General features: G+C 34.5%; 85 protein-coding genes, 4 riboswitches and 2 other annotated features (1 of these 91 cut by a window edge). Of the genes, 23 read left to right on the top strand and 62 right to left on the bottom strand.

The window, feature by feature from the left end; translation table 11 throughout:
• The 5 genes from B5X47_RS06020 to lysA all read right to left on the bottom strand — a co-directional run.
• Window positions 1–476: hypothetical protein (locus tag B5X47_RS06020; RefSeq protein ID WP_330395739.1), on the bottom strand; the 476-nt coding region annotated here is incomplete at its 3' end.
• Between the two features lie 99 nt (window positions 477–575).
• Window positions 576–664: riboswitch (cyclic di-GMP riboswitch) on the bottom strand.
• A gap of 216 nt (window positions 665–880) precedes the next feature.
• Window positions 881–2,239 carry a hypothetical protein gene (locus B5X47_RS13945; protein WP_242951008.1) on the bottom strand — a complete coding sequence of 453 codons (1,359 nt, stop codon included), beginning with the start codon at window positions 2,237–2,239 and terminating at the stop codon, window positions 881–883.
• A gap of 98 nt (window positions 2,240–2,337) precedes the next feature.
• A riboswitch (cyclic di-GMP riboswitch) is annotated at window positions 2,338–2,430 on the bottom strand.
• Between the two features lie 113 nt (window positions 2,431–2,543).
• On the bottom strand, window positions 2,544–3,086 hold the full coding sequence (locus B5X47_RS06010; RefSeq protein ID WP_143215770.1) for a sigma-70 family RNA polymerase sigma factor: 543 nt from the start codon (window positions 3,084–3,086) through the stop codon (window positions 2,544–2,546).
• 252 nt (window positions 3,087–3,338) lie between these two features.
• Window positions 3,339–4,388: a dTDP-glucose 4,6-dehydratase gene (gene rfbB / locus B5X47_RS06005; RefSeq protein WP_079589281.1), complete on the bottom strand. Its 1,050-nt coding sequence runs from the start codon at window positions 4,386–4,388 to the stop codon at window positions 3,339–3,341.
• 11 nt (window positions 4,389–4,399) lie between these two features.
• Complete coding sequence (gene lysA / locus B5X47_RS06000) at window positions 4,400–5,665, bottom strand: diaminopimelate decarboxylase (protein ID WP_079589280.1); 1,266 nt, start codon at window positions 5,663–5,665, stop codon at window positions 4,400–4,402.
• A 126-nt stretch (window positions 5,666–5,791) separates the two neighbouring features.
• On the opposite strand from lysA, the gene B5X47_RS05995 reads away from it, so the two are divergent.
• Window positions 5,792–6,505 carry a DUF4412 domain-containing protein gene (locus B5X47_RS05995; RefSeq protein WP_079589279.1) on the top strand — a complete coding sequence of 238 codons (714 nt, stop codon included), beginning with the start codon at window positions 5,792–5,794 and terminating at the stop codon, window positions 6,503–6,505.
• A gap of 158 nt (window positions 6,506–6,663) precedes the next feature.
• Window positions 6,664–8,010 carry a M20/M25/M40 family metallo-hydrolase gene (locus B5X47_RS05990; RefSeq protein ID WP_079589278.1) on the top strand — a complete coding sequence of 449 codons (1,347 nt, stop codon included), beginning with the start codon at window positions 6,664–6,666 and terminating at the stop codon, window positions 8,008–8,010.
• Between the two features lie 129 nt (window positions 8,011–8,139).
• Here B5X47_RS05990 and B5X47_RS05985 read toward each other — a convergent pair whose 3' ends face one another.
• Complete coding sequence (locus tag B5X47_RS05985) at window positions 8,140–10,128, bottom strand: elongation factor G (protein ID WP_079589277.1); 1,989 nt, start codon at window positions 10,126–10,128, stop codon at window positions 8,140–8,142.
• Window positions 10,129–10,540: 412 nt separating this feature from the next.
• Between B5X47_RS05985 and B5X47_RS05980 the strand changes: the two genes are divergently transcribed.
• The gene (locus tag B5X47_RS05980) at window positions 10,541–11,725 is read left to right on the top strand and encodes a pyridoxal phosphate-dependent aminotransferase (RefSeq protein ID WP_079589276.1); all 1,185 of its coding nucleotides are present in this window, start codon (window positions 10,541–10,543) and stop codon (window positions 11,723–11,725) included.
• Between the two features lie 54 nt (window positions 11,726–11,779).
• On the opposite strand, the gene gcvPB is transcribed toward B5X47_RS05980, so the two are convergent.
• The 5 genes from gcvPB to B5X47_RS05955 all read right to left on the bottom strand — a co-directional run bounded on the left by gcvPB (window position 11,780) and on the right by B5X47_RS05955 (window position 16,898).
• Window positions 11,780–13,237 carry an aminomethyl-transferring glycine dehydrogenase subunit GcvPB gene (gcvPB, locus tag B5X47_RS05975; protein ID WP_079589275.1) on the bottom strand — a complete coding sequence of 486 codons (1,458 nt, stop codon included), beginning with the start codon at window positions 13,235–13,237 and terminating at the stop codon, window positions 11,780–11,782.
• Complete coding sequence (gene gcvPA / locus B5X47_RS05970) at window positions 13,234–14,577, bottom strand: aminomethyl-transferring glycine dehydrogenase subunit GcvPA (RefSeq protein ID WP_079589274.1); 1,344 nt, start codon at window positions 14,575–14,577, stop codon at window positions 13,234–13,236. Before gcvPA ends, gcvPB begins: the two co-directional genes overlap by 4 nt.
• Window positions 14,578–14,580: 3 nt before the next feature.
• Complete coding sequence (gene gcvH / locus B5X47_RS05965) at window positions 14,581–14,961, bottom strand: glycine cleavage system protein GcvH (RefSeq protein ID WP_079589273.1); 381 nt, start codon at window positions 14,959–14,961, stop codon at window positions 14,581–14,583.
• A gap of 121 nt (window positions 14,962–15,082) precedes the next feature.
• Window positions 15,083–16,180, bottom strand: coding sequence for a glycine cleavage system aminomethyltransferase GcvT (gene gcvT / locus B5X47_RS05960; RefSeq protein ID WP_079589272.1), 1,098 nt, complete (start codon window positions 16,178–16,180; stop codon window positions 15,083–15,085).
• Window positions 16,181–16,362: 182 nt separating this feature from the next.
• Window positions 16,363–16,465, bottom strand: a riboswitch (glycine riboswitch).
• A gap of 133 nt (window positions 16,466–16,598) precedes the next feature.
• Window positions 16,599–16,898: a hypothetical protein gene (locus B5X47_RS05955; RefSeq protein WP_013360647.1), complete on the bottom strand. Its 300-nt coding sequence runs from the start codon at window positions 16,896–16,898 to the stop codon at window positions 16,599–16,601.
• Between the two features lie 257 nt (window positions 16,899–17,155).
• Here B5X47_RS05955 and B5X47_RS05950 point away from each other — a divergent pair, with 257 nt between their 5' ends.
• From B5X47_RS05950 to B5X47_RS05935, 4 genes are read left to right on the top strand one after another with little or no spacing between them, the layout of a single operon-like run.
• Complete coding sequence (locus B5X47_RS05950) at window positions 17,156–18,238, top strand: HlyD family secretion protein (RefSeq protein ID WP_079589271.1); 1,083 nt, start codon at window positions 17,156–17,158, stop codon at window positions 18,236–18,238.
• 11 nt (window positions 18,239–18,249) lie between these two features.
• Complete coding sequence (locus tag B5X47_RS05945) at window positions 18,250–19,398, top strand: ABC transporter permease (protein WP_079589270.1); 1,149 nt, start codon at window positions 18,250–18,252, stop codon at window positions 19,396–19,398.
• Window positions 19,391–20,494: an ABC transporter permease gene (locus B5X47_RS05940; RefSeq protein WP_079589269.1), complete on the top strand. Its 1,104-nt coding sequence runs from the start codon at window positions 19,391–19,393 to the stop codon at window positions 20,492–20,494. The genes B5X47_RS05945 and B5X47_RS05940 overlap by 8 nt, the downstream gene beginning before the upstream one ends.
• A 5-nt stretch (window positions 20,495–20,499) precedes the next feature.
• Window positions 20,500–20,997, top strand: coding sequence for a MarR family winged helix-turn-helix transcriptional regulator (locus B5X47_RS05935; RefSeq protein WP_079589268.1), 498 nt, complete (start codon window positions 20,500–20,502; stop codon window positions 20,995–20,997).
• 160 nt (window positions 20,998–21,157) lie between these two features.
• Here the strand turns inward: B5X47_RS05935 and B5X47_RS05930 are convergent, their stop codons facing one another.
• The 11 genes from B5X47_RS05930 to rfbA all read right to left on the bottom strand — a co-directional run bounded on the left by B5X47_RS05930 (window position 21,158) and on the right by rfbA (window position 34,694).
• Entirely contained in the window at window positions 21,158–22,861 is a 1,704-nt protein-coding gene (locus B5X47_RS05930) for an MASE3 domain-containing protein (RefSeq protein WP_079589267.1), read from the bottom strand.
• Between the two features lie 238 nt (window positions 22,862–23,099).
• Complete coding sequence (locus tag B5X47_RS05925; protein ID WP_079589266.1) at window positions 23,100–24,353, bottom strand: serine hydroxymethyltransferase; 1,254 nt, start codon at window positions 24,351–24,353, stop codon at window positions 23,100–23,102.
• Between the two features lie 148 nt (window positions 24,354–24,501).
• Entirely contained in the window at window positions 24,502–25,653 is a 1,152-nt protein-coding gene (gene leuB / locus B5X47_RS05920; RefSeq protein ID WP_079589265.1) for a 3-isopropylmalate dehydrogenase, read from the bottom strand.
• 24 nt (window positions 25,654–25,677) lie between these two features.
• Window positions 25,678–26,187 carry a 3-isopropylmalate dehydratase small subunit gene (leuD, locus tag B5X47_RS05915; RefSeq protein WP_079589264.1) on the bottom strand — a complete coding sequence of 170 codons (510 nt, stop codon included), beginning with the start codon at window positions 26,185–26,187 and terminating at the stop codon, window positions 25,678–25,680.
• Window position 26,188: 1 nt separating this feature from the next.
• Window positions 26,189–27,457, bottom strand: a complete 1,269-nt coding sequence (leuC, locus tag B5X47_RS05910; RefSeq protein ID WP_079589263.1) for a 3-isopropylmalate dehydratase large subunit — start codon at window positions 27,455–27,457, stop codon at window positions 26,189–26,191.
• 22 nt (window positions 27,458–27,479) lie between these two features.
• The gene (leuA, locus tag B5X47_RS05905; protein ID WP_079589262.1) at window positions 27,480–29,183 is read right to left on the bottom strand and encodes a 2-isopropylmalate synthase; all 1,704 of its coding nucleotides are present in this window, start codon (window positions 29,181–29,183) and stop codon (window positions 27,480–27,482) included.
• Between the two features lie 146 nt (window positions 29,184–29,329).
• Window positions 29,330–29,580: a binding site (T-box leader), on the bottom strand.
• An 86-nt stretch (window positions 29,581–29,666) separates the two neighbouring features.
• A complete protein-coding gene (gene ribH, locus B5X47_RS05900; RefSeq protein ID WP_079589261.1) occupies window positions 29,667–30,128 on the bottom strand; it encodes a 6,7-dimethyl-8-ribityllumazine synthase in 462 nt (153 codons plus the stop codon).
• A gap of 113 nt (window positions 30,129–30,241) precedes the next feature.
• A complete protein-coding gene (locus B5X47_RS05895; RefSeq protein WP_079589260.1) occupies window positions 30,242–31,438 on the bottom strand; it encodes a bifunctional 3,4-dihydroxy-2-butanone-4-phosphate synthase/GTP cyclohydrolase II in 1,197 nt (398 codons plus the stop codon).
• A 108-nt stretch (window positions 31,439–31,546) separates the two neighbouring features.
• On the bottom strand, window positions 31,547–32,224 hold the full coding sequence (gene ribE, locus B5X47_RS05890; RefSeq protein ID WP_079589259.1) for a riboflavin synthase: 678 nt from the start codon (window positions 32,222–32,224) through the stop codon (window positions 31,547–31,549).
• A gap of 79 nt (window positions 32,225–32,303) precedes the next feature.
• Entirely contained in the window at window positions 32,304–33,404 is a 1,101-nt protein-coding gene (ribD, locus tag B5X47_RS05885) for a bifunctional diaminohydroxyphosphoribosylaminopyrimidine deaminase/5-amino-6-(5-phosphoribosylamino)uracil reductase RibD (protein ID WP_079589258.1), read from the bottom strand.
• A gap of 256 nt (window positions 33,405–33,660) precedes the next feature.
• Window positions 33,661–33,779: riboswitch (FMN riboswitch) on the bottom strand.
• Window positions 33,780–33,830: 51 nt separating this feature from the next.
• Window positions 33,831–34,694 carry a glucose-1-phosphate thymidylyltransferase RfbA gene (gene rfbA, locus B5X47_RS05880; RefSeq protein WP_079589257.1) on the bottom strand — a complete coding sequence of 288 codons (864 nt, stop codon included), beginning with the start codon at window positions 34,692–34,694 and terminating at the stop codon, window positions 33,831–33,833.
• Window positions 34,695–34,865: 171 nt separating this feature from the next.
• On the opposite strand from rfbA, the gene B5X47_RS05875 reads away from it, so the two are divergent.
• On the top strand, window positions 34,866–35,063 hold the full coding sequence (locus tag B5X47_RS05875; protein ID WP_013360631.1) for a CsbD family protein: 198 nt from the start codon (window positions 34,866–34,868) through the stop codon (window positions 35,061–35,063).
• A gap of 67 nt (window positions 35,064–35,130) precedes the next feature.
• Here B5X47_RS05875 and B5X47_RS05870 read toward each other — a convergent pair whose 3' ends face one another.
• The 7 genes from B5X47_RS05870 to B5X47_RS05840 form a co-directional block, all read right to left on the bottom strand.
• The gene (locus B5X47_RS05870; protein WP_079589256.1) at window positions 35,131–37,353 is read right to left on the bottom strand and encodes a methyl-accepting chemotaxis protein; all 2,223 of its coding nucleotides are present in this window, start codon (window positions 37,351–37,353) and stop codon (window positions 35,131–35,133) included.
• Window positions 37,354–37,685: 332 nt separating this feature from the next.
• Window positions 37,686–39,758 carry a methyl-accepting chemotaxis protein gene (locus B5X47_RS05865; RefSeq protein ID WP_079589255.1) on the bottom strand — a complete coding sequence of 691 codons (2,073 nt, stop codon included), beginning with the start codon at window positions 39,756–39,758 and terminating at the stop codon, window positions 37,686–37,688.
• 398 nt (window positions 39,759–40,156) lie between these two features.
• On the bottom strand, window positions 40,157–42,172 hold the full coding sequence (locus tag B5X47_RS05860) for a diguanylate cyclase (protein WP_079589254.1): 2,016 nt from the start codon (window positions 42,170–42,172) through the stop codon (window positions 40,157–40,159).
• Window positions 42,173–42,187: 15 nt separating this feature from the next.
• Entirely contained in the window at window positions 42,188–43,846 is a 1,659-nt protein-coding gene (locus tag B5X47_RS05855; protein WP_079589253.1) for an HD domain-containing phosphohydrolase, read from the bottom strand.
• A 171-nt stretch (window positions 43,847–44,017) separates the two neighbouring features.
• Window positions 44,018–44,602: a DUF4230 domain-containing protein gene (locus B5X47_RS05850; protein ID WP_079589252.1), complete on the bottom strand. Its 585-nt coding sequence runs from the start codon at window positions 44,600–44,602 to the stop codon at window positions 44,018–44,020.
• A gap of 164 nt (window positions 44,603–44,766) precedes the next feature.
• Window positions 44,767–46,407, bottom strand: coding sequence for a copper amine oxidase N-terminal domain-containing protein (locus B5X47_RS05845; protein WP_079589251.1), 1,641 nt, complete (start codon window positions 46,405–46,407; stop codon window positions 44,767–44,769).
• Between the two features lie 180 nt (window positions 46,408–46,587).
• On the bottom strand, window positions 46,588–48,459 hold the full coding sequence (locus tag B5X47_RS05840; protein ID WP_079589250.1) for a polysaccharide biosynthesis protein: 1,872 nt from the start codon (window positions 48,457–48,459) through the stop codon (window positions 46,588–46,590).
• A gap of 230 nt (window positions 48,460–48,689) precedes the next feature.
• Between B5X47_RS05840 and B5X47_RS05835 the strand changes: the two genes are divergently transcribed.
• Window positions 48,690–49,721 (top strand): C39 family peptidase, encoded by a 1,032-nt coding sequence (locus B5X47_RS05835; protein ID WP_079589249.1) that lies wholly within the window; start codon window positions 48,690–48,692, stop codon window positions 49,719–49,721.
• Here B5X47_RS05835 and B5X47_RS05830 read toward each other — a convergent pair.
• From B5X47_RS05830 to B5X47_RS05805, 6 genes are all read right to left on the bottom strand, one after another.
• Window positions 49,698–50,660 carry a lipoate--protein ligase gene (locus tag B5X47_RS05830; protein WP_159446411.1) on the bottom strand — a complete coding sequence of 321 codons (963 nt, stop codon included), beginning with the start codon at window positions 50,658–50,660 and terminating at the stop codon, window positions 49,698–49,700. The genes B5X47_RS05835 and B5X47_RS05830 overlap by 24 nt on opposite strands.
• A gap of 16 nt (window positions 50,661–50,676) precedes the next feature.
• Window positions 50,677–52,371 carry a dihydrolipoyl dehydrogenase gene (gene lpdA / locus B5X47_RS05825; RefSeq protein WP_159446410.1) on the bottom strand — a complete coding sequence of 565 codons (1,695 nt, stop codon included), beginning with the start codon at window positions 52,369–52,371 and terminating at the stop codon, window positions 50,677–50,679.
• 66 nt (window positions 52,372–52,437) lie between these two features.
• Complete coding sequence (locus tag B5X47_RS05820; protein WP_079589246.1) at window positions 52,438–52,791, bottom strand: carboxymuconolactone decarboxylase family protein; 354 nt, start codon at window positions 52,789–52,791, stop codon at window positions 52,438–52,440.
• Between the two features lie 90 nt (window positions 52,792–52,881).
• Window positions 52,882–53,259: a MarR family winged helix-turn-helix transcriptional regulator gene (locus tag B5X47_RS05815; RefSeq protein ID WP_408605643.1), complete on the bottom strand. Its 378-nt coding sequence runs from the start codon at window positions 53,257–53,259 to the stop codon at window positions 52,882–52,884.
• A gap of 75 nt (window positions 53,260–53,334) precedes the next feature.
• Window positions 53,335–54,366 carry a GGDEF domain-containing protein gene (locus B5X47_RS05810; RefSeq protein ID WP_159446409.1) on the bottom strand — a complete coding sequence of 344 codons (1,032 nt, stop codon included), beginning with the start codon at window positions 54,364–54,366 and terminating at the stop codon, window positions 53,335–53,337.
• Between the two features lie 79 nt (window positions 54,367–54,445).
• Window positions 54,446–55,516: a cobalamin B12-binding domain-containing protein gene (locus B5X47_RS05805; RefSeq protein ID WP_079589243.1), complete on the bottom strand. Its 1,071-nt coding sequence runs from the start codon at window positions 55,514–55,516 to the stop codon at window positions 54,446–54,448.
• Window positions 55,517–55,737: 221 nt separating this feature from the next.
• On the opposite strand from B5X47_RS05805, the gene B5X47_RS05800 reads away from it, so the two are divergent.
• From B5X47_RS05800 to ilvA, 3 genes are all read left to right on the top strand, one after another.
• Window positions 55,738–56,811, top strand: a complete 1,074-nt coding sequence (locus tag B5X47_RS05800; RefSeq protein WP_079589242.1) for a phosphodiester glycosidase family protein — start codon at window positions 55,738–55,740, stop codon at window positions 56,809–56,811.
• A gap of 339 nt (window positions 56,812–57,150) precedes the next feature.
• Window positions 57,151–58,509 (top strand): APC family permease, encoded by a 1,359-nt coding sequence (locus tag B5X47_RS05795; protein WP_079589241.1) that lies wholly within the window; start codon window positions 57,151–57,153, stop codon window positions 58,507–58,509.
• Window positions 58,510–58,560: 51 nt separating this feature from the next.
• Window positions 58,561–58,790 (top strand) — a binding site (T-box leader).
• Between the two features lie 57 nt (window positions 58,791–58,847).
• Complete coding sequence (gene ilvA / locus B5X47_RS05790; protein ID WP_079589240.1) at window positions 58,848–60,089, top strand: threonine ammonia-lyase; 1,242 nt, start codon at window positions 58,848–58,850, stop codon at window positions 60,087–60,089.
• A 115-nt stretch (window positions 60,090–60,204) separates the two neighbouring features.
• Here the strand turns inward: ilvA and B5X47_RS05785 are convergent, their stop codons facing one another.
• The 3 genes from B5X47_RS05785 to B5X47_RS05775 all read right to left on the bottom strand — a co-directional run bounded on the left by B5X47_RS05785 (window position 60,205) and on the right by B5X47_RS05775 (window position 63,734).
• Window positions 60,205–60,957 carry a DUF975 family protein gene (locus tag B5X47_RS05785; protein WP_079589239.1) on the bottom strand — a complete coding sequence of 251 codons (753 nt, stop codon included), beginning with the start codon at window positions 60,955–60,957 and terminating at the stop codon, window positions 60,205–60,207.
• Window positions 60,958–61,143: 186 nt separating this feature from the next.
• The gene (locus B5X47_RS05780) at window positions 61,144–62,217 is read right to left on the bottom strand and encodes a M24 family metallopeptidase (RefSeq protein WP_013360616.1); all 1,074 of its coding nucleotides are present in this window, start codon (window positions 62,215–62,217) and stop codon (window positions 61,144–61,146) included.
• A 137-nt stretch (window positions 62,218–62,354) separates the two neighbouring features.
• A complete protein-coding gene (locus B5X47_RS05775; protein WP_079589238.1) occupies window positions 62,355–63,734 on the bottom strand; it encodes a peptide MFS transporter in 1,380 nt (459 codons plus the stop codon).
• A 298-nt stretch (window positions 63,735–64,032) separates the two neighbouring features.
• Between B5X47_RS05775 and B5X47_RS05770 the strand changes: the two genes are divergently transcribed.
• From B5X47_RS05770 to B5X47_RS05725, 10 genes are all read left to right on the top strand, one after another.
• The gene (locus tag B5X47_RS05770) at window positions 64,033–64,584 is read left to right on the top strand and encodes a helix-turn-helix domain-containing protein (protein ID WP_330395737.1); all 552 of its coding nucleotides are present in this window, start codon (window positions 64,033–64,035) and stop codon (window positions 64,582–64,584) included.
• A gap of 416 nt (window positions 64,585–65,000) precedes the next feature.
• On the top strand, window positions 65,001–65,192 hold the full coding sequence (locus tag B5X47_RS05765; protein ID WP_079589237.1) for a Flp family type IVb pilin: 192 nt from the start codon (window positions 65,001–65,003) through the stop codon (window positions 65,190–65,192).
• A 162-nt stretch (window positions 65,193–65,354) separates the two neighbouring features.
• Window positions 65,355–65,759 carry a TadE/TadG family type IV pilus assembly protein gene (locus B5X47_RS05760; protein WP_079589236.1) on the top strand — a complete coding sequence of 135 codons (405 nt, stop codon included), beginning with the start codon at window positions 65,355–65,357 and terminating at the stop codon, window positions 65,757–65,759.
• A gap of 10 nt (window positions 65,760–65,769) precedes the next feature.
• Complete coding sequence (locus tag B5X47_RS05755; protein ID WP_079589235.1) at window positions 65,770–66,684, top strand: pilus assembly protein TadG-related protein; 915 nt, start codon at window positions 65,770–65,772, stop codon at window positions 66,682–66,684.
• A gap of 11 nt (window positions 66,685–66,695) precedes the next feature.
• On the top strand, window positions 66,696–67,433 hold the full coding sequence (cpaB, locus tag B5X47_RS05750; protein WP_079589234.1) for a Flp pilus assembly protein CpaB: 738 nt from the start codon (window positions 66,696–66,698) through the stop codon (window positions 67,431–67,433).
• 15 nt (window positions 67,434–67,448) lie between these two features.
• Window positions 67,449–68,189: an AAA family ATPase gene (locus B5X47_RS05745; RefSeq protein WP_079589233.1), complete on the top strand. Its 741-nt coding sequence runs from the start codon at window positions 67,449–67,451 to the stop codon at window positions 68,187–68,189.
• A 3-nt stretch (window positions 68,190–68,192) separates the two neighbouring features.
• Complete coding sequence (locus B5X47_RS05740; RefSeq protein WP_079589232.1) at window positions 68,193–69,524, top strand: CpaF family protein; 1,332 nt, start codon at window positions 68,193–68,195, stop codon at window positions 69,522–69,524.
• Window positions 69,525–69,538: 14 nt separating this feature from the next.
• Window positions 69,539–70,525, top strand: coding sequence for a type II secretion system F family protein (locus tag B5X47_RS05735; protein ID WP_079589231.1), 987 nt, complete (start codon window positions 69,539–69,541; stop codon window positions 70,523–70,525).
• 13 nt (window positions 70,526–70,538) lie between these two features.
• Window positions 70,539–71,465: a type II secretion system F family protein gene (locus B5X47_RS05730; RefSeq protein ID WP_079589230.1), complete on the top strand. Its 927-nt coding sequence runs from the start codon at window positions 70,539–70,541 to the stop codon at window positions 71,463–71,465.
• Between the two features lie 8 nt (window positions 71,466–71,473).
• Window positions 71,474–71,809: a DUF192 domain-containing protein gene (locus B5X47_RS05725; RefSeq protein ID WP_079589229.1), complete on the top strand. Its 336-nt coding sequence runs from the start codon at window positions 71,474–71,476 to the stop codon at window positions 71,807–71,809.
• 21 nt (window positions 71,810–71,830) lie between these two features.
• Here the strand turns inward: B5X47_RS05725 and B5X47_RS05720 are convergent, their stop codons facing one another.
• Complete coding sequence (locus B5X47_RS05720; protein ID WP_079589228.1) at window positions 71,831–72,175, bottom strand: PilZ domain-containing protein; 345 nt, start codon at window positions 72,173–72,175, stop codon at window positions 71,831–71,833.
• A gap of 108 nt (window positions 72,176–72,283) precedes the next feature.
• Here B5X47_RS05720 and B5X47_RS05715 point away from each other — a divergent pair, with 108 nt between their 5' ends.
• Entirely contained in the window at window positions 72,284–72,718 is a 435-nt protein-coding gene (locus B5X47_RS05715; protein WP_079589227.1) for a prepilin peptidase, read from the top strand.
• 5 nt (window positions 72,719–72,723) lie between these two features.
• Here the strand turns inward: B5X47_RS05715 and B5X47_RS05710 are convergent, their stop codons facing one another.
• The 23 genes from B5X47_RS05710 to rfbB (B5X47_RS05600) all read right to left on the bottom strand — a co-directional run.
• Window positions 72,724–73,521 carry a copper amine oxidase N-terminal domain-containing protein gene (locus tag B5X47_RS05710; RefSeq protein WP_079589226.1) on the bottom strand — a complete coding sequence of 266 codons (798 nt, stop codon included), beginning with the start codon at window positions 73,519–73,521 and terminating at the stop codon, window positions 72,724–72,726.
• Window positions 73,522–73,609: 88 nt separating this feature from the next.
• Window positions 73,610–74,248 carry an L-fuculose-phosphate aldolase gene (locus tag B5X47_RS05705; protein ID WP_079589225.1) on the bottom strand — a complete coding sequence of 213 codons (639 nt, stop codon included), beginning with the start codon at window positions 74,246–74,248 and terminating at the stop codon, window positions 73,610–73,612.
• 20 nt (window positions 74,249–74,268) lie between these two features.
• Complete coding sequence (gene mtnK, locus B5X47_RS05700; RefSeq protein WP_079589224.1) at window positions 74,269–75,489, bottom strand: S-methyl-5-thioribose kinase; 1,221 nt, start codon at window positions 75,487–75,489, stop codon at window positions 74,269–74,271.
• A gap of 9 nt (window positions 75,490–75,498) precedes the next feature.
• Window positions 75,499–76,551, bottom strand: coding sequence for an S-methyl-5-thioribose-1-phosphate isomerase (locus B5X47_RS05695; RefSeq protein WP_079589223.1), 1,053 nt, complete (start codon window positions 76,549–76,551; stop codon window positions 75,499–75,501).
• Window positions 76,548–77,540, bottom strand: coding sequence for a UDP-glucose 4-epimerase GalE (gene galE / locus B5X47_RS05690; RefSeq protein WP_079589222.1), 993 nt, complete (start codon window positions 77,538–77,540; stop codon window positions 76,548–76,550). Before galE ends, B5X47_RS05695 begins: the two co-directional genes overlap by 4 nt.
• A 7-nt stretch (window positions 77,541–77,547) precedes the next feature.
• A complete protein-coding gene (locus B5X47_RS05685; RefSeq protein ID WP_079589221.1) occupies window positions 77,548–78,948 on the bottom strand; it encodes an ATP-binding protein in 1,401 nt (466 codons plus the stop codon).
• A 211-nt stretch (window positions 78,949–79,159) separates the two neighbouring features.
• Window positions 79,160–79,504 carry a glutaredoxin domain-containing protein gene (locus B5X47_RS05680; RefSeq protein ID WP_079589220.1) on the bottom strand — a complete coding sequence of 115 codons (345 nt, stop codon included), beginning with the start codon at window positions 79,502–79,504 and terminating at the stop codon, window positions 79,160–79,162.
• An 18-nt stretch (window positions 79,505–79,522) separates the two neighbouring features.
• On the bottom strand, window positions 79,523–80,338 hold the full coding sequence (locus B5X47_RS05675; protein WP_079589219.1) for a transposase: 816 nt from the start codon (window positions 80,336–80,338) through the stop codon (window positions 79,523–79,525).
• Window positions 80,339–80,449: 111 nt separating this feature from the next.
• Complete coding sequence (locus B5X47_RS05670) at window positions 80,450–81,922, bottom strand: protein adenylyltransferase SelO (protein WP_200805087.1); 1,473 nt, start codon at window positions 81,920–81,922, stop codon at window positions 80,450–80,452.
• Between the two features lie 173 nt (window positions 81,923–82,095).
• Window positions 82,096–83,568 (bottom strand): alanine/glycine:cation symporter family protein, encoded by a 1,473-nt coding sequence (locus tag B5X47_RS05665; protein WP_143215769.1) that lies wholly within the window; start codon window positions 83,566–83,568, stop codon window positions 82,096–82,098.
• A 23-nt stretch (window positions 83,569–83,591) separates the two neighbouring features.
• A complete protein-coding gene (locus B5X47_RS05660) occupies window positions 83,592–84,362 on the bottom strand; it encodes a dimethylarginine dimethylaminohydrolase family protein (RefSeq protein WP_079589217.1) in 771 nt (256 codons plus the stop codon).
• Window positions 84,363–84,505: 143 nt separating this feature from the next.
• The gene (locus B5X47_RS05655) at window positions 84,506–85,156 is read right to left on the bottom strand and encodes a GntR family transcriptional regulator (protein ID WP_079589216.1); all 651 of its coding nucleotides are present in this window, start codon (window positions 85,154–85,156) and stop codon (window positions 84,506–84,508) included.
• Window positions 85,157–85,490: 334 nt separating this feature from the next.
• The gene (locus tag B5X47_RS05650; protein ID WP_242951007.1) at window positions 85,491–86,558 is read right to left on the bottom strand and encodes a Fic family protein; all 1,068 of its coding nucleotides are present in this window, start codon (window positions 86,556–86,558) and stop codon (window positions 85,491–85,493) included.
• Between the two features lie 116 nt (window positions 86,559–86,674).
• Entirely contained in the window at window positions 86,675–87,436 is a 762-nt protein-coding gene (locus B5X47_RS05645) for a hypothetical protein (protein WP_079589215.1), read from the bottom strand.
• Window positions 87,421–88,398: a MarR family transcriptional regulator gene (locus B5X47_RS05640; RefSeq protein ID WP_079589214.1), complete on the bottom strand. Its 978-nt coding sequence runs from the start codon at window positions 88,396–88,398 to the stop codon at window positions 87,421–87,423. The genes B5X47_RS05645 and B5X47_RS05640 overlap by 16 nt, the downstream gene beginning before the upstream one ends.
• A 217-nt stretch (window positions 88,399–88,615) precedes the next feature.
• Entirely contained in the window at window positions 88,616–89,359 is a 744-nt protein-coding gene (locus B5X47_RS05635) for a nucleoside phosphorylase (RefSeq protein ID WP_079589213.1), read from the bottom strand.
• A 14-nt stretch (window positions 89,360–89,373) separates the two neighbouring features.
• Window positions 89,374–90,690, bottom strand: coding sequence for a dihydrolipoyl dehydrogenase family protein (locus B5X47_RS05630; protein ID WP_079589212.1), 1,317 nt, complete (start codon window positions 90,688–90,690; stop codon window positions 89,374–89,376).
• A gap of 1 nt (window position 90,691) precedes the next feature.
• Window positions 90,692–91,597, bottom strand: a complete 906-nt coding sequence (locus B5X47_RS05625; RefSeq protein WP_079589211.1) for an ABC transporter permease — start codon at window positions 91,595–91,597, stop codon at window positions 90,692–90,694.
• A complete protein-coding gene (locus B5X47_RS05620; RefSeq protein ID WP_079589210.1) occupies window positions 91,597–92,658 on the bottom strand; it encodes an ABC transporter permease in 1,062 nt (353 codons plus the stop codon). The genes B5X47_RS05625 and B5X47_RS05620 overlap by 1 nt, the downstream gene beginning before the upstream one ends.
• A 12-nt stretch (window positions 92,659–92,670) precedes the next feature.
• Complete coding sequence (locus tag B5X47_RS05615; RefSeq protein WP_079589209.1) at window positions 92,671–94,191, bottom strand: ABC transporter ATP-binding protein; 1,521 nt, start codon at window positions 94,189–94,191, stop codon at window positions 92,671–92,673.
• Between the two features lie 68 nt (window positions 94,192–94,259).
• A complete protein-coding gene (locus tag B5X47_RS05610; RefSeq protein ID WP_079589208.1) occupies window positions 94,260–95,282 on the bottom strand; it encodes a BMP family lipoprotein in 1,023 nt (340 codons plus the stop codon).
• A 38-nt stretch (window positions 95,283–95,320) separates the two neighbouring features.
• Window positions 95,321–95,995 (bottom strand): Crp/Fnr family transcriptional regulator, encoded by a 675-nt coding sequence (locus B5X47_RS05605; protein WP_079589207.1) that lies wholly within the window; start codon window positions 95,993–95,995, stop codon window positions 95,321–95,323.
• A 512-nt stretch (window positions 95,996–96,507) separates the two neighbouring features.
• Window positions 96,508–96,511: the end of a dTDP-glucose 4,6-dehydratase gene (rfbB, locus tag B5X47_RS05600; RefSeq protein WP_079589206.1), read on the bottom strand. Its footprint extends 1,052 nt past the window's final position; 4 of the gene's 1,056 nt are visible here — the last part of the coding sequence; its start codon lies beyond the right edge, outside the window; its stop codon occupies window positions 96,508–96,510.

The raw sequence follows: 96,511 nt of genomic DNA, 5'->3' as shown, positions 1-96,511 counted from the left end.
GTTCCTGGCGTAGTCGTTCCTGGCGTAGTCGTTCCTGGCGTAGTTGTTCCTGGCGTAGTTGTTCCCGGTTCTTGGTCTACTTGTTCTGGTTTTCCAGTATGCCCATAACCATAGCCATTTCCCTGACCTTTTCCGTTACCTTCACCTCTTGTTATATGGCCAGTTCCCACACCATTTCCCTTTTTATCATCTGGATTATCAGAATTCTCAAAATGTCCTTCTCCATTACTTCCTATATTCGTTCCTTTATCAGTACCCAATTTTTTTTGTTTTTCTTGTGAATCATTATCTTCTTTATCATCTGTCACAATATTTTCTTTATTATTGTCTTGTTTATTTTTGTCTACACTTTGTTGTACTTTTTCTTTATTGTTTCCGTTTCCATTTCCATTATTTGCAAATGTAATATCCGTTCCTACTGTCCATAGTGTTACTGTCAGAATTAATAAGTAAGCTAAACTTTTCATCTTCTTCATAATACCCCTCCATCTTTAAACTACGTTACATACGCTTGTTAGATGGTAGCTGGACAATCATGACTTAATTTGAGCAACTAAAAAACCGCCATAAAAAAATATGGCGGCTGGACAATCATTGCTTAAAACTAAGCTTTAGACTCCTTGCTTTGCGTCCTATAGTTTCCCATAGTTTGCCTTTTTCATTAAATAGGATTAAATAACTATTTTATTACGTAGTATTAACTAGTTACGAAATCTATAAATAAATTTTATATTAAAAGGTTTCAAAAGTAAATAACAATTTTATTTTATTATAAATTTAAAACAAAAAAACTGCTCCAAATTGGAGCAGCTTAACGATTAAAATTTAATTTATAATTATATTTGTATTTGTATTTAGTATGATTTGGCAGTTTTAAAATTTATTTTCTAAACTTAAATCCTACACTAATTAAGCTTAATCCTAAAGCATATAGAAGTTCTGGTGCAAATCCACCTGTTTTAGGAAGTTCTGGTGCTGCAAGTGGTAATTCTTCTTCTATTATCTCTTCTTCAGGTTCTGGTGCTCCAAGTGGAACTTCTTCTTCTACTATTTCTTCAGGAGTATCTATAGAAGTTACAGTTGCTACGAATACATCAGGTTCTCCTGGTAATGCTAAAGGAGTCTCTTCTTCTTCAATTACTACTACATCGTCATCATCGTCGTCATCTTCAGGAACTGTTGGTTCTTCAGGTTCCTCAGGATTTTCTGGGTCTTCAGGATCTTCTGGGTCCTCAGGATCTTCTGGGTCCTCAGGATCTTCTGGGTCCTCAGGATCTTCTGGGTCCTCAGGATCTTCTGGGTCCTCAGGATCTTCTGGGTCTTCAGGATCTTCTGGATCCTCAGGGTCTTCTGGATCCTCAGGGTCTTCTGGATCCTCAGGGTCTTCTGGATCCTCAGGGTCTTCTGGATCCTCAGGGTCTTCTGGATCCTCAGGGTCTTCTGGATCCTCAGGGTCTTCTGGATCCTCAGGGTCTTCAGGTATCACTAATCCAAATAAGAAAGAGAAGTGGCTAATAGCAGCGATACTATCATTCTTATTTACTGCTGGATGCAATCCACTATCAGAGCTGATTGTAGGATCATAAACATATAGATAACCTTTAGCTCCGTCTTCTCCTTGTCCACCTTTTACATATACTTTATATACTGTTACATTTGATGAGCTTGTTTCCCAAGATAGATACTTCGCATCTTCACTTACAAACCACTTAATAAATTCTTCATTATCTAATGAAATAGTTCCACTACCTCTTGGAGAATCATCAACTTTTTCAGTTTCATATCCAGTTTCTTCAAGCTTAAAATTAGCTTCATCTATTGGTTGCTGAGCTGCTGGTCCTGAATACTGAACATCTACATCAAGGATTTCTGGAGCTTTCATTAAAGACATTGGTACTTCTTCATTTTCAATAATTTCTTCAATCTCTTCATCAATAACTTCTTCTACTATTTCTTCAATAGGTTCTTCCTCAATAACTTCCTCCACTATTTCTTCCTCGATTTCTTCTTCTATTACTTCCTCTTCTTCAATAGGTTCTTCTTCTATTACTTCTTCATTCTCTGGCTCTAAATTATTTTCCGGTTGTTCTTCGTTTTGTTCCTCATCAACTACTTCTTGTTCTTCTTGCTGAATTTCAGGGGGTATTTCACTATCTGCGAATACTCGTTGAGCGTTAAATGACCAACCTAAAAATGCTAATACCATGATAATTGCTAAGAATCTTCTGTTTTTTCTCATTTTTGACACCTCCATCCATTAAACTTAAAAACCAAGTTTTGGATGGCAACGGGACAATCATAACTAATCTTAACTCAAAAAGCCGCCATATAAAAAAATATGGCGGCTGGACTATCATAACTGAGTTAGTATTCAGTCTTAGACTCCTCGCTTTGCGTCCTACAGTTTCCTGTAGTTTGCCTTTTTCATACAAATTGGGAAATTCTAACTAAAGGAGTGCGAATATATTACTAATTCTAGTTAATTTAAATATACCCTGAAAGAGTGTATTAAAACATAAAATACAACATTATTTTACGTTAAATTATAAACAAATTAAAACTCTAAGCTTTTTTATAGCATTTCTTTTTAATTCTTTTGCATAGACATAGGAAACATCGAGTTCCTGAGCCACATTTTTTAGTAAACTCTTATCCATAATGTGCCTTTCAACTACATATCTTTCTTTATACGAAAGACCCTTTAATAAATCTTCTAGTTCGATATCGAAGTAGCCAGATTCATAATCTAATTCCATAAAGGTCTCATCGTATTCTACTAAATCCGCTACCTTAGCTTGTTTTCTTTTCTCATCATAGTAATAACATCCTAGCATTCTTTTCATATATCCCATAAATAATATATTTCTTTCCAGTTCATAATTATCAATTAATTCAATAGTCCTAACATATCCTAGCTGGAGTAAATCTTCATCTACATATCCAAAATAGTGTCTTATTTTTTTCTTAATCAGAGGAGTAATGTAAGCTAAAAGCTGCCTTAGATATTCTTGTTTATCCCAAGTAGCAGTAGCTTCCTTATAGCCTATAAGCGCTTGTTCTATATCTTCGTAAGTATTTGTCTCCATTTCCTTACCTCCTATCTCTGTATAGCTACCGAACATATGTTCTGTTTCTACTATACAATATGCATTTATTTTTGAAAAGGTAGGAAAAAAGTTCAAAAAAATATCCTATATCATTAGCATCTTATCTACATATTGTGTAGATAAGATGCTAATAATCCAGGATATAAAAATACTTAACTATTAAATTCGTATAACAATTTTTAGCCTAAGAAGCATTTATAAAAAATAACTTCTTTAAATTATAAGCCACGATTACCTTCCTTCATACATTTTGCTGTAATAGTTTCTGTATTCTGAAGAAATAATCTTTTCTATCCATCTAGGATTGTCTAAATACCATTTTATCGTTAGCTTTATACCTTCATCAAAAGTGTATTTAGGTTCCCACCCTAGCTGCGTACTTATTTTTGTATTGTCTATTGCATATCTTCTATCGTGTCCTAATCTATCTTTTACATGAGTAATTAAAGTTTCATCTTTTCCTAGCTCATTTAAAATCAATTTTACTATATCCAAATTTTGTTTTTCATTATTCCCACCAATATTATAAACTTCTCCAGGCTTTCCTTTATGAAGCACCGAGTCAATAGCACTGCAGTGATCCTCAACATAAAGCCAGTCTCTAACTTGTTTCCCATCTCCGTAAACAGGAAGAGGTTTATCATTTATCGCATTATTTATCATTAGAGGAATTAATTTTTCAGGAAATTGATATGGTCCGTAATTATTAGAGCACCTTGTAATATTAACAGGAAGTCCATAGGTTTCACTATATGCTCTTACTATCATATCAGCTGAAGCTTTGGAAGCCGAATAGGGACTGTTTGGATTTAGGCATGTTGTTTCTTTAAAAAGTCCCGTTTCACCTAAAGAGCCATAAACCTCATCTGTCGATACCTGAACAAATTTAACGCCCTTTTTATACTCTTTGCAGTACTTATCAAATAAATCTATTTTCCAAAAATCCTTAGCAATATCAAGTAGTGCCTGAGTTCCCATTATATTTGTTCTAAGAAAAACTTCAGGGTCTTCTATGCTTCTATCAACATGGGATTCTGCCGCAAAATTAACCACCATATCTATGTCAAATCTTCTAAAAATACTTTCTACTAGCTCTCTATTACAAATATCTCCCTTAATATGCTTGTACCTAGCATCTCCCTCTATATCTTCTAGATTCTCTAGATTTCCTGCATAAGTAAGCAAGTCTAAGTTTACTATTCTGTAGTCGTGATGCTTTAGCATATACTTTATAAAGTTTGAGCCAATAAATCCCGCTCCACCTGTTACTAGTAAGTTCACACTTATCTCTCCTAACCTAAATCGTTTTTAAGTAAATCCTCGTAGGACTCTCTTTGCACTATCAGTCTGTCTTCTTTATCATGAATCATAACCACTGCAGGCTTTGCAAGCTTATTATAATTGCTCGACATACTATAGTTATATGCTCCAGTTCCCATAACTGCTAGTATGTCTCCTCTTTCTACTTTAGGAAGATTAATATCCCAAATTAATATATCTCCGCTTTCACAGCACTTTCCAGCAACTGTTACTAGCTCAGTATCTTCATCATACATTTTATTTGCTATGCAAGCACTGTATTTGGCTTGATAAAGTGCTGGTCTTGGATTATCTGCCATACCTCCGTCTATGCATATATATTTCCTAACTGACTCAATATTTTTTACACTACCTACAGTATAAAGAGTAATTCCTGCTTCAGCTACTATATATCTTCCTGGCTCTATAAAAATATTCGGTCTTGTTATTTCATATTTATCAGCTAAAGCTAGTACTTCTTCCATAATTGCATCTGTAAAATATTCCAGTGGCATAGGTTCATCTTCAGCCGTATATCTTACTCCGAATCCTCCCCCGACATTTAAATCCTCTATTTCATAATCATACTTGTCTTTTATTTCTTTAATAAGCTCCATAGCTTTTTTTGTTGACTCTACATGAGCCTCATTGTCAAAAAGCTGTGAGCCAACATGAAAATGGAAGCCTTTAAAATCAATGTGTTCTGATTTAATAGCTAGTTCTATAGCTTCATCTAAGTCTTTGCTAGCAAAAGAAAGTCCAAATTTTGAATCTAGCTGTCCTGTACTTATATATTTATGAGTATGTGCCTCCACATTTGGAGAAATTCTAAGTAAGATTTTTGTAGTAAATCTTTCTCCTGCAAGCTCTATTAATAGCTTTAGCTCACTTATTCCATCTACTACTATTCTTCCTATTCCTCTTTCTAATGCAAATTCCAATTCATCTTTTGATTTGTTGTTTCCATGAAACATTATTTTATCTGGATTTATTCCGGCATCTAATGCCGTATATAGCTCTCCATAAGATACTACATCTATACCCATTTCTGATTTTTTAATTATTTTAGCCATTGCTTTAGTCAAAAAAGCCTTACTAGCATAATATGCATATGTACGAGGGTATTTATCTAAAAAATTCACCTTAATATAATCTATTTTTTCTTCTATTATATCCTGACTCATAACATAAAGCGGTGTAGAATATTTTTGCGCTAGATATACACTGTCAACTGAACAAAACTCAAAATTCTCTTGCATAGTTCCCCCTCCTTAGTTTTATATACGACTGATTACTTAATTTTATATATTATACCTTTTTATCTTCAATTATTATAGCATTTTATCTATCATAGGATTAAAATAGTGTAAAAGGAGGTTGTGATAATGAAAAAGATTGCAATTGCATTATTTTTATCAGCTATATTAGGCACATCCGTATTAGCTGGATGTTCACCTAAGGAAGAAACTCCAGCCCCAGATACGACACAAGAGGAAGCTGCTCCAGAGGCTGAACAACCAGCAGCTGAAGAAGAATTTGCTGACCTAGCAGAATTATTCAAAAAAGGAGAAAATGCATTTAAAGATGGCATTTACTATGCACAGACCTTTACAATGACAGACCAACAAAGTCAGATGAAAACTTGGCATAAAGGAGATAAAGTGAAAAGCAGTATAGTTGCTGATGGCGACGAAATGATTAACATAATAGATTCAAAAACAGGTGAATTCGTCACATATAGCGCATCTGAAAAAACTGGAATGAGATTCAAAGCAGATTCTGGCGACTCAGCGTTTATGCCTGATACCAGCATGACTGATATTGCCTCAGTAGATGAGCAAGTCGATACTGCCACCTTTGAGGTAGTAGGGGATGAGAAAATACTAGGCGAGGATTGCGCAGTTATTTTATCAAAAGACAAAGCTACAAATGAAGAAGTTAAGCTTTGGGTTAGCAAAAAATATGGCATAACTATGAAAATGGTAAGCAAAGGCGTGGATGGTAGCGAGATGACTATTGAAGTCACTGAGCTAAAGGTTGGGGATATTAACGACTCAGAATTCGAAGTTCCTTCTGATGTTGTAATCGAAGAATTTTAAATCTGAAAAAATTACTTGAATATAATTTTTATTAAAGTGACTTTAGGGTAAATATATTATGAACCGTCTATTATTGCAATCAAAAATTGCTAATGGTTCATGCTTACCTTGTTATCTTTATAATAAGGAAGTTATTTTACAATAGGAGGATTGATTATATGATGAAAAAAGTTTCTGCGTTCGCTTTAGCTTCACTAATTATCGTGACACCAATTTTTTCAAATGCTCTTACAAAAGACCCCGATGCAGGAGAACTTGCTTATAAGCATGTTGTTGAGCTTTCAGACGAAATAGGTGATAGAACTCAAGCAACAAATGGAGAATACGATGCTAAAGACTATATTGAAGATGTATTTATGGATTTGGGCTATGATACTAAGCTCCAAAGCTTTGAAATTCAAAGAACAAAAGACGATAAACCGTATGATACTGTAACATCATATAATGTTATTGCAGTAAAACCAGGTGAATCTAAAAGAGAAATCATCATAGGAGCTCACTACGATTCAAAAAACAATACTGGAAAAGGTGCTGACGATAATGCTTCTGGAGTGGCTGTAATGCTTGAAACTGCTGAAAAAATATCAGACCTTAAAACTCCTTATACTGTTAGATTTATTGCTTTTGGTGCTGAAGAAAGCTTCAAAAATAGCGATAATGTTAAAAATGGTGGATTAAATGGCTCCTCATACTATGCCGAAAACATGACACAAGCTGAAGTAAATAATACTGTAGCTATGATCAACTTAGATTCTCTGCTTGCTGGAGACTTCATGTATGTTTATGGTGATTTAGGCAAAAAAGGTTTTGTAAGAGAACAAGCCTTAGCAATTGCAAAAGAGCTTGGACTTGACTTAGAAACAAACCCTGGACACAATAAAGACTATCCAGCTGGTACAACTGGAGACTGGAGTGACCATGCTCCTTTTGTTGAAAGAGGAATTCCTTATGGATACTTCGAAGCTACAAACTGGCATTTAGGTGATATGGATGGATATACTCAAACTGAAAAACACGGTGAAATTTGGCATACTGAAAATGATAATCTAGATTTCCTAGAAAGAGAGTTTCCAGGTAGAGTTGAAGAAAGATTAATGACTTTCTCAAATACACTTACTGAGCTAGTACTCAACTTTAATCCAGCAGAATATAATTCTGTAAAAATTAAAATAGATAAAGACGAAATCAAGAATAATGGAAAACCTGAAAAAGCAGCTAAAAAACCATTTATAAAAGAAGGTAGAGCTTTAGTTTCACTTGATGTTATAGAAAAAGCTATGAAGCTAGAGGTTTCAGTTTCAAATAACGAAAAAGAACTCACTCTCAGCAAAAATGGAAAAACTGTAGTATTCGATTTAGATACAGAGAAAACCTATGACAAAGATTCGAAAGCAGTGATTACTGAAGATGGTGATATCTTTGTAGCTGTAAATGAAATTGCTAAGGTTTTAAATGGCAATGTGAAATGGGATGCTAAAGACAAATCAGTGGAAATAGTTTACTAGGTAAATAAAAATTTTAAGTACTTCAATTAAAAGAGCTTGCGAATTCGCAAGCTCTTTTTCACTATAATTAAACTTTCATAAGAATCTGTATTTCTCAAATCTATTCTAGTTTTCTATCTGAATATATTCTTAATGCTCTTCATTTTTTCTTTCTTCAATAATTTTCTGTGCTAACTGGCTAGGAACTTCATCGTATCTTTCAAATTCCATCTCAAAATAACCTTTTCCTTGAGTCATAGCCTTTAGGTCAATAGCGTACTTAAAGGTTTCTGATTGTGGAGCTTCTGCCATAATTAATTGTTTCGTCCCTTTGAAAGGCTCCATACCAAGTACCTTACCACGTTTCTTGTTGATATCTCCCATGATATCTCCCATAAATTCTTCAGGAACTACAATCTTAAGCTTCATTACTGGCTCTAGAAGTACTGGTTTAGCTTCTTCCATACCTTTTTTAAATGCCATATTAGCAGCTAGCTTAAAAGCCATCTCGGATGAATCAACATCATGGTATGAGCCATCATAAAGTACAGCCTTGATGTTTGTAACTGGGAATCCTGCTAGTATTCCTTTTTCCATAGACTCTTTAAGTCCTTTTTCTACAGCTGGAATATAGGATTTTGGTACAGAACCTCCAAATATTTCCTCTGCAAACTCAAATGGCTCTGATGATGGAGCAAATCTAATTTTAACATCTCCATACTGCCCATGCCCACCACTTTGTTTTTTGTGCTTGCCTTGGACATCGGACTTGCCCTTTATAGTCTCTCTATAAGGAACCTTTAAATCAAGTAGCTTAACCTCTACACCAAATTTATCTTTTAATTTATCCTTTAATGAGTTAACGTGAATCTCACCTTGTACACCTAGAACAGTTTGCTTAGTCTCAGCATTTCTCTCCCATGTAAATGAAGGATCCTCTTCCATCAATCTTTGTAGTCCTGAAGAGATTTTTTCTTCGTCTCCTTTATTAGTCGGCTCTACTGCAACAAGCATCTGAGGTTTTGGGAATACCAAATCATCATAGCTCTCGTGTCCTGATTTTGAAGATAGAGTTTCACCTGTGGAGCTATCTTGAAGCTTTGTAAAAGCAACGATATCCCCAGCTCTTGCTTCGGACATTTCTTTATATTCTCCATTAACTAAGGTAAATACCTTAGGAATTCTCTCTTTATGGCCTTTCTTAACATTATAAAGCTCAGATTCTGGCTTTAAATGTCCTTCGTGAATTTTAACAAAAGATATCTTTCCAACAAATGGGTCAACTATAGTTTTAAAAATTTGACCTGCAAACACATCGGATTCTTTTATATCTTTTTCATCTAGTGGTGATGGAAGATAATCCCATATCATATCTAGTAGAGTATGAACTCCGATATTTTTAGCTGTTGAGCCGCAAAGTACAGGAATTACATCTCCTTCTAATACACCTTTTCTAAGTCCTTTGTGTATCTCTTCAGTTGTAAATTCCTCACCAGCAAAATATTTTTCCATAAGTGCTTCATCGGATTCAGCAACTGATTCCATAAGCATTTCTCTTACTGGAGCTATTATATCGTCCATATCAGTTGGCATATCAACTGTAACACACTCTTTACCATTATATTCTCTTGCAAACATATCAACTACATTTATAAATCCCTTAAACGCTTCTGCTTTACCCCAAGGTACATGAAATGGAGCAATCTTTTTGCCATAACGTTCTCTTAATTGGTCTAAAATCTTGTCGTAATCGGATTTTTCACTATCGATTTTATTTACAAAAATAAAACGTGGAGTTTGATACTCATCTGTAATTTCTAAAGCCTTATCGGTTCCAACTTGTAAATCTGTGGTTCCATCTACTACTATAATTGTGCCTGAAGCTGCTGCCATAGCAGACACAACCTCTCCATCAAAATCAAAATAACCAGGAGTATCTAAAAAATTGTACTTGTGATCATTCCACTCTAGTGAGTGTAGATTCATAGAAGAAGTTAGCTTGGCTTCATCAGTTGGTTTAGAAATCCTATTTGTAAGCTTGACAGTATAGTGAACTGCCTCCATCAAATTTGATTTCCCTGACCCACTATGTCCAAGGATTGCAATGTTTCTGATCTTGTCACTCTCGTAAACCCTCATAATACATTCTCCCCTCTTTATGATTAAATCTGCCCATTGACAGAATATTTAATCATTTTGCGTTAAATTTTTTAAAATTCAAACAATTTTACTTCTTGAAGATAATTATATCCATATATTGCTATAAAATCAACAACTTTGCAAAAAAGTAGGACCCTCGGGGAAAGGGTCCTAAATGGGGGGTTATTTTATGGGCTAGATAACATCATCATCAAGATTTGTTATCTTATTTTAATATATACCATTTTAGTATTAATTGAAACACTTTTTTTAAAAATTACATAAAAAATTCATTTTTATAATCTCATGGATTTAATAATGCTTATTTGTTATAATAAACTTACTTAATAATAAAAATATTCTAAATTATATGCATTTCGTATTATATTACATATTACAAAGGAGAGATAAAATGATTTCTAACAAAATGCAGTCACTCGTTGCAAATAGCTCTGTAATTCGTGCTATGTTTGATGAAGGAAAACGATTGTCAAAAATTTATGGTGAGGAAAATGTTTTTGATTTCAGCTTAGGAAATCCTAATGTAGAGCCTCCAGAAGTTATAAAAGAATCTATAAAAGATATATTAGACAATGAAGTAGCTACATATGTTCATGGCTATATGAACAACTCAGGCTTTGAAGATGTAAGAACTACAATTGCTGAGCATGAATCAAAAAAACACGGTATGAACATCAGCTTTGAAAGCATTGTAATGACAGTTGGTGCAGCTGGAGGACTAAATATAATTTTTAAAACTCTTCTAAACCCTGGCGATGAAGTAATTACATTTGCTCCATTTTTTGGAGAATATAGAGCATATTCAGCTAACTACGATGCAAATCTAGTTGTAGTTGAGCCTGATATAGATACCTTTGAGCCTAATATCGAAGCTCTTAAATCTGCTATTACACCAAAAACTAAAATAGTTATAGTAAACTCACCAAACAACCCTACTGGAGTAATTTATTCTGATGCGGCTCTTACAAAGCTTGCCGAAGTGCTTAAGCAAAAAGAAGAAGAACTTGGCATTGATATTTTCCTAATATCAGATGAGCCATACAGAGAAATCGTATATGATAATGCTGAGGTTCCATGTCTTCTAAAATACTATAAAAATACCATCATAGGTTACTCATATAGCAAATCTTTATCACTTCCTGGCGAGCGTATAGGCTATCTAGTAGTTCATCCTGAGATTGCTGATTTTGGTGATGTTATGGGTTCTCTAAACGTTGCTAACCGTATTCTTGGCTTTGTAAATGCACCATCACTTTTCCAAAGAGTAGTTGCAAAGAACTTAAATGCCGAGGTAGATGTTAATGTATACAAGAAAAATAGAGATGCCCTTTACAATCACCTAGTAAGTATAGGTTTTGAATGTGTAAAGCCGCAGGGTGCATTTTATTTGTTCCCAAGATCTCCTATTGCTGATGATAAAAAATTCTGTGAAGATGCTAAGCAGTTTAATCTTCTTTTAGTTCCAGGCTCCGCATTTGGATGTCCAGGACATTTTAGATTATCTTATTGTATATCTTATGAAAAAATAATAAATTCTCTACCAGCATTTGATAAACTAATCGCATTATATAAATAATCTCCATAAAAATAAGACCTCTGCTATTAAGGTCTTATTTTTTATTTGAACTTATTATAAAGAAGGTTTGTAAGTTAATACTGGCTTTCTTGCTGCCAGTGCCTCATCTATTCGACCAGCTGGTGAATGATGAGGTGCTGCTTTAAATATCTCTGGATTTTCTTTTGCTTCTTTAGCAATTTGCTTCATGGCATTTATAAACTCATCCATAGTTTGCTTGCTTTCTGTTTCTGTAGGCTCTATCATTATTGCACTGTCTACTATTAGAGGGAAGTATACTGTAGGCGGATGGAAGCCATAGTCAATAATTCTCTTTGCAATTTCTAAAGTAGTAATCCCTGTTGATTTATCTTTGATTCCAGCAAAAATAGCTTCATGCTTGCAAAGCTTATCTACAGCTAGCTGATAATCATCTTTTAGCATTTGTCTCATATAATTTGCATTAATCACTGCGTTTTCTGATACAGCTCTTAGCCCATCTGCTCCCATACTCAGGATATATACATAAGCTCTAAGAAGAATACCAAAATTCCCATAAAAGCTTTTAATCGATCCTATGCTGTCTTTTTTGTCATAGTTTAAAATATACTTATCGTCTACCTTTTCAACTTTTGGAACTGGCAAGAATTCAGCAAGATGTTTTTTTACTCCCACTGGTCCACTTCCTGGTCCCCCACTTCCATGAGGCGTAGAAAATGTTTTGTGAAGATTAAGATGGCACACATCAAAGCCCATATCTCCAGGTCTTACTATCCCCATTATAGCATTCATGTTTGCTCCATCGTAGTATAGTAGTCCTCCTGATGCATGCACTAGAGAAGCCACTTCTTCTATTTGAGTTTCAAAGAAACCAAGTGTGCTTGGATTAGTAAGCATAAAGCCAGCTATCTCATCACTTAGTACAGCTTTTAATTTTTCTATATCTATACTGCCATCTGCATTTGTTTCTAGCTCTATAACTTCAAATCCAGCAACATTAGCGCTTGCAGGATTAGTGCCATGAGCAGAGTCAGGAACTATTATTTTAGTTCTTTTTTCGTCGCCTCTATGCATATGGTAGGCTTTTATAAGCATAAGCCCTGTCCATTCTCCATGAGCTCCAGCAGCTGGCTGAAGAGTAAATTCATCCATTCCAGTTATTTCAGATAGCATATTTGCTAGGTTGTACATTATTTTTAGCTCTCCCTGAACCGTTTCTACTGGAGAAAGTGGATGTACCCCTGAAAATTTTTCGTTTGCTGCTATTTCTTCATTAATTTTAGGGTTGTACTTCATGGTGCAAGAGCCAAGTGGATAGAATCCAGCATCCAAACTGTAATTTTTCTTTGATAAATTAGTATAGTGCCTCACAGCATCGAGCTGACTTACTTCTGGAAGATTGGCTGATTTTTCTCTTAAATACTCTTTCGGAATGAGAGAATCTTCAAAAGCAAAATCTATATCAAGCTCAGGAAAATCAATAGCTTTTCTTCCATGAGCAGATAGTTCAAATATCATTTTATCGTAGCTCATCTTACACCTCCTATTACACTTACTAATTTATCGATTTCTTCCTTAGTTCTTTTTTCAGTTACTGCTATCAAGATAGCATTTTCAAGCCCATAATCTGTACTCGAAAGACTATATCCACCTAAAATTCCAGCTTCAAGTAAAGCCTGAAGTACTTTTTCTGAAGAAGCTTTAGTTTTTATTGCAAACTCCTTAAATATAGGTCCTTCAAAAAGAGCCTGCACATTATCTAGCTTTTGTAGCTCCTTATAAGCATAGTTTGCTTTATTAAGGCAGGAATTTGCTACTTCCTTAATACCTTCTTTTCCTACTACAGCCAAATACATCCCTGCTCTTATAGCATTTAGAGTCTGATCGGAGCAGATATTGGACGTTGCATCTTGCCTTCTTATATGCTGCTCTCTAGCTTGAAGTGTGAGTACAAAAGCACGGTTTCCATTTGAATCTACGCTTTGTCCCACTATTCTTCCAGGCATCTTGCGAAGCAGTTTATCCTTTACATTTATAAATCCAAGAGTAGGCCCTCCAAAATTAAGTGGAAGCCCTAGAGCTTGTCCGTCTCCGAGTGCCATATCTGCACCTAGCTCACCTGGCGATTTAAGAAGCCCAAGAGCAATAGGGTCTGTATATAGCATCATCAAAGATTTATTTTCATGAATTATAGGTTCATACTTACTTATATCTTCAATTATTCCGAAAAAATTCGGATATTGAAGCAGTACTCCTGCAGTGTCTTTGTCTAGCTTGGATTTTAAGTCATCAATATCAGTTTGACCCTCTATGGATGAAACTTCTACTACATCCATATTTCTATATTGGAAATAGGTTTTTAGCACAGCTCTAGTTTCAGGAGATACTGTGTTTGAAACTAGCACTTTTTTTCTCCTTGTACTTACACAGGCAAGTACACTAGCCTCTGCTGCTGCAGTTGCTCCATCGTAAAGAGAAATATTAGATACATCCATTCCAGTAAGCTCACATATCATGCTCTGATATTCAAAAGCTGCTTGAAGTGAGCCTTGACTTATCTCAGGCTGATAAGGGGTGTATGAAGTAAAAAATTCTGCTCTTGATATTAGCTGAGGAATTACTGAAGGAATATAGTGGTCATAGATACCAGCTCCTAAGAAACACACCTTATCCTCTATGCTTGTATTCTTTGAAGCCAGGTCCTTAAAATGCTTTCTGATTTCAAATTCTGATAGCGAATCCGAAAGATTTAGTTTCCTTGAAAGCTTTAAGCTAGCTGGAATATCTTCAAAGAGCTCATCTGTAGATTTAACTCCTATGGTATCTAGCATAGCTTTTATTTCTTGCTCGGTATTAGGAAGATATGGATGCATTTATTATGCCTCCTTTTCATACATAGCAATATATTCGCTCTCACTCACAAGCTCATAACTTTCTATACTATTCTCTAATTCTACTGCCATAATCCAAGTATTATTTGCATCTTGGTTTATTTTTTCTGGCTCGTCACTTAGTGCTTCATTTACTTCTACTACCTTTCCATCTACTGGCATAAAAATATCAGAAGCTGCTTTTACAGATTCAACCACGCTAAATACATCTCCCAAGCTAAATTCGCTGTCTACTTCAGGTAGCTCAACATATACAATTTCTCCAAGAGCCTTCTGTGCATAATCAGTTATTCCTATATAAGCTACATTTCCTTCTACCTTTATCCACTCATGATCCTTTGTAAAATACACCTTGCTAGTTGACATATTAACATCTCCTCACATAATAAATTCAAATTAAATACATATTTCTTAAATCAATCCTTATTTTAATTAAGAAGCTGATTAAATTTTTACGTCTTATTAATAAAAATGTCTAAAATTATATCTATTTTTTATAAAAGCTTCTACTTACTATCTTAGCAGGCACCTTTTTATTTCTAATATCTATATAAATCTCATTGCCTAGTGCTGCATACTGGGCATCAATTAATGCAAGACCTATGCTTTTTTGAAGAGTAGGTGACTGATAGCCTGTAGTAACTATTCCTATTTTGTCATTTTCTGAGTATACCTCATAGCCATGTCTAGAAATTCTCTTGTCCAAAAGCTCAAATCCGACTATCTTTCTTTTTAAGCCTCCTGATTTTTGAGCACTTAGAGCTTCTTTTCCTATAAAATCGTCTTTATCAAGCTTTACAAAATATCCATAGCCGGCTTCTATAGGTGTAATTTCATCTGAAAGCTCGTTACCATATAGCGGAAGATTAGCTTCAAATCTTAGAGTATCTCTAGCTCCTAGTCCTATCGGAATAATGTCTTCTTCTGGGCTTTCTTCTAGAATTAGCTTCCATAGCTTCACAGAATCTTTAGCTTCACAGTAAATTTCAAACCCATCCTCTCCTGTGTAGCCTGTTCTAGAAACTATAGTATTAATACCTTTTATATCAACATTTCTAAGAGCATAAAAAAACTTAATCTCGCTTAAATCAGTTTCAGTAAATTTTTGAAGTATAGCTTCTGCCTTTGGCCCTTGAATAGCGACCTGTCCTATACTATCTGATACATTGTTAATATCTACCTCATATCCAGTAGCATGATTTACTATCCATTCGTAGTCTTTAGAAATATTGCCAGCGTTCACTACTAGCATAAAATCATCCCGAGAAAATTTATAAACTAAAATATCGTCTACAACAGTTCCATTTTCATAACACATAAAGCTATATAGAATTTGATTATCCTCTAATTTACTTATATCATTAGTACAGATTTTCTGGCAAAACTCCTCTGCATCTTTACCTTTTACTTCTATTTCGCCCATATGAGACACATCAAATATTCCAGCAGAGGTTCTTACCATTTTGTGTTCCTCAGTAATCCCTTTAAATTCTATGGGCATCTCCCAGCCTGCAAATGGTACAATTTTAGGGTCATAATTGCCATACACCTCAAATAGTGGTGTTCTTTTAAGTCTTTCAGTCACAAATTTTCCCTCCTCATTCTATTAATAACCTGCATCAAAAATTTGCCCAATAAAAAAGAGAATATAAAGACGCTAAAAAAGCATCTCCATATTCTCTGTTTTTTTCACCTGAGAGATTCTATCACATAATATCAGCGATATTGCTCCTACGGATATCCTATAACGGGATATTTCCAGAGTTCCATCAGTTACCGGTCCTGTTGCCTGAAAGCTTCTACATATAGGCTGGATGAGCATATATTATTTCTTCTTCGGCTCTCATAAGAGATCTCCCGATAACCTCAATTGGTAAATATTATCTTTATGGAATCGTATTATACTCTGGTTTTAAAAAATTTGCAAGCCATTTTAAAAATTTTCTGATTATAACTATCCAAGTAAATGTGAAAGAATAGCAAATACACAATTATCTTAATTTTTATCCTTTTAATATATGATATGGTATAAATTTAGTGTCATTCACCTCTTTATTGTGTATAAAAATTATCAAACACTCTCTACTTTCGAAGACTCCATAAGTTAGATTTTCCTTAGCTGTTTCTAGCTTACTTGCGTACTCTTGAGCTGATTTATAAAGATGATATGCAACTAGCTCCGGGTGGGTTCTAAAAAGGTATTCTTTAGCCTCTTTAAGACAGGCGTGCGGACCATATTGTCCTGTGATTACTATATCGTACTTTTCTATAGCCTCATCAGCAATCTTATTCATATTAATCATAATTTTTCCTCCCGAAATTGTTATTTTTTTATCTATTTATATATATTATACCCCTATTTTAAAATTTAATCGATATATTTTTAACAATTTTGCAAACTTAATCTTTCTTACAATTCTGTTATATTAGTTCAAAAATATTTTTTGTAAATATATTAACTTTTTTTAGTAAATATATTTACTATTTTATCGATTAGGATTATAATACTCTTCGTAGTTTAATTTCGCTTTAATACATTTAATAAAAGGAGAGTTCAATAATGACTAAACAATTTACACTTACGAGAAAGCTACTTGTATTCTTTATAATTTCGTTGCTATTATTATCCTCTGTGCTTACTGGATGCACTACTTCATCAGCCGAGGATTTAAACCTTCTTCAAGGAAATCTCGAAGCTGAGGATGTGGATATAAACACAAAAATTCCAGGCAAGATACTTACAATTGAGGTCGAAGAAGGACAATATATAGAAAAGGATGATGTAATTGCAACTATAGATGCTAAGGATTTAGCTGCAAAGCGAGAAGGCTTAGTTGCTCAGGCTAACGCAGCTCTTGCTGCAGTTGATATTGCAAAAGCTCAACAACAAGCTGCCGAGGGGCAGTTAGAAGCTGCTAAAGCTCTTTTATCAAAAGCCCAAAATGGAGCAAGAAGCGAAGATATTCAAAAAGCTCAAGCAAATTATGACATTATGAAAAAAAGTTATGATAGGATTCTTGCTCTATATGAAGAAGGAGCAGTTGCTTTAGCCCAGCTAGATGAAATAGAAACCAAGCTCAAGGTAGCTGAGCAAGATTTAAGCATTGCAAAAAGTGGAGCAAGAGCTGAAGATATAGAAGCTGCAAAAGGTCAAGTTGCCGCTGCACAAGGTCAAGTAGCCGCTGCTGCTGGAAGCGTTATTGCTGCAAATGAAAAATATACTCAGGCAGCTGCAGGAATTACTGAAGTAGATACTTATATAACAGATGCTGCAATTAGAAGCCCTCTTTCTGGCTATGTAACTAGTCTAAACTGCTCTGCGGGAGAAATGCTTTCAACTGGTATGAACCTAGCAACTATAACAAATCTAGACAAAATAACTTTAACAGTTAATGCCGATGAAACTCTCCTTCCAAAATTCAAGGAAAACCAAGCAGTGAAAGTTTCAGTCCTTAGCTACAAGGATGAGGAGTTTAATGGAAAAATAGTGCAGATTAATAAAAAACCAGATTTCGCAATCAAAAAAGCCAGCAATGAAAATGGAGATTTTGATTTAATAACCTATGGAATAAAAATAGAAATTGAAAATAAGGACCAAAAATTAAGACCTGGTATGACAGCATTTATAAACATTGAAGAATAGAAGGGTTTCGTATGAATATAAACTTTAAAAAATATATAGCTCCCTTGATACTCATACTTATCTTTCCAAATCTAGTAAACATTCTCACTTGTTACTCTATGAAGGAAAAACAGCTGAGGTATATTCCAAGCGCTGTATATCTTGGAGATAACACAAGTATGACAAGGGATATAGTAAGAAATCTTAAAAGCAGTGAAACATTTGATGTGCAGTATATAGTAGACGACCCAAATGAAGTTGAAGTTTTGATGAGAGATGGAAAAATTCTATTTGGATTAATCATCCCTCAAAACTTTACTAATGATATCAAAAACTTCAAATCTCCTAAGCTTACTACTGTAATAGATGGAACTCAGTTATCCCCAGCTTCCTTTACGAAAATAGCTTCATCTGAGCTACTTATGACTATAAAAGCTGGAGCAATGATGAGTACCTATCAAGGAAAGCTCAGTATGTCAGAAACTGAGGCTCTAAACACTGCCATGCCTATTAACATAGTAAATAGATTAATAGGTAATCCAACCAGAAATTATATTAATTTCTTACTCCCAGGGATGATGCTAGCAATAGTACAGGTTGCTGTAGCAATGAATGCAGCTTCTTCTAAAATTGTAAAAAAATCATCTGGAATTATTGATTTTTTCAAAAATGTAATGAAAAATTTAATAGACTATGGAATTTTGGGAATAGTTTCAGCAGTTTTAATATTAGCACTTCAGCATTATATTTTTGATGTTTCAATAAAGGCTTCTTACACTAGCATTTTATTATTACTTATAGTTTTTATGCTAGCAGTAGTATCTATGAGCCTTCTTATAGCTAGTATTTTTTCAAAAAAACAAGTATTTGCAACTCAAGTAGCTGCAGTGTGGTTCATCCCTAGCTCTATACTTTCGGGCTACTCATGGCCACTTATCTCCATGCCAGATTTTTTTAGGCAGATAAGTAGCTTTATGCCCTACACTTATTTTGTAAGCACCCTTAGAAATCTTATGCTAAAAGGACATTCCTATGATTATAAGACTAATATCGCTATGCTTCTTATATTAACTCTAGGCTCCTTAATTCTTAGCTTAGTTAGCTTTGTAATCAGAAAACAAATACTAAAAAGAAATATAACATTAAAATCTCTGTCAGGAAGGAAGGTTTTGCATGACTAATTTTATAAGCGAATTAAAAAAGTTTTTCACTGTACCTAAAAACCTTCTGTTCATGATAGGAATACCCATGATTTTTACAGTTTTCTTTGGAAATGTATATAGAAATGACTATCTAAATACTATCCCTATCACAGTTTACGATATGGATAACAGCTCTCTTTCACGCTCATTAGTTGAGGAATTTGATAAAAATCCTCGTTATACCGTCGACTTTTATTCGGAAAATCTAGATGAAGTAAAGCAAGCTGTGGAATCAACTCAGGTTTATATGGGAGTTGTTATTCCTTCAGATTTTGAAAAGGATGTCAAATCCAAAAAAAGTTCTAAAGTGGCTTTGATAGTAGATGCAACTAATATGGCAGTTGCAAACAATGCCCTTGCTTCTGCTACTGAGATAATAAGCACTGTAAACGCTGGTGTGAATCTTCAGTTCCTAGAAGGAAAAAATGTTCCCCCATCGCTTTCAAAACGTTACGTAAATATATTTGAAATGAATAATAGAACACTTTGGGATCCCAAGTTATCCTATAAATATTATGTAATGCCTGGTATGATTTTAGTTCTTGTTCAGCAACTATTTCTATCTATATTTGTCGTAAATGTAATAGAAGATAAGACCAATATATTTTATAAAATTTTAATCCACACTATAATATCCTCGCTTACATTCTTGATATGTACCAGCTTGCTCAAGTATGTGCTTGGAATAAATATAATAGGAAATATGCTCACATCTACTTTTCTATCTTTTATGTATCTGATATCATTAAGTAGCATAGCTTTAGTTCTTGCTCTTTCTATTTCCAGTCCATTAAGAGCTACTCAGCTTTGCATGCTATTATCGGTACCTAGCTTTTTAACTGCAGGCTATGTATGGCCAGTTATGAAAATGCCTCAGCTTAGTGTCTATATTATCAAGGCACTATGGCCTCTTATTTATATGATAGCTCCACTTAGAGACTATCTAATCAAAGGCGCACTACCTTATTATTTTAAATCAAATATGCTTCAAATGACTGTATTTGCTTGTATATGGTTTTTTATAGCTTTTTTAATTTCGAAAAAATCTAGGCCCTGCTTAGATGAGGAGGATTAACTATCATGTTCCAAGATTATGATTTTCAAGGATATATAGATGCTTACTCATTTATAGAGTTTTCATCAGGCCAGACTATAATAAATATATTAAAAACTGAACGAATCATGAGAATGGTATATGATAGATTATTTGAAAAATACAATATATCTGAGCCAAAATTCTTTGTTATTCTACTTCTTAGCATACATGAAGCAGACGGCATGCCTCTTATAGAGCTTGGTAAAAATATGATGGTAAGCCGTGCAAACATGACCACCTTAATCGACCGTATGATAAAGGAAAATTTAGTTGAAAAACGAAAAAACGCAAATGATAAACGCTCTATAAAGGCTCATCTTACCCCAAAGGGAAGACAGCTTTTTGATGAGATAAAAGACCTTCATATGGAGTTCAGTCAGCGTATGACCAAAGCTCTCACCGAAGAAGAAAGAGCTACTCTAAATAATATCTTAAAGAAGCTTCAAGAAGATATCGTTCAAGATTTTTCAAAAACAAAATAATGGATGGATATTGTAATACAAAAAGACCCTTGATTTGATATACTATCTCAAAAGTAAAAATGTAATTAAAAGTACATTATTCACTTTGAGATATCATATCGCTTTAGGGTCTTTTTTCTTTGTAATATTGTTAATATCGGTAATATTATATTTTATAATCCTATGGAGATATCTTTTCAATTACGCAGTAGGTTATATCGTCGTCTTGTCCAGAGTTATTAATATTTTGAACTATTTGTGATTTTAATTTGTTGTTTAGAATAAACGATGGGCTAACTCCTATGCTGTCAATATATGCTAGCAAGCTATCTGCCCCCCAGAAATCTCCATCCTGCCTTCTCATTTCAGTAAGTCCATCTGTATGAATAAGCAATTTTTCTCCAAACTTAAGCTCTATCTCATAATCCTCGAAATTTGGTTCAAACACGTCTCCTAGCTTACATATAGGAAATCCACTTTCTATCTCCAAGAACCTCGGTTTTGAATCTTGAGAAATAAGTATTGGATTACAGTTTAGTCCAGCTGAAGACAAAATAACTTTATTATCATTTTTATTGTACATTCCATATAGCATAACTATATGTATCTCATCAGGAAAGTTTGACTTATTAAACAAGCTATAAAAATGATTAAGCACAGCTGCAGGCGAAAAAATAGAAGCCTCTTTATAGTTTATTCTCATGCTCTCACCTATGCTTTGAGCAGCAAATACTCCTAGCATAGCGGCTGCAACTCCGTGTCCTGAGACATCCATAATGTAAAATCCAATATTTTCGTCATCTATGCTGAAATAATTTACATAATCACCACTGAGTTCTTCACATGGAAAAATTTCAAAATTAAATCTCAAATCATTAATAACTAAATCTTTCCTTGGAAACATAGCTTTTTGGATTTCACTGGTAGATGCCAAATCATCCTTAATCTTTGTGTTTATAAATTCAAGCTCTTTGTTTTGTTTATATATTTTTGCAGTTTGCTCTTCCATAGCTATTGTCATATCGTTTATGTCTAAAGTAAGCATTTCCTTTTGCTCGAAAATCTGCTGGTAGGGTCTACGCACATTTTTTACAAATACTGCCCTAAAAATATACCCATAGGAAAGTATCTTAAAAATATGCCCTGTTATATTTAGAGTATCGTAAACGTTGACATAGAGCATAAAGCAAACCTCTGCAAACAGACCTAGCATAAGACCTGATAGCATGTAAATATTTGCAGTAGTGTACTTACCTTCAGAACGATTTACATAAGCAAATATATCAATAATAAATATTGTCGTAATTACATATTCCCATATTACTTTGGTATTTGTTAATCCCTTTCCTTTTATAATAAGAGGTGGCATCTGCTCTACATAGGTTATGCTTAGCAAAAACACAACTCCTACTACTAAAATCCCTAAAATTATTGAATATCCTTTTTTAATAGAAGAAAGAGCATCTTTTTTAGTGGTATAAGCTATAAAAAGTCCTATTCCTAATATAAATCGTGAGAAAATCCAAAAATATGTAGGTGTTTGAATATTTTCTGGAAACAAGCTATACATTCCGTTGTAAGTCAGCATGTGGAATATATCTAGTAGTCCTGTTATAAAAAAAGTATTCGCTAAAATTAGTGAATACCTTCTATAAAAAATATCATATGTAAAAAAGAGCACAACAAATATAGAAAATGAAATAAGAGCACTCGCTATTTCAGTAAAAACATGAAACATAAGATAACTGTCCTGAGATATCTTAATTTCCACAAATCTGTTTATAAAAATACTAAATAAGAAAATAACTACGCTACTTGCGACAACTGTAGATAAATAGCGAATTGTCTTTTCTGATTTATCATTAGAAGCAACTTGGCTTTGCATAAGTAGCCCTCACTTTATACGTAATTTTGCTTTATTATACCATAGAAGTATTGTTTGAAATATTACAAAACAATAAACAAAACTCCCCCTACTCTAGCATATACAGCTAAAACAAGGAGAGTTTCAATTAAATATAATTTTTTTAATACATACTATTTATTTTTCTAATTATAGACACAGCAAATTTTTTAGTATTTAGGAGCAACATATTAATTGTTCTTATGGGTGTATTTCATCTTTATTCAAACGAACCTGCTGGATATAAGGGAAAGTTTGCAATTAACTTTCTTGCTTCAGCCTTACAGCTAGCTAAGTTGGCTTCGTCATGAGGAGCATCAGCAACTTTGTTCATAATATTAGCAATTTGCTTGATTTCTGCTTCCTTCAAACCTCTTTGCGTCACAGCTGTAAGGCCTATTCTCACTCCACTTGTCACAGCTGGGCTTTCTGGATCAAAAGGAATCATATTTTTATTTACTGTAATTCCTATAGAATCTAATGCTTCTTGAAATACCTGTCCTGTTATTTTCTTTCCTCTTAGGTCAGCTACGAGAAGGTGATTATCTGTCCCTCCACTTACTATCCTAAATCCATAGCTTTCAAGCTCAGATGCTAGGCACCTAGAATTTATAACTACTTGCTTCATTATAGCCTTAAACTCCTCAGAGCTTGCATACTTGAAGGACCAGGTTTTTGCAGCCATAGTGTGAAGATGCATAGAGCCTAGTGCACCTGGAAAAGTTCCTTTATCAAGTAGCTTTGCATGTTGTTTTTTGCAAAACACCATTCCACTTCTAGCACTGCAAAATGTCTTTGTAGTAGATGAGGTTACAAAATCAGCATGGGGAATTGGACTAGGAATTACCTTAGCTGCAACAAGTCCAGCTATATGAGCCATATCCACCATAAAATAAGCATCATTTTCCTTTGCAATCTTTGCAATTCTTTCATAATCTATCAGCCTAGAATAAGAGCTTCCACCTGCAATTATTAGCCTTGGCTTCAGTGCCTTTGCTTTTTCTTCTATATCTTCGTAATCTATCAGCTCTGTGTCCTTATCAATAGAATAAAATTCAAAATCATAAATTCTACTCACCCAGTTTGCTGGTGAGCCGTGTGTAAGGTGGCCTCCTTGGTCTAATCTCATGCTGAGCACCTTGTCCCCTGGCTTTAGTATAGCTGCAAACACGCTATAGTTTGCCGTAGAGCCTGAATAAGACTGAATGTTTACATGCTCTGCTCCAAATAATTCCTTGGCTCTTTCCCACGCTAACTCTTCTAGCTTATCAGCTAAATGTGAACCTGCCTGAAATCTTTTGCCAGGATATCCCTCTAGAGTTTTATTTGTAAATACACTTCCTGAGAGCTCCATCACCGGAATAGGAACTGTGCTTTCTGATGCAATCATCTCTATATTTTGTTCTTGGCGCCAAAGCTCCTCATCCAAAATTTGAGCTAAAATAGGGTCTGTTTGCCTAGTGATTTCTAACATATTAACCTCCTTGAGCAATTTATATATTACCTAATTATCTCAAATATTCTGAACTTTTGCTATACTAATAAAGCAGGATATATCTTTAATCCTGCTTTCTAGTATTAAGGCTCTCATATACCAGTAATCCAAAATTGCTAAAGGATTTCTAAAAGCTTGTATTATTCGCAAAAACTTTATTTTCAGCCTGTATCATATTAGTAATTAGACTTCCCATCTCTTTACAGCCCATAATCATAGAGTTTACACTTTCTCTGCCTTCTTCTGATTTTATAATTTTATACGAGTCTTTTATATCATAGGTTCTATATCCTGATTCCAAAACCTTTGTGACGGCGTTTTCTATGCATCTAGCTTCTTCGATTAGTCCAAAAGAATGTCTTAGCATCATGGCCGAGGACAATATAGCCGCAATTGGATTTGCAGTGTTTTGCCCTGCAATATCAGGTGCTGAGCCATGAATAGGTTCATACATTCCAAAGCTTCCTTCTCCTAGACTTGCTGAAGGCAGTAATCCTATAGAGCCTGTAATCATACTGGCTTCATCTGATAGTATATCTCCAAATATATTGGAGGTTACCATAACATCGAATTGCCTAGGGTCTTTTATAAGCTGCATAGCGGCATTATCAACATACATATGGGTAAGCTCTACTTCAGGATAATCATGAGAAACCTCAGTAACAACTCTGCGCCATAGTCTTGAGCTTTCCATGACATTGGCTTTATCTACGCTTACTACTCGCTTTTGACGGTTCATAGCAGAATCAAAAGCTCTTATAGCTATTCTCTTGACCTCGGCTTCACTGTAGGACTCTACATCATAAGCCTTCATCCCATTTTTACTGCCCTTCCAGCCTTTTTCTCCAAAATAAATTCCACCAGTAAGCTCTCTTACTATAAGTATATCTATGCCATCTCCTATTATTTCCTCTTTCAGAGGGCAAGCATTTTTCAGTGCCATATGAATTGTTGCTGGTCTTAAATTCGCATATAATCCAAGCTCTTCTCTTAGCCCAAGAAGTGCAGTTTCCGGTCTTGCTTCTCCGGAAAAGTCATCCCATTTCGGTCCCCCTACTGCTCCGAGCAGTACGCTGTCACTAGCTCTACATAGGTTTACCGTAGCCTCCGGAAGGCACTCTCCTGTTTCATCTATTGCTATTCCTCCAGCTAGAGCTTTATTGAATTCAAACTCATGTCCAAAAATCTCTCCTGTTTTTTCTAGTACCTCACATGCCGCTCTGCACACCTCTGGTCCGATTCCGTCTCCTTCAATTACTGCTACCTTAAATCTCCCCATAGTAATCACCTCTTCTTAATAGATTTATTTGCCTTTATCATTACTTGATAAATTCATTCTGGTTTGCTTTACTAGTCCATCCGCTTTCATTATCTCCTCGATAAATTTTGGAAAGCCTTGAGCCTGATACTCGCAGTTCTTTGTAATATTTTTTATTAATCCTAAGCTAAAATCTACTTCTATTTCATCACTATCTTCTATATCAAGCGATGCTTCTCTGCTTTCTAGAATAGGCATCCCTATATTAATAGCATTTCTATAAAAAATCCTTGCAAAGCTCTCAGCTATAATGCAAGATATCCCTGCGCATTTAATAGAAAGAGGAGCATGCTCTCTAGATGAGCCGCAACCAAAATTTTTGCCTGCTACCATAATATCTCCAGCCTTGATTTTATTTACAAAGTCAGAATCTATATCAATCATGCAGTACTTTGCTAGTTCCTCTCCACTAGACACATTAAGATACCTAGCTGGAATAATTACATCTGTATCGATATTATCTCCGTATTTAAAAACCCTACCTCTAGCCCTCATATTATGCCTCCTTTAGTTTTACTGGATCTATAAGCTTTCCTGCTATTGCTGATGCCGCTGCTACTGCTGGACTAGCAAGATAAACTTCACTTTCCACATGACCCATGCGACCTACAAAATTTCTATTGGTTGTAGATATACATCTTTCTTTGCTAGCAAGTATGCCCATATGTCCTCCAAGACAAGGACCACAAGTCGGCATTGAAAATATTGCTCCAGCATTTATGAAATCTTCAGCATAGCCAGCCTTTATACACTCTAGGTATACCTTCTGGCTTCCAGGAATGATAATCGTCCTAACTCTTTTATTAACTTTTTTTCCCCTTAAGATATCTGCTGTGATTTTCATATCTGATAATCTTCCATTGGTGCATGAGCCTATAACCACTTGGTCAATCTCAATTTCACCTGCTTCATCTATCGTAACAGTATTTTCTGGCAAATGAGGAAACGCTATAGTTGGTCTGATGCTTGAAAGATTTATATCATATATCTTTTCGTAATGTGCATCTTCATCCGCTTCATAAATTTTATATGGCTTAGTACTGTGTATATCTATATAATCCTTTGTTTGCTCGTCAAATGGAAAAATTCCATTTTTAGCACCCGCCTCTATAGCCATATTTGCAATTGTAAATCTATCGTCCATAGATAGTGACTTAATTCCATCTCCTGTAAATTCCATCGACTGATATAAAGCCCCATCCACGCCTATCATTCCTATGATATGAAGTATTACATCCTTTCCACTTACATGTTTTGAAATGCTTCCAGTAAGATTGAACTTGATTGCACTTGGAACTTTAAACCAAGCCTCTCCAGTTGCCATGCCTACTGCCATATCTGTGCTTCCTATCCCAGTCGAAAAAGCTCCTAAGGCTCCATAGGTACAGGTATGACTGTCCGCTCCTATTATCACCTCTCCTGGAGCTACTATCCCCTTTTCAGGAAGAATGACATGCTCTATGCCTACATCTCCTACATCATAAAAATGGACTATGTCTTTTTCATTTGCAAATTCTCTGCATACCTTACACTGCTCAGCTGCCTTTATATCTTTGTTTGGGGTAAAGTGGTCAAGCACTATAACCACTTTTTCTTTATCAAAAACTTCACTTGCTCCAGTATTATTAAACTCTGGTATGGCAACTGCTGTTGTAATATCATTTCCCATAACTATATCTAGTTTTACTTTTATAAGCTCCCCTGCCTCTACATAGTTTCTGCCAGCATGGTCTGCCAAAATCTTCTGCGTCATCGTCATTCCCATTTTATCTGCCTCCACCTAGAATTTATGCTATCTCTTCTTCCTCAGTATCTATGTCCTTTATTTGCTGAGCTGATATCATTTTATTAATCGCACTTACTACAGCTCTTAGTGAGGATTTTCCTACGCTGCTTGAGGTTCCCGCTCCATAAAACCTTTCTCCTGTTTCATTTTTTAGCTCTATATACGATATAGCTTTAGCCTTAGTTCCATACTCCATAGAGTGTCCTCTGTAATCTACTATATCAATATCCATACCAATAATTTCTTTTAGGCTGTTGCAAAAGGCTGAAACCACTCCATTTCCTTCAGCTTGTATATAGTGTTTTTGCATATTGTATTCAATTTCAGCTTCAATAAAAACCAAATCCCAATCAGAATCTACACTTTGCGTCTTATGGTAATTCAGTTGAAGCGGAGTTCTGATATCTACATATTCGTTTAAAAATACCTCATAGATTTCCTCAGCGCTAATCTCAGTCTGCATCTTATCGGAATAAGCTGTAATTACTCTTCCAGCATCTTTTTGAAAATCCTTAGGAATATAAAGCCCGTAATTTTGTTCTAGTATAAAGCTCACTCCGCCTTTGCCAGATTGTGAATTAATAGGAATTATTGGCTCATAGCTTTTTCCTATATCCTTTGGATCTAGTGGAAGATAAGGAACTTCCCAGTACTGAGCTTGTTTATTCATTCTTGCCATTCCTTTTTTTATAGCATCCTGATGTGAGCCTGAAAATGCAGTAAATACTAAGTCCCCTGCGTAAGGATGTCTAGGATGAACACTCATAGCTGTAGACTCCTCATAAATCTCAATCATGCTGTTAATATCGCTAAAGTCAAGCTCTGGATTTATGCCTTGAGTATATAAATTCATTCCTAGATTCAAAATATCTGCGTTTCCTGTTCTTTCTCCATTTCCAAATAAAGTTCCCTCAACTCTATCTGCTCCTGCCATCAAGCCTAGCTCAGTAGCTGCTACTCCAGTTCCCCTATCGTTGTGAGCATGAAGGCTAACTATGACATTTTCTCTCGATTTAAGATTTCTGCACATGTATTCTATTTGGTCTGCATAAGTATTTGGAGTTGCCATCTCTACTGTAGACGGTAAATTAATAATCACTTTTTTATCTTTGGTCGGCTCCCACACATCTATTACAGAGTTGCAAATTTCAGCAGCAAAATCCATTTCAGTTCCTGTAAAGCTCTCTGGCGAATACTCGAAAGTAAAATTTGTTTCTGGATTTTTTTGTGCTAGCTCTTTTATTGCTTTAGCTCCAAACACGGCAAGCTCTATAGTTTCTTCTTTGGTATTTCTAAATACAACCTCTCTTTGAAGTGTTGAAGTTGAGTTATATAAATGCACTACAGCATTTTTAGCTCCCTTTAAGGCTTCGAAAGTCTTATTTATAATTTGGATTCTAGATTGAGTAAGCACCTGAATAGTAACATCCTCAGGTATGTAACCTTCTTCAATTAAAGTCCTTGTAAATTCATATTCAGTATCTGAAGCGGCTGGAAAACCTATTTCTATGGTTTTAAAGCCCATTTTGACCAAATATTCGAAGAAACGTAGCTTTTGTTTTAAACCCATGGGTGTAATGAGAGCTTGGTTGCCATCTCTTAAATCCACGCTACACCACTGTGGAGCTTTTTCTATTTTTCTCGATGGCCAGATCCTATCCTCAAGCACAATCGTTTCATATCCCTTGTATTTTTTATAATTCATTGCTACCTTCCTCCTTATATTTTAGTTAATATTTATTTAACGAGTAATTAGACCAACAGGAAATCCAGCTATAAATGGCTAGAAAGATTGCTTGGATTCCTGTTGGTAACAGAAAATTGATAACAAAAAAGCCCTTCATCCCTATAAATAGAGATGAAAGGCTAAGCCCTCCACGGTACCACTCTTGTTCACTTCATGTGAAGTGCACTCATATAGATACTTGCCGTAAGCATAATATCCTGTCCTTGATAACGGTGGACTGCCGGTACCGCCTACGAAAAAAAGTTCAGCGGACCACTCAAAGGCGAGTTCCTCTTTTGTCCCATTACTGTCTCACACCACCCGACAGCTCTCTGGAATGTTTCAAAAGCGTACTATTCCTTATCAACGTGCTTGTATTTAGTTGCTCAATTTTCTTAGAAACTAATCTATCACAGGTTAGATATACTTGTCAAACATTTTTTCAAAATATTTTAAAAATTCTTACATAAGTTTTAAAAGATTAATCATTTCTATAGCTGTAACTCCAGCTTCAAATCCTTTATTCCCAGCCTTTGTACCTGCTCTTTCTATGGCCTGCTCTATAGTGTCAGTAGTAAGCACTCCAAAAATTACTGGAACTCCTGTCTCAAGGGATACATTTGCCACTCCTTTGCTTACCTCTGATGCTACGACATCAAAATGAGGCGTAGCTCCTCTAATTACTGCTCCTAAGCAGATAACTGCATCATAGTTGTTTGAGCTTGCTAGTTTTTTTGCAACTAGAGGAATTTCAAATGCTCCTGGTACCCATGCCACTGTTATATCCTCCTCTGAGGCCCCATGACGAACAAGAGCATCCTTTGCACCTTCTAATAATTTAGAGCCTATAAATTCATTAAATCTTCCTACTACAATCGCAACCTTATGGCTAGAAGCCATCAACTTTCCTTCAAATACATTCATTTTTCTGCCTCCTGTTTTTAAATCTAATTTTTTTATTTATTTCTTGCTTATTTATTTCTTTATTTCATCATTTCTTTATTTATTCTATTTATTTCTTTGTTTTGTTTATTTTTTTAAAATTTATCTAGCATATGTCCCATTTTTTCTTTTTTGGTCCATAGATAAAAATCATTTTTTTCATTGTGATTCATTTCAATAGACACTCTATCTGTAATTTCCAAGCCATAACCCTCTAGCCCACTTATTTTTTTGGGATTATTGGTCATTAGCTTTAGCTTTCTAGCTCCTAAATCATATAAAATCTGAGCTCCTATGCCATAATCTCTCATATCCTCAGGAAAGCCTAGCTCTAGATTTGCTTCTACCGTATCCTTTCCATGATCTTGAAGATTATATGCTTTTATTTTATTAATAAGGCCGATTCCCCTTCCTTCTTGTCTCATGTATAAAAGAATACCTCTCCCTTCTTTTTCTATAAGCTCTAGAGCTTTTGCCAGCTGGTCTCCGCAGTCGCATCTAAGTGAGCCAAATGCATCGCCAGTAAGGCACTCTGAGTGTACTCTAACTAGTACAGGTAGCTCCGGATTAATTTCTCCTTTGACTAGAGCCACATGATGCTCACCAGTGAGTGAATTTACATAGCCCTTCATAACAAAATTTCCATATTTTGTAGGTAGCTGAGATACAGCTTCACACTTTACAAAAATTTCATTTTTTCTTCTATAGGCTATAAGGTCAGCTATTGTAATAAGCTTCAAATTATGTAGCTTTGCAAACTCTATAAGCTCAGGCACTCTAGCCATAGTCCCATCATCATTTAAAATCTCACAGATAACTCCTGCAGGCTTTAATCCTGCTAGTCTTGCAAGATCTACTGCAGCTTCAGTATGGCCTGCTCTTACTAGCACTCCACCATCCTTTGAGCATAGTGGAAATATGTGTCCAGGACGAGTGAAATCTTCTCCGCTTACTTCATCGTCCATAAGCTTTGTTATAGTTAAAGCTCTTTCGTGTGCGGATATCCCTGTGTGAGTCGTTTTGTAATCCACAGACAGAGTAAATGCAGTTTCCTTTGGATCTGTATTGTTGCTCACCATAGCTCCTATCTTAAGCTCATCAAGCCTAGATCTAAGCATAGGCATGCATACTAGTCCCCTGCCATATTTGACCATGAAGTTAATATCATCACCAGTTGCAAACTCTGCTGCCATAAGCAAATCGCCTTCATTTTCTCTATCTTCATCATCCACCACAACTACCATCTTGCCATTTTTTATATCCTCTATTGCCGATTCTATACTATCAAACATATTATCCCTCCAAAACAATGACATTCTGACTCAAAATGATATATAATTTAGCCTTTTAACATATAAAAGCTTTTAATATCCTTAAATTTCTAAATTAATTTACTCTACTTATAAAAATCCATTTGAGGCTAAAAATCCCATATCTAGTTTACTAGGCTCTGTTTCTTTATCATCTTTGTAATTAGTATTAATTAGATGAGAATTTGTTACAAAGTTGTGGATATATTTGCCAATCATATCGCATTCTATATTCACCATTTGACCTGGCATTGCTTTTTCTAAAGTAGTCATTTTCTTTGTATGTGGTATCACAGAAACTATAAAGCTGCTCTTCGTAATTCTAGCAACAGTAAGTGATATACCGTCTATAGAAACTGAGCCCTTTTCTATTATGTAAGGCAGCAGATTTTCACTTAGCCCTATTTCAATTAAAACTGCATTTTCATCTGGAGTAATTTTTATAATTTCACCAGTACTGTCTATATGTCCAGAAACCATATGCCCTCCTAGTCTATCTCCTAGCTTTAGTGCTCTTTCCAAATTCACCTTTGAGCCTTTGGTAAGCCTGTGAAGACTCGTTCTTTTTATAGTTTCAGGCATGACATCTGCCGTAAAGCTTTCAGCTGACTTTGATGTGACTGTAAGACAGATTCCATTTACAGCTATACTATCACCTATGTTCGCATCCTCTAGGACTTTGCTTGCCTTGATTGAAACTGAGGTTGATTTGCTACCTGGTCTTATATTTAAAATACTCCCTGTCTCTTCTATTAGTCCTGTGAACATCTTAAGCTCCTTTCCATATTCTAAGCAATTCAGTTAATAGCTTTGAACTAAATATTAAATCACAAACAGTCTAAAGCATTTATTTTATATAACCTTCGACTACAAAATCATTTTCAATATGAGTGAAATTCATAGATTTAAGATTTATGACCTCGCTCATACTGCTTGTTCCATATCCTCCTATAGGAGATTTTGCATTTGTTCCTCCGATAATTTTAGGAGCTATATATGCTCTAATCTTATTTACTAGCTTAGCTTCAAGTAATGCTGCACTCAGCTGTTCTCCTGCTTCAATCAAAATACTGTCAATTCCTAAAAACCCAAGTTCTTTCCAAAGCTCCTCTAAGTCCACCTTGCCATCCTTTGATTTTGTCATGATTATTTTGGCTCCGTAATCCTCGAGCTTTCTGAGTTTTTCATCGCTAGCTGCCTCAGTAACTGCTATATAGGTATCTGATTTTGAATCGAGATTTAATATTTTCGCATCAAGGCTGATTCTAGCTGCCGAATCCACAACTATTCGATGAGGCTCTTTTCCTTTTGAGTCAAGCAGTCTTACATTAAGCGAAGCATCATCAGAGAGTATTGTTCCTATCCCTGTCACAACTGCACTTACACTGCTCCTTAATCTATGCACATCGGTTCTTGATTTCTCGCTAGTAATCCATTTGCTGTCTCCTGTGTGACAAGCTATTTTTCCATCTAGGCTCATAGCGTACTTTAGTATCGTAAACGGAAGATTCGTAGTCATATAGTGGATGAAGACTTCATTTTGAATCTTTGCCCTCTCTTCTAACACTCCTACAGTTATTTCTATATTGCTCTGCTTTAATTTCTCTATTCCGCTTCCAGATACAAGAGGATTGGGGTCAGTAGTCGCAATAATAACTCTGACTAGCTGATTCTTAATTATTGCCTCCGTGCACGGTGGAGTCTTGCCTTGATGACAGCAAGGCTCTAAAGTAACATACATAGTTGCTCCCTTTATATCCTCAGTAGCCGAATTTATTGCTTCAATCTCTGCATGGGATTTTCCAAAAGCAGTGTGATAACCTTCACCTATTACCTTGCCATCTTTTACTATCACTGCTCCGACCAAGGGGTTTGGATTTACATATCCTCTTCCTTTTTCAGCAAGTGAAAGAGCTAGTTTCATAAATTTTTCATCCGATTCGAGCATATTAATAACTCCCATATCTAAACCAATCCTTCCATTTTATTAATTGTTTATTAACATACTATTTATAATTATTTTTAAATACTTAAGAATATATCTTTTGTTATTATTCAATACTCATTCTATTCGCAAAAGGAATCTAGCTAACATCAAATTATATTTTCTTATAAATCATGTTTATACAGTTTAATCTTAATAAAAAAAGCTCTGGATATCAAAAAACATCCAGAGCATAATAGACCAAAAAATCTACATATAAAATCATCTTCTCCCATCCAGACTTTACTGTCGGTCTTGGAATTTCACCAAGTCAACCACTTTCGTAGTTCGCGGACTTTTACCGCCGGTCGGGAATTTCACCCTGCCCTGAAGAATATATTAAGTTGTATTATCATCATAAAAATATCACATACAAAATAAAAAGTCAACTTACTTTATTAAGTCCATCAAGTACTGTCCATAATCAGTTTTTTCCATAGGTCTTGCAAGTTTATTTAACTGTTCATCTGAAATATAGCCTTTTTTATAGGCTATTTCTTCTATGCATGCTATATATAGCCCTTGTCTTTTTTGGATTGCCTCAACAAAATTAGAAGCCTCAAGTAGAGATTCATGAGTCCCTGTATCTAGCCAAGCAAGTCCTCTACCCATAATCTCAACCTTTAGGTCCTTATTATTAAGATAATGCTCTATGACTGAAGTTATTTCAAGCTCACCTCGTTTTGAAGGCTTGACATTTTTAGCTATCTGGCTGACTTTATTATCAAAAAAGTATATTCCAGGCACTGCGTATGAAGATTTTGGATGCTCTGGTTTTTCCTCAATGGAGATAGCATTCATATCACTGTCAACCTCAACTACTCCATATGCTCTAGGGTCTTTTACATAGCAACCAAATATAACTGCTCCCGAATCTAAATTAGAGGCATTATGTAAGACATTTACAAGATTTGCTCCATAAAAAATATTATCGCCTAAAATCAAACATACAGAATCATCTTCTATAAATTCTTCCCCTATAATAAAAGCTTCTGCCAGCCCTTTTGGTTGATTTTGTACAGCATATGAGAATTCCATCCCTATATCAGAACCATCTCCCAGAAGCTCTTCAAAATCAGAAATGTCTCGTGGCGTTGAAATAATAAGCACCTCTTTAATTCCTGCGAGCATAAGCACTGAAAGAGGATAGTAAATCATTGGTTTGTCATAGACTGGAAGCATCTGTTTTGAAACAGATTTAGTTATAGGATAAAGCCTAGTGCCAGATCCTCCTGCTAATATTATTCCTTTCATGATGTAACCCCTTTCCAAGTTTTATATTAATATATTATCACATTTACAATTATACGCTTTATTATTATCTACTTGATTATACCGAAATTTTATTTTTTTGTGTAAAAAAACTTATGTAGGGTAGATATAAAATAGAGATAATATATTTTGGAAATTAAAGGAGGCATTACTATGAATTTTGATATGCTAAAAGGTAAATTCAATCAGATACTTGGAGATGCTAAAACAGAGTTTGGTAAATTAACTGATGACGAGCTTAAAATGCTTGAAGGTCAAAGAGATAAATTTATCGGAGTGGTTCAAGAAAAATATGGAATCGCTAAAGAAGAAGCAGAGAAAAAAGTTAATGAGTTTTTGAAAAAATACTAATAACAACTCCACCCATTAAAGAAATCAAAAAAGTCTAGATGCTAATTTCGCATCTAGACTTTTTTGATTAGATTTTAAACTGTGCTACTAAAGCTTGAAGCTCTTCTGCGATTTCCGCTAGATTCTCTCCAGAGTTTGCGATTTCTTCTATAGTTGCTGCTTGCTCCTGCATAGAAGCTGATGCTTGCTGAGTTCCTGCCGCATTTTCTTCTGATATAGCAGATAGATTCTCAGATAGAGATATAATTATATCTTTATTTTGTATCATTAGCTTTGACGATTCATTTAACTTTTCTATTATATCATTTACTGAATCTATCGCTCTTGCTATGGCTTCAAATTTTCCTTCAGTGTCTTTTACGCTTGAGGTTTGATCCATAATTGTAGTTTGAACCACTTTCATAGTGTCAACTGCACTTTGAGATTTTGCTTTTAGCTCATTAATAACCTCTTTGATATCAGATGTAAAGTTGTTCGATTGCTCTGCGAGCTTTCTGATTTCCTCAGCAACAACAGAGAACCCTCTTCCTGCTTCTCCAGCTCTTGCAGCCTCTATAGCAGCATTTAGGGCAAGAAGATTGGTTTGGTCAGCTATGCTTTGAATCATAGTACTTGCAGTGTCAATTTTTTCTGCACTTTCGTTGTTGCTCATTATAATATCGTAAACCTCTTTAGTAGATTTAGTGCTTTGATCAGTTTTTTCTATTAGTGTTTTTAATATATTAAAGCCTTCTTCTTTTTCTTTATCTATAAGAACAGCTGCTTGATTTAAGTCCTTTAGATTCTGAGAATCCTTTTCCATAAGATTTCCCATATCATTAACACTTTGAACAGTATTTTCAGTATCTTTCGCCTGCTCGCTAGCTCCATTTGCAATTTCTTCTATAGTTCGTGCAACCTCTTCAGATGCATTTGCCGCTTGCTGAGACGTGGCAGTTAGCTCTTCAGAGGAAGCCGCTACAAGCGAAGATTTATCTATGACCTTTGAAATCATGTCTTTCATGGATGCTTGCATATTGTCTATGGCTTTTGCAATCTCTCCTAGCTCATCGCTGTTTGAAAGTAGCTTTTTGTCTATATCATTTGTAAAGTCTCCCTCTGACATGATTGAAATCTGCTTTTTAAGCTTGTTTATTACTGCAATTACCTTAGTAATAGTAAAGTATAGGGCCGCTCCAAGCAATATGAATATAGCAAGTCCAACCCCTACAATCATCATTGTATTTTTAGTTACAGCTTTTTGAACAGAATCAATTGAATATCCTATCTTAACTGCCCCTGCTATATAGCCGTTTACATCAACAGGGTATACAACTTCATATACTTCATGAGATTCATAATTTGCTGTAGCAGTATAAATCTTTTTATCTTGAATAGCTGTCTTTGCCCCTATATCATCCACTAGGTAGCCCTCTAGTAGCTCTGGATTACTGTGAGCTTTCACCTTATATATGCTGTCCATATATAGGGCATAGGCTATATTATCTGATTTTGCTATGTCTTCAATTATTGCCTGATACCCAAATTTTTGAGTCATAGCATTTATGTCATTAGCAAGAATTCCTACCTGCACCATTCCTCCATTTGGATTATTAACATAGCCATACTTATAATAGCTGTTTGTTACAGCACTTTGTCTTATTTCTTCCATGTAATCAGCTAATTTTCCATCCTTTACAGGAGTAGATATATGGTCTTCTGGAAAGGTATAACCTATGCTACTTTCTAGGTTTGAGTAAATAATAGTCCCGTTTTGGTCCACAAAGTTAATTTCATCAATTCCCATATCCTTTGCTAGCTGAGCTAAAAATTCATTGCTAATCATTTGCTGACTAGTAATTATAGCATTTCCGACTCCTCTTATGGAGTTTTCTAAAAGTCTATTAGCATTGTTGATAGATTGCTGGTTGTCATTTACTCGCTTTACAAATTGCTCAGCTGTAAATACTCCATTATCCTTCATTTGGTCAAACAAACTATTTCTTGTAAGATAAGAAGATGCAAAAGCAATGGCTCCTACCCCTAGCAGAATCAATACTAGCGGAATAGTTAAAAGCTTTGTTTTTATTGAATTCGATTTATTTCCATTTGACTTTACACTATCGCCTGAGTTTTTCTTAAACCTTAGCTTAGCTTTATTATTTACTTCTTGCTTATTATCAATTACATCTATTGCTTCTATGTCATTTATAATTTCTGTTGTTTCTCCTAGCTCATTATTATGAATATTGTCTGCATTATGTAAACTTTCTAGGTTTTCTAGAGCTTTCTTATCATTAAGCTTATCCATTTATTCATCTCCCTTTGTTAAATAATATTTATCTATTTTATATAAATAGGATACCATTTTTACTACAAAAAGTACACGCTAAGGTTGAAATTACTTTATTAAAACAAATATTTTCCAAATAATAATTTTGATATATATAAAATCAAATTTATTTTTATCAGTATATGCAACAAATTATTATTCCTTATTTTTCCAATAATTTTATATATAAAAAATAGGCTGAAATAATAAGTTGCTACAATATATCAAGGTTCATGATACTAAACCAATAAATTGTAAGCCTTCTTATTACTGTCAGCCTATTTTAATTCATTATTTATTTTGTTTTTTAACTACACTCTAAACTTAGCTACTAGCGACTGAAGCTCTTCAGCTATAGCTGCCAGTGCTTCTCCTGAGTTTGCTATTTCTTGAATAGTAGCAGACTGCTCTTCCATTGAAGCTGAAGCTTCCTCAGTACCTGCCGCATTTTCCTCTGATATTGCAGATAAGTTTTCAGTAAGAGAAATAATTAAATTCTTGTTCTCCATCAGCTGCACAGATGATGAATTTAGCTTTTCAATTATAGTATTTACCGAATCTATAGCACTCGCAATAGCTTCAAATTTACCTTCAGTATCCTTTACACTTGATGTTTGATCCATAATAGTGTTTTGAACTATGTTCATAGTATCTACAGCACTTTGAGACTTAGACTTAAGCTCATTGATTACTTCTTTGATATCTGATGTAAAATTATTAGATTGCTCTGCTAGCTTTCTGATTTCTTCAGCAACAACTGAGAATCCTCTTCCTGCTTCTCCAGCTCTTGCCGCTTCTATAGCAGCATTTAGTGCTAGAAGATTGGTCTGGTCAGCTATGCTTTGAATCATAGTACTTGCAGTGTCAATTTTTTCTGCACTTTCATTGTTACTCATTATAATCTCATATACTTCTTTTGCTGACTTTGTACTTTCATCAGTCTTATTAATTAGTACCCCAAGTATTTTGAAGCCCTCTTCTTTTTCTTTTTCAATTAGATTTGCAGCTTCATTTAATTCTTTGAGATAGTGAGCATCCTGCTCCATAAGGTTACCCATGATGTTTACATTTTCAGCAGTATTTTCTGTATCCTTAGCCTGAGAATTCGCTCCATTTGCTATTTCCTCTATAGCTCTTGCAACCTCTTCAGATGCCGATGCTGCCTGCTGTGATGTAGCAGTAAGCTCTTCAGACGATGCCGCTACTTGACTAGATTTATCCATTACCTGAGACACAATATGTCTCATAGAGTTTTGCATATTACCTATTGCTTCAGCTATATCTCCAATTTCATCGTTGCTATTAAGTAGCTTTTCGTCTATATCATGGCTGAAATCTCCATCAGCCATATAACCAACTTGTCCTTTTAAGTTCTTAATAAAATTAAGTACCCTAGTTGTAGTTACAAATAAAATTATCCCAAGAAGTAAAATAATTCCAAGTCCTATAAGAGAAATCATCGTTCTATTTTTTGCTACTGCATCTTGAGCATCTTTCACTGAGAAACCGATATTTACTGCTCCAATTACAAAGCCGTTTACTTCAACAGGATATACTACATCATAAACATCTACTTTTTCAGCTTCATAATAAAACTCCGAAGAAAATACTTCTTTATTTTTTATAGCGCTGATTGCACCTTTGTCATCCTTTAAATCTATTCCTATTCTATCTTTATTGCTATGTGCTACCGCTTTATATTCACTATCTATGTAAAGTGCATAAACTATGTTTTCATTTTCAGCTATGTCTTCTACAGCTTTTTGGTATCCGAACTTTTCAGTCATTGCATTGATGTCATTTGCAAGTAATCCAACTTGAACCATTCCACCATTTGGATTAATTACATATCCATATTTATAATAGTCATCAGTTTCTCTACTTTTTCTTATGTTTTCCATAAGCTCATTTTGCTTACCAGAAAGCACAGGATAAGATATGTGATCAGCTCCAAAACTAGAACCCAAGCTGCTTTCTAGATTTGAAAAAGTAATATTTCCATTTGCATCTGTGTAATTTATTTCATCTACACCCATGTCATTTGCTAATTTTGCTAAATAATCATTGCTTATCTGTCCTTGATTACTAATTACACTATTTCCAACACCTCTAATTATAGCTTCTATTATTGCATTTGCATTGTTTAATGATTGCTGGTTATCAGATACTCTTTTTACAAACTGCTCTGATATAAATATCCCGTTCTTTCTCATTTGGTCAAATAAACTTTCTTTTGTGTAATGAGAAGATAATAGACCAATTACAATTACTCCTGCCATTATTAAAGCTATAGGCATAATAAGTAGCTTTGTTCTAATTGTTCCTCTCTTACTTTGCATAGACTTCAGTCCCTCATTTGAAGTCCTATTTTGGGTTGTTTCCATTTACAAATTCTCCTTCCAATTTAAATCAAATCAATAAAATAAATGACTTATTTTGCTCTCCCAAGATGACTAAATCAGAACCTTGCTAATTTTAAGAAAACGTTTAACAAGATAAATGTAAAATAATGGTAATTATTATTTACCTTTAAAAATAGGCAGAATTACCCTTAAAAATTATATCATTTTACTAGTTAAAAGTATATCATTTTCATTGAGATTGGATTTAATACAAATTCAGCATACCTGTCTTTTATAGAAAGACATAAAAATAAATTTATTTAAAAAATCAGCTAAATATTACATCTAGCTGATTTTTTAGTGTAGCTATAAAAGTTTTTAAGGATTTATCAGTAATCTTGATTTTTAACTAATTAGTTTATGATTGTTTTATTAGTTAATTAGTTAGTAGTATCAATCATATTTATAAATGCTTCAGCCACTCTTGAGTCAAACTGGGTTCCAGAGCAGTTATTTAGTTCTAGAACAGCTTCATTTTTTGTAAAGGTTTTTTTATATGGTCTCTTGTGGGTCATTACATCATAGGCTTCTACAACTGCGAATATTCTCGCAATAAGAGGTATTTCTTCCCCTTTAAGCCCCTGAGGATATCCCCTTCCATCCCAGTGCTCATGATGAGCTAGTATTCCTTTTCCTACATGGGAAAATTTCACAGATGAGCTTACTATTTTAAAGCCAAGCTCTGGATGTCTTTTTATTTTTTCCCACTCATCATGGGTAAGAGGTCCATCCTTTAGAAGAATTTCCTTATCAAGTCCAGCTTTTCCTATATCATGCAAATCTGATAATAAGGCAAGCGCATCTAGATCCTCTTTGTCCAAATTCATTGCATATCCTAATTCCAAGCATAGAGCTTTAAGTCTTTCGTAATGCTCAGGGCTTTCATATTCATTTTCTAGTATAGCTTTTTTGAATGAGCCTATTACCTTATCATAGGTGTATTCACTTTCATCCATTTTATTTTCATACATCTTTTCTTCGGCGCGTTTAAATAATCTGCTAAAGCTTTCATCTTCATTTATTTTTGTAGCAGCTCCAAGAGCAACTAGTGGCCTTATAGGCTCTTCTTTTGAGCTAATAGTTGCTTGCTTTATCTTCGCTAGTATATCTAGACTTTTTCTTGCATCAGTTTCCGGCATGATGACTATCATTTCATCTCCGCCTATTCTGCAGGCTATATGGCCTTCTTCTATATTGCTTTGTATCAGCTTTGCCATATTTATGATTAGCTTATCTCCAGCTTCATGTCCAAAGGTGTCATTGGTTATCTTTAGGCAGTTTAAGTCTGCTAATATGATCGAAAGAGGAAGTGGTTTACTTTGAATTTCCTCTAAAACCTCAGAAAAATAAGCTCTATTGTAAAGCCCCGTAAGCTCATCATGATAGGTTTTATAAAGCAGCTCCTGAGTAGAAACCTCTAAGGCCTTGGTTTTTTCTTTGACAGCTTTTTTTAAGCTGGCATTCCAAATAGATATAACTATAATAATAATGCTCAGACCTAAAAGCAAAGTGAGCAAGCCAAACCAGAAATATCTGTTTTCAAATAAATTTTTCTTCTGAAGAGGCATCCATCTTTGCTCTATTTCTTTTCTTTCTTGCTGACTTATTTGAGCTAATCCCTTATTAAAAATGGTGCTCAGCATTGGCCAATCATTTCTAGTAGCTATAGAAAGACTCGACTCATACGGTGTTTCTACATTTACTACTAGATTTGTTATATTATCTCTTTCTATGGTAGCCGATGCACTCATTATCTCAATAATCATAGCATCAGCCTCTCCAAATGCTACCATTCTCATGCCATCACTAGGAGTTTTAACTGTTTTATATTCAAGCTTTGGAAACCTCTCGTTCAAAAACTCAATAATGTCATAGCCTTCTACTACTAAAATTTCCATGCTTGTATTGGCAAGCTTTTCAAAGGTTAGATTTTCAGAAAAATTCTTTCTAGTTATAATAACATTTGGATTGAGTATATACGGCACAGTGAAATCTAGATATTCACTTCTTTCTGGGGTTTTTGTTGCCGCAGTAATTCCAGATATTTTTCTTGATTTAGCTTGCTTTATCAGCTCATCCCAGTTATCAAACTCAACCATTTCAATATCAATTCCTAATTTTTTCTCTAGGAGCTTGAAGTAGTCTGCTGATATACCGACGTATTTATCATCATCTAAAAACTCAACAGGAGGATAATCAGTTGTATATCCAATTTTTATCTCATCTTTATTTTCATTTAACCACTTTGTTTCTTCTGACGTTAAAAATATTTTTTCATCTGGCTCTTGGTTGGAATTAAAGGAATAAATAGTTCCGGCTATCCCTATAACAAAAAGTATTAGTAAAATAGTAATTTTTGATTTATTGGATTTTAAAATGATTAACCCTCCTCTCAAGTTTGATTATTTTACTTAGTTTTTCATATCATCCTCTAGTATTTCTAAAAGTGCAATTACTACCTCTTCGTCTAGCTGAGTTCCTATGCTTTTTAGAAGCTCTTCTCTTATTTCATCTTTCGTAAATATCCTGTCCCTGTATACTCTGGCCGATGATATAGAATCATAGGTATCGGCTACAGCTAAAATTTTGGCTTCTATTCTTATATCCTCATCTTTAAGTCCTTGAGGATATCCTCTTCCATCTATTCTCTCATGATGCTCAAGCATTATATTTGCTGGCTCTTCAAGAAAATCAATTTCTTTAATTATCTCAAAGCCTATCTCAGGATGCTTCTTGATTATTTCGTACTCTGCATCTGTAAGTGAACCTGGTTTGTTTAAAATCCTATCACTTATTCCAATTTTCCCTACATCGTGAAGTATGCAGGCAAACCTCAAGTTGTTTTTTTGTTTGCTTGTCAGATTTAACTTATCTGCTATTTGAAGTGCAATGTCTCCCACTCTATCGCAATGACCTCTAGTATATTCGTCAGATGCTTCAATTGCATTGGCAAGAACTGTAACTGTTTTAATATAATTTTCATCCCTTTGAGCTATCAGATTTTCTATATCGTCTAGCATTGAGTTGAAGCTCATGGAAAGTACTGAAAATTCATCATTAGAAGTTATAGTGCTTCTGACCTTGAAATCTCCATCGCTGACTTTTTCCGTAGTTAAAATAAGTGACCTAAGAGGTTTTAGTAAGTTTCTTGAAAGTATAAGTGACATAATAATTCCAAGCAATATGGTCAATAAGACTATGGTTAGTATTCTGTCACGAATTGAATTAAGCTCTTCATTTAAATTTGTCTGAGTAAGTGCAACTAGCTTCCAGTTATTTATACTGATAGGTACATAGGTAGATACATATTGAATTTTATCTAGAGTAAACAGCTCTTGCTCACCGCTTACAGCTTTCTTAGCATATGTGCTTAAATTTTCTGGAGCATTTTCATTAGATGCCAAAACCTCTAATTTTTCATTTAGTAAAAATATATTCGATTGCTTTGAATAGCTAAGTCCTTCAATTATTTCTGTGAATTTTTCAAGCTCAATATCCAGTCCAACAACTCCCCTGAGTTTATTGTCCTTGTATACAGCTTTTGATACTGTCTGGAGCAGCTTTCCTGAATCTCCAGCATCTATATAAGGCTCAGTCCAAAATATCTCTCCATGCTTATTTGCTGTGCCTTTATACCAGTCTCTGCTTCTAGCATCGTAATCAAGAGGCATAGTTTCATCAACTGGAGCAATATATATAGAGCCGTCTTCCTCTAAAGCATAATAGAGCCAAGTTACATTTTTCATTGATTCAGTTAAACCTAGCCATTTTTCATAAATATTAATAAAATCTTCAGGAATGCTTCTTACATAATGGTTATCATCAGACTTAACATAGTTTGTAATTTGTGGATTATTAGCCCAAGCTTCAACAATATATTCCATGTCAAATATGAGCTTTTCAAAGTAATACTCATTTATATTTTCTAGTTCAGCCTTATTATTTCTTTTAATAATATCTATTGCTAGCTTTTCTGAATCCATGTAATTTACATAGCCTAGAAACATACCTGATAGTATGACTAGCGACATCATGCTGATGATAACTTTTGTCCTTATGCTTCGAATCATATGGTGCTCCTTTTGCGACAAATTTTTTAAGAGTAATTAAAAGATTAAAATTATTCTTGCAATTCTGTCTAAATTTTATCACGTTTTGTGATAAAATAAAAAAATAATATATATGAATAATATCTAGTTTTTCATCCTTAATATTACAGACATAAATAGTTCAATTTTTTTTTACTTCCATTCAAGCTCAATTGATTCAAATCCATAGGATAAAAAAAAATTTCTAATAATATGCTCCGTATTTTCTTTTGATTTTTCTATAATTCCACTGCTTAGTGCTTGTTCTTCCATATCTTTTTCAAATAGCTCAAGTGCTTTTAAGGTATCTTCTGTAGTTACCTCGTTAAATAATCCATTCTTTTCATCATAAACCTTATATGAAAGTATCTCCTTTGATGTAATCGTTGGATTAGGTAGCTTGATAAGCAAGCTCTTTCCAGAAATAGCGATATCTCCTTCGTCAATGCCGCTAAGATCAACTCCCGCTTTCACTTTGCTTTTTACAGTAAAAATAAATGATTTCTCAGTAAAAGGTATTTGGAAGTTGTTGAATAGCTTAGCATTTTTAAAATCTATGATTTCATTGAAATACATTTCTACAGTATTTAATTCCGAAATATCCTTTACCTGTTCTAAAACTCCAGACGCTGAATAAAGCTCTTGCTCGTGAAATTTATTGGTTACAAAAAATGTAACCGAGATAGTTGCTAGTATCACTATCAACATAAGTAGCATTGTTTTATAAATCTTTTTCATTTTTTTCTCCTTTGACTATCAAACCAATATATTACCATTATAGTATAAACTAAAGTATCTTGCATCGTTAGAATTATTATTTTAAAAACAATAAGGCACTTAGAACTAAATTATCAGCTCTAAGTGCCCTTGCTTAATCTAATATTATATTTACTAAAATTCTACTAATTTTTCATTATAGTTACAGTTTTTGTAACGTTATCCCATTTAAGCTCAGCGTCAAATACATCCGCTAGAAAAGCAAGAGGTATAAATGTTCTGCTATTGCTTATAACCGCTTCTGTATCCATTTCTTTTTCTTCGCCATTGATGTTTAGAATCTTACTTCCAATAGTCATAGTAGCTTTCGTATCACCTGACTCTACAGTAACCATTTTTTTGTCTGCATCATAGCTTACTTTTGCATCTAGAGCCACTCCAGCAGCTTTAACTGACATCATAGTTCTGTTATCTTGAATATATGGTGCTACATCAAAAGTCTCTACTCTATTTATTCCATTTGTAGTTATAATAAAGCTTGGACTTCCAATAATGAACTGTCCTACATATTTAGCTTGTCCTTCAGAAGGTTTAGAGCCTGTAGCAGTAAATAATACTTCCTCATCTATCTTAATCTGATCTGATTTATCATGATTAAAAATAAGCTCGCCTTTATAATCTCCTAAATATCCAAATTGGTCAACAGTTACCTTGATATCATTAATAACTATTTTTGATGCTCTAGTAGATGCTGATTTTACTTCAAACACAAATTTTCCATCTCTATATTCAAAGTTATCAATATCAATATTTCCTTCTGTTACATTAAGCTTTGCATCTGTAAATACTAAACCTTTGTATTCTGGATTTATAGCTATAGTATAAACTCCTTTTAGAAGTGTTCCTCTTTCCATTTCAGTAATTTCTATACCAGCAACATCTTGATCTTGAAATCCAAGACCTATGCTAGTAGCTGTACCTGTCATCATATCTACATTTTTAAGAACTGTTCCAAGAGTAATACTATCCTCTACGCCTCTTCCTTCTAAGTTAAGCACTATATCTCCTTCGTATTCTTTTTCAGGAGTGATAGTAAATTTAAGCTCCCATTTACTTTTCCCAGGAGTTTTATCTACATTTAGCTTAACGTAATCTCCATTCATAGTAGCTGTTAACTTCTTGTCTCCAGTTAATCTTTTAATTTCTATTCCCTTAGCTTTGTCAATTTCAGCGTTTTCAACTTCTAAGTCATAGGTTTGTGTATCAACTAAAGATCCATCTATGAATTCTTCTAGATATACTACTACTTCTTTGCTTCCAGGCTTAATAAAGTTAAATTCAGCAATATCAGAGCTTGTCAATTTTGCTCCATAGTCCTTGATTTCAGCAACTACTAATTCCTTATCAGAATCAGCAACATCGCCTCTATAAACTCTAAGAACTAAATCTCCTTTTTCTACGCTACGCTCTATATCAAAATATGGGTCTAATACAATTCTGTCTATATTTTTTGTATTTACTAACTTAATAGTTAAATCTCTGCCATCAACATCAGCCATGTTAATTAATCTAGCATTGATTCTTGTGAATTTGTTCCAGGATACTCCATCAGGCAATCTAAGTGTCAGATTTTGAGTATCCTCCCAAGCATTGTTACTATCTTCAGTAAATGTAACTAAAGCTCCGTGCTGCGCCTCCATATTACCAACCCACACCTTATCACTTACTCTAACTTTGCTAGCAGGTGTAGCCGCAAATGTTGATTGAAAAGGTATCAGTGTTAAAATAACAGCCATAACTGTAATTAAAGATAAAAGTTTTTTCATTATCCCTTTTCCTCCTTTTTATTTTTAGCCAAAAGGCTTTCTATTTAGTTATACCCTATATACTTTTGAAAATAACTAAAATTGTATTACAATTTTATAACACAAAAAAATGCCCTCAATTTAGGGCATTTTGATTTAAGCAACAATTTATAAGAATATCTATTGTTTCGTTATATCATTTTAAGCTTTTTTATGCTGCAATTTATCTCTGTAGCTCGGTATTAAAAATTTTATTCTTTGCTCTAGCTGAGAATAGTTTCCTTCGAATGTAGATTCTATAATTCCATCTAGACTTTTTCTAGTGAAATCATCATCCTTATCAAATGGCTTTCCTACAAAAATCTTTTCATGCTTGGTATCTAATATACCTTCTTCTGCAAGAAGTAGCTCTTCAAATAATTTTTCACCTGGTCTAAGTCCAGTAAACTCTATATCTATATCCTCATAAGGCTCAAATCCAGATAATCTAATTAAATCCTCTGCTAAATCAACTATTTTAACAGGCTCTCCCATATCCAAAATAAATATTTCTCCACCCTTTGCCATTGAGCCAGCTTGAAGCACCAATTGAACTGCTTCTGGAATAGTCATAAAATATCTTATGATGTCAGGATGAGTCACTGTAATAGGTCCACCTTTTTCAATCTGCTTTTTAAATAACGGAATAACACTTCCATTGCTTCCTAGAACATTTCCAAATCTAACTGCTACATATTCAGTCTTATATTTCTTGTTCATATCTTGAATGACTAGCTCAGCAAGCCTTTTGCTAGCTCCCATTATATTTGTAGGGTTGACAGCTTTATCAGTAGAAATTAGTACAAACCTTTGAACTTCGTATTTCCCAGCTATTTCAGAAACGTTCTTAGTCCCTACTGTATTGTTCTTGATAGCTTCAAAAGGGCTATCTTCCATAAGTGGTACATGCTTATGAGCCGCCGCATGAAATACAAGCTGTGGCCTGTATTTGGAAAAAATCTCATCTAGCCTATTTATATCTCTTACAGAGCCTATAAGCACTTTTAGTGGAAGTGTGGGATATTTAGACTTAAGCTCGTTTTGGATATCATATGCTGAGTTTTCATATATATCAAATATTATAAGTAGCTTTGGAGAAAAACTAGCTATCTGTCTACATAGCTCCGAGCCTATGGAGCCTCCCCCTCCAGTTACTATAACTGTTTTGTTTTTTATATCTTCAGCTATTTGAGTATTATCAAGAGCTATAGAATCCCTACCAAGTAAATCCTCAATATCCACATCTCTAATTTTTTTAATATCTACTTGTCCATCTATAAGTTCGTATATCCCTGGAAGAATCTTCATCTTCACACCAGAATCTTTATATATTTCTATAATTTCTTTTCTTCTTTTATGAGTAATCGAAGGCATCGCTAAAATGATTTCATCTACATCATCTAAAAATTTCACTCCCGAGCTTATATCAGCTACAATAGGTATACCATTTATTTTTTTCCCTATTTTGTTTGAATCGTCATCTACAAATCCAACTAAAACCTTATTCATATCCGGAGTTCTAAGAAGTTCTTTCGCAGTCATAACCCCTGCTTCTCCCGCTCCTATAATAAGTACCTTTGACAGAGGCCTATTTAGTTTATTGGTCTGTAGCTTTCCCATTTCTATACGTCTAAGCACTCTATATGAAAACCTAAGTCCCCCAACAAATGCAGCCATAGTAAACATATTTATTATGTAAAAGCTTCTAGGCATATTTACATCAAGCAGTAAAAAAGTAATATATATTGCTATATTAGACCAAAAAGCAGATAGTGCAATCGACATCATTTCATTAATGCTTGCATATCTCCATAAACTTCTATAGAGCCCAAATAAGTAAAATATCACCAACACAATACAAGTATAGATAACAAAATGATCTATAAAAGCAATCTTATATTCTATATTGCTTCCTGTAATATTAAAATCAAATCTAATCTCTAGCGCAAGTAATGCAGCTAGATTTACAAGTGCCGCATCGGCAAATAGCAGTACTAGTTTCCTAATTAATTTATTTGATAAAATCTCCCTCATATCTTAGTTCCTTTCAAAGCTTACTTACTATAATTATACATGATTTGCTAGCTTCTTCAAAATAAATTAACCTATTTAAGCTGAATATATAACTATAATTAAGATAATAGGAACTCATGAAACAAAGGAATAATAATTTATTTAGCATCAATCCATGATAGTTACCTTCTAATGAGGGTATCTAGCAAGAATAAGTTAGTTTCTTACAACATTTCTAAAGGAGGACATACATGAAAAAAATCCTAGCTACTATTCTTGCATTTACTTTGTTATCAATCTTTTCATTTGCTTTTGCTGATTCTACTTCAGATTATATAGTAATAGATGTGCCTTATGTTTCTCAGCTTTATCCTACTAGAGCTGTAGTTGGATGTGAGCCTACTGCTCTTCTTATGGCTTTGAAATCAAAAGGTCTAACAAATGATGTAACCCTAAAGGATTTTTTAGATGCCATGCCAAAAACTACTACTGACCCAGCTAAAGGCTTTGCAGGCTCTCCATATTCACCTAGTGAAAAAATAAGAACTACAATATATCCTAAGCCACTGTCTGAGTACGCTAACACATATATGCCAAGTATTACTAGAGACATCTCAGGCTCAGAGCTAGAGGATATAAAAAAAGAATTACTAAGTGGCAATCCCGTAGTTATCTATGCCACGATGGGATGGGCAAAGCCTTTTTATAAACAATTTGATATAGAGGGTGAAAAGCAGTGGCTCCTTAGAAATAACCATGCAGTTCTTCTGACAGGCTATGATGCTCAAAATCAAAAATTTTATGTGGCTGATCCCTACAATAAAAAATCCCCAACAAAGCCTTATTTCTACTGGATATCAGAATCTAAGCTTAAGCCTATTTACGACGAAAGAAAATGGGCAATTGCAATTGGCGAAGCTCCAAAACCTCCATATCCCGAGTCACTAGAGGATATTTCGCCAGATGACTACAAAGATGTTTTAATTAATGAAACCAGCTATCAAGGCATCATGTTTAATGAAGATGTATATCTAGACCTTGCACTTATCGTGCAAAGCGAGCTAGATGCTTCATACAGCTATGATTCATCCCTAAGAAGTGCTCTTATATCCTCAGGTCACGAGAATTATACTATCAATTTTATTAATGGAAGTGTGTACAAAAATAACTCGAATATAGGAAAGCTAAGTGAAAAGAAGCTTAAATTAGATGAAAAGCTATATCTTACTACACAAGATATTGAACTTCTTCTAGAGCTATTAAATCTTGTCACTCAAAAATAAGCAAATATCTGATATTATATCTGGATTTTTTAGCGAGCCTGATATAGCTTTACAAAGCTCGTCTTTTTCTAGCTTCACACCTACTAAATCTGATTTTAATTTTTCAAAGGATTCGCTTAAAATACAGTCTGTATTAATAAAAACAGTTTTTATAACACCGCTTTTAATCACCAAATCCATTTCAAAAATGCCCCAAGCGAATTTAGCTTCATAGCTTATATCAAATTTAGGTGTAAGAGCATAGGTCCAGTCCCAGTTTCTATAGCTATGCTCTTTTTCTAAAACCTTTTCAACTGCTGATTCCCTATCAATATAAACCGGAAATGTATGAGTATCATAGGCTTTACAAAATGCTTCTATAATTTGATTTATGAGCTTTAGTGGAGTGATATCAGGATTTATTTTTCTAATGTTCACAACTCTTGATTTTACTGACTCTATGCCTTTTGAGCTTATCTTGAGCTTTGATGGAGTCAGATACCTCGCTAAAGCCTCCATATCCGTATCTATTAGCAGGGTTCCATGATGACACCTAGCTTGATTATCTGACATAAAGGCACTTCCTGAAAACTTAGCTCCATCTACTGTGAGGTCATTTCTTCCAGATATTTCTCCTCCTATATCAAAAGCTCGAAGTGAATCTAATATAATGCCGTAATTCTTGCTTATATCGTAATTATTTTCCTGTGATATAAACGTAAAATTCAGATTCCCCAAATCATGATAGACAGCTCCCCCGCCCGAGGCTCTTCTTACAAGGTCAACCTTATCAGCCTTTAGCTTGTCTACACTGCATTCCTTATATGGGTTTTGATGTCTTCCTACCACTATTGTCTTGTCATTTTGCCATAGATACAAAATCACCTCATCTTCCTTGCAATTCTCAAAAATAAATTGCTCAAAAGCTAAATTAAAAGAAGCCTCAAATACTCTAGACACATAAATAATAAGATTTTTAGGCAAAATGAATCCCTTTCCCCTCTAGCATTAGTATTGCTTCATGTATAGCTTCTGAAGTAGTAGGATGAGCATAGATTACAGTCTTTGCTTCATCTATTGTTATCTTCATAGCTACAAAATTTGAAATTATAGCCATCAAATCTGTTGCATGAGGCCCAACCACGCTTCCTCCTAGTATTATCCTTGTCTTTCTATCGGCAATTAGCTTTACAAAACCTTTGGATTCTCCCATTGCTATAGCCTTGCCATTTGCAATAAACGGAAACTTGCTAACTATTACATCTAGTTCTTCAGCTCTTGCTTGCTTTTCACACAAGCCTACCGTACCTATCTCTGGCATTGTAAATATTGCACTTGGTACTGCGCTATAATCTATCTTGTGCATACCTCCAGCTATATGGTCAGCTGCTACCATGCCTTGATGAGATGCTATATGCGCAAGCTGGATTATATTTGTTACATCGCCTATAGCATAAATGTTCTCTTGATTAGTCTGCATGTATTCATTGACCTTTATGCCATTTTTTCTTTCATTTAGCTCTATTCCTAGCTTTTCTAAGTCTAAGCTATCTAGATTAGCTTTTCTTCCTACAGCCATAGCAAGCTTTTCTGAACATATATGCATAGTCTTATTATCAAGCTCTAGCTCAAGCAGTTTCATACCATCTAGAGTTGTTTTAATCGAGGTCGCTTTTGCCCCTTCATAAATCTTTATCCCTCTTTCTATAGCTTCATCTCTTACTACCTCAGCTACATCACTATCAAGTACATTTAATATCTGCGGCATAAACTCAACTACGCTCACATCCGTTCCTAAAGCTCTATATATAAATGCAAACTCCATTCCTATAACTCCGCCGCCTATGATAACAAGAGATTTAGGTATTTCTCTAAGAGATAGTAGCTCTGTGCTAGTCAATATATCTTCACTATCTGCTCCTTCTATTGGAAGGTACGAAGGCTTTGAACCAAGCGCTAGAATTAAATTCTTATACTCTAGTTTATAATTAAACTTTTTTGTATTTACTTTTATTTTCTTATCCTCTAAAATTTCAGCTTTTCCGTGAATAAACTCTATATCGTTAGCTCCCATCAAATGTTCAATCCCACCTACTAGCTGGTCTACAACTTCATTTTTTCTCTCAATCAGCCTCGTAAAGTCAATTTCGATTTCTCCAGTAGATATACCGTGGTTATGAGCTTGCTTTATATTGTCAATTATTCCTATGCTGCTTATCATTGCTTTTGTAGGTATGCACCCGTAATTGAGGCAAGTTCCACCTAGCTTGTCAGCTTCTATTACTGCTGTTTTTAATCCAGACTGAGCCGCTCTTATCGCAGCAACATAGCCTCCAGGTCCACCACCTATTACAATCACATCAAATGCCATATCCTTGTCTACTGCCTTTGCAATTCCAAAGCTATAAGCTGGTTTTTTCTCAGCAGGCTCTTTACTTGCTTCTATAAGCCCTATGCTTTGTCCTTTTTTAACTGTATCTCCTTCATCTATATCAAGCTTTATAAGCTTTCCTTCATAGTCAGATTTTATGGCAAATGAGCCTTTGCTCGATTCCACTGTTATTAATACTTCTCCTTCAGCTACTTGCTCTCCTGGCTTTTTGTGACATTTTCCAACTATAGCTTCTTTGTCGTGTCCATTTAATTTTTCTATAATAATTTGTTTTTCCATTAGAATTACCTCCAAAAAAAGGGAGAATTTATCTCCCATCAGCTTTTTACCTTATTTTTATTTAGTTTATTTAAAATCCTTTTCAAATTCATCTATACACTCCTGAAGAAGTGTAACAGTGTATGCCATAGAAGGTCCTCCACCAAATGCAACAGAAACCATAGCCGCCTCTAAAATTTCTTCTTTTGAAGCTCCTGCTTCCAAAGCTTTGTATGAATGATAAACTATGCAGTATTCGCATCTATTGTAGCAACCTATTGCAACGCTCATAAGCTCTTTAGTTTTAAGGTCTAGATGCTTAGGCTCATAGGCAGCTCCTAAAAGTCCCATAAACGCTCCAACCTGCTCCCCATTAGTTTTTGATAAATTTTCTAATCCCCCAACAAAACTGTTTAGCATTTCTCTAACATTATAAGCCATGACAACCTCCTGATATTATTTTATAAATTTACTTGCTATAGCAAGTATAATTAGAGCATAACAAAAGAAGGAATAAATTTCAACTAAAATTTATCCCTTCTTGGAAATATTTTCTATCATTTTGTGTAGAACTCTTTCAAATACTTCAAGCTCCTCCTCATCTATCCCCTCAATAAGCTCATTATTAAACTCATCTCCGTATGGAATCAAAGTTTTAAAAAGAGAATTGCCTTTTGAGGTAAGCTTTACAAAAGTAACTCTTTTGTCCTTTTCGCTAGGTATCTTTTCAATTAAATCCTCTTTTTCCATACGCTCAATCAACCTAGTAGCACTAGAATCCTGAACATTCATAATCTTAGAAAGCTCTCGTGGAGATATCATCTCATGTTTGTTTATATAAAACATAGCTATCCACTGAATCCTAGTAATTCCTGTATCCTTAAGCCTTTTACCAAAGGCCTCTGAAATCTGCTTTATAGCATTTTCAGTTATATGTCCGACTCACCTATCTAAATTAAAACTCATAAATCCTCCTAGGTTAAATTAATTTTTAGCACTCTTATATTGTTCTAAATTAAACCTTCTATAAGAATTTTTTCCGCTTTTTTTAGCTATATACATTGCAAAATCTGCATAATCTATAAGCTCGTAAACACTGTTAGTATCTTCAGCATACACAGCCATTCCAGCACTGCAGTATATCTTGTGCTTTATAGCATTTATTTCAAATTCAGAAGAAAGAATTTTACTTTCTATTTCATCCCAGACAAATTTTATAAGCTCATCGGTTACTTCTTCATATCCATGAATATAAACTCCGAACTCATCGCCAGAAATTCTCATAAAAATAGCGTTATCAAAATTCAACTTAGATAATCTATTTGCAAATATCTTTAAATAGATATCACCAACCTTATGTCCAAAGTTGTCATTGATTCTTTTGAAGTCATCGATATCTATAAAAGTAAAAATCCCCTTTTTATCTGGTGATGTTTTGATAATCATATCAATTTCTTCTCTGTATTGATATCTGCTTACAAGTCCTGTAAGTGCATCCTTTACTAGTCTATTGTTTAGGACCTCATTAGCTCTTTTTAACTGCGCATTTGCTTTTTGAAGCTGTCTTTGAGTGTTAAGCAAATCATTGTTTAGCTTTTGAATCTGTTCGAACTGAAATCTCATGATTCTTTCATTATCGGTTATAACTTTACCGTCATACATATGAAGAACTTTCATAAAGTTATAAATCATCTTTTTTAAAGCTGGCATAGAGGATTCTATGCCTAGCTCCATAACATCTATCCCATGAACTAAAATGGATTTTTCCGATGCTAAAAAGCAAACTGAAATTTGTCTTTTCGGACTTCTTAGCTCTAAATTTTTGCTGCAGTAGAGCATTTCGCTTACATCTTTTGATTTAACAAGCATAGCTTCTAAATCCTGCTTCACATCCTCTGAAAATAAATCCGTTAATCTTTTCTGATATGGAGAAACTATATATGTCGGCTCATTCCAATATACATTTAAAATCTGACCATTTTTGTCACATTCTAACAGAAATCCTGTTAAATCCATCCCCAGTCCCCTCCATATCATACTTTCCTAGCTTACACGTAATCCTTATGTAGCTCTGTATTTTATATCATCGTCACATTTAGATATTTTCTTTTGCCCATTCAATAAGATCAATGGCTTTTTTAGAATAAAAATCTATTGGCCACTTTTCCCATAAGCGCTCTGTTGGAATAAAAGCTTGCCCTCCAACTGCTATCTTTATAGCCGGAAAGTTTTTTCTAATTGAAAGCACAACGCTTTCACATTCTGTAAGATACGGCTGCATGGTTACAGATAGAGCTACTAAATCTGGCTGATGCTCTTTTATAGCATTTAATATTGCAGCTTCTGGAAGGGCAGCCCCTAAATAAATCGTGTCCCAACCATGATATTCAAACATATCCGAAAGCATCCTTACCCCTATCTCATGAAGCTCACTGCCCACAGCGCACGACAAAAGAGTCTTACTCTTTCTAGGTCTATTAAATATTTCATCATAAAATCTTGACATTATTGACTGAGTAATTGATGTAGCATAATGCTCTTTATCAACTGTTATTATGCTCTTATGCCATAGCTCTCCCACTTCGTACAATACTTTTGACAATACCTCTTCATAAATATCCACAAGTGATACTCCAGAGGCTCTAGCATCCTCAATTATTCTATAGGCTTCAGTAGTTTGACTCTTTAAAAGGGCATCTAGATACTCTTTTCTAAGCTTTTTATACTTTCCTTTTTCAAATGAATCTGAAAGCTCAATATTTGTAACTGCTTCCTTTGTAACATTAATAGCTATTTTCAAATAATCCACTGCTTTTTCAAGCTCTTTTTCGCTAAACATCTCTTTTGCATCGGCTTCTAGCACCTCAGCAGTTATAGTATAATGTTCAACCATCATCTGCATTATTCTATCTCTGTCAAAATCCTTCATCAGATTGCAAAGCAGTTCATACACCCACAGAGCATAGTTTTCAAAAATCTTCTCATCCGAAAAGTAAACCGCTGTCATCAGATGGCTTATATTGTAAACAACATCATCATACATAAGCTTCTTTCTTCTATTATCTAGCTGTGCTTTGAGTTTTGGGTCTCTTATAAATTGTTCTTCAAAAATCTTTTGTGCAATATCAATAAATCTTGAATCATTATAGTTTACAAATAGACTCATTTAAAACTCCTCTCAAAATTTATTCACCCTTATTATCTCTTTACTTTATAATACAATAGTACTATTAATTGTCAAAATATTTTTACCCATTCGCTTATTCTATAAAACAAAACCTAGAATACACTCAGCTTTTCAAAGTTTGATATAAATTAAACTAATTCTATCTTATCCTAATGAATTCTTGATATAATACTATTAATAAAAATTTCAAGGAGGGCTCTATGATAAAAAGGCTTTTTACTCTAACAATTATGATATTAATCCTATTAGTATCTTCTACTTTGTCTTTCGCTTCATCTCACCACTATTATACTAGCCAGAAATTCAGCAATGGAAAAACTGCTAAATATGTGTTACTCAATTTAAATGCTACCGATATAAGTCCTGCAATGGGACTAGCAAACAATAAAATTTTGGCGGCTGATAGCCTTCAAAACATCGTAAATACCAGAGCTATAGAAGGCAAAAAGGCTTTTGCCGCAGTAAATGGCACATATTTTAGTGCTTACAACGGAGTTCCTGTTCCATATGGAACAATAATAGATAAAGGAAAGCTTCTTCACATTGGAAACTACGGTGCTGTGCTTGGTATAACCAAGGATAAAAAGCTAGTGATAGATAATTTAAATATAGAAATCACAGGAAGCATAGATGGTGTAGAAAACCAGTACTACACTTGGGGAATCAATCATTCTAGAACTGAGCCTGACGCTATTATGATATTTACTCCTGATTTCGCTAGCTCTACTCAAATGCCAGACGCCCAAAATGTAATAGTGAGAAATGGTAAGGTTGCTCAAAAAAATTCAGGAAATACAGCTATCCCAAGTGATGGATTCGTAATATCCTTCAACCCTTCCATGCACTATCTAATGGAAAGATTTAACATAGGCTCTACAGTAGATTATACTCCAGAGTTTCTCTCAACAAGAGAAAATGCTACTGAGGCCGACCACGCAGTATGGAAGGACGTAGTATACGCTGTAGGAGCTGGACCAAGTCTTATATTAAATAATACTATAACAGCCGATGGTGCAAAAGAAGGCTTCACTGAAGCCAAAATCAACACCCAAAGATCTCAAAGAAGCTTTGTCGGTTATAGAGAAGATGGAAGAGTAATCATAGGAACAGTGGCAAATGCTTCGATTACTGAGCTATCTCAAATTTGCAAGGAATTAAACCTAAAAAGTGCTATGAATCTAGACGGTGGAGCTTCTTCAGCTCTTTTGTACAATGGCTCTTACAAAACAAATCCTGGCAGAAATATAAACAATGCATTGATATTCTTTGAATAAAGCAGAACCATCACCTTTTCTCTGATATAAACCCTTTAATTTAGACTTTCTTATAGTATTTAATTATGCGGCTTGTTTCCTATACTAAATAGGTTACAAGCCTTTTAATTTTGTTTTATTTATTATCTCTATTCCACTTGATATATCTTATAGATTTCTATATATTCATCTATTTTGTTTTTAAATACTTGTTATAAAAATAACTTTGTTGACATATGGCGGACAAATTCATAAAATAATATAGTCTCAAGTGTAAATGATGAACTTCGCAATATATTTTCAGTAAATTTCAACACTTCAGAAAAGCAACTATATTATATTTTGAAAGGACGAAACTTAATGCAGCAAACTGTTAAGCTACAACCAAAAGAATCACAGTCTTCTAACCAAAATCTAAAAAAACAAGTCGGAGCGCTTGATGCTATAACTATGGTAATAGGTATAGTAATAGGCTCAGGCATCTTCTTTAAATCGTCACCTGTTTTTAGCAATGCTGGTTCCCCGTTTCTAGGAATTATGGCTTGGATAATAGGAGGACTGCTAACTGTAGCTTCTGCTCTTACAATCAGTGAAATAGCTACAGCAATCCCTAAAACAGGCGGACTTTTTGTATACATAAAAGAATTATATAGTGAAAAATGGGCGTTTTTATTCGGATGGGTACAGTCATTCATCTATGTACCTGGAGTTACTGCAGCTTTGTCTATAATTTTTGTAACTCAAGCTACTTTCTTCATTCCAATGTCTGATTTTACTCAAAAAATACTAGCTATATCTTTAATATTTTTTCTAATCTTAGTAAATATAGCTTCTACAAAAATAGGTAGCAAAATTCAAGTTGTTGCAACTATTGCAAAGCTAATCCCTATAGTAATTATAATTGCTTTTGGCTTTATAAAAGGCACTGTAGGAGGAGTTAGCGAGGTTTCTAAGGTTTCACTTTCTGGAGCTAGCCTTGCTGGATTTGGCTCTGCTATACTTGGAACCCTATGGGCATACGATGGCTGGGTAGGAGTTGCTAACATGGCTGGCGAGCTTAAAAATCCATCTAAAGACCTTCCTAAATCTATAATTTTAGGTCTATCTATAACAATGATAATCTATGTCCTTATAAATATAGCTATAATAAATGTTATCCCTGTGGACGCTGTAATTGCTTCACAAACACCTGCCTCAGATGCCGCTGTTCTGATGTTTGGAAAATCAGGAGCTATTCTAATCTCTGCAGGAATAATGATTTCTATATTTGGGGCTATGAACGGCTATTTATTAACTGGTGTAAGAGTTCCATTTGCAATGGCAAGTGAAGGCTTGTTCCCTTTCGCAGATAAGCTTAGTTATCTTCATCCACAATCTAATACTCCTGTTTTAGCTTTCGTATTAGAAGGAGCATTGGCTGTACTTTATGTTATGAGTGGATCTTTTGAAGTTTTAACTACCTTGGCAATGTTTATGGTTTGGTTTTTCTTCGTAATGGCAGTAGCTGGAATATTTGTCCTAAGAAAAAAATTCTCTCATTTAAATCCAGCCTACAAAGTACCATTTTATCCTTTTGTTCCACTAGTTGGAATAGCTGGAGGAATATATATTTTACTTAGCACCCTTGTAACTGATTTCAAAACTGCAGTTCTAGGAATATTAATTACTGCTCTAGGAGTTCCAGTTTACAACCACATCACAAAATCAAAAAGAGCTTAATATTTTAGTTTACAAACCAAATTATCTGTGATATCATACCTATTAATTTAATATTATGCGTAGATGGAGAACGGAATTTATATGCTTTGCTACAGAGAGTCGATGGCTGGTGAAAATCGATGCAAGAAATAAATTCAAATCCCTCCTGAGCAGTATTCTTGAATCAAAGTGTAAAGAATACCGGCTAGCCTCGTTACTGGCTTAGGTTTGATAGAACTGAAATGAGGTGGTGTAATTAATACACAAGCAAGGTGGTACCGCGAGATAATCTCGTCCTTGAAAGCTTAGGCTTTTTAGGGCGAGTTTTTTTATGCTAAAAAACAAAGGAGGAAAAACAAATGGAAAAGAACTATGATGCAAGCTATACTGTATCCAATATACAGTATAATTTTAATTTTGAAGGTGCTCACAAACGAATCGAGAAAGTATTAAGACCAACCAACCTCATTCATAGCACATTTTTCAGCGCTTACTGCTCAAACAACGTATACATAAAGCCTGAAAATCTTCAAACCACTGGAGCTTTTAAGATTCGTGGAGCCTATAACAAAATCAGTAAACTAAACTCAGAGCAAAAATCTCAAGGGCTTATATCATCCTCTGCTGGTAACCATGCTCAAGGAGTTGCCTATGCTTCAAAAGAGCTTGGGGTTACTGCAACCATTGTCATGCCAAAAACCACTCCACTTATCAAAGTAGAATCCACCAAAAAATACGGCGCAAATATAGTTCTTCATGGAGATTGCTATGATGAAGCCTATGAAGAAGCAAAGCGTCTTGAAAGCAGTGAAAACATGCTGTTCATTCATCCATTTGACGATGCAGATGTGATAGAAGGTCAAGGAACTATAGCCATTGAAATATTAAACGAAGCTCCAAATCTCGATCTAATTATTGTTCCAGTAGGTGGAGGTGGCTTGATTGCTGGAGTAGCTACCTGTGCAAAAGCTCTAAATCCTAATATAAAAATTATAGGAGTAGAGCCAGAGGGTGCAAATGCCATGTCTTTATCTATGAAAAACAACAAACTCACTTGCCTAGAAAGAGTATGCACGATTGCTGATGGAGTTGCTGTTAAAAATCCTGGTAGCCTAACCTATGAACTAATAAAAACCCATGTGGATGAAATCATTGAGGTATCTGATTTTGACATAATGGAGGCATTTTTGCTACTGATGCAAAATCATAAATTAGTTGGAGAAAATTCAGGTGTCTTACCATTTGCAGCGCTTAGAAAAATCAAAGAAAAAAATAAAAATATAGCCTGCATCATCAGCGGTGGAAACATAGATTTCTTAACCATTTCCACCCTTATCAATCAAGGGCTTGTATCTATGGGAAGAATATTTTGTTTTTCTGTGAACCTGCCTGATAAGCCTGGAGAATTGGCTAAAATTTCTAATCTACTAGCAAAATTAGGAGCAAATGTAATCAAGCTAGATCACAATCAGTTCAAAGCTTCAAACAGATTCATGGATGCTATGCTAGAGGTTACAGTAGAGACAAACGGTCATAATCATGTGGAGCTAATATCCGATGAAATGAAAGCTCTTGGCTATACCATAAAGAGAGTGTACTAAAAAAGGGACCTGCCGGTCCCTTCCTAAAAAATCTAAAACTTTATACTGTTTTCCAAGACATTATCCATATATTAGATATAATTAAGCAGATTTATATATAAATTAATCAATAAATTTAATACTCAATAGTTTCATTATCCTTTAAAGATACATATAACTGAGCATAAGTAGCTTCATAATAGGGATTTACAAATAAAACTCCAATTCCTAGCATCAAGGTTCCTAAAATATACCAACCTAAAAATGATAAATCTAAAATAAACATATTCATTTTATGTCCATCTGTCATTTGAATACTTTGTCTTATTGCCTTTGAAGGTTCAATATTTGGATTTTTAACTAAAATATAAGGAACCATCATATAGGAATAATGCTTTATTATTCCAGGAATTATCAGTAGCAAAAACCATAAAAAATTATATATTCCAGTTAAAAACATAGTGATTGATATGTTCATATATGAACCAGATTTAAATACCCATCCAAGTGATTTTACATCTGGTTCTTCATTAATACCATCTAAGAAGAATTTTCTTCCTCCTATTTCAATTGGGATTCCAATAAAAAATCTAAATAAAAGAAAAAATCCAATCACAAATAGCACTATCACAATAGAAAGAGCAAGTATTCCAGGCGTTCCCATCAGCTCTGTAAATCTTCCAACAAAGGAATTCGGGTCATCAACTATAATTTGCCCGCCTTGATAATGAGCATCTTGCCCTCCCCTTCCAGAGCTTCCTCCTGAATTGAGGAGCATATTTTGGTTTCCTCCTACTATAAATATCATAAAAGCAACCAAAAAAGCTTTCCAGTAATACATTCGCAAAAAATCCTTAGCCTTTGATTTTAGTTCCACTCTAGTCCACATAAAAATCCCCCATTTAGTTATTCTCTAAAATATTATATACCCTTATCTATCAATAAATATTCTATGATGATAAGAACTATACTCATTAATTTTAGTTTAAGATGGCTCATATTTTTCAATTTTTTAGAAGCATAACAAAAGACCCATGAACTTTTTCACAGGTCTTTCACTAAAAAATCTATTATCCTATAATATACAAAGCTCTTTATCTGCTTTATTTAGTACTTCGCATCCATCCTCAGTAACTAGTACTAGGTCTTCTATTCTTACTCCTATTTCTCCTGGTAGATAGATACCTGGCTCTATAGAAAATATCATTCCTGGCTCAACTTTGTCTGTGTTGATAGCAGAAACATCGCCGTAATCATGTACATCAATACCTATAGAGTGTCCTGTTCTATGAGTGAAGTATTCACCGTAGCCTTTAGATGCTATGTAATCTCTAGCTGCAGCATCTATATCACAGAATCTAACTCCAGGCTTAACAGTATTAATAGCTCTTTTATTAGCTTCTAGTACTATTTCAAATACCTCTTTAGCCTTGTCGCTAGCTTCCTTTAAAAACACTGTTCTAGTCATATCTGAGCAATATGAATTTTTTGCACAGCCTATATCTAGAATGATGCTATCCCCTATCTCAGCAACCTTATCAGTATTTGAGTGGTGAGGATTAGCTGCATTTGCTCCAAATCCTAAAATAGGCTCAAATGAGAATCCATCAGTTCCTAGCTCTTTGTAAATCCCTTGAAGCACCTGCATTAATTCCTTTTCGCTGTGACCTTTAGTTACTTCATTTTTTAGCTTTTCCATTGCTAAATCATTAAGTCTTGAAGCCTCTCTCATAAAGTCTTTTTCTGCTTCATCCTTAATCATTCTCACTCTGTCTACGATTAATGAACCATTTACATATGAGCTTCCAGCTTTTAGCTCCATTAGTCCAATTAAAAATCTAGCTGGCCAGTTTTTGTCTACTCCTACTGACTTGTCTTTTAAAACAACCTCTGATAGGATTTCTACAGCATTGTTTGTATCGTCAAACCAAACTATCTCTACTCCTAAATCCTCAGTTATAGGGAAAAGCTTGTTTACAAACAGCTTATGCTCACCTCTTGTGCTGATATAAAGAGCTAGCATTCTCTCTCCTGGATGAATCCATTTACCTGTTAAGTAAAAAATTGATGCTGGATCAGAAATTATCATCTGCTCCAGATTCTCTGCCTTCATTTTTTCTAAGATACTTTCTAGTCTGTTTAATTTCATAGTCTTATCTCTCCTAAAAAATAATTCAAAATAATAAGTAAGCTTAACTTTTCAAAATCATAAACCAAATTCTATCATAATATCAGTATACCCATACAGCATGAATATTGCCATATGGGTATATATTTTTTTAATTTTTATGATGCTAAAGCATCCTCTACTTCATCACTGTCATCTTCAAGTAAGGTAGTAAGCTTCTTGTCAAATACAAACAGCATCACAGCAGCTACAAATAAAATTGCAGGTATTACTGAATATGCTTGAATAACTGAGAATTTTGAAGCAAATGCATATAAATATCCGTATGATTTACCAGCTATAAAAGTTGCAAATGTCCATACCCCCATAAGCACTGACACCATTTTATTCGGAGCATATTTAGCTACAAATGAGTTTCCTAGTGGTGAGAAGAACATTTCTCCTACGCTTAGAAGTAACCCAAAAGCAATCAGCCAAAGTAGGCTTGCCTTAGATGCATCACTTGCACCTACTCCTCTTGAAAACTCTGCAAATACTAGCATTAAAAATGCTGCTCCAAGAAGTCCAAGCCCTATACCAAGCTTTTTAAATAAGCTAAGGTCTCCCTTTGCAGTCTTTGATAATTTAAACCAAAGCATACCAAGAACTGGTCCTAGAGCTATACAAGTCATAGAGTTTAGTGAATCAAACCATGAAAGCGGAACATTAAAACCACTTACATTCATATTAATAAACGCTGCACCGTAATCGTAGGCAGCTAGATATGTAAGATACCAAAATACCCAGAAAATAACTGAAAAAGTTGAAATTAGTATAATTGCAAATACCTTTTTCTTTTCAGATTTAGTAAGAGGCTTATTCTCTACTACTACATCTTTTTCTGCTTCTTTTCCTAATTTAAATGGCTTTTTACCAACTTCGCCTAAAGACTTGCTTCCAAATAAGAACCAAATTAAATCAACTACGCAAATAACTGCACATAATTGAAAAGCTGCTCTAAAGCCTTGCACTTCGCCTTGAGCAAATGTACTTGCAACTAGGATTCCTACAGCAGTAGTTCCTATAAATGCTCCTATATTAACAAAAGAGTACTGAGTTGAAAAAGCAGAATCAAGCTGCTCTTTATCATCAAATAAAGCACCGCTAATAGCTGCAACATTGCCTTTGAATAACCCTGTTCCAATAGCTACAAGAGCAACCATTATATTCATTCCTACTGCATCAGTTGCTGATGCTCCTATCCAGTATCCCGCAGCCATAAGAGCTATACCAACTGGTACGCAATACCTTGCTCCTATAAATCTGTCTGAGATATATCCACCAATAATAGGTGCCAAATATGTAAATGCAACAAGATTTGATTGGATAAGTGCAGCTTCTACACTTGTAAGCCCTAATCCTCCTGTTACTACAGTTGCCGCCACAAAAACATAAATCAGATACTTAGCAGCATAATACGCCATTCTTTCAAACATAAATGCAACACTGCATACGTAGAAACCAAATGGTCTTTTGTTCTTTACTACCATATCGCTCATTTACTTCCCTCCATCAGTATGATTTCATATAAAATGATATTTCCTAGAAAAACAGATTACAAAATCGTTTTCCTAAAGGCTAAAAACAATTGTGTGAAAAGTTAAAACTATCACAATTGTTAATCTAGACTAAATTATATATTGTATAACTATAATTTTCAACCATAATTTTAATAATACTGTAAATTTTCTATATATACAGTAAATATAGCTGAATTTTTTACAGTATGATTGAAATAAGACAAACTTATATGGTATTATTATCCTATATTTATTATTAACTAATTGGAGACAAAAAATGGAGATATTAAGCGAAATAGCAGATAAAATAAAAGAGCTACGAAAAGAAAAAGGATATACACTAAAGGATTTAGCTGATAAAACAGAGCTTTCTGTAAGTTTTTTATCCCAAGTAGAAAACGGCTCATCCTCACTTGCAATTACCTCACTAAAAAAACTAGCTGATGCTTTCTCAGTGCCTATGACCTATTTTTTCTACAGCATGGATACTCATAACTATCATGTAAAAATTGACGAGCAAAAATCTTTTAAAATGGAAGGTCTTCCTTCTGAATTTGTGAGATTGAGTGGGGATTTTTCTGGTAGAAGCTTGGAATCAATGATAGTAACTATTCCTGGAGGTCAAAAGCATGGACATAAGTACAACCACCCTGGTGAAGAATTTGCCTATGTATTAGAGGGTGTATTAATCGTGGAAATAGAAGACAAGGAATACCTAGTTCAGGCAGGTGATTCTATACACTATCCATCTACAATGCCTCACCAGTGGAGAAACCCTCTAGGTTCTCCTGTAAAAATTCTTTCAGTAATAACTCCAGCTGTATTTTAAAAGTTTTGTACAATTATCGATTAAAACTAAGCGCGTTGTTTATGTATAAAATCATAAATCACGCGCTTTTCATTATATACTAAAAGACTTTTGCTACCCATGAGCAACCTGCATCGCTTTAATCAGTTAAGTTTATCTTGGGTACAACAAGATTTCTGAACCCCATAATCAGTCTGAATTTCTCTAATACATGTAGTTCTTATTATACTAATTCAGTATATATTACAATTATATTTTATTTTAAATTTTATTTTATGTTCGACTTGTTTAACTAACATTTAATGAGGTATATATACTATAAGTCTAAATTACTATAGGACCATGTAAGATTGCGATTTATTTTAAATTTAGTTTTCGCAATTTTCAAACAATTAATTTTGGGGGTATTTTGATAATTTTATAAAGGAGGGCTCATTATGTTAGATTACATGAAAGCTTTGATAACACCGTTTATTAGTAAGTTCATCAAAGACGAGGATGGACAAGGTATGGTTGAGTACGCTCTTATTATAGCTGTTATAGCCCTTGTTGTAGTTCTAGCTATGCCTGCAGTAACTGATGCTATCTCTGATTTATTTGACAGAATTGCAGAGGCTCTAGCTGGATAACAAAATAAACCTATTTACTACTTTCAAAATCATATCCTATTGCCTTGCCTTATAATAAGGCAGGGCAAATTTTCATTTATAGGCTAATTAAATAATTTTATAACTTTGATTAAACTTATAAAGAATATCAAAGTTTTAAACTAAAAGCTAGGTGGGATTAGTATGAAAAATATTTTTTCTCCCATAAGAAACTCAAAAGGCCAGAGCTTAGTAGAGACTGCACTAGTCCTTCCACTCTTGTTATTAATTGTATTTGGAACTATAGAATTTGGAAGGGTATTCAATGCCTATCTAGTAGTTTCAAATGCTTCTAGGGAAGGAGCTAGAGCCGCAGCAGTAGGAAAATCCAACTCTGAAATCACAACCATGGCAACAGATAAAGCTGCTTTCATAGGAACAGTATCTGTAACTATAAGCCCTTCAGACTCTAGACCTTACGGCAGCGAGGTAACAGTGACTGTGAATCACACTCTTAATCTCATAGTTCCTATCATCAGAACTATAATAGCTCCTAGTGGCAGCCTAAATGTAAGTTCATCCACCAGCATGAGAGTGGAAAGTGAATGAGGGGATTATTATGAAAAAATCTAAAACAAAAGCTAATTTCAATCATAAAGGCTCTATTGCGGTAATTATAGCTATGACAATAGCAGTTCTTCTTGCGATGACAGCTCTTGTTACTGATGTAGGCGCAATGGCATTAACTAGAAATAAACTTCAGTCAGCTGCAGACTCTGCTGCACTTGCTGGAGCTCAGGAGCTTCCATCAAACACCACTCAAGCAGAAATCATTGCAAGAGATTATTTAGATAAAAATATAAGCGATTCTTATACCGCAGATGTAGTATTTTCAGATTCAAATCAAAAAATCAGTGTCAATATAACCAAGAATATAGGCTTTGCCTTTGCTAGGATTTTGGGAATAAATGATGGTGACATAAATGTTCATGCCGCAGCTATTAATGCTCCTGCGAGGTCAGTTGTAAGTGGTCTTAGACCTTTTGGAATAGTATGGAATCCTGAGCTTGATTTTCAGTCCAATGAAGAAGTCATTTTAAAATACATTCCAAATATCACAGCTGAAGATGAACTCGGTCCTGGAAATTTTGGTTCAGTGAATCTTTGGGGCAAAGACCCTCAGTACAAATATCCTGAAAACATTTTGAATGGAACCAAAAATCACTATGCTATCGGAGACGGCGTAGACACTTATCCAGGAAATAACGCTGGTCCAACTGCAAAAAATCTAAGAGATTTGCTCGATGCAAACTCAGGAAGCGTAACTATCCTCATTCCTCTATTTAGCACAATGGACGTTCCTGGCAACAAAGAAATAATAATCACTGGTTTTGCAGCTTTTCAGATAGATGATGTAGAGCAAAAAGGCAACAATGTGGATGTAACTGGTCATTTCGTAGAGCATGTTACACTTGGAAATGCTGATTTAGATGGTACTGATTATGGAGTTAGAGCTGTTAATCTAGTAGAATAGGGGGCTTTCAGATGAAGACCAGCAAAAAACTTGTAATATTATCTGTTCTAATTGGAATAGCTACTGTCCTTGCTTTTTATTCATATATTCAGCGTGAAATTGCTAAAATGGACCCAGCTACCTATTCAGAAATTATAGTAGCTACAGAGGATATCCCTGCCAGAACAAAAATCACCGCTGATATGCTTGAGCCTCAGAAAATTCAAGATAGCTATATCTTACCAAACTCAATCAGAGATAAAGCGAAGATAGTAGGTAAATATGCAGCTGTGAAAATAGTTGCCAATGAGCAAATAATCAGCGACAGATTGGCGGATCTTGATAAGACCTATTTTTCCTACAAAGTTCCAACAGGTTATGTAGCAATTACTATTCCAGTTGATTCCGTATCTGGAGTATCTGATTTTATAAAGCCTGGAGATTTTGTAGATGTTTTTGTATATCTAGAAGAAAAGGAAGTAAAATCTGAAACGACATATATTTTTAATTTGGAATCTTCTTCTGATATGCTCCAAAAAGTTCTAGTTCTATCCGTTGATAAGGCAAATGATATCTCAGAAAGTGACAATGATGAGAAAAACGAATCTCTAGATACTAGAAAAATAACCCTAGCACTAGAGGCTAAAAATGCTGAAAAGCTAGTATTAGGTTACAAAACAGGGTATTTGCATCTTGCACTTAGAAATCCTGAAGACAATACTGCTATAGATACAAATGGTACAGTAAGACAAGATATAATAAATCGTTAACTGGGGGCATGTCTCATGAGAGAAAATAAAGGAAAAGTAATTTCAGTGTTCAGTAACAAGGGAGGAGTAGGCAAAAGCACACTTGCTGTCAATTTAGCTGTCTATCTAGCTTCCATAGATAAAAATCAAGTGGCTCTTGTAGATTTAGACCTGATGGCTGGCGATATTGCACTTATGATGGATATCAATCCTAAAAGTACAATAGTAGATGTTACTCGTGATATTTCAGGAATAAGCTATGACATAATAGATGATTATTTAATTAAGCACTCATCAAATGTCATGGTCCTTCCTGCTCCTATAACACCTGAACAGGCTGAATTTGTCTCTCCAACCTGCGTTGATAAAATCCTATCAACTCTTATGGAAAAATACGACTATATAATAGTGGATACTGGGCCAAATTTTGGAGATATTAACCTTTCAGCGCTTGACCATTCCTCCAAAATTTTCTACATTACAACCATTGATATCCCTGCAATAAAAAACTCTAGGGTCGGCCTTGATATCATTCGAAGATTAAATTACGAAGAAGATAAAATCGGACTAATCTTAAATATGCATGACAAAAAATATGGTGTAAGTCAAAAGGACGTCGAAACAATCTTAAATAAAAAGATATCCAAGATGATTCCTATGGACCTTTCAACAGTAGTGTCCTCTAGCAACAAAGGAGAGCCTTTTGTAATAAACATGGCTAAAAAATCCATTTCAAAAAGTATTGCAGAAATAGGTCAGTGGCTAAAGGAGGGGTAACCTATGACTCTAATAGATAGACTGAAAAAACAAGAGCTTGAAGAAATAAAATCCAAAGAAATAATTACTCCTGTCATAGAAGATAACTCTGATAAAATCTATGCGGTTACTCTTAAGCTACAAGAGAAACTAGTGAAATATACTGAAAAAAAAGACCTTCACAACGTCGATATAAGAGCCAAGCTTCAGGATTTTCTGCAAGAAATTTTAGAAGAAGACAATATGTTCTTAACTCATATAGAAAAAGAGGAAACTATAAATTCTGCATATAACGATATCACCGGCTATGGTCCAATTACCTCACTCATAAAAGACGATAGCATAACAGAAGTCATGGTAAATGGCCCTTATGATATATATATTGAAAGAGAAGGAAAACTAGAGAAAACGAAAATAAAATTCAAAGATACTGCCCAGCTAATGAAAGTAATAGAAAAAATAGTAGCTCCTATAGGAAGAAGAATAGATGAATCTTCTCCTATGGTAGATGCAAGGCTTCCAGACGGTTCGAGAATAAATGCTATTATCCCTCCACTGGCTCTGGATGGACCTGTTCTTACCATAAGAAAATTCTCAAAGGATCCATACACAGACAAAGACCTCATAGATATGGGCACAACTAGCATAGAGCTTATGGAGTTTCTCAAAGCCGCAGTAAGAGCTAGACTAAATATTCTAGTTTCTGGAGGTACTGGAAGTGGAAAAACTACGACTCTAAATGTACTTTCTTCATTTATTCCAAATGATGAAAGAATCGTAAGTATAGAAGATGCCGCTGAGCTTCAGCTTCATCAAGACCACGTAGTAAGACTAGAATCAAGACCTCCAAATATAGAAGGAAAAGGTGAAATAGTAATAAGAGACCTCGTTCGTAATGCTCTTCGTATGAGACCAGATAGAATAATAGTTGGAGAGGTAAGATCTGGAGAAGCTCTAGACATGCTCCAAGCTATGAATACTGGTCATGATGGCTCTATTACAACTGGTCATGCCAATTCTCCTAGAGATATGCTCTCTAGACTTGAAACCATGGTACTAATGGCTGGAATGGACCTTCCTCTAAAAGCCATCCGCGAACAGATATCCTCTGCCATAGATATAATAGTCCATCAATCCAGATTAAAAGATGGAACTAGAAAAGTAGTAAGTATAGTAGAGGTTCAAGGAATGGAGGAAGATATAATAACCCTTCAAGAGATATTTAAGCTTCAAATAGATGGCAAAGATACTAGAGGAAAGCTAAAAGCTCATCACAAAAGCACCGGCATAAAGCCAAAAGTACTTCAAGAAATCAAGGATGCTGGAATATTTTTAGATGAAAGCATATTCAGCTAAAGGAGGAATCGGTCATGCTTACCATGTCGCTAGGATTAGGTTTTTTGACAGTATTTACCTTGACCCTTTCCTTCTTTGTGTTTTTAGAGCAGAGAAAACCCATACACCGCCTAGAGTCATATCTAAGTGATTCAAAATATAAATTTGAAGACTCAGCAAAAGTTCAATCCAAGAAAAATAAACAAAAAATAGATTTCAAAAAAAGCTACAGAGATACTGTGGAAAAATCAGAAAAAGAAAAAGGCAATCTCTCTCACTACAGAGATTTAATAGATACTAGGCTAGATCAAGCTGAAATTCTTCTTACAGTCGAAGAATTCTTTCTTTCAGGACTAGTTGCTACTCTCATAGCTGGAACTCTAGTTAGAATGTATTTCGAATCCTTCATGGCCTCTCTTGTAGTGATATGCTTAGTTCCGACACTATTTGTACTTTATGTAAAGCGCAAAGAAAACAAAGTACTGGATTTATTTAACAGCCAGATATCTGATGCTATGGATATGATGGCAGGTACTTTAAGAGCAGGCTACAGCTTTATGCAGGCTATGGAAACTATATCTAGAGAAATGCCAAAGCCAATATCAAAGGAATTTGCTAAAACCATTAAGGAAATGAGACTAGGGATAACTCAAGAGGATGCTCTTAGAGATATGGTTAAAAGAGTAAAAAGTGAAGATTTAGACTTACTTGTAACTGCAATAATCATAAACAGGCAAATAGGTGGAAACCTAGCAGAAATAATGGATAATATCTCCTCAACCATAAGAGAGCGCTACAAAATTAAAGGAGAGGTCAGAGTCCTAACTTCTCAAGCTCGACTTTCTGGCTATGTGGTTATGTTTTTGCCATTTGCTTTATTTGCTTTTATGATGATAGTAAACCCTGAGCATGTACTGGTGCTTTTTTCAGATCCTCTTGGTATATTAATGCTTTCTCTTGCTATCCTAGGTCAGATTATAGGCTATATGTTCATTCGTAAATTTATGAATATAAAATACTAAAGGGGGTATTTGCGTGGACTGGACAATGATAATCGCCGCTCTTGGCATCTCCTACTTTGTGTATCTTGGAATATCTACAGTAATTACCCCAGCTGCAAATATCAAGGACAGGATAAGACAAATAGAAGAAATCTATTCAGAGCACTTAGCTTTAGTAATTGACGAAAGAAGAAAGCCTTTTTCACAAAGAGTAATAAAACCTGTCACCTCTAAAATCAGCAAGGAAATCTATAAAAGAACCCCAAAAGGTCGTTCAAAGGAAATCGAACGAAAGCTTGAGGTAGCAGGGCATCCATATGGACTAAGTCTTAGCGGATGGATATTTATATCCTCAATAATAACCTGGGGGCTTCCAGTTGTATTTATAGCCTTGATTATTTTTACTCCGTATCCAGACGTAACAAAAATCATCTACTCAATTATATTTTTTGGAAGTTGCTTTATATTTCCAAGCTTTATCCTCAATCACAAAATAAGAGAGAGAAAATTCATCCTCTCTAGACAGCTTCCAGACGTGCTTGATTTGATGACAGTAAGTGTAGAGTCTGGGCTTTCCTTTGACTCTGCAATGTCCAAGGTCGCAGAAAAAGGCAGCAATGAGCTTTCAAAGGAATTTGCAAAAGTAGTATCAGAAATCCAAATGGGGATAAGCAGAAGACAAGCTTTAAAAAATATGGTGGAGCGCTGTGACACTGATGATATAAGGATTTTTCTTTCTTCTATCATTCAGGCTGAGCAGCTGGGTGTGAGCATAGGAAAGGTTCTAAGAGTCCAGTCTTCTCAGGTTAGAACTAAAAGACGTCAAAGAGCGGAAGAACTAGCTATGAAAGCCCCTATAAAGATGATTATTCCTATTGTATTTTTCATATTCCCATCTATGTTCGTAGTTATATTAGGGCCAGCTATAATTCAAATCAAAAATACTATAATGGGATTGTAGGTAATGACATGAAACTTCAAAATTCAAAAGGTAAAATAATAATAGATGACCTAGAAATTTACGATACCTTTTTAAAAAGGTTAAAAGGTCTCATGTTTAAAAATGAAATTCCTAATAGCTACGCCGTTTTGATAACTCCATGTAGCTCTATTCATACCTTCTTTATGAAATTCGAAATAGGTGTTATATATTTAGATAAAGATAATACAGTAGTTAAATTTACATCTAGTATGAAGCCATTCAGATTGGGTCCATTTGTAAAACAAGCCTCAAAAGTCATAGAGTACGATTCTAAAAAGACAACTATAGAATTAAAAAAAGGAGATAAGCTGTACTTAATATAGCAGCCAATCTCCTTTTTACTATTAAACTAAATTCTCATACATACTCAGAGCTTCCTTAAGAGCATAAGGAATTGAAATAAATTCAAGTCCACTTGCATATCCATCTTCTTTTTCACTAGTCCATATCACTTTTGCCATAACCTTGTAAGATTCCAGTCCAAAATCCACATTGAAAATAAGTACAGACCCAGGTCGGAATTCTTTTCTAGAGACTATACCTATTCCTCCTTCAGAGATATTGAGCATAACTAAATCAATGGGAGGATTGGCTTCTATCAAGTTATCATCCACATAGTAGGTCCCACACTGGGTTGCTATTCCTTTGTTCACCCTTAGATTTTTTCTCGATTCAGTTATTTTTTTCATAGCTCTTTTCCTCCAAAATTTTGGGTATACACTAATACATACTAATATATATTATATTTAATTATACCCATAATATAATATATTAAAAATACTATATGGAGGGATATTATGGATTATACAAGCCTTCTTATCAAAGCTATAATATCAAGCATACTCATTGCAATATCTGTTATAGATATAAAAACCAAGAAAATACCTAATTTTCTTATACTCATTTTTATGCTCGTGTGGATAGTCATTGCATCTCTTAAATTAATTGATACCAGTACCTCTGTTTATGGCTTTGCTGTTGGAGGACTTTTGCTCTACATCACTGCCTTAGCCACTAATGATGATATCGGCGGAGGCGATGTAAAATTGGTTGCAGTATCTGGACTTTATTTAGGCTTTCCTGGAATTATGTATGCTACCTTATATGGATTTGGGCTAGCAGCACTAATTTCCTTAGTTCTTATAAAACTCAAAAAACTCAATAAAAAAGACTATATTCCACTTGGTCCGTTTATCTCTCTAGGCATCATCATTCAGCTTATTCTAAAATAAAAGTTCTAATACAATCCAGTCTCATCATATGTAACTACTCCATTGTTGATCTGAAGCAAAACATAATCACTATCTTCATCATTGATAATTTCTACTATTCCGTTTACATCATAACCATAGGCATCAAAATAATCTACTATACCCACAGACAAAGCTCCCATATAATCAATAAATTCGCTCCATTCACTTTCAAAACCTTCATTTGTGGTCATCTTCATTATTTCATTTGTCATTCCATCGCCTTGGATGCTAATTACAACTGCATTTTCATCTTCATTATAGCTAGTTGAAACATATAAATTGTCTGACTGAAATTCTGGCTGAACTATGTTAACATCAAAATCATCCATAATAGCATAAAACTCGCTATATCCATCATATTGTGGCATATCAAGGTATACGTATCCATCACTATACGATACATCATATCCTATAGATTCAGCCATAAAACGAAGAGGAACCATAGTTCTTCCATTTACTACCTTTGCAGGCACTTCCAAGGTAACTGCGTAGCCGTTTACATATGCAGTGTAGTTGTCAATAGTTACAGATGTCGTATTTTCTCCCAAATAAGCAGTTGCAGTTTTTGTGGCTTGATCCCATGTAACAGTAGCTCCCATAGCCTCAAGTACTCCTCTTACAGGTACAAGAGTTCTTCCATTTTCAATTATAGGTGCAATTTCTGTCTCAATTTGCTGTCCATCCAAAATAATTCCCTTAGCATAAGTAGCCGCTTCAGCATTTAGTGGTACCGAGACAATCAGTGCACATACCATAAACATAGCAAAAATAATTCTTTTCATTAATAACCCACTCCCCTAAATTAGTTATTTTGTTCTATCTCTACCATTATATCTTTATTTATAGTCCAATAAAACAGGTAAAAATAATTTATAGATATCTGTATGTTCCAAATTTCTTCATTACCTCGTCCATATTTTCATCACTTAAAATATTTGGTGTTCCTAAGGTTTTTGTAAGGTAATAAACTTCTGAAACAAATTCCAAATGCTCAGCTGTAGAAAAGGCTCTGTCAACATCTTCCCCTAGAGCAATAAGTCCGTGATTTGCAAGAAGAACAGCATTTGAGTCTCCTATTGTCTTAAGAGCTTTTTTAGCTAGTTCATCAGAGCCATAAGTGGCATATCCCGTGCATTTTACTCTATGCCCAGCCATTCCTATTAGGTAATGTACAGCAGGAAGCTCCCATCCCATGCAAGCTATTGCTGTTGCAAATTTAGAATGCGTATGCACTATCCCGCTTACGTCAGCTCTATTTTTATAAAATGCTAAGTGCATACCTGCTTCACTCGATGGTCTATGCTTTCCTTCTACTAGATTGCCATTGATATCTAGGATTACTATATCTTTAGGTGTAGTTTCATAGTAATCAAGTCCACTTGGACTTATCGCAACTAGATTTTTTTCTCTGTTATATACACTGATATTTCCTCCAGAGCCTGTAGTTAGTCTTCTGTCAATTAACTTTTTCCCATACCTTACAACCTGCTCTTTTTCATATTCCATCATCTTGATATTCACCTGTTCCCCTAAATTAATTTTTTAATTTTATCTATCAAAGCTACATAATCCTTGCCTGTCTTGATTTTATATCTGTCTTTAATTAAGCTCTTTCCTAAAAGTATTAAAAATTTATCCATATATACTCTAGCTTCTATACTTCCAATCGATTCAATTTCTTTAACCTTTGAATCTCCTATTGTCCTTCTTATTATCTCTGTTCCAGCCATTCCAGCAGCATCCTCTAGTATGCTAGCTATCATCCATCTTTTATATAGAGGATTTTTTGCCATAGGATCAATTACTTTTTCATCATAGGCTCTGCCAAACTTCTCAGTAAACTTATCCATTATTTCCGCTATAGTAGTCTCTAGGTAACTAAGATAAGCTCTCTTTTCGACTTCATCACTCATAACTATGTCTGAATGAATATAAGAAAAAAATAAATTTCCAACCACATTGCCAAGGTCATAGCCTATAGGTCCATAAAATGCAAACTCAGGATCTATAACTTTAGTTTTTGACTCAGTCACAAAAATCGAACCACTATGAAGGTCTCCATGAAGTAAGCTCTGAGGATTGTTCATAAACTTATACTTGAGTTTTCCTGCCTCAAATACTAGCTCTTCATCATCGTAAATTTCTTTTTTTACAAACTCACTGCTTTCATCAAGCACAATATTTGTTCCAAAATGATTTGTATATGGGTCTGTAAATACTAATTTTTCAGTAATATCACATAGCTCTACATTAATATATTTTTTTACATCTTCTTTTTTCTTCCAAGGATTCATTACTATATCCATAGTAGAAATCAAAGTGTTTACCATGAATGTGGTGATATCCTCAGCAAAGTTCGTATATATCTTCTTTTTCATAAGTCCATGCCTTAGGTTTTCATATTCAGATATGTCTTCCATCGTAAGCGCGCACATTACTTCATCATAATGATAAATTTTTGGAACATAGTCGCTTGCAACCTCCCCATAAAATTTTAGCACCTCGGCCTCGATTCTGTTTCTATCTACATCAAGAGGTCTTCCAGAGCTTCTAAGCAGTTTATCTGCCTGCTTTATAACTACAGATTTCTTTGATTTTATATCCTCAGCTCTAAAAACATAATTGATATTCCCATCACCTATTTCACTGACCTTTATATCTTCTATATTTCCAAAAAGTTTGAGTTTTTCAGCTACATATACCCTTATAGCTTCTTCATCCATCCTAAAATGCTCACTAAATCTATCCATCAGTCACCCCTAATAGAATTTTTTTACATCCGATTCAAAATATCTTTTTAAGTCATAAGGTGAATATATTCCTTTATTTGTAACTACTCCACTGATTAAGTGAGGCGGCGTAATATCAAACGAAGGATAGTAGCCCTTTACTCCATCTAATGTATTTTTTATCCCTCTAGCTTCTAGTACTAAAGCTGGGTCTCTTTCTTCTATCTTTACTGTATCTACAGTAGGATTATCAATATCTGGTATTCCTGTCACAAAGTATGGAACCTCGTGATATTTAGCAGTGATTGCAAGCTGATAGGTTCCTATTTTGTTTGTGATATGACCATCTAGGCAAATCACATCTGCCGCTGATGTAAATAAATCTATCTTATTAGTTTTCATAACAAAAGCAGGCATATTATCAGTGATAACAGTGGTATCAAAGCCTTGATCCTGGCTTACGCTAGCAGTTAGCCTTGCTCCTTGAAAATAAGGCCTAGTTTCAGGAACGAAAACTCTTATATCCTTATTTCTATTTTTGGCTTGCTTTAACATCATCCCTACAATAGTTTCTCCAAAGCATTGAGTCATAATTGTCCCTTTATTTGGAAACATATCAACTAGGTAATTTCCTACTACTTCCATGTTCTCATATCTTCTATTTAGTGAATCTATAGTAGAGTTAAATATCTTTTCATCAACTTGCTCTCCATTATCAAGAGCTTTTCTTGCAACCTCTAGGCATCCACTCGTAATAAGCTTCATCCGGTTTACAGTAGTCGGTCTAGCATGAGATAGTGTGTATGCAGCTTTTTCGAGATACTCAAGTTGTTTTTCCTTGCTTTCATTTCTTATTTCATATGCTGCTAGAGCCATCCCCATACCTGCAGCCGTATATGGTCCAGCACTTTGAGTTACCATATCCGCTATAGCCTTGGCTACCTCCTCATGCGTATTGCAGGTCACAAAACTAATCTGAGTAGGATAAATTCTCCTATCGAGAATTTTTACCTTGCCGCCCTCATACCAAGCTACATTTTCATATTTTAAGATAAAACCTAGGCCTTCATCTTTTCTAATCATCCTACTCCCCCTTCAAATCTCCAAGAATCTCTCACCATATCCGCTATATCTTTCTCAGCTCTCCATCCCAAATCGCTCATAGCTTTATTTGTATCTGCATAGCAAGTAGCTATATCTCCAGCTCTTCTTCCTACTATTTCGTAGGGTATATCGACATTATTGACTTTCATAAATGCATTTACTAGCTCTAGTACTGATGTGCCTTTTCCTGTTCCTAGATTGTATATTTCTACTCCTGATGCTAGTTTTTCTATAGCCTTTACATGACCCTTTGCAAGGTCTACTACATGAATATAGTCCCTCACTCCAGTTCCATCTACCGTGTCATAGTCATCTCCAAATATACTCAGCTTCTTAAGCTCTTTTTTTGCCACCTTAGTAATATATGGCATAAGATTATTTGGAGTTCCATTTGGATTTTCTCCTATCAGTCCACTTTCATGAGCTCCTACTGGATTAAAATATCTTAAAAGGCAAACACTAAACCCTTCATTAGCATTAGCTGTATCCATCAGAATTCTTTCACTCATTGCTTTTGTTTCTCCATAGGGATTAGTTGTCCTTTTTAGCTCCATACCTTCATTTAGTGGAGACTCTTGCTCTCCATACACTGTAGCTGATGAGCTAAATACAAATTTATTAACCTTATACTCTAAACATAGCTTGCTAAGAACCATAGTAGATACTAGATTATTATAATAATATTCAAGAGGCTTGCTAACCGATTCTCCTACAGCCTTTAGCCCTGCAAAATGAATTACTCCATCAAGCTTGTTATTTAAAAATATCTCCTTAACTTTTTCTTCATCAGTAACGTCAATTTGAAAAAAAATTGGCTTAACTCCAGTTATTTCATATATCTTATCAAGCACCTCAAGCTTCGAATTAATAAGATTATCAGCTATAACTACCTCATGGTCATTATTAATAAGCTCTACTACAGTATGACTGCCAATAAACCCCAGTCCACCAGTTACTAAATATCTCATATACAAACTACTCCTTAAACTTCATATCATCTAATGTGATTAATTTAATATTTTTCTGCTCTATTGCGTGCTGGATAAGTTCATCAGTAAATCCAGATTTTGAAAACAAATAATACCAAGTGTTTCCTACATCTGGCATCACTTCTTTATTTAATCTAATCATTTTATCTAAGAGTTTATATCCTTGAGTACTGTTAGTCCATTTACATTCTCCTAAGAGCATATTATTGTTTTCATCAAATGCCACTATATCAACTTCCTCGGATTTATCCCACCATCTGCCAATCAAAACAAAATGAAAAGGAGAGTTTCCTTCAGCTTTTAATTTAATTAAAAACTGCTTACAAACTTTTTCAAAAGTTGCTCCTAAAAATCTATTCATATCGGGTTTAATGATTTTTTCTACAATATAGTCACTTCCAGAATCTATTAATTCAGACATATAGGGAAACATATATGTGAAATAAAATCTAAAATAAGAATCTTTAAGATAATATAGGCCTTTCCTACTCTTAGCTTTTTGTTTTATTGGCATGGTCACAGGATATTCTTTCTCTAGAATTCCCAATTCTATTAAATTATTTAAGTAATAAGTTAATTTTGTTCTGTCAATAGAGGATTTTTGCTCTATTTCATTGAGAGTTGTGCTTCCAAGCGCAACTGCCTGTATCACTGCGAAATACGACATAACTTCCCTAAGTTCTTGCCTTAAGAGAAACTCCACCTCATTAAATAGAATGGAACCTCTTTCTAGAGCAATGCTACTTAGATTATAATAAAAGGATTCTTTCATATTAATTTGAACAAGATAATGAGGAACTCCTCCAAAAATACCATAATATTGAACTACTTCTTCAAAAGATAGCTCATGTAAAAGTTCTGCCGTTTCATAAATTGAAAATTCCTCAACTTTATAATTCCCTGTTAATCTTCCATATAAAGGATTTTTGACAGATAACAGTTCTTTTTCCATAAAGGACATAGATGACCCACAAAGAACTAACATTAATTTTGAATTTTTCAAATTTAAATCCCAAATATTTTGAAGTATAGAAGGAATTGAACTATTACCATTTACCATGTATGGAAACTCATCTATTATAATTAAGATTCTCTCTTTTTTTGATTTATCAGCCAAAAATTTAAATGCTTCTTCCCATGATTTAAAGCTATCAATATAATTTTCTAGTTCAGAACCTTTTAATAATTCTTTTGAAAACATTTCCAGTTGACTTTTATCAACGGTTTCTATTGCAGAATAAAAAATATGATTTTTATCTAGTGCAAATTGTTTTAGTAACTCTGTTTTTCCTATTCGTCGTCTTCCGTATAAAACAACAAATTCAGATTTATTACTTTCGTATCTATTTTGTAAATATTTAAGTTCTTTTTTTCTACCTGAAAACATGACTTATCCTCCTCAATTCTATCCTATACAAATTATATACTTAGAATTAAGTATTGTCGAGTCGTATTTAGTCTAATTTAAACTATACATTTTTTAAATCAAAAGAATCAAAAGGGACGGTTCTTTTTGATTTTATTTTAATTCTTTTATCGTAATTAATGATACAAATTTTAGCTCTTATAATGGAAGCCCTATTCCGCCTAAATAAAACCTACTTATTAGTATTTACCAAAAACTGTGTCTCACACTTTTTGCAACTAACTTTTATCTGGCCTTTATTCTTAGGCACTCTCATCCTAGCTTTGCAAGAAGGGCAACTGATAACAAAATAATCGAGCAAGGATTTAATTTTTTGCTCATTAAAGCCTTCAATCACTTCATCTCCTATCACAAATGTTGGGACACCTTTAACATTGAGCTTTGCATATTCATCTCTAGCTATGGGATTAGTATTTACATCTCTATCTTCAAAAGAAATACCCTCTTGTTTTAAAAATTTCTTCGCATTAATACAGTGCGGACAAGTACTAGTAGTATAAACAATCACTTTTTTCATACTTCTCATCTCCTTAAATCAAATCAGTATGGACGGTTCTTTTTGACCACCCTCATTTAATTCTATTACTTTCTTAAATTGTTTTTGAATAGAGCTATATGGAGCCCCCAATATATCCGAAATCGTTCTTATACTAAGACCACAACCTATTAATGATTCTATTATTTCCGTCTTCATCTCAGGCGTCATTACTTTATTTTCTAATTTACTTATATTATATTTGATGCAAAATTCTTCAATAGTTTTTTGAATTTTTGCTTCTCTAAATTTTTGCTTATCCTCTTTTATCTCTAAATATTCTTTGTCATCTTCCATCTTATGAAAATCCTTAAATGCTTTTAAATCATTTTGAAACATTTCCATAACTATTTTCATAGGCTCAGGAATAAATTTTCCAGTAAACAATGTATAGCTACTCCACTCATATTTTTCACAGCTATCTACAATGTTGGCTTTTAAAGGATTGTTGTGGATGTATCTAATGACCATCATAAGATATTCGTCTGACTCAATCGCTTCGCTTATAAACCTGTCTTGAAAAACATGGCCTATTTTATCATAAGTTTTATTATACCAAATAGCATATTTAATATTAATACGTTTAAAAGCTATCCCCAAATCCTCAGGTGAAGTTTTTACAACAAGGTGCACATGATTGTCCATAATACACCATGCTAAGAGATCCAACAGTTTCTCATCACATATCTTCAATAATTGATTCATGAAAATTTGCTTACTCAATCGGTCTTCAAAGATATATTCCTTGTTATTGCCTCTCATAATCACATGATAGTATCCAGATTCACTTATCTCTCTAGCTTGTCTTGGCATCATACTCACCTCACAATTATAATCTCAAATATTTAGTTAATTTTACCATAAAATTCCTATTTAACAAAAATCAAAAAGAACCGTCCCTAATGATTCTAACCGTCCCTATTGATTTTAAGTGCCACAATAGGTTTTGTATGGTTTTAGCGGCATAACTGGATCTTTTTTAAACTCTTTATCAATTAATTCATGCTCATATGGCGATAAAAGATTCTTTAATAACTTTTTATAAAACGTATAATCGTTATTATTTATAACTTCTGAGAGTGCTCGTTCTACTAAACTATTTCTTGGAATTATACCAGGATTTGATTGTTTCATTTTTAGCTTTGCTAACTCTATATTTCCATCCTGATTATCTAATATATCTTTCCATCTGATTTCCCACTGCCTAAATTCTTCACTCTCATAGCTTTCACTTTCATTTAAATTATTAAAGGTAATATCAACAAAGGTATTGGTATAATCCATTTTGTTTTTCTTCATCAGTTCTAACAAATCATCTACTAATTTGTTGTTTTCACTGCTAGCCTTTATAATTCCTAACTTATCTCTCATTAGACTATAATAAAATCCAAGATATATCTCATCGTACTCTGCAAGCAGTTCATTTGCTTGTGATACAGCCTTGTCTTGATTGTCATCAATTAGAGGAATTAGGGTTTCTGCTAATCTAGCAAGGTTCCATCTAAGAATTTTAGGCTGATTTTCATAAGAATACCTGCCAAATGTATCTATTGAGCTAAATACAGTCTTAGGATCGTAGATATCCATAAATGCGCACGGCCCATAATCAATCGTTTCGCCGCTTATAGCAGTATTATCCGTATTCATAACTCCGTGGATAAAACCCACAGCCTGCCATCTGGCAATTAGTTCCGCTTGAGAGTGTATCACCTCTCTCAAAAATTCAAGGTAAGGATTCTCCTCTTTTTTTACCTTCGAAAAATGTCTATCTATAGCAAAATCTGCTAATTGTTTTAGATGCTCTCCCTTTCCCATAGCTGCTGCATATTCAAATGTTCCTACTCTTATATAACTCAGTGCTGTTCTAACGAGAATCGCACCTTCAAGAGAATTCTCTCTATAAACTTTTTCCCCTGTTTTTAGTACTGCTAGACTTCTAGTCGTAGGTATTTTAAGTGCATTCATAGCCTCGCTAATTAGATGTTCCCTAAGCATTGGCCCTAGTGCTGCCCTTCCGTCTCCTCCTCTCGAGTAAGGCGTACGTCCACTACCTTTTAATTGTATATCAATTAGTTCTCCTTTTGAGTTTTTACTTTCACCTATTAATAAAGCTCTTCCATCTCCTAACATAGTAAAATGCCCAAACTGATGCCCCGCATAAGCTAAAGAAAGCAATCCTTCATCTTCTGGTCCCAAATTTCCTGCCAAAATATTTTTCCCATATCCACTTTTTAGCATTGATGAGTCAAGACCTAATTCATTTGCAAGCTCCTCATTAAAAATTACAATTTCAGGACTCTTTACAGTATTAGGAGAGACTTTTTTATAAAAAACTTCTGGAAGAAGCTCATAGCTAGTTTTAAAATTCCAATTATACTTTTCATTCATAGTTATATTCATTCCTCCACTAGATTAAATTAATATTATTATTCAATCAGTTTCTACCCATAAATCTATCCCCTTATTCTCTAACTAAATAAACCCATGGATTCCTCCACAGGTTTATAGTCAAAATAAATATATTAAAATAATAGATATAATACTGAATGTCTTTTAGCTCTCAATCAAAAGAATCAAGAAGAACCGTCCCTAATGATTTCTTCTATGTCATCATCTTCATAAAATAGTTTAATATTTGGGTTAACTTTACCTATCCCTAAGAATCTTGCTTTATAGTCATTTAAAAGTTCAAGTACCTTAGGGCTTAATATCATAAGTGCTACAACATTTGCAAATATCGGAAGTGCTGTAGACATATCTGAAAATAACCACACAGTAGTACCTGGGAAACCATAATACACTGCTATTATAACTAGTCCCAAGCCCGGAAGTGGATACAGCCATTTGTAAGCTGTAAGAATCATATCCTTTGACTTAGATTCGCCTATTAGGTATCTTATTACTACTTCCATCTGAGCATAAATACCACTTGCTGTAGTAATTCCAAACAAGAAAGTTCCAACAGCCAATATAATACGTCCCCAGCTTCCTATACCTACTTCAAAGGCACTAAGTGTAAGCTCTGCTCCAGAAAGCCCTGAAGACCACTGTCCTGTAACCATAATAACCAGAGCAGTTATACTGCAAATAAATAAGGTATCCACCATTACCTCAAATATGCCCAAAATTCCTTGCTTTACAGGATGGTCAACTTTTGCTGAAGCATGAACCATAGGTGCCGAGCCCCATCCAGCTTCATTTGAAAACACTGATCTAGCCATTCCTGTTTTTATAGCATGTGAAAATGCCGCTCCACCAAAACCACCAACTGCTGCAGTTCCTGTAAATGCACTAGAAAATATAAGTGCAAAACTCTCTGGAAGCATAGTGATATTTTTAAATATTATAAACAAACCTGCGATAAGATAAAACCCAACCATAAATGGTACTAGAGTTCCTGCAATTCTTCCTAGTCCTTTAAGTCCTCCTGATATCATAATATACAAAATTCCAGTAAATATTGCTGCCATAAGCATCATATTCATGTTAAAAGTCGTTGCTACAGCCTCAGCCACTGTATATATCTGTATATTGATGACCAAACTAACTAAAAATCCAAAAGCAAAAATTGCACTTAGAACTTTAAAAACCTTGTTCATACCTTTTTCAATGCCTATACCTTTTTTCATATAATAGTTTGGTCCACCATACGTTGAACCATCCTTATTATGAGAACGATAATATACTGCCAAAGTTATTTCTGAGGTTTTAATAATCATACCAAGTAAACCCGCTACCCACATCCAAAAGATTGCTCCTGGACCTCCTATAGCAATCGCAGCAGCTACTCCACCTATATTTCCTACCCCAACAGTAGTTCCAAGCGCTAAGCTCATAGCTTGAAATGAGCTTATAACTCCATCACCTTGATTTGCCTTATCTGGCTTAATTTGCTCTATTGCTTTTTCAACCGCATGCTTTAAAAATCTGAATTGAAAAAATCCTGTCCTAAACGTATAGTAAACTCCTATTGCTAAAATAGTTATGATTAATGGAGTACCCCAAAGCACTTCCCAAACAATATATTCAATCATTTCCTGCGTCATAAAAGCCCCCTTACGTTACAAACTTAGAATCTGAGTGACAAGCAGCTCAGGCCGCCATCTAGCTTTCTATACTCTGAAGTATCCACAGTAATTATTTTAAATCCCTTGTCCTCAATTGCTTTTTGAGTTTTCGGATATCCTTCTGGAACTATTATCGTATCATTCATCCAAATGCAGTTACAAGCATAGGCTTCATCTTCTGTAATTTCAATTTTGTTAAATTTTTCAAAGGTTGGATGAGTTATAAATTCCCCACCCACAATTAAGTGATTATTTTCTAGATATGCAAGAGCTGTTTTTAAATGTAGCACTTCAAAAAGAGGTACTGCCTCACCAGTCTTACCGTATTTTCCCAAATGCTCTATGAGCTGATTTGCACCTTCCATATTTGTTCTTTCAGATAAACCTATATAAAAATGATTGCCTACCATCATAACATCTCCACCATCTAAAGTCCCTGGAGAAGTTATGCGATGAACATCCTCATCATTAAAATACTCTCTAATAGCCGGCTCTATTCCTAAAATTTCTTTATTTCTAGATGCTGCCCCAGGATTAGTAATAACTGCGCATTTATCAGTACAAATAGCTACATCCTCCACAAAACAAGAATCTGGAAAATCTTCCATAGCTTCTAAAACTAGCACCTTCACCCCACATGATTCTAAGGCTTTGACATACTGCTCATGTTGTTTTAGTGCTAATTCATAATCTGGTTTACCTAGTTCTGGAGCTGATGTTATTCCTTCAACCATTGATTTTGCTGGTTTTCTTACAATACAATTTTTAAACATAATAAGCCTCCTGTTTCAATGTATTTATTGTGTATTTTGTATATTATATATTATATATAATATATCTTTAAGATATTGTATGATAATTCTGAAAATTAGTCAACATAAAAAGCACAAAAAAAGAAACTGTATTTCTACAGCTTCTAAATAAGCATCTCCATGGAAGCATACTTAGCATTCCAGTGAACCTCTTGCATATATTTTCTTAAACCATCTGAATCCTGGGCTTTTATTAAATCAATAATATGATAATGTTCTTCATTTGTTTTCTTAAGAGCAAGCTTGTATTCATCAGGGTCATTGCCACTGTATGCTTGTCTTATAAAGGATCTTTTCAAATTTTCTATCATATCTACTAAATCAGAATTATTGCTTGCCTTATTTATAAATAGATGAAATTCATTTTGAGCTTGATAGTAACCAGTATAGTCTTCTTTATCAATTAGCTCATCCATTTGCTTTGCCATATCAGCAAGCTCATCAATAGAATCTTCATCCCAGTTAGAAAGACTAAGTGTCGCTGCTAGAGCCTCTAGAGCTCCTAGAATTTCATAAATATTATGAACCCTCTCTAAAGATATACTCTTAACTACAAAGCCCCTTCTTGGAATCTGCTCTATGTATCCATCGTTTGCCATCTGAATCAGTGCCTCACGCACAGGGGTTCTAGAAATTTTCAAAGTTTCACAGATTACATTTTCATTTATTTTTTCTCCAGGTTTAAGTGCTTCATCCCTTATTTGATTTGATATATATTCGTAAACGTGTTCTTTAAGTGATTTATAATTTAGCATAAACAGCCTCCTACATTACTAATTTTAACTTTTTTTTAAAGCTCTGACAATGCTTCAAAAAAATTAAAATTTTAATAACTAGAAGTTTAATTAAATCATGAGAGACTAAATCATGAGGGACGACCAATCATGAGGGACGGTTCTTTTTGACCACTTTCATTTAATTCTATTTTTTTATAATTGTTTTTAAATAGAGCAATAATCATTAAGAACCTTCTCTTTTAATTCAGATTCTTACAAAAATCAAAAAGAACCGTCCCTATTGATTACCGTCCCTATTGATTACCAAAAAGAACCGTCCCTATTGATTACCAAAAAGAACCGTCCCTATTGATTACCAAAAAGAACCGTCCCTATTGATTTTAATATAGGCGGTTCCTCTACCAGATCCAACCTTTTTGATGTATCCCTCTTTCAGTAAATCCGAAAGTGCTTTTTCAATGGTTGTGACACTGATATCCGGATAAATGTCTGCAATCTCTCTCTTTGAAAGTTTATGAACCTTCTTATCAAAAATATCTTTCACTCTTTCTGATTTACCCATTTTATCTACAGCTACGGTTTCTACCCTATCAGAGAAGTCCCTATAGGCCTTCAATAAAATACTTAAGTAGTACTTTACAAAAGGTAGATAATTGTTCTCATTTTCATGCCAGCCTATTGAACTTTCTTGAAGGGTTTCATAATAACTTTCCTTGGTGCTTTCAATTAACATCTCTACACTGACATACTTTCCTACAATATAGCCTTGCTGGTATAAAAGTAAAAGTGTTATGAGTCTGCTCATTCTTCCATTACCATCATTAAAGGGATGAATACTTAGAAAATCTAATACAAACTTTGAAATTAAAATTAATGGGTCAATTCTTCCATCATTAATAGACTCATTATAAGCACTGCATAATTTCTCTACTGCTTCTGGCGTCTCAAAAGCAGATAATGGTTTAAACCGAATTCTGCGAATTCCCTTTTCATCAACTTCTTCAATAATATTGTCTTGATTTTTATATCGTCCCCCATTGCTCAATGGATGAAAACTATAAAGGTCTCTGTGTAATTGTAAAATTACACTTGACTTTAATGTTATATAATCGTAATTTTCATGTATTGTATTAAGAACTTCCCTGTAGCCTGCAATCTCCTCTTCATCTCTATTAATCGGTTCTGCTTTTTTTGAAACCAGTTCTTCAAGCCTGGAGTCCGAAGTAAATATCCCTTCAATTCTATTGGACGCACCGGTACTTTGAATCTTTGCTACCTCCAGCATGGCCTTGAGTATATCCGGTTTTGCCCTCATGAGCAGTTCTTGTTTACCTTTAAATTCATGGATTTTCGACACTAAATTCATGATCTCAGGAACCATTAATTCCTTATTCATTTCTCTGTAATTAAACTCTTTCACTTTTATCACCTACTTATTTTTCGCTCTATATGCATAATATTATCATAATTATATGCACATAATAAATAAAATATGCAGATAATTTTAAAAAAATCATGAGGGACGGTTCTTTTTGATTATCTTTCAATTAAGAATATATCACTTAGAATCTCTAGCATTTCATCAAAACTCGCACTTCTAATACCTAAGTTTTTCAAATCAGGTTTATCTTCCTTGAGTTGCTCAATGAACTTCATTACATCATTTTGAATTTCTTCTGAGAGTTCAATTCTGCTTTCTGGAGATACATTGGCTAGAAGTCTAAATACATCATTCTTATGTTTCTTTATATTTTTTGTATCTATATCATCTCCGACTTCTTTTCGTTCTTTCATATCCAGCCATGCTTTAATCTTAAATAGGATAACTGTTTCGATTTCAATGAGCGAAAATCCATCCACTGTACTTTTCCCTTTTAGTAATAAATTGTAATAATCATCGTTTAATAATATTGCAGAAAGACTGACTATGCTATCATCAATGTGAATAGGCGTTAGTCCTCCATTGAAACTAAGTCCAAATTTATTAGGAAGTTTACTAAAGAGCTCAATCATTTTTGGAAAAGATGAATCCTTCGGTTCAGTGAAACGGTAAAATTGATTTTCACCAGTTCCCCTCTGACGATTTTCATAACCGCCATCTTCTATAAACTTCCAGAATGTTTTTCCAAAAGAGGAATCTAGAGCCTCAATAATGAGTACTATGTCCAAATCCTTTGTTGCTCGAAATTGAGCACCAAGTTCATCCATAAGAATATCACAAGCAGTTCCTCCAATAAACACATACTGACTTGTATGATTTTCAAAATACGCTTTGAATTTTTCTAATCCGTGTACCATAGTTCACCTCTCAAAACGTCTTCTAGAGCTTGCTCCACTCTTTCATCGGTTTCATCCTTTAAAGAAGCATACAAAGAGAGTATGTCGACATTGCTACTATTAGAAAATAGTCTAGGATCATAGTCCCAAAGCTCTATTTCAACTAGTTTTTTATCTTTTATAAAATCCTTGTTTTTAACAATTTCAATCTGATTTTCATCTAACTTATTTTTTTCTATTGCAATAATAGAATGGCCTGATGGATTAATCATGGATAATACTGCCAATGCATCTAATCCAGCAGTCAAAGCACCTAAAGGCTTTGACTCTGCATAAATGATTCTTCTCACGGGAGTCTTTAGATATTCTCGTCCTCTCAAAAAGTAATCTGGATCTGAAATTCGCTTATATTCTTTGCTACGGCCCGTTTTCCCTCCAATTTCATATCTAATGAGATTCAAATTGTATAAATCATTTAACGCTCTAGAAGCTGTCATTTTATTAAGCCCTAATTTTTTTGCAAACTCAGTAGTGTTCACAACTTCTTCCCTATTATACAAGAAGTATAAATAAGCAATCTGAGTAGGTGTTGTAAACTCTTTTATTTCTTCTACAAAATATTCTTGAGCTTTTTTCAAATCAAGCCCCAAGAATGGCAAGTACATCTGTCCATCTTCAATCACAAAGGAAATTTTATTTTTAATCAAACTTTTCCTTCTATATCTAGTGATATCTTTGTAGAATAGAACAATTTGACAATTCGTTAAATTTTTAATTTGCTTCAGATGCTTTTGAAGCTGATCTATGCTAGGCATCTCAGCAATGACTTCTAATAAAACACACTGCGTTCCAAGGATTGTCATCTCATAAAAGTTATAGCTATCCCTTAAAAAAATTGGAAAGTTGCCATTTTTAAGCCACGGTTTTATGTTAATATCTTCATCGATATTTTCTTTTAAGTATGTTTCTACAATAGTAACCAATTCAATCACCCTCTAATGTAACATTTAATTATTTAAATATAACATTTTTATATTTATATTACAATTGATTTTGTTACATTTAATTAACTTAAAAAATTTATTTTAAAATCATGAGGGACGGTTCTTTTTGACCACTTTCATTTAAATCTATTTTTTTAATATTGTTTTTTATAGAACTATAATAATTAAAAAACATTCTCAATGATACATTCAAAAATCAAAAAGAACCGTCCCTATTGATTTTGATTTCGTGGAGGGACTCTAGGGCGAGAAGTATTTCTCTGTCTTCTCCCTGCTGAGCTAGGTCTTTTTGGTTTACATAATCATTCACTCCGTCTTTTACATCCTTGCTATATAGCACTACGTTGTTTAGAACTGAGCCTACCTTTACTCCTCTTAGCTTTCCTATTACAAATAGCGATGCGGTTTCCATATCTGAGCCTAGAACATTTTTCTTGTTCCAAAATTCCATTTTTTCTATCTCATCATCTATATAAAACGAGTCATGGCTTCTAGTTACTCCCACATGGTGCTCATAGCCTAGTTTCACAGCGTTGTTTTTTAGGGCTGTCAATATTTCAAAATCAGATACTGCTGGATAGTCCTTATTGATATACATAGCAGATGCCCCATCTTCTCTTACTGATGCCATGCTGATTATAAGGTCCCCTATGTTTATATCCTTTTGAACTGCTCCTGCGCTTCCTATTCTGATGAAGTACTCTCCCCCACAGTTTATCAGCTCCTCTAATGCAATCACAGCTGAGGCTCCCCCTATTCCCGTAGAAGTAACAGTAACCTGCATCCCTTTATAGCTTCCAGTCAAAGTCTTAAACTCTCTATTATTTGCTATGACTACAGCATCGTCCAGAAAGCCTCCTACTCTATCTACTCTTTGAGGATCTCCTGGCAGTAGCACCATCTTACTTACTTTTTCACACTGTATATGTGGCTGAATCATAAATTTCCCTCTTTCTAATCAATTATTGCATCTATCAAGGCTTCTGATAAAGTAGGATGAATAAACAAGCTCCTTTTTATAGCTTCTACGCTCACCTTGTTATCAATCCAAAGCCCCACATTTCCTACCAAGGCTCCTGCATCAATAGAATTTATCCATATTCCTTTTACTATCTCATCCTGTATAATTATCTTCATAAACCCATCATCATAGCTAGAATCAAGCCCTCTAAAGGTATCCTTAAAATATAGCTTTTTTACTACGCAGTTCTCAAGCTCGTGCTCTTGGCAGCCTGCTCCAGCTAGTTCATTTATGGTAAATATACATCTTGGAAGTGAGCTGTACTGAGTAGATATCTGCTTGCCCTCCCAAATATAATCAGCTAACAAAATCCCTTGCTGAAGTGCAATGTGAGCCATCCCATGAATTCCATTTATATCTCCTACAGCATAAATCGAAGCCTTGCTAGTCATGAGATTTTCATCTACCTTAATGAATCCATTATTCATCTCTAGATTTAGCTCTTCTATACCTTTTGGAATATTAGGCTTTCTGATCCCAGTCACAAGAAGGCTTTTTACTTTTAGACTTTCACGATTCGAAAAGCTAATTAAGACTTCCTCCTCTACCTTTTCAATAGCCGTAACCTCAGTATTTAAAATCAGCTCTACCCCATTATTAATAAGCCTAGCTTTGATATTTTCAATCAAATCCTCATCATTACCCTGTAATATCTGAGCTTCCTTTTCTATTACTTTGACCTTTACTCCTAGCTCGCTGAGCATAGAGGCAAACTCTATCCCCTCTACGTTTCCTCCTAGTATAGTCATTTCATCAGGTAGCTGCTTCATAGTAAGTAGGCTTTCATGACTGAGTATCACCTTATGGTCTATAGGGGCAAATCCTTCTACTGTAGAGGCCGTAGTTCCAGTAGCTAGTATAATATACTCTGTCTCAAGCTGAGCTTCATTTACCCTAACTATAGTTTCACTTACTACCTCTCCCTCACCTATATATAAATCTATATTATTTCTGCTTAGCTTATCACTTATATAACCCTCAATATTTTCCAAGGATTTTATCCCTGCCTTAAAAAGCACTTCCTTGTCTGGATTCAGCTTAAGCAGATTTTCATTTTCCAGCGCCTTCGCTTTTTCATAGCTTTTAATCTTATCCATTATCTTCTTAACTGGAAGACAGCCTGTTGCAAAAGCAGTCCCTCCTAGCTGAGCTTTCTCAACTAAAGCAATTTTTTTGCCTTTCTTGCTTGCAGATAGAGCAAAATAAAGTCCAGCAGCTCCAGAGCCTATAACTACAGCATCATACCTCACTTTAGTTCCCCTTTCTCTTCATCAGCTTCTTTTGAGCTACCATAAATAGTACTAGCACAGTAGCAACATAAGGAATCATCTGAGTAAACTGCGAAGCTATTCCTAGTGACTGCATCCTGATTCCCAGTGCATCAAAGAATCCAAAAAGCAAGGATGCTCCGTAAACCTTTATAGGATTTGACCCACCAAAAATAATAGCGGCTAGTGAGATAAAGCCTTTACCTGCGCTCATATTTTCAGTAAATAGAGTAAGATATCCCAGCGAAAGATGAGCTCCTGCTATCCCACAGAAAACTCCACCTAAAATAGATGAAATGTACTTTATTTTCTTAGGATTAATCCCTGCCGTCTCTATAGCCTCTTCATGCTCTCCTACCCCTCTTATCCAGTAGCCATAAGGAGTTTTGTAAAGCAAAATATATATAAGTAACACAAGTATCCAGCTTACATACACTAAAATCGAGTGATTGTTAAATATCTTATCCAGCACCTCAATTTTATCCAAAAATGGAAGATGCAAATCCGGAAGCGGCTTGATATCTGGTGAAGAAAAAGCACCTTTCACGCCAAAAATACTTCTAAGTAAAAAAACTGTAAGTCCACCTGCAAAAATATTAATAGCGATACCTATAATAAACTCATCTGATTTTAATTCAATAACAAAGAAGCCAAATAAAGCCCCTATAACAATTCCAGAAATAATAGCAAGAACTACACCCATAAAAGAAGAGGCAAAAAAGTAGCTTCCTAATACTCCGAAAAAAGCCCCTATAAGTATCATGCCCTCCATACCTATATTTAGTATCCCTGCATGCATGGTAAGAAGACCGCCTAGAGCTGCTAAAATAAGGGGAGTAGCTGTTCTGATGGTATTTTGTAGTAGAGCCAAATCAAATATATCCTTCATTATTTCACCTTCCTTGCTTTATTTAGCTGTCTTCTTTTTAATATCTCCTTAAATCCGCTCTCACCTGCTATAAATAAAATGATAACCGACTGAATAACTAAAATAAGTTCAGAAGGAACCCCTGTATTTAGCTCCATAGCATTTGACCCCGTCTTTAAAATCGCAAAGAATAGCGACATCAGCACTATCCCTACAGGATTGTTCTTAACAATAAGAGATACTAGCATCCCATCAAAGGCCAATCCCTTTGAAATGTTTTGCAAAAATCTATAATGAGTTCCATATACCTCAAAAGCCCCTGCTATACCACATAAAGCACCAGAGATAATCATCGCCCAAATCATATACTTCTTATTATTTATCCCTGCATACCTAGAAAAAATGCTGTTTTCTCCTACTATCTTAAAGTTGTAGCCATATGAAGTCTTTTTCATTAAGTAATAAATCAAAACTGCAATAATCATAGTATAAAAAATACTGGTATTTAGCTTGCTCATAGCTACTAGCTTTGGAAACTTGAATCCCTCAGCTATCATATCAGTTCCACCCATTTTCCCTTGAGATGCCTGAAATGGATAGTTTACTAGATATCCAGTAAACATAATTGCTATACTGTTAAACATTATCGTAGTAATAACCTCATCTATGTTGTAATACACTTTCAAAAGCGCTGGTATAAAAGCATAAAGCCCGCCTACTACCATAGCCGCTATCACTGCTAATACTATCCCTGCCACCACAGGAAGCTCTGTAAAAGTAAACCCTACATAAGCAGCAGCAAAAGCTCCTAAATAAAGCTGACCTTCACCACCTATATTAAAAATTCCACTTTTAAATGAAATAGCTGTAGCAAGTCCAGTCAGAATAAGCGGTACTGTTTTTGCTAGAGTAGTTGCAAGCAAATACTTTGAGCCTAGAGCTCCACTTACTAGAGCCATATAGCCCTGCACCGGATTCTTTCCATTTAAAATCATAATTCCAGCTCCGAGAACAAGAGCTAGAAATATCGCAATAAAAAGAGAACCCAGATATTCTAATTGTTCATTAAACTTTCCTCTCATGCCTACACCATCCTAATTCCTATTTCCAGTCATATAGTAACCAATGTCAAGCTTCGAAATCTCTCCATTTTTAAATTTCCCAGTAATATTTCCTTCATAAAGACAAAGAATCCTGTCAGATAGCCTAAAAATCTCATCTAGTTCAGCAGACACAAGAACTATAGCGCAGCCCTCGTTTCTCTTTTTCACTATCTGCTCATGGATAAACTCTATAGCCCCTATATCCACCCCTCTAGTCGGCTGAGAGATAAATAAAATCGGAGTATCAAAAGAAAACTCTCTAGCTATTATCACCTTTTGCATATTACCACCTGAAAGCGAGCCCATTTTCACCTCTTCAGATGCAGTTCTCACATCAAACTTCTCAATTAAATCCTTGGCATACTTTTTTATACTCTTTCTCTTTAGCTGAATACCCTTTGTAGCAAACTCCTCGTTGTGTTGTTTGCCCATTAGGATATTGTCCTCTATACTAGAGTCCTTGCTCATGCCAGTTGTCAATCTATCCTCAGGGATATGAGATGTTCCCATTTCTCTTATTTTCTTAGGTGATAAATTCGTAGCCTCTTTATTTTTTATATATACCTTGCCCTTTTCTACTTTTCTAATTCCTGTAAGAGCCTCTATAAGCTCACTTTGTCCGTTTCCTTCTATTCCAGCTATTCCTAGAATCTCTCCAGCTCTCACTCCAAAAGATATCCCCTTTATAGCGTCAAATCCCCTGTTGTCCTTTACCCATAAATTATCCACCTGTACTAAAATATCGCCATAGGCATCATTTTTATCTATCTGCTCAAATAGTACCTCTCTTCCAACCATCATCTCTGCTAGTATCTTCTCAGTGACATCCTTTGTATTTTCTACTCCTATGAGCTTTCCTGCCCTCATGACCCCTACTCTGTCTGATATCTCAATTACCTCATTTAGCTTATGAGTTATGATAATAACAGTCATATCCTTTTCCTTTACGAGCTTTTTAATAACTGCAAACAGCTCCTTAGTTTCCTGAGGAGTAAGCACAGCTGTAGGCTCATCTAGAATCAAAATATCTGCTCCCTTATATAGAGCCTTTAGTATCTCAACTCTCTGCTGTAGCCCTACTGAAGCATCCTCTATCTTTAGCTTTGGATCTACCTCTAGTCCATATTCCTTTGATAGACTTATCACCTTTTTATTTGCTTCATCCTTGTCTAGAAATACTCTGTTTTTTCTGAGCTCTTTACCTAGAACTATATTTTCTGCAATAGTAAACGATGGCAGTAGCATAAAATGCTGATGCACCATACCTATTCCATTTTTTATAGCTGTAGATGGACTAAAATCCTCAATCTTCTTACCCTTAATCCATACCTCTCCCTCTGTAGGCTGGTGAAGTCCATACATAGTTTTCATCAGAGTAGATTTTCCCGCTCCATTTTCTCCTACTAAAGCATAGATTTCTCCTTTTCTTACATCTAGAGTTACATTGTCGTTTGCAAGCACTCCTGGAAACCTCTTAGTAATACCTATTAACTTAATAATCTCTTCGCTCATACCTAGCTCTCCTTATATCAACCTAGAAAAAAAGAAGAAGCGAGCTTCTTCTTTTTACAATCCTAGTATTAGTTTGCCTCTGGAACCTCTATATCTCCTTGGATTATCATAGCTGTAAGCTCTTGTATCTGATTCATAGCCTCATCAGACACTAGCTTTGGCATATCCTCAGTTCCATAAGCTATTCTTACACCGTTTTCTTTTGCTCCGTACTCATAAACATTACCAGATTCAAACTCACCCTTTTGAATCTTCTCTATAGTTTCATAAATAGAAATGTCCACACCTTTAATCATACTTGCAATGATTGCATCTGGATTTATGTATCTTTGGTCAGAGTCCACACCTATAGCAAACTTGCCTGTATCCTTTGCTGCCTCAAACACACCTTCGCCAGTTTTACCAGCAACTTGGAAAACTATATCAATATCTTTTGCATATAATGCAAGAGCACTTTCCTTACCTTTAGCAGGGTCTTCAAAATCTCCAGCAAAAATAGTCTCAACTTGGATATCCGGATTGATATACTTTGCTCCAGCCTCATAACCAACTTGGAAATTTCTGATTACTGGTATATCCATACCCCCAACCATACCTATCTTTCCAGTCTTAGATTCCATAGCAGCTAGTGCTCCTGATAAGAAAGAACCTTCATTTTCCTTGTAGTCTATGCATGTGATATTTTCTACATTTTCAATAACATTGTCGATATAGATGTACTTCTTGTCAGGAAACTCAGCTGCTACCTCTTGGATTACATCATAAAACTCAAAACCAACTACAACCACAACATCACTTGCAGTAGATGCCTGAACTAGCTGGTCAGTATATAGAGTAGGGTCATTCTTACACTCAAGTACCTTGCCTTCTACTCCTAGCTTTTCAATTGCCATCTTTAGACCTTCATTACTTGAATCATAAAAAGATCTGTCACCTAATCCTCCAGCTACTACTAGAGCTACCTTAAGCGCACTAGCTTCCTCTGTCGCTGGCTCTTCACTTTGCTCAGCTGGCTGATTGCCTGCGCAGCCTACCATCACCATAGCCATAATCAAAAACATACTTACAAATCCAAATATTTTCTTCTTCAAATCCTTCTCCTCCTTATGTATATTTTAGCCAAATCGGCTTAATACCGCTCACTTTCTCTTTCATCAATCAGAGAATCAATATCCAGAATCTCAATCTTGTCTCTATATACACTTATGTAACCCTTGTCGTGGATATCCTTAAGTATCCTATTTATACTTCTTCTAGTAACCACAAAGTGCTCACTGAGATGGTCTTTGCTGATGTAAAACTTGTTGTGCTCTTTCTTTACTCTGCTCTCATAAGAAGTGATGAGATAATCGCAGATTCTAAACTTAAGTGAATACAGGGTATCAACTATAGCCTTCTTTGAAAGTTCGTAGCTAGTCTTACATAGACTTTTTAATATATAAATCGCTACCTCATTATCACTGTTAATCCATTTCTCAAAATAACATTTTTTCAGCCTTATAAGCCTTACTCTGTTCATAGCCTTTATCTCGCATACATAGGGCAAACTGTGAAATATCTCTAGCTCACCAAAATAGCTTCCTTCTTTATATACAGACTGGGAATAGGTTTTCCCCTTCTCCGAGGTATGGTAGATATTGATGCTTCCTTTTAGAAGCACACAAAAATATTCATAAACCTCATTGTACTTGCAAATGACCTCATCCTTTTCAAAATCCAGCACTTCCCACTTATCTAAAATATCCGGCTTTGAATTTAAAACAAGCTTGAACATAGGATAATCTTTTCTAAACAACTCCTTCAACTCTTATCCTCCTCATCTGCTTAATTTCATTATAGAATTAATAAAAGGGTTTCTAAAGGACATATGTCCCGAATGGAAATTATAAAAAGAGGTCTAATATTTTTCTTAATAATTAGACCTAATAGATTCACTAAACAGTCTGGGGTTTTTTATTTATGTATGATTTATAGGGATAAAATAAAAGAATATTATTTTGATAAATAACAATTTCAAAAATAAGTAAAGCCGTATATACTACAATTATTGTTTTAATTCCTCTTGAGATATTAGTGTTTATGGTATATAAGCTCAGAATACTTAATAAAAAATGTGACATCACCCATCTATCAGACAAACCCTTAATTTTTGAAGTAAACTTTAGCGATTTAAATAAACTGAATGGCAATATCTTTTCTACCATATCAAATAACTTATACCAAAAATATACACCATCCATCTTGATGACTTGTATTTCTGGGGATATGAATATTAGATTAGGCAGTCTTGGAAATTATTATAAAATCTCAGAACAGCTAA

Origin of the sequence: Acetoanaerobium noterae (genome assembly GCF_900168025.1) — a bacterium.
Classification (GTDB): Bacteria; Bacillota; Clostridia; order Peptostreptococcales; family Filifactoraceae; genus Acetoanaerobium; species Acetoanaerobium noterae.
Note: the sequence above shows the minus strand (reverse complement) of the source record. Positions and strands in the feature narration are given on the sequence as shown.

What these genes read in the sequence shown, in the direction of transcription:
- B5X47_RS05875 (WP_013360631.1), top strand. Translation starts at nt 34,866, where the DNA reads ATGAATTTTGATATGCTAAAAGGTAAATTCAATCAGATACTTGGAGAT.
- B5X47_RS05740 (WP_079589232.1), top strand. Translation starts at nt 68,193, where the DNA reads ATGACTCTAATAGATAGACTGAAAAAACAAGAGCTTGAAGAAATAAAA.
- B5X47_RS05985 (WP_079589277.1), bottom strand. Translation starts at nt 10,128, where the DNA reads ATGAGGGTTTACGAGAGTGACAAGATCAGAAACATTGCAATCCTTGGA.
- B5X47_RS05725 (WP_079589229.1), top strand. Translation starts at nt 71,474, where the DNA reads ATGAAACTTCAAAATTCAAAAGGTAAAATAATAATAGATGACCTAGAA.
- galE (WP_079589222.1), bottom strand. Translation starts at nt 77,540, where the DNA reads ATGAGATATTTAGTAACTGGTGGACTGGGGTTTATTGGCAGTCATACT.
- B5X47_RS05955 (WP_013360647.1), bottom strand. Translation starts at nt 16,898, where the DNA reads ATGATTAATATGAATAAGATTGCTGATGAGGCTATAGAAAAGTACGAT.
- B5X47_RS05785 (WP_079589239.1), bottom strand. Translation starts at nt 60,957, where the DNA reads ATGTGGACTAGAGTGGAACTAAAATCAAAGGCTAAGGATTTTTTGCGA.
- B5X47_RS05780 (WP_013360616.1), bottom strand. Translation starts at nt 62,217, where the DNA reads ATGAAATTAAACAGACTAGAAAGTATCTTAGAAAAAATGAAGGCAGAG.
- B5X47_RS05950 (WP_079589271.1), top strand. Translation starts at nt 17,156, where the DNA reads ATGACTAAACAATTTACACTTACGAGAAAGCTACTTGTATTCTTTATA.
- B5X47_RS05840 (WP_079589250.1), bottom strand. Translation starts at nt 48,459, where the DNA reads ATGAGGGAGATTTTATCAAATAAATTAATTAGGAAACTAGTACTGCTA.
- B5X47_RS05855 (WP_079589253.1), bottom strand. Translation starts at nt 43,846, where the DNA reads ATGATTCGAAGCATAAGGACAAAAGTTATCATCAGCATGATGTCGCTA.
- lysA (WP_079589280.1), bottom strand. Translation starts at nt 5,665, where the DNA reads ATGCAAGAGAATTTTGAGTTTTGTTCAGTTGACAGTGTATATCTAGCG.
- B5X47_RS05745 (WP_079589233.1), top strand. Translation starts at nt 67,449, where the DNA reads ATGAGAGAAAATAAAGGAAAAGTAATTTCAGTGTTCAGTAACAAGGGA.
- B5X47_RS05810 (WP_159446409.1), bottom strand. Translation starts at nt 54,366, where the DNA reads ATGGATTTAACAGGATTTCTGTTAGAATGTGACAAAAATGGTCAGATT.
- B5X47_RS05620 (WP_079589210.1), bottom strand. Translation starts at nt 92,658, where the DNA reads ATGAGAGGAAAGTTTAATGAACAATTAGAATATCTGGGTTCTCTTTTT.
- B5X47_RS05945 (WP_079589270.1), top strand. Translation starts at nt 18,250, where the DNA reads ATGAATATAAACTTTAAAAAATATATAGCTCCCTTGATACTCATACTT.
- B5X47_RS05980 (WP_079589276.1), top strand. Translation starts at nt 10,541, where the DNA reads ATGATTTCTAACAAAATGCAGTCACTCGTTGCAAATAGCTCTGTAATT.
- B5X47_RS05770 (WP_330395737.1), top strand. Translation starts at nt 64,033, where the DNA reads ATGGAGATATTAAGCGAAATAGCAGATAAAATAAAAGAGCTACGAAAA.
- B5X47_RS05995 (WP_079589279.1), top strand. Translation starts at nt 5,792, where the DNA reads ATGAAAAAGATTGCAATTGCATTATTTTTATCAGCTATATTAGGCACA.
- gcvPA (WP_079589274.1), bottom strand. Translation starts at nt 14,577, where the DNA reads ATGCATCCATATCTTCCTAATACCGAGCAAGAAATAAAAGCTATGCTA.
- lpdA (WP_159446410.1), bottom strand. Translation starts at nt 52,371, where the DNA reads ATGGAAAAACAAATTATTATAGAAAAATTAAATGGACACGACAAAGAA.
- B5X47_RS05720 (WP_079589228.1), bottom strand. Translation starts at nt 72,175, where the DNA reads ATGAAAAAAATAACTGAATCGAGAAAAAATCTAAGGGTGAACAAAGGA.
- B5X47_RS05775 (WP_079589238.1), bottom strand. Translation starts at nt 63,734, where the DNA reads ATGAGCGATATGGTAGTAAAGAACAAAAGACCATTTGGTTTCTACGTA.
- B5X47_RS05680 (WP_079589220.1), bottom strand. Translation starts at nt 79,504, where the DNA reads ATGAAAAAAGTGATTGTTTATACTACTAGTACTTGTCCGCACTGTATT.
- B5X47_RS05635 (WP_079589213.1), bottom strand. Translation starts at nt 89,359, where the DNA reads ATGATTCAGCCACATATACAGTGTGAAAAAGTAAGTAAGATGGTGCTA.
- ribH (WP_079589261.1), bottom strand. Translation starts at nt 30,128, where the DNA reads ATGAATGTATTTGAAGGAAAGTTGATGGCTTCTAGCCATAAGGTTGCG.
- B5X47_RS05800 (WP_079589242.1), top strand. Translation starts at nt 55,738, where the DNA reads ATGATAAAAAGGCTTTTTACTCTAACAATTATGATATTAATCCTATTA.
- B5X47_RS05710 (WP_079589226.1), bottom strand. Translation starts at nt 73,521, where the DNA reads ATGAAAAGAATTATTTTTGCTATGTTTATGGTATGTGCACTGATTGTC.
- B5X47_RS05835 (WP_079589249.1), top strand. Translation starts at nt 48,690, where the DNA reads ATGAAAAAAATCCTAGCTACTATTCTTGCATTTACTTTGTTATCAATC.
- B5X47_RS13945 (WP_242951008.1), bottom strand. Translation starts at nt 2,239, where the DNA reads ATGAGAAAAAACAGAAGATTCTTAGCAATTATCATGGTATTAGCATTT.
- B5X47_RS05850 (WP_079589252.1), bottom strand. Translation starts at nt 44,602, where the DNA reads ATGAAAAAGATTTATAAAACAATGCTACTTATGTTGATAGTGATACTA.
- B5X47_RS05685 (WP_079589221.1), bottom strand. Translation starts at nt 78,948, where the DNA reads ATGTTTTCAGGTAGAAAAAAAGAACTTAAATATTTACAAAATAGATAC.
- leuA (WP_079589262.1), bottom strand. Translation starts at nt 29,183, where the DNA reads ATGAATTATAAAAAATACAAGGGATATGAAACGATTGTGCTTGAGGAT.
- leuB (WP_079589265.1), bottom strand. Translation starts at nt 25,653, where the DNA reads ATGGGGAGATTTAAGGTAGCAGTAATTGAAGGAGACGGAATCGGACCA.
- B5X47_RS05705 (WP_079589225.1), bottom strand. Translation starts at nt 74,248, where the DNA reads ATGATGGAATATGAAAAAGAGCAGGTTGTAAGGTATGGGAAAAAGTTA.
- B5X47_RS05940 (WP_079589269.1), top strand. Translation starts at nt 19,391, where the DNA reads ATGACTAATTTTATAAGCGAATTAAAAAAGTTTTTCACTGTACCTAAA.
- B5X47_RS05715 (WP_079589227.1), top strand. Translation starts at nt 72,284, where the DNA reads ATGGATTATACAAGCCTTCTTATCAAAGCTATAATATCAAGCATACTC.
- gcvH (WP_079589273.1), bottom strand. Translation starts at nt 14,961, where the DNA reads ATGTCAACTAGCAAGGTGTATTTTACAAAGGATCATGAGTGGATAAAG.
- B5X47_RS05765 (WP_079589237.1), top strand. Translation starts at nt 65,001, where the DNA reads ATGTTAGATTACATGAAAGCTTTGATAACACCGTTTATTAGTAAGTTC.
- B5X47_RS05895 (WP_079589260.1), bottom strand. Translation starts at nt 31,438, where the DNA reads ATGTTTGATAGTATAGAATCGGCAATAGAGGATATAAAAAATGGCAAG.
- B5X47_RS05925 (WP_079589266.1), bottom strand. Translation starts at nt 24,353, where the DNA reads ATGTTAGAAATCACTAGGCAAACAGACCCTATTTTAGCTCAAATTTTG.
- B5X47_RS05990 (WP_079589278.1), top strand. Translation starts at nt 6,664, where the DNA reads ATGATGAAAAAAGTTTCTGCGTTCGCTTTAGCTTCACTAATTATCGTG.
- ribE (WP_079589259.1), bottom strand. Translation starts at nt 32,224, where the DNA reads ATGTTCACAGGACTAATAGAAGAGACAGGGAGTATTTTAAATATAAGA.
- B5X47_RS05625 (WP_079589211.1), bottom strand. Translation starts at nt 91,597, where the DNA reads ATGAAGGATATATTTGATTTGGCTCTACTACAAAATACCATCAGAACA.
- B5X47_RS05795 (WP_079589241.1), top strand. Translation starts at nt 57,151, where the DNA reads ATGCAGCAAACTGTTAAGCTACAACCAAAAGAATCACAGTCTTCTAAC.
- B5X47_RS06010 (WP_143215770.1), bottom strand. Translation starts at nt 3,086, where the DNA reads ATGGAGACAAATACTTACGAAGATATAGAACAAGCGCTTATAGGCTAT.
- B5X47_RS05655 (WP_079589216.1), bottom strand. Translation starts at nt 85,156, where the DNA reads ATGCTAAATTATAAATCACTTAAAGAACACGTTTACGAATATATATCA.
- B5X47_RS05805 (WP_079589243.1), bottom strand. Translation starts at nt 55,516, where the DNA reads ATGAGTCTATTTGTAAACTATAATGATTCAAGATTTATTGATATTGCA.
- rfbA (WP_079589257.1), bottom strand. Translation starts at nt 34,694, where the DNA reads ATGAAAGGAATAATATTAGCAGGAGGATCTGGCACTAGGCTTTATCCT.
- B5X47_RS05930 (WP_079589267.1), bottom strand. Translation starts at nt 22,861, where the DNA reads ATGCAAAGCCAAGTTGCTTCTAATGATAAATCAGAAAAGACAATTCGC.
- B5X47_RS05735 (WP_079589231.1), top strand. Translation starts at nt 69,539, where the DNA reads ATGCTTACCATGTCGCTAGGATTAGGTTTTTTGACAGTATTTACCTTG.
- ribD (WP_079589258.1), bottom strand. Translation starts at nt 33,404, where the DNA reads ATGCTCGAATCGGATGAAAAATTTATGAAACTAGCTCTTTCACTTGCT.
- B5X47_RS05760 (WP_079589236.1), top strand. Translation starts at nt 65,355, where the DNA reads ATGAAAAATATTTTTTCTCCCATAAGAAACTCAAAAGGCCAGAGCTTA.
- B5X47_RS05865 (WP_079589255.1), bottom strand. Translation starts at nt 39,758, where the DNA reads ATGGAAACAACCCAAAATAGGACTTCAAATGAGGGACTGAAGTCTATG.
- leuD (WP_079589264.1), bottom strand. Translation starts at nt 26,187, where the DNA reads ATGAGGGCTAGAGGTAGGGTTTTTAAATACGGAGATAATATCGATACA.
- B5X47_RS05675 (WP_079589219.1), bottom strand. Translation starts at nt 80,338, where the DNA reads ATGATGCCAAGACAAGCTAGAGAGATAAGTGAATCTGGATACTATCAT.
- B5X47_RS05615 (WP_079589209.1), bottom strand. Translation starts at nt 94,191, where the DNA reads ATGAGCGAAGAGATTATTAAGTTAATAGGTATTACTAAGAGGTTTCCA.
- B5X47_RS05665 (WP_143215769.1), bottom strand. Translation starts at nt 83,568, where the DNA reads ATGACGCAGGAAATGATTGAATATATTGTTTGGGAAGTGCTTTGGGGT.
- gcvPB (WP_079589275.1), bottom strand. Translation starts at nt 13,237, where the DNA reads ATGAGCTACGATAAAATGATATTTGAACTATCTGCTCATGGAAGAAAA.
- mtnK (WP_079589224.1), bottom strand. Translation starts at nt 75,489, where the DNA reads ATGGATAGATTTAGTGAGCATTTTAGGATGGATGAAGAAGCTATAAGG.
- B5X47_RS05935 (WP_079589268.1), top strand. Translation starts at nt 20,500, where the DNA reads ATGTTCCAAGATTATGATTTTCAAGGATATATAGATGCTTACTCATTT.
- cpaB (WP_079589234.1), top strand. Translation starts at nt 66,696, where the DNA reads ATGAAGACCAGCAAAAAACTTGTAATATTATCTGTTCTAATTGGAATA.
- B5X47_RS05670 (WP_200805087.1), bottom strand. Translation starts at nt 81,922, where the DNA reads ATGAATATAACTATGAATGAAAAGTATAATTGGAATTTTAAAACTAGC.
- B5X47_RS05695 (WP_079589223.1), bottom strand. Translation starts at nt 76,551, where the DNA reads ATGATTAGAAAAGATGAAGGCCTAGGTTTTATCTTAAAATATGAAAAT.
- leuC (WP_079589263.1), bottom strand. Translation starts at nt 27,457, where the DNA reads ATGGGAATGACGATGACGCAGAAGATTTTGGCAGACCATGCTGGCAGA.
- B5X47_RS05870 (WP_079589256.1), bottom strand. Translation starts at nt 37,353, where the DNA reads ATGGATAAGCTTAATGATAAGAAAGCTCTAGAAAACCTAGAAAGTTTA.
- ilvA (WP_079589240.1), top strand. Translation starts at nt 58,848, where the DNA reads ATGGAAAAGAACTATGATGCAAGCTATACTGTATCCAATATACAGTAT.
- B5X47_RS05660 (WP_079589217.1), bottom strand. Translation starts at nt 84,362, where the DNA reads ATGTTTAAAAATTGTATTGTAAGAAAACCAGCAAAATCAATGGTTGAA.
- B5X47_RS05645 (WP_079589215.1), bottom strand. Translation starts at nt 87,436, where the DNA reads ATGGTACACGGATTAGAAAAATTCAAAGCGTATTTTGAAAATCATACA.
- B5X47_RS05845 (WP_079589251.1), bottom strand. Translation starts at nt 46,407, where the DNA reads ATGAAAAAACTTTTATCTTTAATTACAGTTATGGCTGTTATTTTAACA.
- B5X47_RS05820 (WP_079589246.1), bottom strand. Translation starts at nt 52,791, where the DNA reads ATGGCTTATAATGTTAGAGAAATGCTAAACAGTTTTGTTGGGGGATTA.
- B5X47_RS05755 (WP_079589235.1), top strand. Translation starts at nt 65,770, where the DNA reads ATGAAAAAATCTAAAACAAAAGCTAATTTCAATCATAAAGGCTCTATT.